The sequence below is a fragment of the Cellulomonas sp. ICMP 17802 genome, assembly GCF_041295535.1.
Lineage (GTDB): Bacteria > Actinomycetota > Actinomycetes > Actinomycetales > Cellulomonadaceae > Cellulomonas.
The window spans coordinates 1-95765 of record NZ_JBGFQZ010000012.1 but is presented as its reverse complement, the minus strand read 5'-3'; the positions used below and the strand labels follow the sequence as shown (position 1 = coordinate 95765).

The following is a 95765-nucleotide window of genomic DNA, read 5'->3' as shown; positions in this document are numbered from 1 at the left end:
GGCCCTGCACGCCCTCGAGCAGCACGTCGAGGCAGGCCGCACTGGACCACCGCGGCTCCCAGCCCGCGGCGCGCAGGCGGTCGGACGCGACGGTCCACGGGTAGACGACGAACGCCAGCTCCGAGGCGGGCGCGGGCAGCACGCCCACTCGGTGCAGGCGCTCGGCCGTGCCGAACGCGGTCGCGGCGGCCAGCTCGATCCTCCGCATCCCCGCGGCCGCCTCCACCTGCGCGGGCTCCAGCACGTCGTCCCCACCGACCGTCAGGACGCCGGCGAGGCCGTGCTCGACGGCGAACCGTGCCGCGCCCGCCAGGTCGTCGACGTGCACGAACTGCCACTGCCGCGCGGCCCCGCGCACGGTGAGCAGGCGGGGCGCCTCGAAGTGGCGCGTGACGAAGGTGTCGACGCCCGCACCCACCACCGCCGCCGGCCGCAGCACCGTGACCAGGGGGGTCTTGCGCCGCCCGCCGCGAGCCAGCACGGCCTCGGCCGCCAGCAGGTCGCCCACCAGACCGTCGCGGGGAGCCTCGTCGGCGCCGGGCAGCGGGTCGGCGTCGTGCACCACCGGGCGGTCCGGCCACGCGCCGTGGACGACGGCCGAGCTGATGGCGACGACGTGCCGCGCGCCCACCGCCCGCGCCGCGGCCAGCCCGCGCTGCGTGTGCGCGACGATCGCGGCCTCGCGCTCCCGTCGCCCCTTGACCGCGGAGGCCACGAGGTCGCCCGGGTGCGCCACGAGCACGACGACGGTCGCGCCGGCGAGCGCGTCCTGCGGCCGCTCGGCGGGCACCTCGTCGATGCTCCGCACGTTCCCGCCCCAGGTCGCCGCGACCGCCGACGCGATCGGACCGTGCCCCACGACGACGACCTCGTCGGCCCGCGGAGGCTCCGCTCGTCGGGTGCTGCGCCCTGAGCGAATCTGCTCGCCCACCATCCCTCGTTCCTGTGCTGCGCGGTTACCGTGGTTCGCAGCCGGCCCTATCGTCGCAGGAGGTCCCCGTGAGCCCCGACAACTCCGCTGTCCCCGGAGCCGATGGTGGCGTGCCCGCCTGGGAACAGGTGATGCGCGCGATGCTGGGGGACAGCGCCGACGAGGCGATCCGCGAGCTGCAGGAGCGCGGCTTCGACCCCGCCGCCATGGCCGCCGCGTCGGGCCTGCCCGACGACCCGGCGGCGCTGCAGCAGGTGTTCGCGCAGGTCCAGGCGCTGCTCGCGGCCTCGGGCGACGACCCCGTGAACTGGCAGATGGCGCACGACCTCGCCCGCCAGCAGGCCGCCGCCGGCGGCGACCCCTCGCTCACCGTGGCGCAGACCCGCCAGGTGCACGACGCCCTCGGCGTGGCCGAGCTCTGGCTGGACGCTGCGACCGACCTGCCCCCGTCGGCCGGCACCCCGAAGGCCTGGAGCCGCGCGGAGTGGGTCGAGGCGACCCTGCCGACGTGGCGCACCCTGACCGAGCCGGTGGCCTCCTCCCTGTCCGTCGCGCTCGTCGGCGCGCTCGGCGGCGCCCTGCCGGAAGGGTCGGCCGACCTCGGGCTCCCGGGCGGCCTCGAGCCCGGCCAGCTGCTGCGCCAGCTCGGGTCCGCGGTGTTCGGCATGCAGGTCGGGCAGGCGGCGGGCACGCTCGCGCACGAGGTGTTCGGCACCACCGACATCGGCCTCCCCCTGCTCGACCGCCCCGCGCCCGCCCTCGTCGCCGCCAACGTGGACGCCTTCGCCGAGGGCCTCGACGCCCCGGTCGAGGAGGTGCGCCTGTTCCTGGCGCTGCGGGAGGCAGCCGCCACCCGGCTGTTCACGCACGTGCCGTGGCTGCGCGCGCACCTGCTGGCCACCGTCGAGACCTACGCCCGGGGCATCACCATCGACGCCGACCAGCTCGAGGACGCGGTCCGCTCGATCGACATCACCGACACGGCGGCCCTCCAGCAGGCGCTCTCCGGCGGGGTGTTCGCGCCCCACTCCACGCCGGCCCAGGTCGCCGCGCTCGAGCGGCTCGAGACCGCGCTCGCGCTGGTCGAGGGCTGGGTGGACGAGGTCGCGACGACCGCCGCGCTCCCCCACCTCCCGCACACCATGGCGCTGCGCGAGATGATCCGCCGCCGCCGCGCCGCGGGCGGCCCCGCGGAGCAGACGTTCGCCAACCTGGTCGGCCTCGAGCTGCGGCCCCGCCGGCTGCGCGACGCCGCGGCCCTGTGGGCGCAGATCGGCCGCGACAACGGCGCCGCCGCCCGCGACGCGGTGTGGGACCACCCGGACCTGCTGCCCGGCACGGAGGACCTCGACGACCCGTCCGGCTACGCCGCGCGCCGCGCGACCGCCGTCGACGACGCCGCCGAGGTGGACCGCGCCCTCGCGGAGATCCTGGGCGAGGACCCGGACACCGACCCCGACGCCTGACCGGTCGTTTGGTTGCAGCGGGCCCAGGCCCCGGCCGCCGTCGTCCTCGTCCTCGTCCGACCGGCGGGAGCGGTCAGCGGCTCCCGTCCCGCCCGACGTCCCCGAGCTCGAGCTCCAGCTGGCCGATGGCGTCGTCGTCGGACCCGGACGCCACGTCGTCGAGCGGGTCGTCGTCGAGCGCGTCGTCGTCGGACGCGTCGTCGTCCGCGCGCCCAGGCTCCTCGTCGTCGTCGAGCAGGTCGTCCGCGTCCACCTCGTCGATCACGACGTCGTCCGGCTCCTCGAGCCCGCCGTCGTCGACCTCGTCCGCCGGGCCGTCGTCCGCACCACCCTCCGGGGAGTGCGCGCCGCGCTCGGCCGAGTACGCGTAGCCCTCGAGGAACCCCCGCGCGCGCATGGTGCGGGGGTACCCGTCGAGCTCCGCCCAGAAGTCCGGGCCGTGCCCGGCGTGCAGCAGGTGGGCCAGCTCGTGCAGCAGCACGTAGTCGAGCACCCAGCGCGGCATGCCGCGGACCCGGTCGGAGATCCGGATGGTGCCCTCCGAGGGCGTGCAGGAGCCCCACCGACGGCCCTGGTTGCTGGACCAGCGCACGCTCGTGGGCCGCGCCCGCCCGCCGAGGTACCGCGCCGACAGGTCGGCGGCGCGGGACGCCAGCTCGTCGTCGGACGGGCGGCGGCGCCGCTCCTGGGCCGCGAGCCGGGCCATCATGCGCCGGACCCACTCGTTCTCCTGGGCCCGCGTGAACCGCGCCGGGATGGCGACGATGGTCCGGTCGCCCTCGCGCCACGCCGTCACCGTGCGCACGCGCTTGCGCGAGCGGCGGATCTCGACCTGTGACAGGTCCTGCGTGGGCTGCACACCAGGAACGCTAGCGCGCGGGGCCCACGGGGCTCGGTTCACCCGTCCACGCACGGCGCGTCCTGCACGATTCCGCGGGCTGTGGGTGTCTCGACTACTACTGTGGACGTCGCGCGGGCGTTGGTGCACCAGCACGCCCGGCCGCCGGCCGGCGGTTCCCCGGTCCGGTGCCTGACACCGAGGGAGGGCCCATGGCCGAGACGTATGCAGGCGAGTTCTACTGCGTGAAGTGCAAGGAGAAGCGCGAGGCCGAGGGCGACGTCGTCATCTCGGAGTCCGGCCGCAGGATGGCCAAGGCCACCTGTCCGGTGTGCGGCACGAAGCTCAACCGCATCCTCGGCAAGGCCTGAGCTCCCGCACCTTCGTCCGAGGGCATCGTCCGCACGGACGGTGCCCTCCGGCATGTCCGGACCCTGTGGACGAACCCGCGAGGTGAACCCGCCGCGCTGCAAGGGTGACGCCCATGCGACTGCGAGCCGGGCTGCGGGTGCTGCGCCGCACCGCCACCGAGGTGCAGGTGGGCACCGACCCGCGCTGGGCCGTGCGGCTGCCCGACCTCACCCGCGCCGAGGCCGACCTGCTGCTGGCCGTCGACCCGAGGACCGACCTGACGGGCCTCCACGCCGTCGCGGCCGGGTGCGGCCTCGACCCGGGACGCGTGCGGGACATCGTCGCCACCCTCGCGGACGCCGGGCTGACCGAGGACCGTCCGGCCCGGCCGGTGCTCCGGGGGCCGGCCGCGGTCGACGCGGACGTCGGGGACCTGCTGCGTGCGGATGCCTACGGCCCCGGCCTCGTGCGGGAGCGCGCAGAGCGGGTGGTCGGGGTCCTGGGGCTCGGGCCGACCGGGCTCGGGATCGCGGTCGGGCTGGCGGCGGCCGGCGTCGGCACCGTGCTGGTGGACGACGAGCGGCCCGTGCGCACGGTCGACGTCGGGGTGTGCGGCTACCGGTGGTCCGACGTGGGGTCGGCCCGCGAGCACGTCGCCGCCCGGCTCCTGCGCGACGTCGCGCCGCACGTGTCGACCGCGTCGGACCGGGTGCCGGACGTCGTGGTCCTGGTCGAGGACCGGGTGGCCGACCCCGTGCGCGGACCCGTGCTCGTGACGGGCGGGACCGCGCACCTGTCCGTCGTCGTGCGGGAGGCCGACGTGCTGGTGGGGCCGTTGGTGGTGCCGGGCGCCGGCCCCTGCCTGCGGTGCCTCGACCTGCACCGCACCGACGCGGACGCCGCGTGGCCCGCCCTGTGCACCCAGCTCCGGGCCGACCGCTCGGCGGCGCGCGAGCCCGGGGCGGTCGCTGCGGTGAGTGCGGGGCTCGGCGCCGCCGCGGTCCTCGCGCGCCTCGACCGGGTCGGCGGCGCGGCACCGGGCACCTCGTTCGAGGTCACCCTGCCGGACGCGGTCCCCCGCAGACGCGCGTGGGCGGTGCACCCCGAGTGCGGGTGCACCGCCCTCCCGGCGTCGCTGGTGGGCGCGCCGGGACCTGTCACGGCCCGTTGAGCGGCGGCCTCAGGCCGCCGGGACGGCGTTCTTGCGGGGGCGACCACGACCACGCTTGGTCGCGACCACCACACCACCGACGAACACCTCGCCACCCCAGACGCCCCACGGCTCCGCGCGCTCGATGGCGCCGGCCAGGCAGCCCTCGATCAGCGGGCACTCGCGGCACAGGGCCTTGGCCCGCTCGACCTCGGCCGTCCGCTCGGCGAACCACAGCTCGGGGTCGCCCGAGCGGCACGGGATGAAGTCGGCCACGAGCTGATCGAAGGTCTGGCGGTCGTCGGTCGTCGAAGTGCTGCTGGTGAGGGGCCAGGGGCCGGATCCGCCCTGGTTCACCGTGTCGAGCAGCGTCGTGAGCCGCACGATGTCCTCCTGATGTCCTTGCTGGTGAGCGTGTTGCGTCGGTGCGGACCGACTGCCAACCCGTCCACCCGAGATCATCGGGAGAACAGAAAGGCCGCGGGTCCGAGTTCGGACTCCGCGGCCTGATGCCTCTGGCGAGAGGTCAGATCATGGGAGTCCGGGTCGAGTGCTGACGGGGATCGGTCGCCGTGCGACGCTTCGCGATCCCGTCCGTGAGCTCCAGGGCGCCGCCGCCGATAGGCAGAGCGCTCCCCTGGGACCGGAACGTGACGGGTGCGACGAGTCGCGGAAGGAACGCGTAGGCGTTCGGCGTCGCGATCATCGTGATGCTCTCCATCAGTGCACCCACCCCCTCTCCGGCTCGGACCCTCGCTTGATCGGCGCGGTCCCTCAACAAGGACTTCGCCCACCCTAGGACAGGGCCGGAAACGCGGACAACAGAATTACGAAGATTCCTCGAGAAACTTCTGGGGTCGCCCGAACGGCTCAGCGCGCGGGGGCGTGGACGGCCGCGCGGACGGCCGCGAGCACGTCCTCGCCGATGCCCGCGAGCGTGGTGGGCCCGACGCCCCGGACGGCCCCGAGCTCCTCGAGCGTGCTCGGGCAGCGCTCGGCGATCGCGCGGATGGTGGCGCTCGTCAGCACCGACGCGGGCTGGCGGCGCACCTCGGCCGCGTGGGCGTCGCGCCAGGCGGTGAGCTGGTCGACCACGAGCTGCTGGCGGTCGTCCAGCTCGCGGGGGGCGACGGTCGCGCGGCGACGGTCGTCGGGCCAGAGGTCCGTGAGGAAGCGCGACACCCCCCGGGTGGCCCGGGCGCGCGGGTGACGGGCCCGGGAGTAGGAGAGCTGCAGGTGCTCGCGCGCCCGGGTGATGCCGACGTAGAGCAGGCGACGCTCCTCGGCCAGGGCCGCGTCGGTCTGCGCCTGGACCGTGGGCAGCAGCCCGTCGGAGAGCCCGACCAGGAAGACCGCGTCCCACTCGAGACCCTTGGCGGCGTGCAGGGACGCGAGCGTCACCCCGTCCACGGTCGGCGCGTGCTGCGCCGCCGCGCGCTCGTCGAGCTCGGCCACCAGGTCGGCCACCGTGGGCGGGCCGCTGCCCGACGGGGGCGCCGCGGCCAGCGCGTCGGCCAGCGAGACGAGCGCCTGCAGCGCGTCCCAGCGCTCGCGGGCGGCGCCGCGCCCCTCCGGCGGCGAGTCGGTCCAGCCGGCGCTGCGCAGGATGTCCCGCACGGACTCCGGCATCGGCACGTCGGGGTCCGCCGCGCGCGCGCCACCGCGCAGCAGCACCAGCGCCTTGCGCACGTCCGCGCGCGCGAAGAACCGGGCGTTCCCGCGGACCTGGTAGGCGATGCCGCGGTCGGCCAGCGCGGCCTCGAACGCCTCGGACTGCACGTTGGTCCGGAACAGCACCGCGATGTCGGCCGGGGACACGCCGGCGCGCACGAGGTCCGCGATGCCCTGCACCACGCCGGCCGCCTCGGCGTCGTCGTCCGGGTAGGCGACGTACGAGACGTCCGGACCGTCGGGCCGCTGCGCGCGCAGGGCCAGCGGCGGCGGCCCGCCCGCCTTGCGCGCCGCGTTCATCACGTGGTTGGCCAGGCCCACCACCTGCGGGGTGGAGCGGTAGTCCCGCACCAGCTCCACCGTCGTGGCCCGCGGGTAGGTGGTCGTGAACGACGTGAGGTGGTGGGCGGTCGCCCCGGCGAACGAGTAGATGGTCTGGCTCGGGTCGCCGACGACGCACAGCTCCTGCCGGTCGCCCAGCCACTGGTCGAGCAGGTACTGCTGCAGCGGGCTGACGTCCTGGTACTCGTCGACGACGAAGTGCTGGTACTGCTCGCGGACCGAGTCGGCGACGTCCCTGCGCTCGGCGAGCATGGCCGCCAGGAGCAGGAGCACGTCCTCGAAGTCGATGACCCCCTGCTGGTCCTTCGCCGACTCGTACGCGGCCATCAGCCGGGCCACCGACTGGGGATCGGTGCCGCCCGGACCGGGGCGGTCGGTCGCGGCCGCTGCCTTGGCGTAGTCGTCGGCGGTGACCAGCGAGACCTTGGCCCACTCGATCTCGGAGGCGAGGTCGCGCACGCTCTCGCGGTCGGTCTCCAGGCCCACCAGCTGCGCCGCGTGCGCCACCAGCTTGACCTTCTGCTCGAGGATGCGCGGCGGCGGGCCGCCGACGACCTTGGGCCAGAAGAACCCGAGCTGGCGCAGCGCGGCGGCGTGGAACGTCCTGGCCTGCACGCCCGACGCGCCCAACAGGCGCAGGCGGGTGCGCATCTCTCCCGCGGCCCGGGCGGTGAACGTCACGGCCAGCACGTTGGCGGGCCGGTACGCGCCGACCTGGATGCCGTACGCGATGCGGTGCGTGATCGCCCGGGTCTTGCCCGTGCCCGCACCCGCGAGCACGCGCACCGGGCCCCGCAGGGTGGTCGCGACGGCGCGCTGCTCGGGGTCGAGCGCATCGAGGAGGGCTTCGGCGGACATCGGGCACAGTCTCGCAGCACCTGCCGACAGCGCGTCGCGCCCTGTGCGGGTCAGGTACCGTCACCCGTCCGGGCGACGCCGGGAAGAGACCGGACCGCGCGGGTGTTGCTGCCCAGGGCGACCATCTCGCGCCGCCCCGTCCGAGCACTCCGACCGACAGACCCCGACCGACCCTGAGGACCGATGACCACGCAGACGCTGCCCGACGCCGGCACCATCACGATGTACTCCACCACGTGGTGCGGCTACTGCCGCCGGCTCAAGACGCAGCTGGACTCGGCGGGCATCGGCTACACCGAGGTCAACATCGAGGAGCACCCGGACGCCGCGTCGCTGGTCGAGTCGCTCAACGACGGCAACCAGACCGTGCCGACCGTCGTGTTCCCCGACGGGTCCGCCGCCACGAACCCCTCGCTCGCGCAGGTCCGCGACCGCCTCTCCTGATCGTCTGATCAGAGCGGTCCGCCGAACCACTCCTCCACCAGCGCCCGGGCGATCGACGCCCGCCCCGGGGGGATCACCTCGCCCGTCCGCACGGCCGTGGCGAGCTCCTCGCGGGAGAACCAGCGCGCGTCCGTCAGCTCGACGCCGTCCACGGTGACGTCCGTCGACGTCGCCGACGCGCGGAACCCCAGCATGAGCGAGGCCGGGAACGGCCACGGCTGGCTGCCGCGGTAGGCCACGTCGCCGACGACGACGCCCGTCTCCTCCGCCACCTCGCGCCGGACGGCGTGCTCGAGCGACTCGCCCGCCTCGACGAACCCCGCGAGCGTGGACCACCGCCCGGCGGCCCAGTGCGCCGCGTGGCCCAGCAGCAGGCGGTCGTCCGCGTCCACCACGGCCATGATCACGGCGGGGTCGGTGCGCGGGTAGTGCTCCGAGCCGTCGGCGACGCACACCCGCGTCCAGCCCGACTGGCCCACGCGCGCCTCGGCGCCGCACCGCGGGCAGCGCGGGTGGCGGGCGTGCCACGAGTCGAGCGCCACCGCGGTCGTCGCCAGCCCGGCCTCGTCGGCCGAGAGCGCGGCGCCGATGTCGCGCAGCGACACCCACCCGAGCCCCTCGGGCAGGTCCGGCTCGGGGTCGGGCGCCGGTCCGTCCGGCGCCGCGTGGACGAGGACGTCCGACGCCTCGCCCACGCGCGGCGCGGGCCGGCGCTCGGGCACCCGCCGCGCCAGGTAGACCTCGCCCGCGTCGCCGCGGCCGAGCAGCAGCCACTCGCCGGGCTCGGGCAGCAGCCGCGCGACGTCGCTCGGTGCGAGCAGAGCGACGCGCGGCTCCGCGGTCGCCACGACGGACCCGTCGCAGACCAGGAGCACGCGCGTGGCCTCGTCGGCGAGCGCGTCGGGCACGGCGCGGTCGTCGGTGCGCAGCAGCGCGGCCCGGTCGATGCCGGCGCGGGACAGCGGGAGGTCATCCGGAACGATCACGCGGTCACGGTACGCGGCGCGACGGCGACCGGCCCGGCGCGCGGCACGGCACGGGGCCGACCGGCTCTGCACCGGGCCGCCCGGCTCACGGCGCCGGACCGCGCCGCCCCGGACCCGGTGCCGCGCCCGCCGGTTCCCGGCGCGGTGCCGCACCCGCCGGTTCCCGGTGCCGTCCCGCGTCGACCCGGCTCCGGATGCGGCGTCTTCGGACTATTCGGGCGGAGACACGCCGAGCCGCTCGGCCAGGACCGCTCGATCGCCCGCCTATCCTGGGCGCGTGGTTCGATCCCCTCTCGCCCTGGCCGCGCTGGCGACCGTCGCCGTGCCGGGACTCGACGCCTTCGACGTCCGGCGGCCCGCTCACCCCGGGTCCGACTTCGACACGGCCGTCGTCATCGACGCCTTCCGCAACCGCTGGGTCGTCCGCGCGCCGCAGCACGCCGCAGCCGGCGCCGCGCTCGAGGCCGAGGTGGTCCTGCTCGGCGCGCTCGCGGCCGAGGTCGAGCGCGGGAAGCTCCCGTTCGCGGTCCCGGCGCCCGTCGGCTTCGCGCACCTGCCCGAGGGCGGCCGCGCCGCGGTGCACCCCGAGATCCCCGGCACCTCCCTGCGGCTCGAGCACCTCGCCCCCGGCCCCGGCCTCGCCGCCGCGCTCGGCCGGGCCATCGCCGCCGTTCACGAGCTGCCGACCAGCCTGGTCGAGAACGCGGGCCTGCCCGTCTACGACGCCGGCCAGTACCGGCAGCGCCGGCAGTCCGAGGTCGACGAGGCGGCGCGCACCGGCAAGGTCCCACCCGCCCTCCTGCGGCGCTGGGAGGAGCGGCTCGAGGACGTCGCACTCTGGCGCTTCCGGCCCACCGTCGTCCACGGCGACCTCACCAGCGACCGCGTCCTGGTCACCGGGGACGCCGTCTCCGGGGTGCTGCACTGGGGCGACGCCTGCGTCGCGGACCCGGCCGACGACCTCGCGTGGCTGCTCGTCGCCGCGGCACCCGACGTGACCGACTCGATCATGGAGGCGTACCAGCTGCGCCGGACCGAGCTCACCGACCCGCACCTGGCCGACCGCGCCCTCCTGGCCGGCGAGCTCGCGCTCGCCAGGTGGCTCCTCTACGGGGTCCGCAGCCACGACGACGAGATCATCGCCGACGCGGTCGCCATGCTCGAGGACCTCGACGCCCACACCCGGCAGGACACCGAGGCCGAGTCTCTGATGGCCTGACGGACCGCTCAGCAGGCCGCGGGTCCACGACGTCCGTCAGTCGCCGTCGGCGGCCACTGAGTGGCGTGGACGCCTCCGGCCCCTCCTGTCAGTCGCCGTCGAACAGCGTAGGCGCCGCTGAGCGTGGCGTCGTCGCCTTCGTGCCCTCCCACCCCGGCCGGCGGCGCGCGGGCGCGTTGGTCCGGGTTCCGCGCCGGTTGGCCCGCTGCACGACGGCACCCGCACCCTGCGGACCGTCCGCGCGCGTGGCCGCGCTCAGCAGCGCGGTGATCTCCGCCTCGTCCAGCAGCCGCTCCGGGTAGACCGTGACCCCAGCGCCGACGTAGCAGAACGCCGCGCGCACCTGGTCGATCGGCGTGCCCGTCCAGCGCGACCAGGCCAGCCGGTACACCGCCAGCTGGAGCTCGCGGGACGCCCGCGCGGCGTCGTCCTTCGGCGGTGCACCGGTCTTCCAGTCCACGACGACCACGGCGCGCGAGCCCGGGGACGCCGGGTCGGGGAACACCGCGTCGATGCGGGACCGCAGCACGTACCCGTCGACCGAGGTCTCGATGTCGACCTCGACCGCGACGGGCGAGCGGTCCGCCCACTCGGTGGCCAGGAACGCCTGCCGCAGCGCTTGCTCGTCCAGGTCGAGCGCCGCCGAGTCGTCGTCGGCCCCGGGCAGCGCGTCGACGTCGACCAGCGAGGCGCTGCCGAACCAGCCCTCGACCCACGCGTGGAACCGGGTGCCGCGACGGGCCTGCGGCGACGGCTCCGCGGGCACGGGCCGGCGCAGGTGCTGGGCGTACTCGGCCGGATCGCTCTCCAGCCTGACCAGCGCGGATGCGGAGAGGTGGGCGGGCAGCTCGACCTCCCCGGACGGCGTGCGCGCGCGCTCGCGCTCGGCGAGCAGCCGCTCGGCGAGAACCTCCCAGTGGTGCGGCGGCAGCCCGTCGGGCGAGCCGGCCGCGGCCTCTGCGCCCGACTCCCTCGCCTGGCGCGCCATGGCCGCCCGGACCTGCTCGGCGGCCGCCTCGACGAGGGGGCGCCGCGTCGCTCCCCCGTCCTCCCCCGCGGGATCGGCGGCGAACGGGTCGGCGGGCCACGTCGCCGCGAGGGTCAGCGAGGCGCGCGGGTTGGTCCCGTCCTCCGCCGGGGGCGACTCCCAGCCGCCCGGCTCGACCAGTCCGGCCTCGGCCAGCTCGGTGAGGAAGGTCGACACCTTGCGCGCCCGCGTGCCGTCCCCCCACCAGGCAGCCGTGAGCAGCAGGTCGGAGCGCGCCCGCGTGAGAGCGACGTACGCGAGGCGGCGCTCCTCGGCCACCTCGTGGTCGCCGGCATCCAGGACGAACTGCTTGCGGCGCCGCTCCAGGTCCTTGGGGTCCGCGGCCCCCGCGTACTCGAAGGTCGGGAGGTCGTGCCGGTCGCCGCGCAGCGGGTAGGGCAGGGAGCCGAGACCCGTCAGCCACGCCGAGTCCTTGGGGCCCTCCTTGCCCTGCGTCGGGGTCGCGGGCAGGCCGCCGTCGACCAGGCCGGCCACCGCGACCACGTCCCACTCGAGCCCCTTGGCCGCGTGCACGGTGATCAGCTGCACGGCGTCCGGGTCGGGCTCGGAGACCGGCATGTCGAGCCCGTTCTCCCGGCTGTCGGCGGCCTCGAGCCACGCGAGGAAGCCCCCGAGGTTCGGGTGGTCGGCGGACCGCGCGAACTCGACCGCCACGTCGCGGAACGCGTCGAGCTGCGCCCGCGCCCGGCCGGGCGAGGTGCGCGCGCGGGCCGCGACCTCGATGTCGAGCCCCAGCAGGCGCTCCGCCTCGCCGACGAGCTCGGGGACCGACAGGTAGGTGTGGGCCCGCAGGACCCGCAGGGTCGCCGCCAGCTCGGCCAGCCGGGCCCGGCCCACCGCGCTCAGCGTCCGGCCACCGCGGCTGGTCCAGCCGGCCTCGGGCAGCTCCGAGATCGCGTCGAGCGCATCGACGATGCTGCGCTCGTCGACCGCGTCGGCCTCGACCACGACCTCGGCCGGGAGCGCCGCGTCGGCCGAGGCGCCCGGACCCACCGCCGCGCGGCCGCGAGCCCCGCCGCCGTGCCGGGCGGCCAGCTCCCCGGACCACGCCGCGAGGGCGTGGAGGTCGGCGGCACCGAGCCGGGTGCGCGCGCCCGTGAGCAGCCGCATGAGCGCGTCGCCGCGCGACGGGTCGTGCGCGGTCTGCAGCAGGGCGACCAGGTCGACCACCTCGGGCGCCGAGAGCAACCCGCCGAGCCCGACGACCTCGACGGGCAGCCCAGCGTCCCGCAGTGCGCGGCGCAGGGGCTCGAACTGCGACCGCTTGCGGCAGAGCACGGCGGCCGTGACCCGGTCGCGCCCGGGCCCTGCGGGCCGCCACCTCTCGCGGACGAACCGCGCGACGGCCCGTGCCTCGTCCTCGAGCGTCTCGGCGACGTGCGCGTGCACGCGTCCCTCCCCCGCGCCGGGCCGGGCGGCGAGCACCGGCACCGCGACCCGGGTGGCCGACGCGCGCAGCGGCGCCGCGACGTGGTTGGCCGCCGCCAGGATCAGCCGGTCGTTGCGCCACGAGGTCGACAGCAGGTGGACGTCGGCCGGCGCGCGGGTGCCGTCGGGGCGGACCTGCGGGAACGACGTCGGGAAGCCCTCGAGCCCTCCGGCGCTGGCGCCGCGCCAGCCGTAGATCGACTGGTGCGGGTCCCCGACCGCGGTCACGGGGTGCCCGCCGCCGAACAGCGCGCCCAGCAGCGTGAGCTGCGCGTACGACGTGTCCTGGTACTCGTCGAGCAGGACGACCCTGAACCGCTGCCGCTCGCCCGCGCCCACCTCGGGCACGTCGAGCGCGAGCCGCGCGGCGAGGGCCACCTGGTCGCCGAAGTCGATCGCGTCCCCCGCCCGCTTGCGGGTCCGGTACTCCGCCACGAGGTCGAGCACCCGCACCCGCTCCCCCAGCGACCGCAGCAGCCGCTTGACGTCGGCGTAGGGCTCGCGCGGCGGCGTGCCGGCGGGGGTCGCGGCGATCGCCTCGAGGATGCCCTCGATCCCCGCGCGCGCCCCGGCGGGGTCGAGCAGGTGCTCGTCGAGCGCGCCCGACAGGGCGAGCACGGCCTCGATGACCGTCGACGTCGCCGCGTCGGTGTCGAGGTCGTCGCTCCACGCCTCGACCACCTCGGCGGCCAGCTGCCACTGCGCCGCCTCGCCCAGCAGCCGCGCCGACGGGTCGAGGCCCAGCCGCAGCGCGTGGTCGGCCACGAGGGACGCCGCGTAGGAGTTGTACGTCGAGATGGTCGGCCGGGACAGCCCGGCGAGCGCGTCCCCTCGAGCGGGGTCGAGAGAGCCGCCCAGCGCGATCCCTTCCGCGGCGGCCGCGCGGGACAGGGTGCGCAGGCGCTTGCGCACCCGCTCGGCCAGCTCGCCCGCCGCCTTGCGCGTGAAGGTCAGGCCCAGCACCTGGTCGGGCTCGACGATCCCGTTGGCCAGCAGCCAGACGACGCGCGCGGCCATGGTCTCGGTCTTGCCCGACCCGGCGCCGGCGACGACGAGGGACGGGCCCAGGGGCGCCTCGATGACGAGCCGCTGCTCGGTCGTCGGCGGGGGCTGGCCGACGAGCGCGGCGATCTGCGCGGCGGTGAGGTGGATCGTCACGCGACCACCTGTCCGCCCTCGCCGCGCACCGGGCACGACCGCCGGACCGGGCAGCGGTCGCACAGGTCGTTCGCGGTGGCCTGGAACGTGGACGCCGCCATCCGGTCGGCCACCTGGTCGACCATCGCCCGCGCCCAGCTGGGGCCGTCGACCTCGGGGCCGAGGGGCTCCTGCTCGCGCGTCACGGCGGTCGCGCCCGTGCCGAGGTAGACCAGCTGCGCGCCGCCGCTCGTGGCCCCGTCGGGCAGGCCGCCGAACGCGCCGGCGTCGACCGCCAGCTGGTACGCGCCCAGCTGCGGGTTCTCGGCCGACTTGCTCACGCTGGGCGGGCTCGCGCCGGTCTTGAGGTCGACCACGCGCACCACGGGCCCCGCGGGGTCGTCGTGCACGAGCTCGATGCGGTCTGCCGAGCCGCGCAGGGTCGCGCGGTCCGTGTCGACGGAGAACTCCCCCTCGACCAGCAGCGGCTCGCCCGCCGTGCGTAGGTAGACCGCGAGCCGGTGGACCATCGCGTCCGCCTTGCGGCGCGTGGCCAGCGCGGGCCACCCGGTGCCGAGCCCGAGCTCGCCCCAGCGTCGGTCGAGGGCGTCCGCCAGCTCGGCCTCGGTGCCGCGCGGGTGCTCCTGCGCGATCGCGTGCAGCAGCGTGCCCAGGCTCTGCCCGCCGCTGGCCGACGCGGTGCCGCCCGCGGCCTCGAGCGCCCAGCGCAGGGCACACCGCTGGGCGGTCTCCACCTTCGACGGCGACACGGGCACCAGCTCGCCGGGGGCCCAGAGCGGGGCGTCGCTCGACGGCGCGGCGAGCCCGTACCACTGCGCCGGGTCGGCACCGGGCACGCCGGCGGCGGCCAGGCGCGCGAGCGTGGCGGCCGCGACGGGATCGGGCTCGACGCCGTCGACGGCGGCCTGCTCCAGGTGCGCCCGCAGCTGCGCGACGAGCCCGCGCAGGTCGAGCGGCGACGGCACCGACGTGCGGCGCGGGTCGACCTCATCGTCCGCGGGGTCCACGAGCTCGAGGAAGGGCGACGGCTGGTGGTCGGCGTCGTCCACCGCCGTGACCAGCAGCGAGCGGCGGGCCCGCGAGCACGCCACCACGAACGACCGCAGCTCGTCGGCGAGCACGGCCTCCCGCGCGGCGGCCGGGTCGGCGCCGGCCGAGCCCGCGCGCCCGGCGACGACGTCCACCAGCACCTGAGCGCCCAGGAGCGAGTCCCGCAGCCGCAGGTCCGGCCACGTCCCCTCCTGCACGCCGGCCACCACGACGACGTCCCACTCCCGCCCGGCCGCCCCGGCGGGCGTCAGCACCTGGACGGAGGCACGGCGGGCGCGCGCCGCGAGCGAGTCCGAGGGCAGGTCCTGCGCCTGGAGCCAGTCCACGAACGCCGCGGGCGTCGAGCGGGGCATGCGGTCCACGAACGTCTCCGCCGCGCGGAACAGGGCCAGCACCGCGTCCAGGTCCCGGTCCGCCCGCTCCCCGGCCGCGCCGCCCGCGAGCGCCGACCGGCGCCACGGCTCTGCCTGGTCGGCCGCGCTCCACAGAGCCCAGAGCACCGACTGCGCGTCCGCACCCGCGACCGCCGCGGCGCGCCGGCCCTCCGTCAGCACCCGCGCGAGCCGCGCGATCGGGCGAGCGGCGGGCAGCGCCGACCCGTCCGACAAGAGCGCCTCGACCAGCAGGGTGTCGCTGGTGCGCCCGCCACCCTCGGCCAGCTCGTGCGCGCGCAGGGCCCGCCGGACGCGCCGCAGCCCGACGGTGTCCAGGCCCCCGAGCGGCGAGCAGGCCAGGCGGGCCGCCGTGGCCGCGTCCAGCACGACCGCGCCGACGCAGACGCGCATCGCGTCGAGCAGGGGCCGGACCGCCGGCTCCTCGCGCAGCGGGACGTCGCTGCCGAGCACGCTGACGGGGACGGACGCTCCGGCCAGGGCACGCCGCAGCGCCGTGACCTGCGCGCCCGACCGGGCCACGACGGCCATCTCGCCCCACGCGACGCCGTCCTCCACGTGCGCGCTGCGCAGCGCGTGCGCGACGAACGCCGCCTCCTGCGCGGTGCTGGGCAGGATGGCGACGCGCACGTCACCGCCCTGCTCGCGGGCCGCCACCGCGCGCCGGTGCTGCACGGCACCGACGGCGCCGACGCGCTCGGCGATCCGGGCGACGACGGTGCGCAGCGCAGGATCGTGCCGCCAGGCGGTGCGGAGCACGATCGTGCGCGCGCCCAGCTCGCCCGGCCCGGTCCCGTCGACCCCCGCGCGGCCCACCAGCGACGGCGTGGCGCCGCGGAACGTCTGGACCGCCGCGTCGGGGTCCGCCAGCAGGACCACGCGGGCTCCGTCGTCCGCGAGCGCGCGCAGCAGGCGGGCCGTCGCCGACGTGCTCTCCTGGTGGTCGTCGACCACCACCAGCCGCCACCGCGGCCGGACCGCGCCGGGCACCTCGTCCTCCCACGACAGCAGCGCCTGCGCCGCCTCGTCCACCACGACCGCCGGGTCGAGGCGGGCGCCCAGGTCGGGCGTGCCGGAGCGCAGCTGCACCACGTCGAGGTACTCCTCGTACAGCTGGGCCGCGCTGGCCCAGGCCGGCCGGCCGTGCGCCCGCGCGAGCGCGGCGAGGTCGACCGGCGTCAGGCCGCGCTCCGCCGCGCGCATCAGCAGGTCGCGCAGCTCGTCGCGGAACGGGCGCAGCCCCAGCACGTCCGGGCGGACCTCGGGCGGCCACGCGAGCGGCACGCCCTCGCCGGCCGCGTGGCCCGCGAGCAGGTCGCCGATCAGCAGGTCCTGCTCCGCGCCGGACACCAGGGTGGGCGCGGGGTCGCCCAGCACGGACGCCCGCGCGCGCAGGATCGAGAACGCCGCCGCGGCCGCGGTCTGCACGAGCGGCCGGCCCGAGGTGGTGCGCAGGCGCGCCGAGAGCCGGTCCCGCAGGTCCGCTGCGGCACGCCGGCCCGACGCCAGCACGAGCACGTCCTCCGCCGACAGGCCGCCCTCGACCGCGGCGACCACCGTCTCGAGGGCCACGGTGGTCTTGCCGGTGCCGGGAGCCCCGAGGACGAGCAGCGCCGCGTCCGTGGCACCGACGGCGACCGCCTGCTCCGCGTCGAGCTCGACCGGTGCGCCGGGCCCACTGGCCGGGACATCCGCGAACGCCGGGCGCACGAGGCGCAGCGTGCTCGCGGAGGTGGTCACGCAGTCGATCCCATCACGGCCCACCGACACCGGGACGCACGACCCGCGCGCGGCCGCCGGAACGCCCGAAGAGAACAGGCGGGCCCGGTCAGGGGAACGGCCACGCGTTCGGCGTGCACGGCGCCACCCGGTACGACTGCTGCTGCATCACGGGGGCCACCTGGCCTGCGCCGGGGCACCGCTCGTGCGCGTGGCCGAGCAGGTGGCCGACCTCGTGGTTGACCAGGTACTGCCGGTACAGGGCCTTGTCCGGCGCGTACTCGGGGGTGGCCTCGACCCAGCGGCGCAGGTTCAGCGCGGCGTGGCCGGCCCGCCCGCACGACACCTCGCCGTCGGTGCGCAGCGGGGCGCAGAGGTCGTCGACCGTCGAGGGCGAGGCCAGGAGCACGCGGATCTCGGCGTCGCCGTCGGTGCGCGCGAACGACAGCGAGCCGTCCCCGCCCCACCCCCGCGGGTCGTTGAGCGTGGCCATCACGGTCGCGGCGAACGCCACGGGGTCGATGGCCAGCCCGTCCTCGACCTCGACGCGGACGGTGCGCACCGTGCCGGTGCCCGGGCCGGGATCGGTCCCCGCGACCACGGTGAACGTGCCCGCGGCGGACTCCGGCACGTCCGCCGACAGCAGCCCCGCGGCCACGTCCTGCGCGGTCAGCCCGGGGGGCAGCGCGAAGACGGTCGGCGGCGGGTCCGTCGGCAGCATCCCGAGGGGGGCCTCCACGGGACCGGTCAGCCCGGGCGCGCGGCCGTCCGACATCCGGCTCTGCGAACCGTCCCGGTCGAGCAGCTCGGCGGCGGGCGTGGCCTGCACCGCGGGCGACGACGACGACCCGAGAACGCCGTCGACCAGCGCGACCGCCTGCGTCGAGCCGGCCACCCCGCGCGCGGCGGCGGCCCCGAGCGCGAGCCCCACGACGACGGCCGCCAGGGCCGGCAGGAGGGGGCGCCGCGACCGGGTCCGGTGGCGGTGCGGACGACGACGGACGACCGACGGGTGCCCGGGAGCACGCGTCGGTCCCTGTCCCGTCCGGAACCCACCCGGAGCCGTCACCCGGTCATCGTCGCATCCCGGACACATCCCGTCGCTACCATCGCGGGATGACGGACGGCACAGACGACTCGACCCCGAGGGCGCGCAGCCCGCGGATGGCTCGTGACGAGCGCCGCGCCCAGGTCCTGCGGATCGCCCAGGAGCTCTTCTCCTCGGAGGGCTTCCACCACGTCTCGATGGACGACATCGCCGAGCGGGCCGAGGTCAGCAAGCCGGTGCTGTACCGCCACTTCCCCTCCAAGCTGGACCTCTACCTGGCCGTCGTCGACCAGAACGGGGCCGACCTGCTGGTGGCCGTCGACGCGGCCGTGTCCGGGATCGAGCAGGGACCCGTCCGGCGGGGCGACGGACGCGACGTCATCGCCGCGATCGTCAAGGCCTACATCATGTTCGTCGAGGGCGCAGGAGAGTCGTCCGCCCTGCTGTTCGAGTCGGACGTCACGCACGACGCCGACGTGCGGGCCCGCGTCGAGCACGCGTCCTCCGAGGCCGCCCGCCGCATCACGGTGGTCCTCTCGCAGGTCACAGCGCTGTCGCTCGACGACGCGGGCATGCTGGCGGTCGCGCTGATCTCCATGGCGCAGGGCGCCGCGACCCACCGGCTCCGTCAGCCGACCGACGTCGGGCCCGAGCGGACGGTCGAGCTGGTGTCCCAGCTGGCCTGGGGCGGGGTGTCCGCGCTGATCCGGCCCGACTTCGTGTACGAGGACGCCTAGGATCGGACGACGTGCCACGGCCCCCTGGCCGTCGGCCGCCCGAGAACCACAGCGTGGAGTAAGGACGTGAAGGAGATGACGGTGGAGATCACCATCGGCGTGCAGAACCTGCCTCGGGAGATCAACCTGGAGTCCGACCAGACGCCGGACGAGATCGGCGCCGTCGTGGCAGCCGCCCTGAGCGGGCGCCCGGCCCTCGAGCTGGTGGACGTGCGCGGTCGCCGGATCATCGTGCCGACGGCGAGCCTGGGGTACGTCGAGATCGGCTCCGAGTCGAAGGGCCGCGTCGGCTTCGGCAACATCTGACGCCCCCGAGCAGGCCGAGAGCCCCGTGCGGACCGTTCCGCGCGGGGCTCTCGTGCGTCGTCAGGACGTCAGGCGGTCAGTCCGAGCCGGGCCATCCGCCGGGTGTGCTGCGCCGTGAGCTCCCCGAACAGCTTGGTGGGGGCGTTCGGCGGGGCGGCGTCCAGCTGCGCGGACCCGAGCGCGACCAGCCGCACCAGCGCCGGGCGCTGCACGAGCAGGCGCTGCACCACGCCGAGGGCCTCGCCGACGAGACGGCGGCCCCAGAGGGCCAGGCGGGCGGTGAGCACGCCGTCGGCCGACCCCGCGGCGTCCAGCTCGGCGACGGCCAGCTCGGCGTGCGAGGCGTCGTCGAGCACCTCGAGCACGACCGCGCGGGACCCCTCGTCGAGCCCCTCGGCGGCCAGGCGGCAGAAGTCGTCGGCCACGCCGTACCCGACGTAGGCCTTGAGCAGGCGCTCCCACCACGAGCTGGGCTGCGTGCGGGCGTCGAAGTCGTCCAGCACGTCGTGGTACTGGCGCACGGCCGCCACCGGGTCGCCGCCGATCGCGGTGATGCGGGCCAGGACCCGGTCGCGCCGCTCGACGGCGGCCGCCGCGAACCGGCTGAGCTCGAGGCTCTGCTCGATCGTGGGGGCCAGCGTGGAGTCCGCGGCGAGCCGGGCGAACGCGACGTGCTCGAGCTGGGCGACGAGGCCGAGCAGCTCGACCGCGTCCGCGAGCTCCAGGGATCCCGCAGCGGGAATGGCCTCGGCACCGGTGCGGGAGGGCGTCGTCGTCATCCGAGGATCGTAGCCCCGGAGCCCTGTGCGGCACCGCCCGGCGGGGCGGCGACCGGTCCGGCGCAGCCGTCGGATAGACTGAGCAGGTAATTCGGTTGCCCGGTCGTCTCGGTTTTCTTGTCTTCACCGCTTTCTCGACGATCAGACCCATTCTCGCGCAGCCCCGGACCCGTCCGGACGACGCGCGCGAGTCGACTTGCACGATCGGCTGCCGGCCAACCCGCGTGGTGAACTCCGCTGTCGCCCGGGACGCTCCGACACCCGTCGGCCCCGGCAGCGCGCGGCACACCACCCTTCGCAGTGAAGAGTCCTCGTGACCACCACCGACGAGACGCCGGAGCAGGTCTCTGCCCTGGCCGAGCCCATGACCCGACCCCTCAAGAACACCTGGTCCTCCGTGCAGGCGGTGGAGGCCTCGTTCGCGGACTTCGACGTCCGCCCGGAGATCGTCCAGGCGCTGGCCGACGCCGGCATCACCCACCCGTTCCCCATCCAGGCGATGACCCTGCCGGTCGCGCTGTCCGGCCACGACATCATCGGCCAGGCCAAGACCGGCACCGGCAAGACCCTGGGCTTCGGCGTCCCGCTGCTGCACCGCGTGGTCGCCCCCGGCGAGGAGGGCTACGAGCAGCTGCCCTACGCGGGCAAGCCGCAGGCCCTGGTCGTCGTCCCCACCCGCGAGCTCGCCGTCCAGGTGGCCGGCGACCTGGCCACCGCCAGCTCGCGCCGCAAGGTCCGCGTGCTGCAGGTCTACGGCGGGCGCGCGTACGAGCCGCAGATCGCGGCCCTGAACAGCGGCGTCGACGTGGTCGTCGGCACCCCCGGGCGCATGATCGACCTGCTCAAGCAGAAGCACCTGGACCTGTCGCACGTGAAGGCGGTCGTGCTCGACGAGGCCGACGAGATGCTCGACCTGGGCTTCCTGCCCGACGTCGAGACCCTGCTCAGCGCCACCCCGGCCAGCCGCCACACCATGCTCTTCTCGGCGACCATGCCCGGCGCGGTCGTCGCGATGGCCCGCCGCTACATGACGCAGCCGACGCACATCCGCGCGGCCGACCCGGACGACGACGGCCAGACGGTCAAGAACATCAAGCAGGTCGTCTACCGCGCGCACGCGCTCGACAAGGTCGAGATGCTGGCCCGCATCCTGCAGGCCCGCGGCCGCGGACTGACCATCGTCTTCGCGCGCACCAAGCGCACCGCCGCCAAGGTGGCCGACGACCTGGTCGAGCGCGGCTTCGCCGCCGGCGCGCTGCACGGCGACCTGGGCCAGGGCGCCCGCGAGCAGGCGCTGCGCGCGTTCCGCCACGGCAAGGTCGACGTCCTGGTCGCCACCGACGTCGCCGCCCGTGGCATCGACGTCGAGGCCGTCACGCACGTCATCAACTACCAGTGCCCCGAGGACGAGAAGACCTACCTGCACCGCACCGGCCGCACCGGCCGCGCGGGCGCCAAGGGCACCGCGGTCACGTTCGTCGACTGGGACGACATCCCGCGCTGGGGCCTGATCGACAAGGCGCTCGGCCTGGGCATCCCCGAGCCGATCGAGTCGTACTCCAGCTCCGCGCACGTGTACGAGGACCTCGACATCCCCGAGGGCACCAAGGGCCGCCTGCCCAAGTCGCAGCAGACCCGCGAGGGTCTGGGCGCCGAGGTGCTCGAGGACCTGGGCGAGACCGGCAAGCGGGGTGGCGGGCGTCCGGCGACGTCGCACTCCGACGCGATCCGCGGCGGCTCGCGCTCCGGCGACTCGCGCCGCGGCGACTCCCGGTCCGGGTCGGCCCCGCGCGGCGCGGCCTCGGCCCCGCACGGCTCCGGCCCGCAGGCCGAGCGCCCGGCGGATGAGTCCGGCGAGGCCCGCGAGGGCGGCAGCCGCCGTCGTCGCGGCGGTCGCGGCCGCGGGCGCGGCGAGGGCGCAGAGGGCGGCGAGGGCACCTCGCAGGCCCCCGCGGCCGAGCAGGGCACCGACGGCCCGTCGACCGGCGGCACGCGCCGGAGCCGCAGCCGTCGTCGCACGCGCAGCGGCCAGGCGGCCGAGGGCGGCGGCGCCCCGCAGGCGTCGGCCACCGAGGGCTGACAGCAGACGGACGGGACGGGGCGGGCTCAGCGGAGCCCGCCCCGTCCCGCGTCTACGCGGCCTTGATGAAGGCGGCCACCGCGTCGGCCACCAGCTGGACCGCGATCGCGGCGAGCAGCAGGCCGGCGATCCGGGTGACCAGGATGGTGCCGGAGTCGCCGAGGATGCGGTGGATGACGTTGGCGAACCGCATGGCCAGGTAGAGCGCGACGTGCACGGCCACGACGCCGAGCGCGATGGCCACCCAGTCGGCGACGGTCTTGTCGGACTGCTGGACGAACACCATGGTGGCGACGATGGCGCCGGGGCCGGCCAGCAGCGGCGTGCCCAGCGGGACCAGCGCCACGTTGACCTTGCCGTTGCCCGACGGCTGCGGCTCTTCCATCTTGCCGGTGAGCAGCTCCATGGCGATGAGCAGCAGGAGCAGGCCGCCGGAGGCCTGCAGCGCGGGCAGCGTGATGTGCATGTAGTTGAGCAGCGACTGCCCGAACAGGGCGAACGCCACGATGACGCCGAGCGCGACGAGCACCGCCTGGCGCGCCGCGCGGTTGCGCTGCTGCCGGGTCATGGCGCCCGTCAGGCCCAGGAAGATGGGCACCACGCCGGGCGGGTCCATGATCACGAAGAGCGTGATGAACACGGACGCGAACAGGTAGGCGTCGAACACGCTGCTCACGGCCGAACCACCTTCGTCGTCCCCTGCTCCTCGATCGCCGCGAGCACCTCGGGCGCGGTGAGATTCTCCCCCAGCCGGTTGGCCTTCCCGTCCCCGTGGTAGTCGCTCGAGCCGGTGACCAGCAGGCCCAGGCGGTCGGCGATCGCGGTGAGCCGGGCGCGCTGCGCCGGCGAGTGGTCGCGGTGGTGGACCTCGAGCCCGGCCAGCCCGGCCGCGGCCAGCCGGTCGAACACCCGGTCGGGCACGATGTGGCCGCGCGCGTCGGCGCCGGGGTGGGCGAAGACCGGGACGCCGCCCGCCGCCCGGATGGCGCGCACGGCGTCGGTGCCGTCGGGCGCGTAGTGGGGCACGTGGTACGGCCCGCTCGAGGCCAGCAGGTGCGCGAACGCCGCGTCCCTGTCGGGGACGACGCCGCGCGCGACGAGCGCGTCCGCGATGTGCGGGCGGCCGACGACGACGGCGTCGCGGGACTGGGCGAGCACGTCGTCCCAGGTGATCGGCACGTCGGCCGCGAGGAGCTCGACGATCTGCCGGGCGCGGTTCAGGCGCGCGTCGCGGGTGCGGTCCAGCTCGACCGCGAGCGCGGGGTGCGCGGGGTCCTGCAGGTAGGACAGGAGGTGGATGCTGATGCCGGCGGCCCGGGCGGACACCTCGGTGCCGCGGACCAGGGCGATGCCGTGGTGCCGCGCCGCGTCCTCGGCGTCGGCCCAGCCGGCCGTGGTGTCGTGGTCGGTCAGCGCCACCACGTCGAGCCCGGCGGCGGCCGCGGCCGCCACCACCTGCGCGGGTGCCTCGGTCCCGTCCGACGCCGTCGAGTGGGTGTGGAGGTCGATGCGCACGGCCCCCACGCTAGTGGCGCCCGGACCCGCCCCGGCCACACGGATGGAAGGATGGTCGCCATGACTGACGACCAGACGCCCGAGGCCACCCCCGCCCAGCCGCTCGCGGACCGCGGCAGCAACCGGTCGCAGCGGCCCGGGTCGCCGGAGTTCGTCCGGTTCATCACGTCGGGCTGGGGCGAGCGGGCGTCGTCGACCCTCGAGCGCAGCCCGGCCGCCGACCACACCGCGGCCCGGCGCTCGGCGCTCTCGGCCCAGTTCCCCGGCGAGCGCCTGGTGATCCCGGCGGGCACGTTCAAGGTCCGCTCGAACGACACGGACTACCGCTTCCGCCCGCACTCGGCGTTCGCGCACCTCACCGGCCTGGGCGCCGAGCAGGAGCCCGACGCCGTCCTGGTGCTGCACCCGGTCGAGGACGGCACCGGCGACGACGGCAGCGGCCACCACGCGGTCCTGTACATGCGCCCCCTGGCTGGGCGCGACACGGTCGAGTTCTTCTCCGACTCCCGCTACGGCGAGTTCTGGGTGGGCGCGCGCCCGACGCTCGAGGACCTCGAGACGCTGACCGGCATCGCGACCGCGCACGTCGACGACCTGCGCGACGGGGTGGCCAAGGACGTCGGCGCGGACGGCGTGCAGGTGCTCGTGGTGCCCGAGGTCGACGAGGCCATCGAGGAGCTGGTGGACCAGATCCGCGCGACCGAGGCGGCGGGCCAGCGCGACGAGCGCCTGGCGGAGGCCCTCTCGGAGCTGCGGCTGGTCAAGGACGCGTACGAGGTCGAGCAGATGCGGCTCGCGGTCGACACGACGATCGAGGGCTTCGAGAAGATCGTGCGCGCTCTGCCCCAGGCCGTCGCGCACCGGCGCGGCGAGCGCGTGATCGAGGGCGCCTTCGTCGGGCACGCCCGCCAGGAGGGCAACGCGGTGGGCTACGAGACCATCGCCGCGTCCGGCGAGCACGCGACGACGCTGCACTGGACCGACAACGACGGTCAGGTGCGCGCGGGCGAGCTGGTCCTGGTCGACGCCGGGGTCGAGGTCGACTCGTTGTACACCGCGGACGTCACGCGCACCCTGCCGGTCGACGGCACGTTCACCGAGGTCCAGCGCCGCGTCTACCAGGCGGTGCTCGACGCCGCCGACGCGGGGTTCGCCGCCGCGGTGCCCGGCGCCCGGTTCCGCGACGTGCACGACGCCGCCATGAAGGTCATCGCCGAGCGCCTGGCCGAGTGGGGCCTGCTGCCGGTGACCGCCGACGAGGCGCTGCTGCCCGAGAACCAGCACCACCGCCGCTGGATGGTGCACGGCACCAGCCACCACCTCGGCCTCGACGTGCACGACTGCGCGGTCGCCCGCGCCGAGCTCTACGTCGACGGCGTGCTGGAGCCCGGCATGGTGTTCACCATCGAGCCGGGCCTGTACTTCAAGTCGGACGACCTGCTGGTCCCCGAGGAGTACCGGGGCATCGGCGTGCGCATCGAGGACGACGTCCTGGTGACCGCCGACGGCAACGAGAACCTCTCCGCCGCCCTCCCGCGCGACCCCGACGCCGTCGAGGCGTGGATGGCGGGACTGCTCGACGGCTGACTTGTGTCGATGAGGGCCGGTCGTCCTCGTCACCCCTGCGCCAGGGACATCCCCTCGACGCAGGAGGCAGACATGGACGGCATGAACCTCGGGCTCGCGCTGCTGTACTCGAAGGCCGCGACGGTCCGCGAGTCGCGCAGCGGCTTCCCGGACGCACCGGTGGTCGAGGACGGGCCCACCTTCCGCGAGCGGCGGGCCGAGCGGCTCAGGGCCCGGTCGGCGGCCCGCTCGGCGACGCAGGCGGCCCGGGCTGGTCGGCGGGCGGTCCGCTCGGCGGAGCGGGTGGTGCGGGCGGCCCGACCGGCGGCACGGTCGGCGAGCCCCACGGCTGCGAGCCCGCACCCGGCGGGTACGCAGCCGACGGATCCGACGGGCTGGTGGTGGTGAGCGGCGTGGGCGGTCGCGCCGGCCACCCCGACTGCACCCCGCCGATCTCGCGCAGGAGCTCGCGCGCCTTGTGCGCCTGCTCGGCCAGGCAGAGCACGGCGTAGGACGACGCGACGATCTGGCTGGTCGACGTGAAGTCGCGCCGGCCGCGCGAGAACGAGTAGGTGATCACCGAGAACAGCAGGCCGAACGCGCCGCCGATGAAGATCGCCGGCACGAGCGGGCTCTGCGACCCCGGCGCGGAGAACAGGCTGAGCAGCAGGCCGACGAACAGGCCGAACCACGCGCCCGACAGGAAGCCGCCGAGGGCGACCCGGGGGTAGGACAACCGGCCGGTGACGCGCTCGACCATGCGCAGGTCGGTGCCCACGATCGTCACCATCTGCACGGCGAACGCCTTGTCCGCGAGGTGGTCGACCGCCTTCTGCGCCTCGAGGTAGGTGGCGTAGGCGGCGACGGTCTCGCCCTGGGGCGGCGTGGGCGTGCGGGGGGCTCGGGCGTTGCCGGAGAACGACATGCGGCGATCCTCCCCCAGGCCCGCGTCGATCGCCAGGGCCCGGCGACGGTCGCGTGACGCGCAGCCGAACATCCGGCGGGGCGGCGGCCCAGGGCCGGGGGCCGGTCTAGGCTGACCGACGTGAGCAGCGTCGGGACCAGGGTGTTCGTCGCGCGCCTTGCCGGGACCAACGTGTTCGACCCCCTCGGTGACCAGGTGGGACGGGTGCGCGACGTCGTCGTGCTGGTGCGCCCCAAGGGCGCGCCCCGAGCCGTCGGCCTCGTCGTCGAGGTGGCGGCGCGGCGGCGCGTGTTCCTCCCGCTCACGCGCGTGACCTCGGTCGACTCCGGGCAGGTCATCTCGACCGGCCTGGTGAACATGCGCCGGTTCGAGCAGCGGGCGTTCGAGACCCTCGCGGTGGGCGAGCTGCTGGACCGGACCGTCGAGTTCGTCGACGGCTCCGGCCCGGCCACCATCGAGGACGTCGCGATCGAGCTGCAGCGCAACGGCGACTGGGTCATCTCGAAGGTCTTCGTGCGGCGCCTCCCGCCGGGCGGTCGCGGCATCCTGCGCCGCCGCGGCGAGACCCTGCTCGTGTCCGTCGAGGAGGTCACCGGTCTGGGTCAGGCCACGGCCGCCCAGGGCGCGGAGCTGCTGCTCGCCCAGTACGAGGACCTCAAGCCCGCCGACCTCGCGGACGTGCTGCACGACCTCGGCCTGACGCGCCGCCTCGAGGTGGCCAGCGCGCTGGACAACGAGCGCCTGGCCGACGTGCTCGAGGAGCTGCCCGAGGACGACCAGGTGGGAATCCTGCAGGGCCTGGCCCTCACGCGCGCCGCCGACGTGCTCGAGGCCATGCAGCCCGACGACGCCGCCGACCTGCTGGGCGAGCTGCCCGACGAGCAGGCCGCCGAGCTGCTGGAGCTCATGGAGCCCGACGAGGCCAAGGACGTCCGGCGCCTGCTGGCGTACGAGGACAACACCGCCGGCGGTCTGATGACCACCGAGCCGGTCATCCTCGGCCCCGAGACCCCCATCGCGGCCGCGCTCGCGCACGTGCGCCGCCAGGACCTCACGCCCGCGCTGGCGTCGATGGTGTTCGTCGCGCGCCCGCCGCTGGAGACGCCGACCGGCCGGTTCATCGGCGTCGTGCACCTGCAGCGCCTGCTCCGCGAGCCCCCGCACGAGGCCATCGGCTCGATCGTCGACACGGACATCGACGCGATCCCCGTCGACGCGCCGCTGATGGCCGTGACCCGGAACCTCGCCACCTACAACCTGCTCGCGGTGCCCGTCGTCGACGGCGAGCGCCGGCTGCTCGGCGTGGTCTCGGTGGACGACGTCCTCGACCACCTGCTGCCCGAGGACTGGCGCGAGACCGACGACGAGGGCAACTTCTCCGACGCCGGCACGCTCGGCAGCCCGCGCCCGGGGGTGAGCCGTGGCTGACCGCCTCGACACCCCGCTGGAGTCCCGGCGCCGGTTCCGTCGGCCCCAGCTCGACGAGGACGCCTCGGGCAAGATCTCGGAGAGCATCGCGCGGTTCCTGGGCACCCCGCGGTTCATCATCTACCTGACGCTCTTCTGCCTCGTCTGGATCGCCTGGAACGTCTACGCGCCCGACGGGGTGCGGTTCGACCAGGCCGCCAACGGGTTCACGGCGCTGACCCTCGTGCTCTCGCTGCAGGCCTCGTACGCCGCCCCGCTGATCCTGCTCGCGCAGAACCGGCAGACCGACCGCGACCGGGTGCAGGCCGAGCAGGACCGGCAGCGCTCCGAGCGGAACCTGGCGGACACCGAGTTCCTGGCGCGCGAGATGGCGGCGCTGCGCATCGCGCTGTCCGAGGTGGCCACCCGCGACTTCGTCCGCTCCGAGCTGCGCAACATGCTCGAGGACCTGGTCGCCGAGCGGGACGGCGACGGCGAGCCCGACAAGCCGCGCGACCGCCCCGAGAAGAAGAAGGGCGAGCGGGCCGACAAGCCCCGCCAGCCGCGCGAGCCCTCGGACCGGGCCGCGCGGGGCTGACCTCCGGAGCCACCTACGATGGCTCCATGCCCGAGGCCACCGACCCCCTGAACGACGCCGTCCGCGAGGCCCTCTCGCACGTGCTCGACCCGGAGATCAAGCGCCCGATCACCGAGCTCGGCATGGTCCGGTCGATCGAGGTCGTCGGCACCCATGCCACGGTCGGCATCGACCTGACGACCCCCGGCTGCCCGCTCAAGGACACACTCACGCGCGACGTCAGCGCCGCCGCGGCCGGCGTCGCCGGGATCACCGACGCGTCCGTGGTGTTCGGCGTCATGTCGGCCGAACAGCGCGCCGCCCTGCGCACCCTCCTGCGGGGCACGTCCGCCGAGCCGGTCATCCCGTTCGCGCAGCCGCAGTCGCTGACCAAGGTCTTCGCGATCGCGTCGGGCAAGGGCGGCGTGGGCAAGTCGTCGGTCACCGCCAACCTCGCGGTCGCCATGGCGGCCGACGGGCTGAAGGTCGGTGTGGTCGACGCCGACATCTACGGCTTCTCGATCCCCCGCATGCTCGGCGTCACCCGACAGCCCACCCGCGTGGACGACATGCTGCTACCGCCCGAGGCCTTCGGCGTGCTCGTGGTCTCGATCGGCATGTTCGTGCCGCCCGGGCAGCCGGTCGTGTGGCGCGGCCCGATGCTCCACCGCGCGCTCCAGCAGTTCCTCGCGGACGTGTTCTGGGGCGACCTCGACGTGCTGCTGCTGGACCTGCCGCCCGGCACCGGCGACATCGCGATCTCCGTGGCGCAGCTGCTGCCCAGCTCCGAGATCGTCGTGGTGACCACCCCGCAGGTGGCCGCCGCCGAGGTGGCCGAGCGCGCCGGCTCCGTGGCCGTGCAGACGCGCCAGCACGTGGTGGGCGTCGTGGAGAACATGTCGTGGCTCGAGCAGCCCGACGGGTCCCGGCTCGAGGTGTTCGGGTCCGGCGGCGGCGAGCGCGTGGCCGAGAACCTGACGCGGCTCACCGGCTCCGACGTGCCGCTGCTCGGCCAGGTGCCGCTCGACGTCCGCCTGCGCGAGGCCGGCGACGCCGGCACGCCCGTGGTGCTGAGCGACCCCGACTCCCCCGCCGCGCACTCCCTCCGCGAGGTCGCCCGCTCGCTCATGGCCCGCCGCCGCGGCCTCGCGGGCCGCTCTTTGGGCCTGACCCCGGCAGGCCGCTGACCCCCACCGCCTCGGCGCAACGTCGGTCTGGGAGCTTGCGTCCGCACATCAGGCCGCCCCGGCGACCGAATCTGCGGACGCTGGCGGGCCCGGGGCCTTGCGTCCGCACATCACGTCGCCCTGGCGACCGGATGCGCGGACGTCTCAGCCGTCGCCTCGTGTTGAAGTTTGTTTGATTTCGTGCGAGGGTGTTCGGGTGCTCGCCTCCCAGCGCCAGGAACGCATCCTGGCCGCCGTGCGCGCCGACGGCGCCGCCCGGGTGGCGGACCTCGTCGAGAGCCTCGACGTCTCGGACATGACGGTCCGGCGCGACATCGCCGAGCTGGCCCGGGCGGGCCTGGTCCGGCGGGTGCACGGCGGCGCGGTCGCCCCCGACGCGTTCGGTCGGCCCACCGACGAGCCCGGGTTCGAGGCCAAGCGCTCCTGGGCCGGGCCCGAGAAGGCGGCGATCGCCCGCGCGGCCCTGGCCACGATCGAGCCCGGGCAGGCGATCGCGCTCTCGGCCGGCACGACGACGTACCTGCTGGCGGAGCTGCTGGCCGGCGCCGGCATCGGCACCCTCACCGTGGTGACCAACGGCCTGCGGATCGCCGACGTCCTGCACGGCGCGCCCGGCGTCGAGGTCATCCTCACGGGCGGCGCGCGGACGCCGTCGGACGCGCTCGTCGGCCCGGTCGCCGACGCCACCCTGGCCAGCCTGCGCGTCGACCGCACCTACCTCGGCGTGCACGGGCTCGACGCGCAGGGCCTGACCACCCCGAACCTCGCCGAGGCCGCCACCGACCGCGCCCTCATGGCGTGCGCGGCGGCGACCACGGTGCTCGCCGACCACACCAAGTGGGGGGTCGTCGGCCTGGCCCGGATCGCCCCGCTCGAGGACGTCGACACGCTGCTGACCGACGACGCCCTGCCCTCCGACGCCCGACGACACCTGACCGCGACCACCCTGGTCACGGTCGACACCACTGGAGCCACCCCGTGACCGTGCGCCTGACCACCACCACGCTCGCCGACGGCCGCGAGCTGCTCTACTTCGACGACTCCGAGCCGTACGTGTCGGGCGCCGCGACCCGCGAGCTGCACGACGCCCGGCCGCTGGCCGACCGGTTCGCCCCCGTGCCCGACGCGGACGGCGTCCCGCAGCCGGTCACCGGCCCGGAGCTGCGGCGCGACCCGCTCACGGGCGAGTGGATCCCGATGGCCGCGCACCGCATGAACCGCACGTTCCTGCCGCCGGCCGACGCCAACCCGCTCGCTCCCGCCAAGCCCGGCGCCGTCTACCAGGACGGCGAGATCCCGGCGCAGGACTACGACGTCGTGGTGTTCGAGAACCGCTTCCCGTCGCTGCTGGCGGTCCCGGGCATCCCCGACGCGCCCGTCCAGCGCGACGGCGAGCCGCTGTGGACGGTCCGCCCCGCGGCGGGTCGCTGCGAGGTCATCTGCTTCTCGTCCGACTCGACGGCGTCGCTGAGCACGGTCACCCCGCGCCGCATGCGCACGATCGTCGAGGCCTGGGCGCAGCGGACCGAGGCCCTGAACGCCCTGCCGGGCATCGAGCAGGTGTTCGTGTTCGAGAACCGCGGCAAGGAGATCGGCGTCACGCTGCACCACCCGCACGGCCAGATCTACGCGTTCCCGTACCTCACCCCGAAGACGACCGCCATGCTGGCGCAGGCCCGCGCCCACCGGGAGCGGACCGGCCGGCTGCTCGGGCGCGACGTGCTCGACGCCGAGCTGGCGCACGGCGAGCGGATCGTGCTGGAGTCGGAGCACTGGGTGGCCTACGTGCCGTTCGCCGCGCGTTGGCCCGTCGAGGTGCACCTGGCCCCGAGGCGCGACGTCCCGGACCTCCCGGCGCTCACCGACGCCGAGCGCGAGGACCTGTCGACCGTGTACCTGTCGCTGCTGCAGCGGCTCGACCGGTTCTTCGTCGGCCCCGACGGCGAGCCGATCCCGCTGCCGTACATCTCGGGCTGGCACCAGGCGCCGGTGCGCGAGGGTCGCGACGACTCCCGCCTGCACCTGCAGCTGTTCTCGGTGCTGCGCGCGCCCGGCAAGCTGAAGTACCTGGCCGGCGTCGAGTCCGGCATGGGCGCCTGGATCAGCGACACCACCCCCGAGCGCATCGCGACCCGACTGCAGGAGCTGGCATGACCCCCGAGTGGCTCGAGGCCTGGACCCCCGAGGTCGGCACCGCCCGCGTCGCGACCCTGTTCGCGGCACGGTTCGACCAGGACCCGGACGGCACGTGGTCGGCACCCGGCCGCGTCAACCTCATCGGCGAGCACACCGACTACAACGGCGGCCTCTGCCTGCCCATCGCGCTGCCCCATCGCACGTACGCGGCGCTGCGACGTCGCGACGACGACGCCGTGCGACTGGTGAGCGCGCAGGAGCCCGACGGCATGCGGACGATCGCGCTGGCCGACGTCGCGCCGGGCGCGGTGGACGGCTGGGCCGGGTACGTCGTCGGCGTCGCGTGGGCGCTGCGGCAGGCGGGGTACGCGGTCGGCGGCTTCGACGTCGCGATCGACTCCTGCGTGCCGTACGGCGCGGGGCTGTCGTCGTCGGCGGCTCTGGAGGCGTCGGTCGCGGTCGCGCTCGACGCGGTCTTCGCGCTGGGCCTCGCGGGGTCCGACGAGGGTCGCGCGACGCTCGCCGCCTTGTGCGTGCGCGCCGAGAACGAGATCGCGGGCGCCCCGACGGGCGGCATGGACCAGGCCGCCGCGCTGCGCGCCCAGCAGGGGCACGCGCTCCTGCTCGACTGCCTCGACGGGTCCGTCCGGCACGTGCCGTTCGACCTCGCCGCGCACGACCTGGCCCTGCTGGTGGTGGACACCCGCGCCGAGCACGCGCTGGTCGACGGCCAGTACGCGGCGCGCCGGGCGTCGTGCGAGGCGGCGGCCGCGCGGCTGGGCGTCGGCACCCTGCGGGAGATCTCCGACGACCCCCGCGGGCTCGAGTGGGCGCTCGACAAGCTCGACGACGAGGTCCAGGTGCGCCGGGTCCGGCACGTGGTCAACGAGATCGACCGCGTGACCTGGTTCGTGGCGCTGCTCGACGCCGGCGAGGTCGGGCTGGTCGGCACGCTCATGAACCAGTCGCACGCCTCGCTCCGCGACGACTACGAGGTGTCCTGCCGCGAGCTCGACCTGGTCGTCGACACCGCGCGCGTGGCCGGCGCCGTCGGCGCGCGGATGACGGGCGGCGGGTTCGGCGGGTCGGCGATCGCGCTGGTGTCCGCGGACGAGGTCGACCGCGTGGCGCAGGCGGTGGCCGACGCGTTCGCCGACGCCGGGCTGCGGGCGCCCGCGTTCCTGGTGGCGACGGCGGCGGCCGCGGCGGGCTGACCCGGCTGCCCCGGCTGACCCGCACGGTCGCGGGGGTCGGGGCGACGAGCGAGATCGAGGGGCCCGCACGAGATCGAGGGTCCGGACCCACGCTCTCGTGCCGGACCCTCGTTCTCGCCAGCGCGCGCCTGTGACCTGCGTGTTGGTCCTTGACCACTAATACACATCGCGCAGTAGTGTCTGCCGCACGGTAACGGGTCGAACCCGCCGGCCGGATCATCCTCGCGGTGGATCCGCGGGCCTGCGCGGGGTCGATACGTTCCGGACGCCGTCCTGATGTCGACACCGAGGAGCCCGACCGTGGGGGTCACCCGCAGGATCATCTTCCCGACCATCCGCCTGATCCTCTGGGCGATCATCGCGGCCGCCCTGGTGAAGATCGCGTTCGCCGGCGCCGACGTCTCCACGACCGACACCTCGCTGCAGCCGACCGGCGCGATCGTGCAGCCGACGGTCGAGGTGGCCACCGGCACCGTGACCAACGCCGTGACGGTGCAGGCCTCCGTCGCGGCGGACCCCGCGGTCGTCGTGCGCGCGACGCTGGCCGGCACGGTGTCCAGGCTGCTGGCCACGGACGGCGCGGCGGTCGTGGCGGGCGCACCGATCCTCGAGATCCGGCAGGAGACCCCGCAGGACCCCCTCGTGCGGACGGACCCGACCACGGGCGAGCAGACGACCACCGAGCGCAAGCCCAAGATCACGGTCGAGACGGTCAAGGCGCCGGTCGCGGGCACGCTCTCGCTGCCCACGCTCAAGGACCAGGTCGTCTCGGTCGGCGACGAGGTCGGCAAGGTCGCCCCAGGCACGCTCTCGGTCACCGGCACCCTCACGCCGGACCAGCAGTACCGGCTCGTCGGCGCACCGTCGCAGGCGACCGTGACGCTCAACGGCGGGCCGGCACCGTTCGACTGCACGGGCCTGAAGGTCGGCGCGACCACCGGCACCGACCCCTCCGGCGACGGCACCACGCCGACGTCCTCCGGCACGGTGACCTGCGCGATCCCCGCGGGCGTCACGGCGTTCCCCGGGCTCGGCGCGACCGTCGAGATCACCAACGGCTCGGCCGCCGACGTGGTCGTGGTCCCGATCACCGCCGTGCAGGGCACGGTGCAGAAGGGCAACGTCTGGGTGGTCGCCGCGGACGGCAGCAACGAGAAGCGGCCGGTCGGGCTGGGCCTGACCGACGGCGAGAACGTGCAGATCACCGAGGGCCTGGTGGCCGGCGACACGATCCTGCAGTTCATCCCGGTACCGGGCGGAGCCGGCGCGCCCGTGGACTGCACGGTCAAGTACGACCCGGCGGTGTGCGGCGGATGAGCCTCCTCGAGCTCACCGACGTCACGCGCGCGGTCCGGCTGCCCGACGACCGGCTGCTGCACATCCTGCAGGGCGTGACCCTCTCCGTGGACGCGGGCGAGCACGTCGCCATCGTCGGGCGGTCCGGCACCGGCAAGTCGACGCTGCTCAACATCCTCGGGCTGCTCGACGCCCCGACCACCGGGCAGTACCTGCTGGAGGGCGTGCCCATCGGCAAGCTGTCCAACGGGGCCCGCACCAAGCGGCGCGGACGCGACTTCGGGTTCGTGTTCCAGCAGTTCAACCTGCTGCCCGGGCGCACCGCGCTCGAGAACGTGGCCGCTCCCCTGCTCTACGCGCGCGGCCGGCAGTTCTGGTCCCGCACGCGGCTGGCCGCGCAGATGCTCGAGCGCGTGGGCCTGGGCGACCGGGTGGACACCATGCCCGACAAGCTCTCGGGCGGCGAGCAGCAGCGCGTCGCCATCGCCCGGGCGCTGGTGCGCGGGCCGCGCGTGATCCTGGCCGACGAGCCGACGGGTGCCCTGGACGTCGAGACCGGCGGGGAGGTCATGGACTTGCTGGACGAGATCGCGTCGCAGACCGGCGCCGCGCTGGTGACCATCACGCACGACCTGGCCGTCGCCGCGCGCGCGGAGCGGCAGTACCGGCTCACCGAGGGGGTCCTGGTGCCCATCCGGCTCGACACGACGTCCGACTGGGTGGGCGACGTGCCCACGCTCGTGGCCGACCGCTCGGCCCGCACCGAGCGACGCCTGCCCGAGTCGGAGGTGCCCGCGTGACCGGCGTCGTCGGCGCCGTCGTCGAGGCCTGGAGCGAGCTGCGCATCCACAAGCTGCGTGTGCTGCTCGCCCTCATCGGCGTCGCCTGCGCGGTCACCGCCATCACCGGCGTCACGGCGCTGGTCTCCATGCTCAACCAGTCCTTCAAGGAACAGAGCGAGCGCCAGTCCGGCCGCTTCGTCACGCTCAACGTCAACGCCTGGCCGCAGGACGGCACGGCGGCGGCCCCGACCGGCTGGGACGCCGAGTTCGAGCGCGTGCTGGAGCGCTACGACATCACGTACGCCAGCCGCAACGAGTACACGCAGGCGATGGTCCGGTTCCCCGACGGGACCCGGGGCACCCAGCTGCAGGCCGTCGACGCCGCGCTCGGCACCATCAACCGGATCGTCCCCGTGCAGGGCCGGTGGTTCACCGACGCCGACGAGGAGGCGATGGCCCCGACCCTCGTCGTCAACCAGGCGTTCCTCGACGCGCAGGGGCTGAGCGACCTGTCCTCGCACCCCACGGTGCAGCTGGGCGACCGGGCGCCCGTGACCGCGTCGGTCGTCGGCGTGCTGCGGAACGACTGGCCCGACGCCGAGCCCCTCGCCTTCGTGCTCTACGACCAGCTCCACCGCTGGATCGGTCCCGACGGGTCGGGCACGCAGTCCGGCGGCTCGGGCCCGGTCGTGCCGAACCCGATGATGCCGACGCAGGTGCCCACGATGTTCCTGTGGGTGCCCACGGACCAGGCGGCGGCGCTCGGCGAGCAGATCACGCGGGACATGCAGGCCGTCGCGCCCGGGTGGCAGGTGGACGTGCAGGACAACACCTATGCCGGCGGCGGGCTCGACCGGGCCACCCGGTGGGTGGGCATCGGCGTCGGGGCCTTCGCCCTGCTGCTGGGCGGGCTCGGCCTGGTCAACATCGCGCTGGTGACCGTGCGCTACCGCATCCGGGAGATCGGCATCCGGCGGTCGTTCGGCGCCACCTCGGGGCGGGTGTTCTTCGGCGTGCTCCTGGAGTCGGTGGTGGCCACGGTCGTCGCGGGCCTGGTCGGCGTCGTGCTCGCCGTGGCCATCATCAAGAACATCCCGGTCGACCGCGTGTTCGGCGGCGGGGGCATCCAGGACATGCCGCCGTTCCCCGTGAGCGCCGCGCTGGTCGGGATGGCCGCCGCGGTGGCGGTGGGCGCGCTGGCCGGGCTCATCCCCGCGACGTTCGCCGTGCGGGTCAAGGTGATCGACGCGATCCGCTACTGACGCGGTCGTCAGGTGCCGGTGCGCCGGCTGACGTCCTCGTGCACCGCCCAGAACAGCGAGTACGGCGTCCCGTCCGGCGTCGGGGCGCGCGCCGCGAACTCCTCGAAGAGCTCCGCCACCCGCGCGGTCAGCTCCTCGAAGCCGGCCGCGTCGAGCCGCACCCCGAGCCGGGTGGTCTGCACGTCCTGCGGGTCGACCAGCGCCACCTCCTCGAGGAACGTGTCGATGAGGACCCGGCTCATGCCCGGGCCGCCGGGGGTCCGCCAGGACTTCCGGGTCGCCCGGTACGGCACCTCGCGCGAGCCGCGGGTGCCCCGCCGGGTGGGCTCCGCCACGAGGAAGCCGCGGTCGACCAGCGTGCGGACGTGGTGCAGGACGGTCGCGGGGTTGCGGTCCAGCCGCTGCGCGATCTCGCGGTTGGTGAGCGGCTCGTCCAGGCACAGCCGGAGGATCCGGATCCGGACGGTGCTCGCCAGCGCCCTCGCATCGGCGTCGACGTCGGCGGTCCCCACGCTCGCGCTCTCGGTCATGGCACGATCCTCGCACACTGATTGACATTTCCCAATCAGTTGTCGATGCTGGGCGCTGTGACCACCGAGACGCCCGCCCGATCCCTGATCCACCACCCGGACTTCCGCCGGCTGTGGACCGGCGACGCCCTCGGCCAGCTCGGCGCCCAGCTGACGGGGATCGCCCTGCCCGTGCTCGCCGTCGACCAGCTCGCCGCCACCGAGTGGCAGATGGGCATGCTCAACGCGGCCGAGACCGCGGCGTTCCTGGTCATCGGCCTGCCGGCCGGCGCGTGGGTGGACCGGATGCGCAAGCGCCGGGTGCTCATCGTCGCGGACCTGGTGCGGGCCGCGACCCTCGCCGTCGTCGTCGCGGCCGCGGCGACCGGGCACGCCTCGATGACGCTGCTCATCGGCGCGGGCCTGGTGATCAGCGTGGCCACGGTGTTCTTCGACGTCTCCCACCAGAGCTACATCCCGGGCCTGGTCGGGCTCGAGCACCTGGTCGAGGGCAACTCCAAGCTCCAGGCGACGCAGTCCGTCGCGGCGGTCGTGGCGCCCGCGCTCGGCGGGCTCCTGCTGCGCATCATCACGGCGCCGGTGCTCATCGCCGTCAACGTGGTGACGTACCTGGTCTCGGCGTTCGCCGTCGGGCGCATCCGGCACCGCGAGACGCCGCCGCACCCCGACACGCACCGACCCCTGCGGGTGGAGATCGCCGAGGGCCTGCGGTTCGTCGTGCACGAGCCCTACCTGCGCCGGATCGTCGCGTGCACGGGGCTCAGCAACTTCGGCAGTGCGATCGGCGGTGCCGTCACCGTGATCTTCGTGCTGCGCACCCTCGGGCTCGGCACGGCCGCGTGGGGCACCATCGTGTCCGCCGCCGCGATCGGCGGGCTGCTGGGGGCGGTCGCCGCGGCCGGCATCGCCCGCCGGGTGGGCGAGGGCCGGATCATCCCGATCACCGCGCTGGTCATGGCCCCCGCCTACGCGCTCACCCCGCTCGCCGCCACGTCCGTGGTGCCGCCCGCCGTCCTGCTCATCGCGGGTGGCGCGGTGTTCGGCTTCGGCGTCATCGTCTACAACGTGGCCCAGGTGAGCTTCCGCCAGCGGGTGTGCCCGCCCGCGCTGCTGGGCCGGATGAACGCGTCGGTGCGCACCATCGTGTGGGGCACGATGCCGATCGGCGGGCTCATCGGCGGCTGGCTGGGCACCCGCCTGGGCGTGGTGCCCACGCTGTGGGTGGCGGTGGTCGTCATGGCCCTCGCGTCGCTGCCCGTGGTGATCTCGCCGCTGCTGGGCATGCGCGACCTGCCGGGCGCACCCGTCGCGGCCGACGCCCCGGCCGCGACGGACGCCTGACCTCAGCCTCGCGGGGCGTCGGAGGCGAGCAGCACCTCGAGCCGCGCGCGGTACTCGGTCTCGTCGATCTCGCCGCGGGCGTACCGCTCGGCCAGCACCGCACGCGCTCCGCTCGTGCCGCGCCGGCCGCCGTCGCCCTCCCAGTACTGCCGGCGACGCCTGCCACCGAGCACGAAGAACAGCGCGATCAGGCCGAACCAGAAGAGCGGGAAGAGCAGGAACCAGGGTCCTGGTCCCCAGCCCCAGCCCCAGCCGACCGGGTGGGACAGGAGAGTGCTGAGCATGACGACCTCCGAGGTGCGCGGCGGCCGACCGTCGACCGCACCACCACGGTCGCCCGGCCACCCCGGGCGCGTCGTCGTCCAGCCGGACCGTCCGACCCGCTCCGATCGGAGTCAGCCCGACCAGCCCGGGCGCACCAGCCCGGACTCGTAGGCCACCACCACCAGCTGCGCCCGGTCGCGGGCGCCCACCTTGGTCGCGGCGCGGAGCACGTGGGTCTTGACGGTCAGCGGGCTGAGGAAGAGCCGCTCGCCGATCTCGTCGTTGGACAGGCCCTCCGCGACGAGCACCACCACCTCGCGCTCGCGCGGCGTGAGGTCCGCGAGGACCGACGCCTCCGGCACCACCCGGGTCGCGCGGGCGACCGTGGCGAGCAGCCGCCGGGTGACCGTCGGGGAGAGCAGCGCGTCCCCGGCGGCGACCACCCGGACGGCCCGCAGCAGGTCGGCGGGCTCGGTGTCCTTCACCAGGAAGCCCGACGCTCCCCCGCGGATCGCCTCCGTCACGTACTCGTCCAGCTCGAAGGTGGTCACGACGACCACCCGGACACCCGCGGCGCGGGGCTCGGCGACGATCCGGCGCGTCGCGGTCAGTCCGTCGACCCCCGGCATCCGGATGTCCATGAGCACCACGTCCGGGAGCAGCTCGAGCGCGAGGCGGACCGCGTCGTCGCCGGACGCCGCCTCGCCGACCACCGTCATGTCGGGCTCGGCGTCGATGAGCGCGCGGAAGCCACCGCGGACCAGGCCCTGGTCGTCGGCCAGCAGCACCGAGATCACCGCGGGACCTCCAGCCGGACGTGGAAGCCGTCCGCACCCGACGTCGCCGTGACGGTCCCGCCGACGGCCTCGGCCCGCTCGCGCATGCCCCGCAGCCCGTAGCCCTCGACCAGGGGCGCGACCGGCGGGCCGTCGTCCCGCACGTCCAGCACGACGGCGTCCCCCGACACCAGGCTGACCTGCACGGATGCCCCCGGCGCGTGCCGCCGGACGTTGCTCAGCGCCTCCTGCAGCGTGCGGTGCACGACGCCGGCGACGGGATCGGGGAGGTCGGACCCGAGGCCCTCCTCGTGGACGGTCAGCCCGTCGGACCGGGCGCGCTCGACCAGCGCGCGAAGGCTCCGCGCCGGCTCCCGCGGCGCCTCGCCCTCCGCCCGCAGGATGCCCAGCACGTCACGCACCTCGTCGAGTGCGTCCCGGCTGGCGTCGCGGATCTCGACCAGGGCCTGCCGCGCCGCCTCGGGCTCGCGGTCCATGAGGTGCAGCCCGACGCCGGCCTGCACCGTGATCCCGGACAGCGAGTGCGCGAGCACGTCGTGCAGCTCGCGGGCGATGCGCAGCCGCTCCGCGGCGACGGCCGACTCCTCGCGGGACGCCCGCGCGGCCCGCAGCGCCTGCATGCGCTCGCGACGCCCCCGGGCGCCCTCCCCCAGCAGCATCGCGACCGCGAGGCCGGTGATCGTCAGGGTGGTGTAGACCGGGTTCGGGCCGCCGGGCAGCAGCGCGAGCACGGCGACCGCGACCACCCCCGCGGTCCCGGCGGCCAGCGAGAGCACGCGTCGGCGGGTGGCGCCGAGCGCCACCACCACGAACCCCAGCGGCACGAGCGCGGGACCGGGGGCGTAGCCGAGCGCCAGGTAGGTCACCGGGCCGACGACCGCGAGCACCGCGCCCACCAGCGCGGCGGCGCCGCGGCGGACCACCAGGACGAGCGCCGCAGGGGCCACCAGCAGGATCAGCACCGCGACCCCGTCGAACGCCCTCGACCCCGGGTGCCAGGCGTTGGCCCCGGCGCAGCCGAGGACGGTGAGCAGCCCGAGGAACGCCGCCGGGACGGCGACCCAGCCCGACCGGCCGCGGCGGCCCCAGGGCGGGCCGGTCCACGTCGGGCTCGTCATCCGCTCACCGTAGCCAGCGGCGACCGGTCGCCGCGTGCTCCCGGCGGAGCGTCGGCCGTGCTCCGTGGGGAGGACTACCGCCGGCGGCGGATCACGACGACCAGCGCGACGCCGGCCGCCAGGAGGACCAGACCGAGCAGGAGCACCGGCAGCACCTCGGCGCCCGTGACGGCGAGCGCGCCGCCGGTGTCCGGGGCCGGCGGGTCGGGCGCCGGCGGAACGGGGGCCGCCGTCACCGTGATCGTCACGGTCGTCGTCGCGCACAGGTCCGGCGCGGTCGCGGCACAGATCGTGTACTCGAACGTGTCGGTCCCGGCGAAGCCCGCGGCGGGGACGTACCGGGCCGTCCCGCCGGAGACCGTCACGGTCCCGTGGGCCGGGGCGCCCGTCACGGTGGCAGCACCGACCGCGCCGAGGTCGTTGGCGACGAGAGCGACGTCGACCGGCGTCGCCGCGGCCGTGGTGCCCGCGTCGGGGGTGGCCACCGGGAAGACCTCGACCGTGACGGTGCCCGTCGCGCAGAGCTGCGGCGTGCCGTCGTCGCAGACGATGTCCCCGAACAGGTCGCGTCCCGCGAAGCCCGGTCGCGGGGTGTACGTGACGGTCCCGGTCGGCGCGACAGAGGCCGTCCCCGAGCGAGGCGGGAAGCCGGACGTGGCGGTGAGCGTGTCGCCCGGGTTCGGGTCCGCGAGGGCCGCCGGACCCGTGACGGGCGATCCGGTGGTGGTCGTCAGCAGCAGCGGGGCGACGGTCGGGGGCAGGTTGAGCGAGACGACCGTGACCAGCACCTGCGCGGTGTCGCAGAAGCCCGGCTCGGTGGGCGAGCAGATCCGGTACTCGAACGAGTCGGAGCCGGTGAACCCCGTGCCCGGGGTGTAGGTGGCCCGACCCGTGGCGGGGTCGAGCGTCACCGAGCCGTTCGCCGGGGGCGTCACCGCGACCGCGTCGAGGGGAGCGCCGGCCGTGTCGTTGGACAGGACCTGCACCGCGACCGGCGTGCCCGCGAAGGTCTGCGCGACGTCGTCGACCGCCCGCGGGAGCACGTTGACCGTCACGGTGCCCGTGTCGCAGGCCGGGGTGGGCGACGCGTTGTCGCACACCGTGAACTCGAACGTGTCGACCCCCGCGAAGTCGCGCGCGGAGAGGTAGACGAACGCGCCGCCTGTCGTGAGCACGAGGCGCCCGTGCGCCGGCGGGGTGGCCACCGAGAACGCGAGCTCCTGCCCCGCGTCGGGGTCGGTCGCCGTCACGGCACCGACCACGAGCGCCCCGGTCGTGGTGTCCCGCACGGCGTCGTCGGCCACCGGGGGCAGGTTCGGCGGCGGCGGCACCGCCAGCACCTGGGTGGACGTCCGGCTCGTCTCGGCGGACCCGTCGTTGTTCGAGGGCGTCGGGTCCGGCGTGCTCGACGTGGAGCTCGCCGCGTTGAGCAGCGTCGAACCCGCGGGCGCCGTGACGGTCCCCGAGAACGGCAGGGCCACCGCCTGTCCGACCGCGAGCGCGCCGACCTGCCAGGTGAGCACGCCGCCCGCGAGCGTGCCGGTGGTGGACCCCGGGTCCAGCACGAATCCCGCCGGCAGGGCGTCGCTGACCACCACGTCGGCCGCGTCGGACGTGCCGTTGTTGCGCACCACCACGGAGTACGTGAGCACGTCCCCCGTCAGCACGGTGGCCGGTGCCGACTTCACCACCTCGACGTCCGCGCTGGCCTGCCCGGGCGGGCCGACGCACGCAGGCAGCGCGGCGAGCAGGTCGACGGGCGCGCGCACCACGTTGGCGATCACGCCCGTCTCGGTGTCGAACACCTGCCCCGGCGGCGCGACCGACTGCACGCGGACGGGATCGGCCGCCGAGTCCCCGACGAAGCTGCCCTGGACGCTCGACGGGCCGGAGAACCGGTAGCCGCCGAACCCCGTGACGGAGCCGTCGTCGGTGAACGCGACGGCGCTGGTGACGCCGTCGGGCCCCTGCTGCCACCCCCCGTTGTTGGTGAACCCGCCGCTGACCAGCACGAGCCCCTGGTTGCCCGAGCCGGCGCCGTTGTTGATCAGGGGACCGAGCGAGTTCACCGCGCACGAGTTCTGCAGGCTGCCCGAGCCGTTGATCGTGAGGCCGCCCCCGAGGTCGGCCAGTCCGGAGTTGACCAGCGGGCCGTTCACGGTGGTGCTGCCCTGCACCGCCACAGTGCCGGAGTTCTCGAGCGTCACCGCGGTGTTGAGGTTCATGCTCCCCTCCACGCGGAACGTCCCCTCGTTGACGAACGTGCCGGCCGCGGGGCTGAAGCTGCCGGTGATCGTGAGCTGACCGCCCGCCGCCACGTGCAGGTCGGCCGCACCGTTGACGTTCAGCCCGGCGAACGTCGCGGTGCCCTCGAGCTCGAGCGAGAAGCCGGCGGCGACGGCCACCGACGGCATCGTCAGCGTCCCCGACGCCGCCACGACGACCGCACCGGCCGCGTTGTTCATGTACGACGCGGTCAGGGCGCCCGCCGGCCCGACGCAGAGGGTCGACCCGGCGGGCAGCGCGTCGATGCCGCCCGTGTAGGAGGACGCGACCAGGACGGTCTCCCCCGCGGCCACCGAGATCGAGGGGTCCCCCGCGGCGACCGTCCGGTCCGGCGCCGCGCACTGCGAGGCGAAGTCCGCGAGCGCGGCGGGCGCCGGGGCCAGGACCAGGCCCAGGACAGCGAGCAGGGCGGTCGCGAGCGCCGCCCGAACCCCCATGCACACCACCCCTCGCGTGCGTCCCTCCCGCCCACCGTACCGACCGGGACGGATCGCGCACTCAGAGGTCGTACTCGACCACCACGGGAGCGTGGTCGGAGAACCGCTCGGCGTAGGTGGCCGCGCGGTCGACCGTCGCGCTGACCGCCGCGTCCGCCAGGTCCGGCGTGGCCAGCTGGTAGTCGATGCGCCAGCCCGCGTCGTTGTCGAACGCCTGCCCGCGCCACGACCACCACGTGAACGGGCCGGGACCCTCGCCGCCCAGCTCGCGGCCCAGGTCGTGCCAGCCCAGGTCGTCGAACCAGCGGTCGAGGTAGGCGCGCTCGCGCGGCAGGAAGCCTGCCGACTTCAGGTTGCCCTTCCAGTTCCGGATGTCGGCCTCGCGGTGCGCGATGTTCACGTCCCCGGCGACGACCGCGTAGCCGCCCTGCTCCGCGATGTCCGCGAGGCGCCCGGTCACGTGGTCGAGGAACGCGTACTTCTCGTCCATCGACGGCGTGCCCAGCGTGCCCGAGTGCAGGTACGTCGAGACCACCGTGATGCTCCGGGCGGGCGCGCCCTCGTGTGCGGGAAGCGCGAGGTCGGCCTCGACCCACCGGCCCGAGTCGCCGGTGACGCCCGTCCTCAGCCCGATCCGGACGGCCGTCATCGGCAGCCGGCTGGCGATCGCCACGCCCGCGCGCCCCTTGGTCTCGCTGGCCTCGTGCGCCAGGTGCCACTCGCCGGGCGGCAGGTGGTCGGCCAGGATCTCGTCGGTCGCCCGCACCTCCTGCAGCAGGATCACGTCGGGGTTCCTCGTGGCCAGCCAGGTCCCCATCCCGCGCTTGTAGGCGGCCCGGATCCCGTTGACGTTCACGCTCGCGATGGTCAGCACCGGACCATCCAACCCGATGCCGCCGACAGCGCGATCACCCGCCCGCGTACGCCGCCTCGAGCGCCGCGACGTCCAGCTTGCCCATGGTGAGCATGGCCGCCATCGCGCGGGCGACGCCGTCGGGGTCCGGTCCCGACATCACCTTGTCCAGCTGGACCGGCACCACCTGCCACGAGACGCCGAACCGGTCCACCAGCCACCCGCACTGGCTCGGCGTGCCGCCGTCGGCCAGCAGGGCGTCCCAGTAGTGGTCGACCTCGGCCTGGTCCTGGCAGTCGAGGACGAACGAGAACGCCTCGTCGAGCGTGAACGCGGGTCCCCCGTTGAGGAACGTGGCACGCATGCCGTCCAGCGTCAGCTCGACGATGAACTCCGTGCCCTCGGCGACGCCGGGCGTGCCGGGCGGGGCCGTGGCGATCGAGTGGATCGTCGTGTTCGGGACGACCTCGGCGTAGAACCGAGCGGCCTGGCCGGCCTGGTCGTCGAACCACAGGTGCGGGCGGACGATGCCCATGGCGGTGCTCCCTCCGACGGCCGGGGCCGGCCGTCCCACAGGACAGCCTGGCCCCGACCACCGGCGGTGTCAGCCCAGGAGTCGCTCCGCCGTCTCCACCACGTTGGTCAGCAGCATCGCGCGGGTCATCGGCCCGACGCCGCCCGGGTTGGGCGACACCCACGAGGCGACCTCGAGCACGCCCGGGTCGACGTCGCCGACCACGCGGCTCTTGCCCGTCTCGGGGTCGGTCGCGCGCGAGACGCCGACGTCGACGACGACCGCGCCCGGCTTGACGATGTCGGCCGTGATGATACCGGGCACCCCCGCCGCCGCGATGACCACGTCCGCGTTGCGGGTGTGGTCGGCCAGGTCGTGCGTGCCCGTGTGGGTGAGCGTGACCGTCGCGTTGATCTCCCGCCGCGTGAGCAGCAGCCCGATCGAGCGACCCACGGTCACGCCGCGCCCGACGACGACGACGTCCGCCCCGCGCAGGTCGACGTCGTGCCGCAGCAGCAGGTCGATGATGCCCCGCGGGGTGCACGGCAGCGGTGACGTCACCTTCTCGTTGACCCGGAGCACCAGGCGTCCGAGGTTGGTCGGGTGCAGCCCGTCGGCGTCCTTGTCGGGGTCGACCAGCTCGAGCACCCGGTTGGCGTCGATCCCCTTGGGCAGCGGCAGCTGCACGATGAACCCCGTGCACTCCGGGTCCTCGTTCAGCCGGCGGACCGCCGCCTCGATCTCGTCCTGCGTGGCCGTGGCCGGCAGGTCCTCACGAATCGAGGCGATGCCCACCTCGGCGCAGTCCTTGTGCTTGCCGGCGACGTACCAGCGCGAGCCGGGGTCGTCGCCGACGAGCAGCGTCCCCAGCCCGGGCCGCACGCCGCGGGCAGCGAGGGCCGCCACCCGCTCCGTCAGCTCCGCCTTGATCCGGGCCGCCGTGGCGGTCCCGTCGAGAAGCCGAGCCGTCATCAGTACTGCTGCAGGTCGGAGTACAGCGGGAACGACTCGGTGAGCTTGAGCACCCGGGCCTTGAGCGCCTCCACGTCGGTGGCGGCACCGTTGATCAGCGCGGTCGCGATGATGTCCGCGACCTCGGTGAACTCGGCGTCGCCGAACCCGCGGGTGGCCAGCGCCGGCGTGCCGATGCGCAGGCCCGAGGTGACGCGCGGGGGGCGCGGGTCGAAGGGCACCGCGTTGCGGTTCACCGTGATGCCCGCCGAGTGCAGGAGGTCCTCGGCCTGCTGTCCGTCGAGGTCCGAGTGCCGCAGGTCGACCAGCACGAGGTGCACGTCGGTGCCGCCGGTGAGGACGGAGACGCCGGCCGCGGAGACGTCGGGCGCGGAGAGGCGCTCGGCGATGAGGCGGGCGCCGTCGAGCGTGCGCTGCTGGCGGTCCTTGAACTCCTCGGTGGCGGCGACCTTGAACGCGACCGCCTTGGCGGCGATCACGTGCATGAGCGGGCCACCCTGCTGACCGGGGAACACAGCCGAGTCGATCTTCTTGGCGTACTCCTCGCGGCTCAGGATGAAGCCGGAGCGCGGGCCGCCGATCGTCTTGTGCACCGTGGAGGAGACCACGTCGGAGTGCGGGACGGGGTTCGGGTGCAGGCCCGCGGCCACCAGGCCGGCGAAGTGCGCCATGTCGACCCAGAGCTTGGCGCCCACCTCGTCGGCGATCGACCGGAACGCCGCGAAGTCGAGCTGGCGCGGGTACGCGGACCAGCCGCCGATGATCACGTCGGGGCGCTGCTCGAGCGCCTTCTCGCGGACCACGTCCATGTCGACCAGGAAGGTCTGCGGGTCCACGCCGTACGCGCCGACCTCGTAGAGCTTCCCGGAGAAGTTGATCTTCATGCCGTGCGTGAGGTGGCCGCCGTGGGCCAGCTCGAGGCCGAGGATCTTGTCGCCCGCGTTGATCAGGGCGTGCAGCACCGCGGCGTTGGCCGTGGCGCCCGAGTGCGGCTGGACGTTGGCGTGCTCGGCGCCGAACAGCGCCTTGGCGCGGGCGATCGCGATGTTCTCCGCGATGTCGACCTGCTCGCAGCCGCCGTAGTAGCGGCGGCCCGGGTAGCCCTCGGCGTACTTGTTGGTGAGCACGGAGCCCTGCGCCTGCAGGACCGCGCGGGAGACGAAGTTCTCGCTCGCGATCATCTCGAGCGTGCCCTGCTGGCGGGCGAGCTCACCGTCGAGGACGGCGGCGATCTCCGGGTCCAGCTGGGAGATGTTCTGGTCCATCAGGGGGATCTGGTCGGCGCTCATGGCACTCCTTCGCAGTCAGCGTGTGCGCGCGCGTCCGGCACCCGCACACTCGTGTGTGGTGACCGGGGGCCCAGGCGTCCGACCCGTTGGTCTGCTGCTGCGTCGCTCCCCGGTGGTGACCCACCCGTTTCGCCAGTCGCGACGCGGACAGGCTACCAAGGCTCAGGCGTCGTCGCCGCCGTCCCCCAGGATCTTGCGCAGGTACGCGTAGGTGAGGTCCCCCGCGGTCTGGTCGTGCTGGTGCTCGTACCCGTGCTTGGCGTACAGCGCGAGGTTCTGCACCGAGTCGCGGCCGGTGAACACCCAGACCTCCTCGATGCCCTCGGGCAGGTGCGGCAGGATCGCCATGAGCATCTGCGTGCCGAAGCCCTGGCCCTGCAGGTCGGGCGCCACGGCGAACCGGCCGAGCGTGGCCTTGCTGCCCTCGATGAGCATCCGGATCGACCCGACCAGCCGGTGCCCGTACCAGCCGCCGAGCGTGATGACGCCGTCCTTCTGCAGGTCGGCCTCGAGCTCCTCGAGGGTCTGCGTGAGCGGCGGGATGTGGGGGTCGCCGTACTGCTGAGCCTCGGTGACGAACGCCGCGCGGCGCAGCGTGAGCAGCTCGCCCGCGTCGTCGAGGGTCACCGAGCGGATGTCGAGGTCGGGCTGGGTCATGCGGCCCATCGTGTCAGCCGATCCGCACGACCACTACTCTCGGACACCGTGTCCCCCGTCTCGTCTGATGCAACTCACTGGGTCCTCACCCTCTCCTGCCCCGACCGCCCCGGGATCGTGCACGCGGTCGCCGGGCTGCTGGCGGAGCACGGGGGCAACATCACCGAGTCGCAGCAGTTCGGGGACCCTCTGTCGGGCCTGTTCTTCATGCGCGTCCAGGTCACGGCGTCCACCCCGCGGGCCGAGCTCGAGGCGGCGCTGACCGCGCTGGGTGCCCGCTTCGCCATGGACTGGTCGCTCGACGTGGTCGGCCGCCCGGTGCGCACGCTCGTCATGGGCTCGACCGCTGCGCACTGCCTGAACGACCTCGCGTTCCGCCAGCGCTCCGAGAACCTGCCGATCGAGCTGGTCGCGGTGGTGTCCAACCACACGGTGCTCGAGCCCCTGGCCGACTTCTACGGCATCCCCTTCCACCACGTCCCCGTGACGGCCGCGACCAAGCAGCAGTCCGAGGCGCGGCTTCTGGAGCTGGTCGAGGAGCTCGACGTCGAGCTGGTCGTGCTGGCCCGCTACATGCAGATCCTGTCCGACGACCTGTGCCGGGCGCTGCAGGGTCGGGTCATCAACATCCACCACTCGTTCCTCCCCTCGTTCAAGGGCGCGCGCCCCTACGCGCAGGCCCACGACCGCGGGGTCAAGCTCATCGGGGCCACCGCGCACTACGTCACCGGCGACCTCGACGAGGGCCCGATCATCGAGCAGGACGTCGAGCGCGTCGACCACTCCCGCCACGTCGAGGACCTGGTCGCGCTGGGTCAGGACGTCGAGCGGCGCGCCCTGGCCCGGGCCGTGCGCTGGCACGCGGAGCACCGGGTCCTCCTGGACGGGCACCGGACGATCGTCTTCCGCTGACCCGCCCCGCGCGGGCGTCCGGCTACGACTCGCGAGCCCGGCGCTGCAGGGCGTCGATGGTGACGGCGACCGCCAGCACCAGGCCGGTCACCACCAGGCGCGCCGACTGGTCGAGGTTCAGCAGGGTGAGCCCGGTGGAGATGGACTGCACCACGAGGATGCCGACCAGCGCCGACCACGCCGACCCGCGCCCGCCGAACAGGCTGGTCCCGCCGATGACCGCGGCCGCGATCGCCGTGAGGTTGGTGTCGCCGGCGCCGCTGCCCTGGTTGGCGGCCGCCAGCCGGCCGACCGCGAGCACGCCGCCCAGCGCGGCGAGCGTCGAGCAGGCCACGAACGCGGACACGAACACCCGACGGACCGGGACGCCGGCCTTGCGCGCGGCCTCGGCGTCGCCGCCGACGGCCCGCACGAACCGGCCCCAGCGCGTGCGGCGCAGTAGCAGGTCGGTCAGCGCGACCAGGCCGACGAACAGGGCGAACACTGCGCCGACCCCGCGGTTGGTGCCCAGGTAGGCGACCACGACGGCGAGCAGGGCCGCGAGCGCGACCACGCGCGCGACCAGGTTCCACAGCGGGGCCACCGGCAGCTCGGCGCGCTGCCGGCGCACGCGGTCGGCGACCCGGCCGGCGGCGTAGAGGGCGACGACGAGGACGACGATCGCCCACGCGGTCAGCGGCGCGAGGAACGCGGTCTGGCAGAACCGGACCAGCCACCACTCGAAGGGGAGGTTGACCGAGCCGGTGGGTCCGAGCACGCGCATCTGGAGGCCCGTAACCACAAGCAGCCCCGCCAGCGTGAACACGAAGCTGGGCACCGCGAGCCGGGTGTGCAGGGCCGCGTAGATCGAGCCGACCAGCACGCCGACGGCGATGGCCGCGAGCACGGCGAGCCACAGCGGCCAGCCCAGCTGCACCGACCCGACCGCGACGACGGCCGCGGCCAGCCCCGAGACCGCCCCGACCGACAGGTCGATCTGGCCGACGTGCAGCGTGAGCACGACGCCGAGCGCGATGACGCCGGTGGCCGCCGACTGCTGGGTGAGGTTGACCAGGTTGTCGCTGGACAGGAAGTGCGGGTTGAGCGCCTGGAAGACCAGCCAGATCAGCACCAGCACGACGGCGACGGGCAGCACGCCGAGGTCACCTCTGCGCAGGCGCTGCCAGGTGGACGCGACGAACCCGGACTCCGTCGCGGCGCTCATCGCTGGATCCCGGTGACGGCGGCCAGCAGCTCTTCGTAGCTCGTGCGCGCCGCGTCGAACTCCCCGTTGACCCGGCCGAGCCGGAGCACCACGATCCGGTCCGCCACGGCCTGCACGTCGGCCAGCGAGTGGCTGGTGAGCACGACGCCGTGGCCGCGCTCGCGCAGGCGCTCGAGGAGGGTGAGCAGCTCGGCGGTCTGGCGCAGCCCGAGGGCGGCCGTCGGCTCGTCGAGGACGACGACGCGCGGCTCCCCCAGCAGCGAGCGCGCGATCGCGACGGCCTGCCGCTGACCGCCCGACAGGGCCGCGACCGGCACGCGCACCGAGGGCACGCGGGCGGCGAGCTGGTTGAGCAGCTCCCACGCGTGCTTCTCCATGGTGACCTCGTCGAGCAGCAGCCCGCGCTCGGCCTCGTGCCCCAGGTAGAGGTTCTCGACGACGTCGAGGTTCGCGCACAGTGCGAGGTCCTGGAACACCGCGGCGATGCCGAGCCCGCGGGCGACCGACGGCGACGACAGGGTGACCGGGCGCCCGTCGACCAGCACCTCGCCCTCGTCGGGCAGCAGCGCCCCGGTCAGGGTGCCGACGAGGGTCGACTTGCCGGCGCCGTTGTCGCCGATCACCGCGACCACCTCGTGGGCGTGCACGCGCAGGTCGACGTCGACCAGCGCGCGGGCGGCGCCGTAGCTCTTGGAGACGCCGCGCAGCGACAGGACGGGCACCTCCGGCCTGGTCATGGGGTCCCCTCGTCGAGCAGGCCCGCGGCCGCGCAGGCATCGGTGTAGGGCTGCACGCAGATCTCCTCGGTGGTGTACACGCCGCCGTCGACGATGACGCGGCGCAAGTTGTCCAGGGTCACGGGAACCGGGCTGAGCAGCAAGGACGGCACGCCCTGCACGCGCGCCGTGGTCACCGGGACCTCGCCGCGCAGCACCCGGACGGCCAGCTCGGCGGCGGTGCGCGCCTGCTCGCTGATCGCCTTGTAGACCGTCATCGACTGGTCGCCGGTGACGATGCGCTGGATCGCGGCCAGCTCGGCGTCCTGGCCGGTGACCGGCGGCACCGGGTCGAGCCCCGCCGCCTTCATGGCCGAGATCGCGCCGCCCGCCGTCCCGTCGTTGGCGGCGTACACGGCGTCGACCCGCCCGGCGTACTGCGTGAGCTGTCCGGTGACCCACTCCTGGGCCTTGTCGGGGCTCCAGTCGGGGGTGTCGTACTCGGCGAGCACCTCGATGGGCGCATCCGCGAACGCGTCCTGCACGCCGGCCTCGAGCGCCGCCGAGTTGGGGTCGGTCGCCGCGCCGTTGACCAGCAGGACGCCCTGCGGCGCCTCGTCGGGACCCGTGCGGGTCTGCGCCAGCTCGCGCACGAGCGCCTCGCCCTGCAGCCGACCGATGCGCCGGCTGTCGAACGACACGTAGTAGTCGAGGTCCGCGTCCTTGATGAACCGGTCGTAGGCGATCACCGGGACGCCGCGCCGGTGCGCCTGTCCGACGATGCTGACCGCCGCGGCGCTGTCGACGGCGTCGAGCACGATGACCCCGGCGCCCTGCGTGAGCGCCGACTCGGCCTGCTGCTGCTGCGCGGCGGCGTCCTGGTCGGCGTTCGCGTAGATGACGCGGCACTCGGGGCACCGGTCGGCCACGACGCTCTCGAACTGCGGCCGGTCGACGGCCTCGTACCGCGCGGTCTTCGACTCCGGCAGCAGCAGGGCGATGACCTGGTCGGAGGGCCGCTCCGCCGACGGCGGGGTCGCGCAGCCGACCAGCGCGACGGCCACGACGAGGGCCGCCAGCAGCGCGCGCCTCACACGACCACCGCCCCGCCGCCGGCGATCGACACCCGGTCGAGCGCCATGGCCAGGGCGCCGCGCACCTCGGCCGCGGCGCCCAGCTCCGCGCCGACCACGGGCACCGGCCCCGCGATGCTCGGGATGGTGCGCTGCGCCAGCGCCACGCGCAGGGGCTCGAGCAGCAGCTCACCGGCGTCCGCCAGCTGGCCGCCCACCACCAGCAGCTCGGGGTCGAGCAGGTTGCAGACGCTGGCGGCGGCCACGCCGAGGTGGTGGCCGGCGTCGACGATGACCCGCCGGCACCCCGCGTCGCCCTCGTCCGCGCGGGTGATCACGTCGCGGAGCGTGAGGTTGCCGTGGCTCGGCCGCAGCATCTCGAGCAGCACGGGCGCCCCGACGTACATCTCGAGGCAGCCGCGGTTGCCGCAGCGGCAGATGGGGCCCTGGTCGTCGATCGTCGTGTGCCCGATCTCGCCCGCCGCCCCGACGCGTCCGTGGAAGACCTCCCCGCCGAGCACCAGCCCGCCGCCGACGCCGTGCGAGGCACGCACGTAGACCACGTGCTGCTTGCCGCGAGCCGCCCCGAGCCGGACCTCCGCGAGCGCGCCCAGGTTGGCGTCGTTCTCCACGTAGACCGGGAGCCCGAGCCGCTCCTCCAGCATCTCGGGCACCGCGGCCCCGTCCCAGCCGCGCAGCATCCCCAGGGACGAGAGCCGGCCGGTGCGCACGTCGACGGGCGCGGGGACCCCGACTCCCACGGCGAGCACCTCGGACAGCACGGCGTCCACGGAGTCGACCATCTCGGTGAGCAGCATCGCGGCGCGCTCCAGGCCCTGGTCCGCCCGGTGGTCGGGCGGCAGCGGCATGCGCTGCTCGGCCACGATGCGGTGGGCGACGTCGGACAGGGCCACGCGCAGCGACCGGGTACCGAAGTGCACGCCGGCGACGAGGCCGAGGTTGCGCGCGAGCGTCACCTGCTGGGCGCGGCGTCCGCTGCGCGACGTGGGTGCCGTGTGCAGGACGCCGGCGCTCGTGAGCTCCTTGACGATGTTGGACACGGTGGCCGGGGACAGGCCAGTGACACCGGCCAGCTCGACCTGCGTGAGCGAGCCACGCTGCTGGACGGCACTGACGATCCGCGCCCGGTTGGCTTCACGCAGTGAAGTCTGGGAGCCCGGAGTGACCCGGTCATTGCCCACTCGCGCAGGATACACACGGGGGTGGAGGCGCTTCGGCCGACAGCCCGCGGGCGCGCTCGGCCCTCACCCGCCGGCGTTCACGCTCTGCCTGCGGATGCCCTCTCACCTGCGGAGACGGGGGAGAAAAGCCCCAGACCGGGAGGCACACGGCGTCCCGGGCGCGCGCCCGTCTCCAGCGGGTGAACACCAGATCACGATTTGGCGACTCATGCGTTCAATTCTTGACTCCAAGTGCGCCAAGCCGCTCTGATGTGACCCGGATCGGGCAGGGCGCACAGCTGAGCCTTCGACCGATCGCCCGGCGGACGCTCCCGCACTGCCGGGCGAGCACGGGCCGCGGGAACACCACCCGCGGTCGGCAGCACCCCATATCCACGGCAAAGAAGGCGTAGGAGTCACATGCGTAACGCACGCAAGTTCACCGCCATGGCCGCAGGTCTCGCCGTCGCCAGCCTCGCGCTCGCGGCGTGCAGCTCCGGCGACGGCGGCAGCTCGGACAACTCGACCAGCGGCGGTTCCGGCGACAAGGTGGAGGTCTTCACCTGGTGGGCCAGCGGGTCCGAGAAGCTCGGCCTCGACGCGCTCGTCAACGTGTTCAACACGCAGAACCCCAACGTCGAGTTCATCAACGGCGCCGTCGCCGGTGGTGCCGGCTCGGCCGCCAAGGACCTGCTCCAGTCGCGCCTCCAGGCGAACGACCCGCCGGACACGTTCCAGGCCCACGCGGGCGCGGAGCTGACCGACTACATCAACGCCGGCCAGGTGCAGGACGTCTCGAGCCTGTACGACGAGTTCGGCCTGCGCGACGCCTTCCCGGCGGACCTGGTCGACCGCCTGACCGTCGACGGCAAGATCTACTCGATCCCGTCGAACATCCACCGCGCCAACGTCGTGTGGGCCAACACGCAGCTCCTCACGGACTCGGGCCTCGACCCGGCCGCGACGTACGCCACGCTCGACGACTGGTTCGTCGCGCTGGACGCCGTCAAGGAGAAGACGGGCCGCACGCCGCTCTCGGTGGCGACCACGTGGACCCAGGTCAACCTGTTCGAGACGATCCTCCTGTCCGACCTCGGCGCCGACGGCTACAGCGGCCTGTGGGACGGGTCGACCGACTGGTCCGGCTCGGACGTCACCAAGGCGCTCTCCGACTTCGAGAAGCTCATGAGCTACACGAACGAGGACCGCGACGGTCTGGACTGGCCCGACGCGACGCAACAGGTCATCGACGGCAACGCGGCGTTCAACGTCATGGGCGACTGGGCCGTGGCGGCGTTCGAGGAGGCCGGCAAGAAGTCGCCGGCCGACTACGTCTACATGCCGGTCCCCGGCACCGACGGTGTCTTCGACTTCCTCGCCGACTCGTTCACGCTGCCCGTGGGTGCCCCGCACCCCGCCGGCGCCAAGGCGTGGCTCAAGACCATCGGCTCGCTCGACGGCCAGGTCGCGTTCAACAAGGCCAAGGGTTCCATCCCGGCCCGCAAGGACGCCAAGCCCGAGGACTTCTCGGCGTACCAGCAGTCCGCGATGAAGTCCTTCGGTGAGGACACCATCGTCTCCTCGCTGGCGCACGGCGCAGCGGCCCCGGCCGCCTGGGCCAACGCGATCTCGGACTCGGTGAGCAAGTTCACCACCGGTGGTGGCGACCTCGCCGGCTTCCAGGCCGACCTGGTGGCGGCCGCCGAGGCCAACGCCGGCTGATCCGGCACCCCGCACGGCACGTCCCGTCCCGGCCCTGGTGACCACCAGGGCCGGGGCGGGGCCGCGTGCAGCGACTGCTTGACCGGGTCGGTCCGCTCGACGGCCGCCCGACCCGTCCGAACGCTCGTCACGACCACAGGAGGCACTCGTGCCCCGACAGATCCGTAAGTGGGGGCCTCCCCTCCTGCTCATCTCGCCGTCCCTGATCCTGCTCGCGGTCTTCGTCTACGGGCTGCTCGCGATCAACGCGAACACCTCGCTCAAGGACATCCACAACTCGTCGCAGGCGAACGGCAAGGCGCCCGTCAGCTTCGTCGGCCTCGAGAACTACATCTCGCTGTTCGGGTCCGACGAGTTCCAGCACTCGCTGAAGAACCTCGTCCTGTACACCGTGGTCTTCCTCGCGGGCACGATGTTCTTCGGGTTCGTGTGGGCCTGGCTGCTCGACCGGCCCGTGCGCTTCGAGGGCGTCTTCCGCTCGATCTACCTGTTCCCGATGGCCGTCTCGTTCGTCGCCTCGGGCGTGGTGTGGCGCTGGCTGCTGAACTCGAACCAGGGTGAGAACGCGTCCGGCCTCAACCGGCTGTTCCAGATGATCGGCCTGCCGTTCCTGCAGAACAACTGGTGGAACAACGTCAACGTCGGCATCGCGGCCATCGCGATCCCCGCCATCTGGCAGCTGTCCGGCTACGTCATGGCCCTGTTCCTGGCCGGCTTCCGGGGCATCCCGGAGGAGCTGCGCGAGGCCTCGCAGATCGACGGCGCGAGCAGCTGGCAGATGTACCGCCACGTGATCTTCCCGCAGCTGAGCCCCGTGGCCCTGTCCGCGGTGATCATCGTCGGGCACATGTCGCTCAAGGCGTTCGACCTGATCATGTCGATCTCGAAGCCGGCGAACTACCAGACCAAGGTGCCGGCCATCGACATGTACGTGTTCAAGTCGAGCTTCGACTACTCCAACGCGGCCGCGGTCGGCGCGATCCTGCTCGTCATCGTCGCGGTGCTCATCATCCCGTACCTGGTGCACCTCAACCGGACGGAGAAGCACTGATGACCACCGTCACCCCCGCCGAGCTCACCGCCCCGCTCGGCCGCCCGGCCACGGCGCCCGTCGAGGTCACCCGCAGCCGGTTCTCCAAGGGCCGCACGGCCAAGTACGCGCTGCTCATCTTCTTCACGCTCATCGTGCTCATCCCGGTCTACGTGCTCATCGTGACCAGCTTCAAGGGTCAGGGCGACGCCACCCCGGCGCGCGCCTGGAACCTCCCGCAGGTGTGGACCACGGAGAACTGGTCGGGCGCGTGGACCGCGCTCTCGCCGTCGCTGTGGCGCACGTTCGAGATGGTGATCCCGGCCGCGATCATCTCGTCGTTCCTGGGCTCGATGAACGGCTTCGTGCTCGCGCGCTGGCGGTTCCGGGGCGCGGACATCGTCTTCACCCTGATCCTGTTCGGGATGTTCATCCCGTACCAGGCCGTGATGATCCCGCTGCTGCAGCTCATCCTCGGGGCCGGCATCCCGTCGGGCGTCCCGTCGCTGATCATCCTGCACGTCATCTACGGCCTGCCGATCACGACGCTGATCTTCCGCAACTACTACATGTCGATCCCCGACGAGCTGGTCGAGGCCGCGCGCATGGACGGCGCCGGGATGCTGCGGACCTACTGGTCCGTCGTCCTGCCCATCTCGGTGCCGAGCTTCGTGGTCGTCCTCATCTGGCAGTTCACCTCGGCGTGGAACGACTTCCTCTTCGCGGTGTTCTTCTCGTCCAGCCAGAACGGCCCCGTGACCCTGGCCCTCAACAACCTGGCCAACGGTGCCCTGCTCACCAACTACGGCATCTCGATGGCGGGCGCCCTGCTCGCGTCGCTGCCCACGCTGCTGGTGTACGTGCTCCTGGGCAAGTACTTCATCGGCGGCCTCATGTCCGGGTCGGTCAAGGGCTGACGCCCTCGGCGTGACCGCCTGCCGCGGTCTCCGCAACCCGGCACGGCCGAAGGGCCCGCGACCATCACCGGTCGCGGGCCCTTCGTGCACCGTCAGCGCTTGCCGCCGCCGAGCAGACCGCCCAGCAGGCCGCCGAGCACGTCGCCGACGCCGCCGCCCGACGACGACCCCGACCCGCCGCCGAGCAGGCCACCGAGGACGTCCCCCAGTCCCCCGCCGCCCTGCGCACCGCCCGCGGACGACTTCCCGCTCATCTGCTTCGCGAGGAACGCCAGGACGATCGGGGCGAGCAGCGGGAGCACCTTGGCGATGATGCTCTGGTCGGGGGTCTTCGGGGAGGAGCCGAGGGCGGCCACGACCTGGTCCTGGTTCGACCCGAACACGTTGCGCACGATCTTGGCGCCGTCGTCGGGGTCCACCTGGTCGAGGTCGACGCCACCGGCCACCAGCGCGGGGTCCTTGGTGCCCAGCGCGGCGGCGAGCGAGGCGGCGCCGGCGGGGTCCTGGGCGTTCGCCGAGAGCCCCCCGAGGAGGGCCGGGAGCGCCGCCTCGACGGCACTCTGCGCCGTGGCCCGGTCCACGCCGAGCCGGGTGGCGATCTGGTCGATCGGGATCGCGGCGGACAGGTCGTCGACGGCTGCCATGGCTGCCTCCTCGGTGAGGGCCGCGCCCGCTCGGTCACGGACGACGCCGGCCGCGTGCGTCATTCCGCACACGTCCTCACCGTAGCCGCGCCCGCGTCGCGGGGCCGGTCAGCCGAGAGCGGCCATCCGGCGCAGCATGTCGTTCCCCTCGGTGGTCGCCCCCGTGATCGCCGCGAGGATCGCCTCGTAGCTGGTGGAGTCGGCGTCGAACGACCCGTTGTTGCGACCGTGCCGCAGCACCACGATCTTGTCCGAGACGGCGCGCACATCGTTCATGTTGTGGCTGATGAGGATCACCCCGTGGCCGAGGTCGCGCAGCCGCTCGATGTACGTGAGCACCTCCGCCGTCTGCGCGACGGACAGGGCCGCGGTGGGCTCGTCCAGCACGACGAGCCGGGGCGAGCCGATCAGGGTGCGCGCGATCGCGACGGCCTGCCGCTGCCCGGCGGACAGCTGGGACAGCGGCGTGCGCACGGACGGGATCCGCAGGGTCAGGTCCCGCAGGATCCCCCGCGCCACCTGCTCCATGCGGCCGTCGTCGAGCAGGGCACCGTCCGTGAGCTCGCGCCCGAGGAAGATGTTGGACGTCACGTCGAGGTTGCCGCACAGGGCGAGGTCCTGGAACACGGTCGCGATGCCGAGGGCGTGCGCCGCGGACGGCGACGGGATGGTCTGCTCCTCGCCGTCGATCTCGATCAGGCCGGAGTCAGGCGCGAGCACGCCGGAGATCACCTTGGCGAGCGTCGACTTGCCGGCGCCGTTGTCGCCGACCAGCGCGACCACCTGGTGGTCGTACACGTCGAGGTCCACCCCGACGAGCGCCTCGACCGCGCCGAAGCTCACGCTGATCTGGCGGAGGGACAGCAGCGGGACCCGGGGGCTCGCGCTCATGACCTCACCTGCTCCTCGTTGGGCACGTCTCTGCTGGATCAATTGTGCGCCCCCTTCTCGCCGGCCGTTCGCGCCTGCTCGTCGGAGCGGACCACGAAGTCCGTCGAGCGCAGCACGAGCTCCAGCGCGCCGACCACCTCGGCCCGCTGCCCGAGCTCGGCCGGGACCACCTCGAGGGGAGCGATCTGGTTGAGCAGCACGCGGTGCCGGATCGCCTCGCGCAGGGGGCCCAGCAGCAGCTCCCCCGTCTCCGCGAGGTCGCCGCCCACCACGATGCACTGCGGGTTCACCGCCATCGCCAGGCTCGAGACCACCTCGCCGATGGTGGAGCCCGCGTCGGCGATGACGCGCGCGCAGCCGGGGTCGCCGTCGATCGCGCGCTGGATCACGTCACGCAGCGCGAGGCTGCCGTGGCTGGCCCGCAGCGGCTCGAGCAGGGCGCCCGCGCCGACCACCGTGTCGAGGCACCCGCGGCTGCCGCAGCGGCAGATGTCCCCCAGCGGGTCGACCTGCACGTGGCCGATCTCCCCCGCCGTCCCGGCGAAGCCGCGGTGCACCTGGCCGCCGATCACGATGCCCGCGCCCGTGCCGTACGACGCGCGCACGTACACCGAGTCCCGGAACATCCGGGCGGCGCCGTGCGTGCTCTCGGCGAGCGCCCCGAGGTTCGCGTCGTTGTCGACGAACACCGGCCGGGCCAGCCGCTTCGAGAGCACGTGGCCGACGTGGACCTCGTCCCAGCCGCGCATGATGCCGCGCACGGAGACCATCCCGGTCGCGGTGTCGACCGGCGCGGGCAGGCCCACGCCGACACCGACGACCTCGTCGAGCGTCGAGCCCACGCGCTCCAGCAGGTCGGCCACCAGCAGGGCCGCGCGGTCGAGGCTGGTGTCCACCCGGTGCTCGTGCGGGAGGGGCAGGGTCTGCTCGGCGACGACCTCGTTGGTGACGTCGCCGAGCGCGACCCGCAGGTGCCGCTGACCGATGTGGACGCCGACGGCCAGACCCACCCGGTGGGCGATCGTGACCATCTGGGCACGACGCCCGCTCCGGGTGGTGTTGCGGGTGTCGACGACACCCGCGGCGAGCAGCTCCTTGACGATGGTGGAGATCGTCGCGGCGGAGAGGCCGGTGGCACCGGCGAGCTCGACCTGCGTGAGCCCGCCGTGCCGCTGGACGGTCTCGACGATCAGGGCCCGGTTGGCCTCGCGGAGCGAGGACTGCGAGCCTGACATCCCGACCCGCCCTCCCACGCCCGCGAGCATAGCCCGGGCCCCGTCCGTCTACCCCAAGAACCCGCTGGTCAGCGCGCCGAACCTGCGCGGCGCTTGTTGTAGATGTCGAACGCGACGGCGAGCAGCAGGACGAGTCCCTTGACCATCTGCTGCACCGACTGGTCGATGCCCATGAGCTGCATGCCGTTGCTCATGACCGCCATGATCAGACCACCGACCATCGCCCCCGTGACCCGGCCGACGCCGCCCGTGGTCGACGCGCCACCGATGAAGCAGGCGGCGATCGCGTCGAGCTCGAACATGTTGCCGGCCGCGGGCTGCGCGCTGTTGGACCGCGACGAGTACACGACACCGGCGACGGCGGCGAGCATGCCCATGTTGACGAAGATCCAGAAGTTGACCTTGCGGACCTTCACGCCCGACAGCTGCGCGGCGGACAGGTTGCCACCGATCGCGTAGACGTGGCGGCCGAAGACCGTCTTCGTGGTGACGATCTGGTACGCGATGATCAGGATGCCCAGGATGATCAGCACGATCGGCAGGCCGCGGCTGTGGGCCAGCTGCCAGGCGAACGCCATGCCGACCAGGCCGACCAGCACGATCTTGGTGACGAAGATGGGCATGGTCTCGACGACCTGCTGGTACTTGATCCGGCCGAGCCGGGTGCGCCACTGGCCCACCGCGTAGCCGACGACCGCGAGCGCGCCGACGAGCAGCGTGAAGACGTCGAAGCCGTTGCCGCCGAGGAAGCCGTTGAGGAAGCCGCCGGCGATCTTCTGGTACGACGCGGGGAACGGCGACAGGGAGATGTTGCCGAGCACCTGCAGGGTCATGCCGCGGAAGAGCAGCATGCCGGCCAGCGTCACGATGAACGCCGGGATCCCGACGTACGCGACCCAGAACCCTTGCCACACCCCGACCAGGAACCCGACGGCGAGGCCGGCGAGGACACCCACCCAGAACGGCGCACCGTGCTGGATGACGATCACCGCGGAGACCGCACCCGTGAGCGCGACGACCGACCCGACCGAGAGGTCGATGTGGCCGCCGATGATCACGATGACCATGCCGATGGCCAGGATCAGGATGTAGGAGTACTGCAGGACGATGTTCGTCACGTTGCCCGGGCTGAGCAGCACGCCGTCCGTGAGGATGGTGAACAGCCCGACGATCGCCACGAACGCGACGAAGATCCCACTCTGCCGCAGGTTCCTCGTGAAGAGGTCCTTCAGGCCTGCCATCGCGGTCATCGAACCTGGTCCTTTTCCTTGGTCATGAGCTCCATCAGATTCTCCTGAGTAGCCTGCTCCCGAGGCATCGAACCGGTGATCCGGCCCGCCGAGAGCGTGTAGATGCGGTTGCAGATGCCGAGCAGCTCGGGCAGCTCCGAGGAGATGACCACGACGGCCTTCCCCTCCTCGGCCAGCTTGTTGATCAGCGTGTAGATCTCGTACTTGGCCCCGACGTCGATGCCGCGCGTGGGTTCGTCGAGGATCAGCACCTGCGGGTCCGTGAAGAGCCACTTGCTCAGCACGACCTTCTGCTGGTTGCCGCCCGAGAGCTTGCCCGCGAGCGCCAGCACCGTGGGTGCCTTGATGTTCATGCTCTGCCGGAAGCCCTCGGCGACCTTGATCTCCTCGTTCGCGTTCACGAACCCGCCCCGGGAGACCTTCGCCAGGCTCGCGGCGGAGATGTTGCTGCGGATGTCGTCGATCAGGTTGAGGCCGTACTTCTTGCGGTCCTCGGTGGCGTACGCGATCCCCTGGGCGATGGCGTCGCTGACCGTGGCGACCTTGATCTCCTTGCCGTGCAGGAAGATCTTGCCGGTGATGTGGCTGCCGTAGGAGCGGCCGAACACCGACATCGCGAGCTCGGTGCGGCCGGCGCCCATGAGGCCCGCCAGGCCGACGATCTCGCCCGCGCGCACCGAGAGGTTGGCGCCGTCGACGACCACGCGGTCGGGATCGGTCGGGTGGTGCACGGTCCAGTCCTCGATCCGCAGCACCTCCTCGCCGACCACCGAGTCGTGCGGCGGGAACCGGTGCCCGAGGTCGCGGCCGACCATGCCGCGGATGATGCGCTCCTGGGTGACCTCGTCGGCCGCCATGTCGAGCGTCTCCACCGTGCGGCCGTCGCGGATGATCGTCGTGGTGTCGGCGATCTCGGCGATCTCGTTGAGCTTGTGGGAGATCATGATCGACGTGATGCCCTGCGCCTTGAGCTGGCGCAGCAGCCCGAGCAGGTGCTCGGAGTCGTTGTCGTTGAGGGCCGCCGTCGGTTCGTCGAGGATCAGCAGCTTGACCTGCTTGGACAGCGCCTTGGCGATCTCCACCAGCTGCTGCTTGCCGACGCCCAGCTGACCCACCGGCGTCACCGGCAGCTCGTCCAGGCCCACGCGCGCGAGCAGTGCGGCGGCCTCCGAGTTGGCGACGTTCCAGTCGATCAGGCCGCGGCTGGCGCGCTCGTTGCCGAGGAAGATGTTCTCCGCGATGGAGAGGAAGGGCACCAGCGCGAGCTCCTGGTGGATGATCACGATGCCCTTGTCCTCCGAGTCGTTGATCGACCCGAACTGCATCTCTTCGTCCTCGAAGAGGATCTTGCCGTCGTAGGTGCCGTGCGGGTACACCCCCGAGAGCACCTTCATCAGGGTCGACTTGCCGGCCCCGTTCTCACCGCAGATCGCGTGGATCTCGCCACGCTCGACCGACATCGACACGTCTTGCAGAGCCTTGACGCCGGGAAAGGTCTTCGTGATGGCTTGCATCTCGAGAATGGAGTTGGCCACGCGGCTTCCACCGTCCTTCGTCGTGCAGGGCGCCGTCGCCGGCTCCCCTCGTTGGTGGGGGTGACCCGGGCCGACCGGCCGGCACCGGGTGGGTGCCGGCCGGTCGAGGGTCAGGACGGACGGGTCATGCCTGGCCGCTGGCCACCTGGTCGGCGGTCCAGTAGCCCGAGTCGATGAGCAGCGACTGGATGTTGTCCTTGTAGACGATGTCCGAGTCGAGCAGGTACGACGGGATGACCTTGACGCCGTTGTCGTACGTCTTGGTGTCGTTCGCCTCCGGCTCCTTGTTCGCGAGGAACGACTGCGCGGACACGATGGCCTGCTCGGCGAGCTTGCGGGTGTCCTTGAAGATCGTCGAGTACTGCACGCCGTCGTTGATCAGCTTGACCGACGCGATCTCGGCGTCCTGGCCGGTGACGATCGGCATGCCCTGGTCGATCCCCGGGCCGTAGCCGGCGTTCTGCAGCGCGGTGATGATGCCGCGGGACAGACCGTCGTACGGCGACAGGACGCCCTGCACCTTGCTGCCGTCGGAGTAGGTCGACGTGAGCAGGTCCTCCATGCGCTTCTGCGCGGTCTCCTGCAGCCAGCGCAGCGTGGCGACCTGCTCGATGTCGGTCTGGCCCGACTTCACGACGAGCGTGCCCGCGTCGATGTACTCCTTCAGGGTGTCCATCGCGCCCTGGTAGAAGAAGTGCGCGTTGTTGTCGTCCAGCGAGCCCGCGAAGAGCTCGATGTTGAACGGACCCGTCGCGTCGCCCTTCGAGCCGTCAGCCTTGAGCAGGCCCAGGCCGACGAGCAGGGAGGTCGCCTGCTGCACGCCCACCTTGTAGTTGTCGAACGTCACGTAGAAGTCGACGTTCTCGCTGTCGCGGATCAGGCGGTCGTAGGCGATGACCGGGATGTTCGCGTCGGCGGCGGCCTGCAGCTGGGTGGCCAGGGCCGTGCCGTCGATCGAGGCGAGGATGAGGAGGTCCGCGCCCTTCGTGATCATCTGGTCGATCTGCTGCTGCTGGGTGGGGATGTCGTCGCCCGCGTACTGCAGGTCGACCTTGTAGCCGGCCTTCTCGAGGCCCTCCTTGACAGCCTTGCCGTCGGCGATCCACCGCTCGGAGGTCTGCGTCGGCATCGCGACACCGACCGTGAGGTCGCTCGGGTCCACGGTGGCGGCGTCGGACGAGCCGCTTCCGCCGCCTGCTCCGCTACCCGAGCACGCGGCCAGGCCGAGTGCGAGGACCGCACCCATCGCCGCGATTGTGATCCGTCGCATTGCTGTGCTCCTTCTCGTCGTTGAGAGGCCCGGTGACTCGGGCCTGGGCGAGCTCGGGTTCGTCGGTCGTGGGCGGCGTCTGCGCCGTCCTGACCGGTGTCCCGGCTGGGTCTCCGGCACGTTCCGGGTGACCCAGCGGCCCTACTGTGTTCCATTCGTTTCTCGAAGTCAAACCCGGCTGAACGGGGGGGAGATCACAGAATCATCACGATGTGAGCGCTAACAGGTCGATATCGAGAGACTTTTCGCCCGACTTGGCTTCGCATGCTGAACCTATGGGATGGCCGCAAGCATGACGACGGGCCCCCGACCGAGGTCGAGGGCCCGTCGTCCGTGCGCGAGCCGGCAGGTCAGCCGACGTGCGCGCTCCACCAGCCCTGGAACGACTGCCACCAGCCGCCGTGACCGTGACCGTGGCCGTGCCCGGTCGGCTCCACCAGCACCGCGACCGTGCGCGGCGGGACCGTCACCGTGCCGCTGGCCTTGTCCCACGTGGTGCCCTTGACCACCGGGTCGCTGCCCCGGGCCTGGACCGGCGACAGGGTCAGGCGGTGCCCGCTGAGCGAGGACACGGTCTGGGTGGTCGCCTCGTCGGACGCGTTGACCACCACGAGGACGCCGTCGAGCTGCTTGTCGACGTCCGTGGCCCAGCGCCGCGTGGTTGCGTCCCAGCCCGGCTCGTCGTCGATGGTCATGACGACCACCCCGGGGTCGGCGTCGGGACCGGAGCCCGGGAAGCCCACCTTCTGCTCGATGAGCTGGGCCGAGCCCAGCCGGAACAGAGGCGTCGAGAACCGCAGCCGCAGCAGGTCGTCGGCGGCCTTCGAGGCCGTGGCGATGTCGGCCGGCGTCGGCTTGAGGGCCGGGTCGGCCAGCAGCGGCTGCTGGTAGGGCCACTTCGCCTCGTTGTCGGCCTTGGGCGGGAGGCCGCGGCCGAAGCCGTTGTCCTGGCCGGACAGGTCGAGGCTGTTGAACCAGTCCCCCGAGTTGAAGCTGTTGCGGTCGAGCGACTTGCTGCGCAGCAGGTCGGCGCCCGCGTGCCAGAACGACGGCGTCTGCGCCAGGGCGGTCGTCGCCAGCGAGACCGTGTTCATGCGCACGCGGTCCGCCATCGGGGTGTCCGTCGGCAGCTTGTAGGTCAGCGAGTCCCACAGGGTCTCGTTGTCGTGCGCGTCGACGTACGTGATGACCTCCTCCGGGGAGTCGGCGTACCCGGCCGGCTGGCCGTTGTAGTCGATCTCGGAGCCCTTCTGCACGGTCCCCGCGCTCGTCTCGAACGCGTAGTCGCGCAGGTTGCCGGCCATGCCGAGCCGGACCAGGTCGGCGTCGTGCGCCGCCCTCGTCAGCTGTTGGGCCTCCGTGCCGTTCACGGGGTCGCCGTTCGGGTCGGTGCCGCCGCCGGAGCCGAAGCCCTGGATGCGCGGGTTGGCGTCGAACGGCCCACCGCCGCGGACGGCGTCACGGAGCCGGTCGGAGAAGGTGCCGATGCCCGTTCCGCCCAGCTGGCCCTGCGTGGCCTGCGTGAACAGCGCGTTGTTCGCCACCTCGCCGAAGTTCCAGCCCTCGCCGTAGAGGTAGACCTTCGAGCCGTCGACGCCGTCCTTCTTGGTGGTCAGCTTGTCGAGGGCCGACCGGACGGCCTTCATGGTGTCCACCGAGTGGTGCCCCATGAGGTCGAACCGGAAGCCGTCCACCTTGTAGTCGCGGGCCCACGTCACCACCGAGTCGACCATGGCCTTCTGCGCCATGAGGTGCTCGGTCGCGACGTTCTGGCAGCACGTCGAGGTCTCGACGTTGCCCACCGCGTTGAGCCGCTGGTAGTAGCCGGGCACCACGCGGTCCAGGACCGACTGCGGCGACTGCCCGCTCGCGGTCGTGTGGTTGAACACCTGGTCGAGCACCACCTGCAGGCCGTCGGAGTGCAGGGCGCCGACCATGGTGCGGAACTCGGCGATGCGCGCGCCCCCGTCGGCGTCCACGGCGTACGAGCCCTCGGGCGTCGACCAGTGCAGCGGGTCGTAGCCCCAGTTGAAGCCGTCGGCGTCCGCCACGGCGGTCACGCAGGCCTGCTGCTGGTCGGAGTCCGGCGCGTACGACGCGAGGTCGCAGGCCGGCGTCTTCTGCAGCGACCGGTCCTCCTGGATCGACGCGATGTCGAACGTCGGCAGCAGGTGGATCGTCGTCAGGCCCGCCTTCTCCAGCTCGCGCAGGTGCGCGCGCCCGGCGCCGTTCGTCGCGAACGCCAGGTACGTGCCGCGCTTCGCGGCCGGCACCGTCGGGTCGTTGATCGAGAAGTCCCGCACGTGCAGCTCGTAGATCGTCTGGTCCACGGGCCGCACCACCGGCTGCTTCGCCTTCTCCCACTGCGACGGACGGAAGGCCTTGTCGGCCAGGTCCACCAGCACCGAGTGCGTCGAGTTGAGCGTCAGCGCCACCGAGTACGGGTCGGTGACGCGGTTGACCTCGACCTTGTCGGTCGTGGGCGCGTAGACCGTGACCTCCCAGAGGTACCGGGCGCCGGTCCAGGACTTCGCGCCGGCCACGGTCCACGAGCCGTCCGACTGGCGCGCCGCGGCCACCCGCTGCGGGTCGGCCGCCAGGTCGCCGGTCCACACCAGCAGGTCGACCGTCTGCGCGGTCGGTGCCCAGAGGGCCAGCGACGGGACGCCCTTCTTCCACGTCGCGCCCAAGGTCCGCTTCCCCGCGTCGCCCGAGTACACGTCGTCGAGGACGCCCGGGATCTGCACCCCGGTCGCCGCCTGGTACGTGCCGTCCGACGCCGCCTGGGTGACCAGCAGCGCCCCGCGCAGCAGCGCGGAGGTCGGGGCGTCGCCGGGCACGTGCAGCGCGACGTACTTGCCCGCGAGCGCCGGGAACCGCGCGAGCTGCGCGGCCGTGAGCCCGGCCGGGTCGTAGGTCAGCGGGACCGGCGCTCCGTCGTCGCCCACCAGGACGCCGTCCTGGACCTTCATGCCCCCGGTCGCCGAGCTGTGCAGGGCGAACGTGGACGTCGCCGGGTCCGCCCCGAGCGCGGTCGGCCACGCGATCGTCGTGCGGTCGATCCACTGGGCCTGCGACTGGCCCGTGCCGGGCAGCGGAGCGTCCGTCACCTCGACGGTGAGGACGTGCGTGGCCAGCACGTAGGAGAACGTCACCGGCTTGCCGCCGGGCGCCGAGAACGGGATGTTCGCGCCGCCGCGCACGCCGCCCGCGCCGTAGTTCTCGTCCCAGCTGAGGCCGTGCGCGACCTTGACCTCGTAGGACCCGGCGGGCAGGTCGAGCGCGGTGAACGTGTAGGTGCCGTCGCCGTCGGGGTCCTGCAGCCAGCTCTTCAGGCAGTCCGGTGCCCAGTCGCCCGCGCACCCCAGCTCGCTGTTGTCGGAGCCCGGCACCGTGAGGATGGGGCCCTGGGCCGTCGACGTGAACCAGTGCGTGACCGGGTCGTAGTAGAAGGTCACCGGACCACCGGTCGTCGTGTACGCCACGTTGGCGCCGCCGGCGACACCTCCCGCGCCGTAGTTCACGTCCCAGGTGCCGTTGATGGCCACCTTGTACTCGTACGTGCCGGCCGGGAGCGTGAACGTGCCCGCGAAGACGCCGTCGGCGCGCTTGGTCAGGCGGGCGTCCGCGCACTCGGGCTGCCAGTCGCCCGTGCAGCCCATCTCGGAGTTGTGGCTGCCGGGCACCGACACGGTGGTCGGGCCGGGCGGGACCGGGTTCGCACCGGCGCCGCCGTCGATGGCGCCACCGACCGCTGCGTACGTCGACGCGGCCGACCTGTGGCCCGCGGCGTCGACCGTGACCGCGCGGTACTCCACCACGGCGCCGTCCGGCAGGCCCGCGACGTTGTGGAACACGCGGGGCGACGTCGTCTCGGACGTGCCGAGCGGGGTCCACGCGGTGTCGCCGAGCACGCGGTACGCGAAGGACGTCTGGCTCCAGACGTCGTCGGCCACGTCGGCGGTCACCGGCACGAGCCCGGAGAGCCCGGCGCCGGCGGCGGGTGCGGTGACGCTGATGTCGCCCGCGGTGGCCGGTGCACCGACGGTGGTGCCGGCCTTGAGCACGACGGCGCTCAGCGCGGGGATCGTCACCGAGACGGTGCCGTCGGCGGCGGCCGTCACCGACGTGGTCGTCCCGTAGAGCGGCGCGAACGTCGCCCCGGGGGTGAGGGTGTCGATGGTGACGGTCGCGGACGTGGTGCCGTTGTTCGTCGCGACCAGGTGCTCGACCTTCTCGGTCGCGTCGACCCGCGAGAACGCGTAGACCGCGCCCGTGGCGTAGCGCTCGATCTGGGCGCCGTCCCGCAGGGCCGGGGTGCTGCTGCGCAGCGCGGCCAGCCCGGCGATGTGGTCGTAGAGCACCGAGCCGGTGTCGTACCGGTCGACCGAGCCCGCGACCGTGCCGTCCAGCAGGTTCTGGTTGGCGTAGGCCGGCACCTGGGTGGCGAACAGCGACTGCCGCGCGTCCTTGTCCTGGCCGTTGAGCGTGCCCGTGCCGACGAAGCCCTGCTCGTCGCCGTAGTAGACCACCGGCTGGCCACGCGTCAGGTACATCAGCGAGTGGGCGAGCTCGGAGCGCTGCTCCGCGCTGCCGGCGTCCTTGACGAAGTACCCGATGCGGCCCATGTCGTGGTTGCCGAGGAACGTGGGCAGCGCCTGCGCGTTCGAGGTCGGCGTCGTGTACATGTCGTCGCCCGCGTAGAGCGCGTGCAGCCCGCCGGCCGCCGAGCCCTTGGCGTAGTTGCTGGCCGCCGACTGGAACGTGAAGTCGAGGACCGCGTTCATGTCGCTGTCGCGCAGGTACGGGGACAGCTTGGCGGGGTCGGCGTCGTACACCTCGCCGAACATGAAGAAGTCCGGGTTGCCGACGGATGCCGCGTGCGCGCGGACCGCCGTCGTGAACTTCTGCCAGAACTCGAAGTTCACGTGCTTGGCGGTGTCGATGCGGAACCCGTCGACGCCGAGGTCCACCCACTGGTCGTAGACGTCCACGAAGCCGTTCACGACCGCCGGGTTCTCGGTCATGAGGTCGTCCAGGCCGGAGAAGTCGCCGTACGTCGTGGACTCCCCGGTGTAGGTCGAGTTCCCGCGGTTGTGGTACAGCGTCGGGTCGTTCAGCCAGGCCGGGACCTTGACGTTCGCGTCCTCTGGCTTGATCACCGGGGTGTACGGGAAGCTCGTCGCGGCGTCCATCGTCGGGAACGTGTCGGTCCCCGCGTACGTGTGCGGGTCGAAGGCGTTGCCGGCGGCGTCCTTGTAGGGCTTGGTGGCCTGGTCGACGTAGCCGTACTGGCCCTGGGCGTAGTCGATGACGTCCGCGGTGTGGTTGGTGATGATGTCGAAGTAGACCTTGATGCCCCGCGCGTGGGCGTCGGCGATCAGGGCCTGCAGCTCGGCGTTGGTGCCCAGGTGCGGGTCGATCTGCGTGAAGTCCGTGATCCAGTACCCGTGGTACCCGGCGGACGCGTCCGCCCCGGTGCCCTGCACGGGCTTGTTCTTGAACGACGGGGTCAGCCAGATCGCCGTCGTGCCGAGGCCCTGGATGTAGTCCAGCTTGCTCTGCAGCCCCTTGAGGTCGCCGCCCTCGTAGAAGCCCTTGTCGGTGGGGTCGAAGCCCGTGGTCAGGCGGTCGCCGGTGAGGCCGCCGGTGTCGTTCGACGTGTCGCCGTCGGCGAACCGGTCGGTCATCACGAAGTAGAACTGCTGGTCGGCGCCGGGGTCACGCACCGGCTGGGCGACCAGGGCGTCGTCGGCCGGCGTGTAGCCCGCGCCCAGGTCCAACGGGGTCAGCGCGATCCGGTGCGTGGTGTCGTCGTAGGTGAAGCGCAGGCTCGAGGGGCCGGCGACGACGAGCGGGATGTTGTCCGCCCCGCCGTTCTTGCCGTAGGCCTCGTCCCACGTGTCGTTGATCGCGACCTTGTAGCCGTAGCTGCCCGCCGGGACCGTGAAGTCGGCGGCGTACACCCCGGGCGCGCCCGTCGGGGCGAGCTCGGTCTGCGTGCACTCGGGCTGCCAGTCCGCCGAGCAGCCGAGCTCGCTCTGCAGGTCACCGACGAGGGCGACCGTCCGGTCGGCAGCGGCGGCGGGACTGCTCGCCGCGGCGACGAGCCCCACGCCGACGACCGCGAGGGAGGTCAGCGCGGCGAGGATGCGGGAGGGATGACGGACGGGGGCGTCGGCGGGCGACATGGCGACTCCTTCGTCTCCCCGCACGTCGATGTGCGGGGCAGGTGTCGCCGACCGTATCGGTTTGCAGCAACTTGCAGCAAGAGTTATCGGTGGAAACGTGCAGGGATCGGGTGGAACGGGCGAAGGACGCCCGCGAGGTCTAGCGCGTCGACGTGCGGCGGAGGGCCACGGGCCCCGCTTTGAGGTTCGACGCCTCTGGCCGCTCGCGTGAAGACTTCGTTGCGCCCAGTGCAACCAAGTCTTCACACCGACCGCCTGCGTACTCCGCGGCCGGCATCGCGACGGTGGCGGAGGACAGCCCCGGCCTACCCCTCCAGCAGCCGGGCGAGGGCAGCCGCTCCCTGCGCCTCGTCGGCGTCGACCTCCACGAGCTTGTCGCGGCTGGTCGCGCCCGACACGAGCGTGACGTGCCGCGGCCGGACCCCGAGCGCCGCCGCGAGCGCGTCCAGAGCGGCCTGCGTCGCCGCACCGTCCACGGCCCGGGCACTCACCGCCACGACGAGCCGGTCGCCGTACGACCCCCCGACGGCGGTCCGGGACGCGCCGGGTCTGACCCGGATCGCCACGCGCACGTCAGGCTCGCCGGGTGCGCACGAAGAGCAGCACGCCGACGACCACCAGCGCGAGCCCCACCAGCGCGAACGGCCACGGGCTCCACTGCGCGACGCACTGCGACTCGGCCACCGCGGTGGTGGTGCAGTACTCGCCCGGGCCGTGCCGGTTGAGCCAGGCGATCGTCAGCGGCAGCACGCCGAGCCCGCTGATCACCCCGAGCTGGGCGGGACGCAGGCCCTGGCGGGCGACGAGGACGCCCCCGACCGCGAGCAGCGCGAGGGCGGCCACCAGCCCGACCACGAGCACGGCGCCGAACCCGAAGCCGATGCCCGCCCCGAGCAGCGCCCACCCGAGGAACGCCCCGACTCCCCTGCCCCGCAGCGGGACCGCGACCTCCTCGGCCCACACGGTCAGGTCCGCGGCTCAGAGCAGGCCGAGCGCCCGGACGGCGTCGCGCTCCTCGACCAGCTCGGCCACCGAGGCGTCGATCCGGCCGCGGGAGAACTCGTCGACCGAGAGGTCGGGCACGATGTGCCAGCTGCCCCCCGACGACGTCACCGGGAACGACGAGATGAGGCCCTCGGGCACGCCGTAGGAGCCGTCGGACACGATGCCGGCCGAGGTCCAGTCACCCTCGGGCGTGCCGTGCACCCAGGTGTGCACGTGGTCGATCGCCGCGTTGGCCGCGGAGGCCGCCGACGACGCGCCCCGCGCCTCGATGATCGCCGCGCCGCGCTTGGCCACGGTCGGGATGAACGTGTCCCGCACCCAGGCGTCGTCGCCGACGACCTCGAGCGCGGGGCGGCCACCCACCGTGGCGTGCGACAGGTCGGGGTACTGCGTGGCGGAGTGGTTGCCCCAGATGGTCAGCCGCGCGATGTCCGCGACCTTCGCGCCGGTCTTCGCGGCCAGCTGCGAGACCGCGCGGTTGTGGTCCAGGCGGGTCATCGCGGTGAACCGCTCGCGAGGCACGTCGGGCGCGTGCGACGCCGCGATGAACGCGTTGGTGTTGGCCGGGTTGCCGACGACGAGGACGCGCACGTCGTCCGCCGCGCCCGCGTTGATGGCCTCGCCCTGGGGCTTGAAGATGCCGCCGTTGGCCGAGAGCAGGTCGCCGCGCTCCATGCCCGCCGTGCGGGGGCGCGCGCCGACGAGCAGCGCCACGTTGACGCCGTCGAAGGCCGCGGTCGCGTCGTCGTAGATCTCGACGCTGTCCAGCGTGGAGAACGCGCAGTCGTCCAGCTCCATCGCGGTGCCCTCGGCCGCCTTGGACGCCTGCGGGATCTCGAGCAGGCGCAGCCGGACGGGGGTGTCGGCGCCGAGCAGCTGGCCGGACGCGATCCGGAAGAGCAGCGCGTAGCCGATCTGCCCGGCGGCTCCGGTGACGGTGACGGTGACGGGCGAGCTGGCCACGGAACGGGCTCCTTCGGTCGACGACGACGGCGCCCTCACGCTACCCCGCGGGACGAGCGACCGGGCGGCGCACGTCAGAACGCTCCTCCACCACGGACGTTTGGCCACGATGCTCTCGCGCTGCTGCTCGACGTCCTCGCGCCCCACGGGAGCCGCACCGCCGGCCGCGTCACAGGCATCCCTCCACCGCTGAGCCTCACCGAGGTGTCAGCGCCCTCTTCCGACATTGCTGGATCGACGCCTCGATCGAGCCCATGCGGTACGTGAGTCGCTCTCGTTCAATGGCTCGGCGCCCAGGTCGACGTGCATGGCCTCCAAAGCGAGGTGACACTCCCACTCGGCATCGATGAACGGGTCGTCCTCGGCCGCGAGCACGGCGGCCCGCGATACCTCGGGCTGAAGGAAGGCCCAGTTCGCTTTCGCGATCGCATTGACAATGCGTCGTTCACCGCATGTCGCACGACTTAGGGGGCCGCATGTCGACCGCCGCCCGCGCCTCGCGAAACTCCTGCTGCGCCGCGTGGAGGGCGCTTGCTCTCTGGGCGTGGCCAGTCTCCGACGGGTCATGGATCACGTGGTCCGAGAGGGCTGCGAGTTCGTCATCGAGTGCAGCCTGGGCTCGAACGTAGATCAGACGTTTCTCCTGCAGCCAACGCTTCTCGCGATCGATCGCCTGATCGCACTCGTCCCGCTCGTTGGCGTCGCGCCGATTGATCGCGGACGTCCCGGCACCCCAAACGGGTCCCACCGTTCCGAGCACGAGCGCAACGATCGTTCCGGCGTCCATGCTCAGATCGGATCGGACGACGGCACGCCGCGGTCGGAGACGTGCTCGGTCCAAGCCGTGCCGTCCCACCAGCGGTGCTCGTGGCGCCCCGTGAAGTCGGGTGCCCAGTGGGGCGGCGGAGGCGGGGGAGTCTGGGTTGCTGGGGGAGCCGGCGGCGCCGCAGCGGGCGCCGGTCGGTCGACAGCGGCCGCTGGTGCGGCGGCCCCGCGCCCCGGGCGCACCGTGGTCGAACCGCCCGCCTCCTTGGCCCTCGCGGCCCCGTCGGCGACCTGAGCCTTGGCGCGATCCAGGCTGGCGATCGCCCGGTCCGCGACGACCTTCGCGTCGGCGTAGGGGCGCAGAGCCGCTGCTTCGTTGGCGGACAACTGCCGGCCTTCCGCGGCACGTCCGCGTGCGATCGCGGCCCGGGTCTTGCTGTTCACGAACATGCCGACGGTCTGGCCCTTGCTCCGCGTCTTGAGCCGCGCATCCTGGTACGCCGCGCGCACTCCGCGCTCGGCTTCGGTGAGAGCCCGCTTGACCTCGCGCACGTCGCGGATCGCACCGGCGAGCACCAGCTTGGCCTCGGCGTAGTCATCCGTGGCGAGCGCCTCGTTCGCCTCCGTCTGCGCCGCGCGGACGAGCCGCTCGATTTCCTTGGCGTAGTCGCGTTTCCCCATGCGGTCACCCTGTCAGTGGGCCGCGCCACCGTGCGTGCGCCACACGGGTGCGGCTAGCTGCGTCATGCCTTCGAGCTAAGACACGGGACGCATCGAGGTGTTGACGTGGATCGACACAACGGACCCCCCGAGCGGAATATCTGCTCGGGGGGTCCGTGTGATGAGCAGCGCGCGCTCGCAGTGGTTGCTGGCGGTCGAAGGTCTACGCCTCCGGGTACAGACGCCGGCGCTTCTTGACGCGCTTGAGTACGGGCCGACCATCCTCGATGACGAGGTAGTGGCTGATCTCATTGATCCAAATGTCCATGGGGCACCTCCTTCCGGTCTTGCTCGCCGGGCCGGCATCACCGCTCCGAGCATGACCGGGGTCACGACGTGCGATCTCGGCTTCGAACTCACAACCGAATGCTGACCGCGTGTACCCTCGTGACTAGCGCGCGCCCGGGCAGGAAACGCGTCACGAAGAGCCTCAGGTTGGCATCGAGCCCACTTGAGGCTCTTTGCTTCCCGCTTGGCGATGAGTCTACTGGGCGGAATCCACACGCAAGGGCGCCTACGAAATGGGGATTACGTAGGGGTCAAAATATTCACGTCACGACAATATTGGCCGAAGATCTTGCCGTGGAACATCGAGCCCGCCCATAACGGCTCAGGCGCCGTGCCGCAGGGGCGTCGACCAGGTGCGCAGCCCGGCGACGTGGCCCCATGGCCTCGCATTCGGCTCGGCGGGCTGAAGCAGCGTGCACCAGCCGTCCAAGCCCGCCAGGTCGACGGCGTCCAGCCCGAGCCTCGGTCGCACGCCAAGATGGGCCAGGAAAGCACGCCCCATCGCGCTCGGGCCGCATGAGCCGACCGCGTCAACGACGGCCTCGCACGCCGGGCACAGATGCCCGTCGATCGGCTCCGGGTTCGGCCGACCTCCGAGGGTCCCGGGTGCGCCCGCCGCGGCGTCGACGCGGAGGCGGCCCGCGACGGGACGACCTGCACAACGCCGCTGCCGCACATCAGGCAGCCGCGCGGCCCCTCGCCGGGCGGCCGTACTGGCCGGGGACCTGCAGCAGCCCGGCGTAGCTGTCGCGCAGCATCGCCCCGGGGCGGGGCTTGCTGGAGTAGGCCGAGATGTCGTTGTCGATAAATGCGCAGCGACCTGCCATCCGAGCCGCTCCGCCAGTGCCTGTCAGTCGGCCTCCCGGCGCTCGACGCCCAGCCCCGCGCCCTCCTTGTCGTTGCTGATCCGCGCGTAGATCACGACCTCGACGACGTCGTCGTCCTCACCCAGAGCCTCCATGCCGACCCATCGGCGAGCGGCGAGCGGCGACGGTCCCTGAGGTGCGACGGGTCTGGACGCGCGGACGGCGCCCACCCTGGTGCAGGTGGGCGCCGTCCTGTGGAGCTGGATCAGGCGAGCTTGGCCGCGAGGTTGGCGTCGAGCGTCGCGAGGAACTCCTCGGTGGTCTGCCAGGCCTGGTCCGGGCCCACCAGCGACGCGAGGTCCTTGGTCATGGCGCCCGACTCGACCGTCTCGACGACGACCTGCTCGAGGGTCTCCGCGAACTGCGTGACCTCGGGGGTGCTGTCCAGCTTGCCGCGGTGCTTCAGGCCGCCGGTCCACGCGAAGATCGACGCGATCGGGTTGGTCGACGTCGGCTTGCCGGCCTGGTGCTGGCGGTAGTGGCGGGTCACGGTGCCGTGCGCGGCCTCGGCCTCGACGGTCTTGCCGTCGGGCGTCATGAGCACGGACGTCATGAGGCCGAGCGAGCCGAAGCCCTGCGCGACGGTGTCGGACTGCACGTCGCCGTCGTAGTTCTTGCAGGCCCAGACGTAGCCGCCCTCCCACTTCATGGCCGCGGCGACCATGTCGTCGATGAGGCGGTGCTCGTACGTGAGCCCGGCGGCGGCGAAGTCGGCGGCGTACTCGGCGTCGAACACCTCCTGGAAGATGTCCTTGAACGAGCCGTCGTAGGCCTTGAGGATCGTGTTCTTCGTCGACAGGTAGACCGGGTAGCCGCGCTGGATGCCGTAGGCGAACGAGGCCCGCGCGAAGTCCCGGATCGAGTCGTTGAAGTTGTACATGCCCATGGCGACGCCGCCGCCCTCGGGGTACGTGACGACCTGCTGGTGGATCGGCTCGGAGCCGTCCGCGGGCGTGTAGGTCATGGTCAGCGTGCCGGCACCGGGGACCTTGAAGTTGGTGGCGCGGTACTGGTCGCCGAACGCGTGACGGCCGATGATGATCGGCTTGTTCCAGCCCGGCACCAGGCGCGGGATGTTGCTGATGATGATCGGCTCGCGGAAGACGACGCCGCCGAGGATGTTGCGGATCGTGCCGTTCGGCGAGACCCACATCTTCTTCAGGCCGAACTCCTCGACGCGGGCCTCGTCGGGCGTGATCGTCGCGCACTTGACGCCGACCCCGTGCTCCTTGATGGCGTTCGCGGCGTCGACGGTCACCTGGTCGTCGGTGGCGTCCCGGTTCTGGATCGACAGGTCGTAGTAGCGCAGGTCGATGTCGAGGTACGGGTGGATCAGGCGGTCCTTGATGAACTGCCAGATGATGCGCGTCATCTCGTCGCCGTCGAGCTCGACGACCGGGCCGACAACCTTGATCTTCGCCATGCGGGGATCTCCTGTGCTGGGGACGGGTGGGGGCACGGCACGATGTTGCGGGGGTGCCGGCGCGGGTCCGCGGACAAGATTACTCGACGTCGAGAGATTCTTGTGGGTGGGTCGGCGGTCCGCCCCTCGGCGCGCGCCGTGACCGATGGCACCCGGACTGGCATGCTGGCCCCACCAGGGGCATTGCGCAGATCGTCACGTCGTCACGACCGCACAGCCGGACGTGGCAGGCTCCGCGCGCACCTCCCCCTTTCACCGACGGTTACTCACGACAGGATCGACATGTCACAGGACACCCCCGACAAGGCCGCCGGCTCCCCGGAGCCCGACGAGACCACGGTCGCCGGCTCGCCCGAGCCCGAGGAGACGACGGCCGCTGCGGCTGCCGACGCACCCGCCGCCACGGCTGAGCCCGTCGCGCCGGAGACCGACGAGGTCGTCGAGGAGGACGACGAGGACGTCGTCGTCGAGGAGCTCGACGCCTACGTCGTGCCCGCCGGCACCGTCGTCGTCACCGGCCCGGGCCTGGTCGCCCGCCTGGGCGCCGAGGCCTTCGGCACCTTCGCGCTCGTGCTCGTGGGCGTCGGCATCGCGCTCTACTCGAGCTTCAGCGGCGTCGGCGGCACGCTCGCCGTCGCCCTCGGCTTCGGCATCGCCGTCCTCGCGGGCATCATCGCCGTCGGGCACGTCTCGGGCGGTCACTTCAACCCCGCCGTGACGCTCGGCGCCGCCATCGGTGGCCGCACGCCGTGGCGGGACGTCCTGCCCTACTGGCTCGCGCAGCTGCTCGGCGGCATCCTCGCCGCGGCGATCCTGTTCATCACCATCCCGGCCAAGCTGCCGGCGCTGCTCGACACCAGCGGCAACGCCACGGCGAAGTCCTTCTTCTCGGGCGTCTCCAACGGCTACGGCGCGCACTCGCCGCTGGCCAAGCTCTCGACCGGCCAGGTCGAGTTCTCCCTCGTCATCGGCCTGCTGGTCGAGATCGTGGTCACCGCCGTGTTCGTCGGCGTCATCCTCGGCGCCACGGACCGCCGCTCGGCCAACAAGCAGGCGCCGTTCGCCATCGGCCTGGCGCTCGCCGTGCTCATCCTGGTCGCGCTGCCCGTGACGAACGCGTCGCTCAACCCGGCCCGCTCGACGGCCACGGCGATCTTCTCGGAGAGCTGGGCCCTGAGCCAGCTGTGGCTGTTCTGGGTGGCCCCGCTGGTCGGCGCCGCGCTGGCCGGCCTGGTCTACCGCGCCTTCGCGGCCGAGCCCGCCGAGGACAACCTGCTCGAGGAGGACGACGCGTACATCACGACGGACGACGTCCTCGTGGTCTCGGAGCGCTGACCCGCTCCTGAGCGCGACGACGGCCCGGGACCGCACTGGTCCCGGGCCGTCGTGCGTCCGGTCAGGCCGAGGGCAGGATCTGGGCCAGCACCGCGAGGCCGATCCCCAGCAGGAGGAGCACGGCCACGTCGAGCGACTTGGCCCGCACCGCGAGCGCCACGGGCCCCGGCGACGGCAGCACGGCGCGCACGACGGCGCACACGATCGCGACGGCCGCGAGCACGAACGCGCCGGCACGCGTGCCGACGGCGAGCGCGACGACGATCGCGACCACGATCCCCGAGCTGGTCCACCACAGGGAGACGTTGCGGGCGGCGTCCAGCGACGCGCGCGCGATCGCCCGCGGGTCCAGCGGGGCCTCCTCCACCGGGATCGGGCCGGTCGGGGGCGGCACGGGCGCAGGGGCGTCGGGCGCCGGCTGCGCAGGGGCGGTGGGAATCGGCGGGACGTCGTCCGGCGGGCCGGCCGCGGGGCGCGCGTGGGCAGCGTCGGCGTGGGCAGGACTCGCACCGCGCACGCCGGCTCCCCCGCTCACTCGCTCCTCCACCATCCGTCGTTTGCCTCCCGACGGGAGACTACCGTTGCGTGGTGAGCGCCCGGACCGAGTCGGCAGCCCAGGACACCCCACCCGTGCGGGACGTGCTCGTGATCGGCGCCGGGCTCGCCGCCGCCCAGACGGTCGCCGGCCTGCGTGAGCAGGGGTTCGACGGCCGGGTCGTGGTGCTGGGGGCCGAGGAGGTCGCGCCGTACGACCGGCCGCCGCTCTCTAAGCACCTGCTGGACCGGCCGGAGCCCACGTGGCTGACCCAGGAGATCGGTGTCGACCTCCTCGGCCTCGCCGACGAGGTGCACCTGGGCTCGCCTGCGCGCGGCCTGTCCTTGTCGGGGGCGCGGCCCGAGGTGAGCACCGCCGACGGCGTCCTGGCCGCGGACGCGATCGTGGTGGCCACGGGCGCGCACGCCGTCCGGCCGCCCGGCTGGGACGCCGCGCTGACCCTGCACACGGCCGCCGACGCGCAGCGCCTGAGGTCGGCCCTGGTGCCGGGCACGCGGCTCGTGGTCATCGGGGCCGGCTGGATCGGCGCCGAGGTGGCGGGCGTCGCGGCGGCGGCGGGCGTCGACGTGGTCGTCCTGGAGGCCACGGGCGCCCCGCTGGCCGGCGCGCTCGGCCCGACCGTCGGAGAGCTCACCGCCCCCTGGTACGCGGCGGCCGGGGTCCGGCTGCTCACCGGCGAGCACGTGGTCGAGGTCGGCGCGAACGGCGTGAGCCTGGCGGACGGCAAGCTCGTCGCCGCCGACGTCGTCCTCGCCGCCGTCGGCGCACGCCCGACCACCGACTGGCTGGCCGGCGCGCTCCCCCGCGAGTCCGACGGGTCGTTGCGCGTGGAGGAGCACCACCAGGTGATCGGCGCCCCGGGATCGGTCCGTGCGGTCGGCGACGTCGCGCTGCGGCGGTCCCGGCGGCACGGCTGGGTGCCCGGCGGGCACTGGGACGGCGCGCTGCGGGGACCCGCCGCGATGGTGGCCCACCTGCTGGGCTCGCCGGCGGACGCCCCCGACGTGGCTCCCTACGTCTTCTCCACGCAGCTGGGCCACGAGCTGGCGCTCTTCGGGCAGCCGCACCCCGACGACGAGGTGGTGCTGCGCGGCGACCCGACGGCCGACGGCTGGGCGGCGCTGTGGTTCCGGCGGGGCGGTGACGACGTCGCGGCGATCCTCACGGTCGACCGGCCGCGCGACGTCGGCGCCGCGCGCCGGCTGTTCACCGGCGCCGCGCTGCCGCGCCTCGACCGCACGCTGGCGCGGGACCCCGGGCGAGCGCTGCGCGAGGCAGCGCTCGCCTGAGGGTGCCTCAGTGGGCGAAGTGCCGCGTGCCCGTCAGGTAGAGCGTCACGCCGGCGGCCGCGGCCGCGGCGACGACCTCCTCGTCCCGGACCGAGCCGCCGGGCTGCACGATCGCGCGCACGCCCGCGTCGATGAGCACCTGCGCCCCGTCGGCGAACGGGAAGAACGCGTCCGACGCCGCGACGGCCCCGCGCGCGCGCTCGGTGTCACCGGCGTTGGCGCGCTCGACCGCGAGCCGGCACGAGTCGACGCGGTTGACCTGCCCCATGCCGACGCCGACCGACGCGCCGTCGTGGGCGAGCAGGATCGCGTTGGACTTCACGGCACGCACGGCCCGCCAGGCGAACTCGAGGTCGCGCAGCGTCGCCTCGTCGGCGGGCGCGCCCGACGCCAGCGTCCACGCCGCGGGGTCGTCGCCCGGGGCGTCCACCTGGTCGAGCTCCTGCACCAGCAGCCCGCCGCTGACGGCCCGGCGCTCGGTGCGCACACCCTGTGTCGGCGTCACCCGCAGCAGGCGGATGTTCTTCTTGCGGCCGAGGATCTCGAGGGCCTCGGGCTCGTAGTCCGGCGCGACGACCACCTCGGTGAACACCGGCGCGATCTGCTCCGCGGCCGCCGCCGTGAGCGTCCGGTTGGTGGCGATCACGCCGCCGAACGCCGAGACCGGGTCGCACGCGTGGGCCTTGGCGTGGGCGTCGGCGACGTCCGCCCCCACGGCGATCCCGCAGGGGTTGGCGTGCTTGATGATGGCGACCGCGGGTGCGGCGTGGTCGTGCGCGGCGCGCCAGGCCGCGTCGGCGTCGACGTAGTTGTTGTAGCTCATCGCCTTGCCGTGCAGCTGCTCGGCCCCGGCCAGGCCGCGGCCCGCCGCGCCGTCCGGCGTCAGGTACAGGGCGGCCTGCTGGTGCGGGTTCTCGCCGTAGCGCAGCACCTCGCCGCGCACCCAGGTCGACCCCGTGAAGGCCGGGAAGCCCGAGTCGGCGGCGGCCTGGTCGGGCGCGTACTCGGCGGCGAACCAGCTGGCCACAGCGGCGTCGTACGCGGCGGTGTGCGCGAAGGCGTCGGCCGCGAGGAGGCGGCGGGCCGCGAGCGTGAAGCCGCCGGCACCGACGGCCGCGACGACCTCGTCGTACCGCGCGGGGTCGACCACCACGGCGACGCTCGGGTGGTTCTTCGCGGCCGCGCGGACCATGGACGGCCCGCCGATGTCGATCTGCTCGACGCACTCGTCGGGCCCGGCGCCGGACGCCACCGTGGCGGTGAACGGGTACAGGTTGACCACGACGAGCTCGAACGGCGCGATGCCCAGCTCGTCCAGCTGCGCCAGGTGCTCGGGGCGGCGCGTGTCCGCCAGCACGCCGGCGTGCACCCGCGGGTGCAGCGTCTTGACGCGCCCGTCCAGGCACTCGGGGAACCCGGTGAGGTCCTCCACGCGCGTGACCGGCACGCCGGAGGTCGCGATGGTCGACGCGGTGGACCCGGTGGAGACGATCTCGACGCCGGCGGCGTGCAGCGCGGCGGCGAGCTCGGTCAGGCCGGTCTTGTCGTAGACGCTGACGAGTGCGCGGCGAACAGGGCGCTGGGCTTCGGTGGCTGACATGGCGGCTCCCGTGAGGCAGGGTCGGCTAGGGCGGACCCATGCACCCAGGCGGGCGGTGCGAGGCGGGGCACTGCGGCCGCTCCCCGGTGGTTGAGCCCACCTGCGCCAGTCACGACCGTGGCCGAGTCTAGCGGCACCCGTCGGGGGCGACGTCAGCCGGCGGGCCTCCCCCGTCCGGCGGCAGACGGGCGGGCAAGGTTCCGGCATGCTCGGCGCAGGACGGCGGGAGGGCGGACGGACGTGCACGAGCAGGTCGGGGTGCCCGGACCGGGACGGCCCGCGCAGCCTCCCGGGGCACGGAGGCCCGACGGCGAACGCGCACTGCTCTGGGCGGCTGCGACTCTCGCCGCGTCCGTCGCGTTCGCGCTCGCGTCGCTGATCGCTGGACTCGCCGGCTTCCAGAGCGTCGAGCGTGTCCGCGACACCACCCGCGTGGCCTACGGGGTCGCCGCCACGGTCCTCGCGACCGGGGTGCCTGCGGTGGTCCTCGGGATCCGTGGCGCCCGCCGACGGCGGGGACGCGCGGCCGGGATCGTGGCGCTCACGCTCGCCGGCCCGGTCGTGTCGCTCGTCATCGTCGACGTGCTCGCCGTCGCCCGCGGCTGACCCCCAGGCCGGCGTCGTCTCAGCCGACGATCGCGTGCCGCCCCTCGACGCGCAGCCCCTCGCGCGCGATGCGGCCGACCCACTCGACCAGCAGCGTCCGCTCGACCGCCTTGATGCGCTCGTGCAGCGTGGCCTCGTCGTCGTCGGCCTCCACCGGCACGGTGGCCTGCGCCAGGATCGGGCCGGTGTCGACGCCCTCGTCGACCACCATCACGGTGCAGCCCGTGACCTTGACGCCGTACGCGAGCGCGTCCCGCACCCCGTGGGCGCCCGGGAACGACGGCAGCAGCGCCGGGTGGGTGTTGACGATCCGGCCGCCGAACCGCCCGAGGAACGTGGCGCCGAAGAGCTTCATGAACCCCGCGAGCACGACGAGGTCCGGGCTGAACACCGCGACCGTCTCGGTGACGGCGGCGTCCCAGGCCGCGCGGTCGTCGAAGTCCTTGAGCGAGACGACCGCCGTCGGGATGCCGGCCGTCCGCGCGATGTCGAGGGCGCGGATGCCGTCGCGGTCGGCCACCACGGCCACGACCCGCGCGCCGTACGCGGGGTCGTCGTGCGCGTCCAGCAGCGCGGCGAGGTTCGAGCCCGTGCCGGACACCAGGACCACGAGGCGGCCGGCGCTGCGGGTGGCCGGGGCAGGACGGGGAGGGGTCTCGTGCGTCACGGCAGAGACCCTATCCGCGGGCGGCGGACGCGCGTCCGCCCCGCGGCGTCCGTGGGCGAGAATGCTCGGGTGAGCAACCCGTACGCACCCCCCGAGGACCGTCCGCGCCCGCCGGACGGAGACCGGGCGGACGTGCCGGTCGCCCAGCTGCCGTGGCCGCCGCCCGCGCCGCGTGCCGTCCCGGCCGAGCCCGCCCGCACGCCGCCCGACCCGGAGCAGGTCGCCCGCGCCCAGAGCCTCACGCGCCTGTTCGGGGTGCTCGTCCTGTCGTCGGTGCTGGTCGCCACGCTCCCGCTGCCCTGGCAGGCCGCCGGCCTGGTCTTCGCGCTCGGCGCGCTCGTCGTCGGGGTCCGCGCGCTGGTCGTGTCGGTGCGGGCACGCGCCGGCGGGCTCACGCCGATGATCGCGGTCGGCGTCGTCATCGCGCTCTTCTGGTCGTTCCTGCTCATCCTGCAGCTGGCGCTCTGGCCCATGCAGCAGGCGAAGCAGGAGTGCCTGCAGGGCGCCCTGACGATCAGCGCGCAGAACGCCTGCGCCGCCCAGTACGACAAGGCCGTGCAGGACCTCCTCGACTCGCGCACGACGGGCTCCTAGGCGCCGTCGGCACCCCGCCGCAGCCCGCGCAGCGCCCGGCCGACCTCGGCGCGCAGGGGCCGGTCGCCGGGCAGGGCCACCAGCAGCGCGCCGACGAGCACCCCGGCGCCCGCCAGCAGCCCGACCCAGGCGCCCTGGGCGCCGACGTCGGAGAGCCGGTCGGGCCCGACACCGCCGCTGGCGGCGGTGACCAGCAGGGTGACGACGACGAACGCGGTCACGCCGGCGGTCGCGCACGCCGCCAGGCACTCCCACCAGCGCTGCGTGACCAGGCGGCGGTGCAGGTACCAGCCGACCAGGGCGCCGACGACGACCAGCACCAGCGGGACCAGGCTGGTCGCGGGACCGGCGATGTCCGGCGTGGGCAGCGCGCCGAGCATGGGCACGGCCGGCAGCGGCCCGCCGACCACGCCGTCGGGCGCGAAGTGCGTCCCGTCGCCCACCGCGAAGCCCGCCCCGGTCAGCCAGGCCAGCGCCCACACCACCAGGTTGGGCAGGTACGCCAGCTCGGCGACCGCCAGCACCACGCCGCCGACGGCGTCCAGGCCGAGGCCGCGCACCACGTCCCCGATGGTGGCGCGCCCGGCGACGACCCAGAGGGTGGCGACCGCGGCGGCGACGAGCACGAGCGCCGCGGCGGCGAGCACCCCGCCCGCAGCCCCGGTGCGCAGCGGCGCCGGGAACCGCGACCAGCCCCGCCGGGTGAGGTCGCGCAGCGCGGGGGCCTCGGGCCGCGCCAGCAGGCCGGTGCCGAGCCCCACGGCGGCGACCGCCGCACCGCCGACCACCGCGCGCAGCAGGCCGGACCCGGACACCCCGTCGAGCAGGGCCAGGACCACCGCGACCAGCGTGTACGTGCCGATCCCAGCCGCGTAGGCCGGCCAGGTGGCGAGGCCGGACCGCCGCGCGGAGGCGTAGCAGACGAAGATGGCCAGCACGGTCACGCCGAGCGGGACGAGCGACACCGTCACCGCGCCCACCTGCGCCGGCACGCCGTGCCCGAGCAGCCAGAGCGACGTCCCGACCCCCACGGACCGGAACCAGCCGACGCCGCTGTTCGACGGGTCCGCCGAGGTCGCCACGTACGCGGCCACGGCCGGCAGCGCGAGCACGAGCAGCGAGAGCAGCGCCGCCTGGAGCGCGGAGAGGACCCCGGCCACCCAGCGGGGCGCGCCGTCGAGCGCGGAGGTGAAGAACGCGGGCGCCGCGTCGTCGGACAGCGTGCGGCGACGGCGACGGTCGACGACGGGAGTCGCCGGGACGCTGCCCGTACGGGGACCGGTGGAGCTCACCGTGCCATGGTCGCCGCCGCGCGCGTCCGTTCCCCGAACCCGGCCCGGCGCGTCGGCCGTGCGGTGAGACACGTCGACCCCGGCGAGCGCAGGCTCACCGGGGTCGACGGGACGGTTGTCAGCTCAGCAGCTGGCGCGCGAGGTCGGCCGTCTCGGACGGCGTCTTGCCGACCTTGACGCCCGCGGCCTCGAGGGCCTCCTTCTTGGCCTGGGCGGTGCCCGACGAGCCGGACACGATGGCGCCTGCGTGGCCCATCGTCTTGCCCTCGGGGGCCGTGAAGCCGGCGACGTAGCCCACGACGGGCTTGGTCACGTGCTCGGCGATGTAGGCCGCCGCGCGCTCCTCGGCGTCGCCGCCGATCTCGCCGATCATCACGATGACCTCGGTCTCGGGGTCCGCCTCGAACGCCGCGAGGGCGTCGATGTGCGTCGTGCCGATGATCGGGTCGCCGCCGATGCCGATGGCCGTCGAGAACCCGAAGTCCCGCAGCTCGTACATCATCTGGTAGGTCAGCGTGCCCGACTTCGACACCAGGCCGACCCGGCCGGGGCCGGTGATGTCCGCCGGGATGATGCCGACGTTCGACTTGCCGGGGCTGATCAGACCGGGGCAGTTGGGGCCGATGAGCCGCACGCCCTTGTCCAGCGCGAGCGCGAAGAACTCGGCGGTGTCGGCCACCGGGACGCCCTCGGTGATGATGACGACCAGCGGGATGCCGGCCTCGATCGCCTCGACGACGGCGGCCTTGGTGTGGGCCGGCGGCACGAAGATCACGGAGACGTCCGCGCCGGTCTCGTCCATGGCCTCGGCCACGGTGCCGAACACAGGGACGTCGACGCTCGCGTCACCGACCGGGAACGTGACGGACGTGCCGGCCTTGCGCGGGTTCACGCCGCCGACGACGGACGTGCCGGACGCGAGCATGCGGGTCGTGTGCTTCTGGCCCTCGGAGCCCGTCATGCCCTGGACGATGACCTTGGATGCCTCGGTCAGGAAGATCGCCATGGTGGTGTCTGCTTCTCTCTACGGGGGTTCAGGCGGCGGCGTGGGCGAGCTCGGCCGCCTTGTCGGCGCCGCCGTCCATCGTGTCGGCGATCGTCACCAGCGGGTGGCCGGCCTCGGCGAGGATGCGGCGACCCTCGAGCACGTTGTTGCCGTCGAGGCGCACGACCAGCGGCTTGGAGGCCTCGTCGCCGAGGATCTCGAGGGCCGTCACGATGCCGTTGGCGACGGCGTCGCACGCCGTGATGCCGCCGAACACGTTGACGAACACCGACTTGACCTGCGGGTCCGTGAGGATGATGTCGAGGCCCGCGGCCATGACCTCGGCGCTCGCGCCGCCGCCGATGTCGAGGAAGTTGGCCGGCTTCACGCCGCCGTGCGCCTCACCGGCGTACGCGACGACGTCGAGCGTGCTCATGACGAGCCCCGCGCCGTTGCCGATGATGCCGACCTCGCCGTCGAGCTTGACGTAGTTGAGGTCCTTCTCCTTGGCGCGCGCCTCGAGCGGGTCCGCCGCGGCGGCGTCCTCGAGCTCGGCGTGCTCCGGGTGCCGGAAGCCGGCGTTCTCGTCGAGCGTGACCTTGCCGTCGAGCGCGACGATGTCGCCGTCCTCGGTGAGCACCAGCGGGTTGACCTCGACGAGCGTCGCGTCCTCGCTGCGGTACACGGTCCACAGCTTCTGCAGGACGTCGGCGACCTTGGGCGCCAGCTCCGGCGTGAACCCGGCGGCGGCGACGATCTCGTCGGCCTTGGCCTGGTCGATGCCGGTGCGCGGGTCGACCGCGACCTTGGCGAGGGCGTCGGGACGCTCCACCGCGAGCTGCTCGATCTCCATGCCGCCCTCGACCGAGCACATCGCCAGGTAGCGGCGCTCGGCGCGGTCCAGCAGGAGGGAGAAGTAGAACTCCGTCGCGATCTTCGCGCCCTGCGCGATCATCACGCGGTGGACCGTGTGGCCCTTGATGTCCATGCCGAGGATCTCGCCGGCCTTCTCGGCCGCGTCGTCCGCGTTGCGCGCGAGCTTGACGCCGCCCGCCTTGCCGCGGCCCCCGACCTTGACCTGAGCCTTGACGACGACCACGCCGTCCTGGCCTCCCAGGAGCTGCTCGGCGCCTGCGCGAGCCTCCTCGGGGGTCGTGGCGACGACGCCGCCCAGGACGGGCACGCCGTGCTTCTCGAAGATGTCACGCGCCTGGTACTCGAACAGGTCCACCTGGTCTGGGTCCTCTCATCACCGGCGTTCGACGGCCTCTGTGCGGCCGAAACGCCCCGGTCGATGGTAGCGGCCGGGCGGAGATCTCTTCACATCGAGAGATGTGGCGTGCGCGACGCTCGCGTGCGCGAACGCCGCCGAACCCTTCCCGACGAATGCGACGTTCCGCTACGTTCGCCCGCATGGATCCGGTGACGGACGTCGCTGCACTTCTCGCCACCCCCGTCGTGGACGGTCGCGACCGATGAGCGCCCCCTCGGACACCGCACCCACGGCCTCGGTCGCGCGGCTCGCCGTGGTGCGCGACGTGGCGGCCGGCGTCCCCGACCCCCGCGCGCTCGGCCGGCCCGTCCTGGTCGGAGTCGACGGTGGCGACGGCGCCGGCAAGACCACGTTCGCCGACGAGCTCGCCGCCGAGCTGTACCGCAGCGGCCGCCACGTCGTCCGGGTGGGTGTCGACGGCTTCCACCGTCCCCGAGAGGAGCGCTACCGCCGGGGCCGCCACTCCCCCGAGGGCTACTGGACCGACGCCTACGACTACGACGCCCTGCGCACCGAGGTGCTGGAGCCCTTCGCGCCCGGCGGCAGCCGCCGGTTCCGCCGCGCGGTCCGCGACGTCCGCACCGACATCGCGCTCCACCTGCCACGCGAGGCCGGCACGGACCGCACCGTGCTCGTCGTCGACGGGGTCTTCCTGCTCCGCGACGAGCTCGCCGCCTGGTGGGACTTCTCCGTCTACCTCGACGTCGACTTCGCCGAGACGTTCGCGCGCATGTCGGTCCGCGACGGCAGCCCGTCGGACCCGACCCACCCCGCGAACGCCCGGTACGTCGAGGGGCAGCGCCTGTACCTCGCCGCGTGCCGCCCGGCCGCCCGCGCGACGGTCGTCGTCGACAACCGCGACCTGGCCCACCCCCGCGTGGTCCCCCACACCTGACGGACCCGCCGCACCCACACCCCGGACGTCCGCACATCCGGTCGCCCCGACAGCCGAATCCGCGGACGCTGGGTCCATTACCCCGCAACGTCCGCACATCCGGTCGCCCCAGCGCGCTGATCCGCGGACGTCCCGAGCCTTGCCGCCGGACGTCCGAGCACCTAGGGGCCCTGACGTCTCCTTGCTCGGACGTTGCGATGCGAACCGCCGGACGTCCGAGCACATGGGGGTCCTGACCTCTCCTTGCTCGGACGCTAGGTCGTCAACTTGGGTTGACATTCGATCAGTGTCAACGTAGGTTGACGGGCATGTCCGATGAGCTGATGACCGCGGCCGCCAGTGCCGCCGAGCCCGCCGAGGGCCTCCGGGCCGTCCGCGCGCTGCGGGCGCTGGCCGACCGGCTCGAGGCCCTGCACGTCGAGCGGGCCCGCGGGCTGGGGTGGTCCTGGCAGCAGGTCGCCACGGCCCTCGGGGTCTCGCGGCAGGCGGTCCACAAGAAGTACGGGAAGAGGTTCGGCTGATGTTCGAGAGGTTCGCCCACGACGCCCGCGAGGCCGTCGTCCACGCCCAGGACGAGGCACGCAGCCTCGGCGCCGACCACATCCGCACGGAGCACGTGCTCCTCGGCGCCGTCCGCGCCCCCGACGCCGTCGCGACCCGCGCCCTCCTCCGGCTCGGCGTGGACGGGGCCGCCCTCCTCGCCGCCGTCCGCGCGCTGCCGTCCGACGCGATCGACGCCGACGCGCTGGCGGGGGTCGGCATCGACCTCGACGCCGTGCGCGCGCAGGTGGAGGCGTCGTTCGGGCCCGGCGCGCTGGACGGGCCCGGGGCACCCCGGACGACGGCCGGGCACCTGCCGTTCGACGCCGACGCCAAGAAGATGCTGGAGCTCGCGCTGCGCGAGGCCATCCGGTTCCGCCACCGTCGGATCGACACGGGGCACCTGCTGCTCGCCGCCGTGCGCGTGGACGGCTCGGGCGCCTACCGCGCGCTGGCGTCCGCCGGGGCCGGGGTCGAGGCGGTCCGCGAGGCGGTCGCCGCCGTGTGGGCCGACGTCCCGGTGGGCTGACCGTGGGCGCGGGTGTCAGCCTGGCCGGCGCACTGCGCACCCGGGCGTGGGCGCGCCGGATCCCCCGGGCCCCGGCGGGTCAGAGCTTGGTGACCGGCGAGAACCGCAGCAGCAGCCGCTTGGTGCCGTCGGTGCCGAAGTCGACCTTGGCCACGGCGTTCGGACCCGCGCCCTCGAGCGCGATGACCGTGCCGAGCCCGTACGAGTCGTGCGTCACCCGGTCGCCCACCGACAGCTGCGGGATCGCCGACTCGGGCCGGGGCGTGGCCGACCCGAAGGTGGCGCCGGTGGACGGCAGCGACTTGCGCGGCTCGCTCCGCGGCGCCGACCGGTACCCGCCGCCCGACGAGGAGCCGTAGCCCGAGCCGTAGCTGGACCGCAGCTGCTGGGTCGACGACTCGCGCCGGCGCCAGTCGATGAGCTCGTCGGGCAGGTCGTCGAGGAACCTGCTGGCGGGGAACTCGTTGGGCACGCCCCAGGCCGTACGAACCGCTGCACGCGAGATGTACAGCCGCTCCCGGGCGCGCGTCAGGCCGACGTACGCGAGCCGCCGCTCCTCCTCGAGCTGCTGCGAGTCGGACAGCGACCGCAGGTGCGGGAACGTGCCGTCCTCCATGCCCGTGAGGAACACGACGGGGAACTCGAGCCCCTTGGCGGTGTGCAGCGTCATGAGCGTGACCACGCCCTGGTCGGGGCGCGCGCCCTCCTCGTCCCCGCCGTCCGCGTCGGGGATCTGGTCCGAGTCGGCCACCAGCGACACGCGCTCGAGGAAGTCGGCCAGGTCGCCCTCGGGGTCGCTCTGCTCGAACTCGGAGGCGACGGCGTGCAGCTCGGCCAGGTTCTCCACGCGGGACGCGTCCTGCGGGTCCTCGCTCGCGCGTAGCTCGGCCAGGTAGCCCGACCGGTCGAGCACCGCGCCGAGCACCTCGGCGGGACCCGCGCCGGAGGCCGCGAGCGCGCGCAGGTCGGTCATCATCGTCGCGAAGGCCGTCAGGCCGGTGATCGCGCGGGTGCCGAGCCCGGGCACCTCGTCGAGCAGGTCGAGCGCCGCCCCGAACGAGATCCGCTCCCGCTCGGCGAACCCGGCGACCATGGCCTCGGAGCGGTCGCCCAGCCCGCGCTTGGGCACGTTGAGGATGCGGCGCAGGTTGACGTCGTCGTCGGGGTTGGCGATCGCGCGCAGGTACGCGACGGCGTCCTTGATCTCGCGGCGCTCGTAGAACCGCGTGCCGCCGACCACCTTGTACGGCAGCCCGACGCGGATCAGCACCTCCTCCAGCGCCCGGGACTGCGCGTTCGCCCGGTAGAAGATGGCCACGTCACCGGGACGGACGCCCTCGGCGTCGCCCAGCCGGTCGATCTCCTCCGCGACGAACCGTGCCTCCTCGTGCTCGGTGTCCGCGACGTACGCCACGATCTGCGCGCCGGCGCCGGAGTCGGTCCAGAGGCGCTTGTTCTCGCGGCCCGGGTTGCGGCTGATCACCGCGTTGGCGGCCGAGAGGATGGTCTGCGTCGAGCGGTAGTTCTGCTCCAGCAGGATGGTCCGCGCGTCCGGGTAGTCGACCTCGAACTCGAGGATGTTCCGGATCGAGGCGCCGCGGAACGCGTAGATCGACTGGTCGGCGTCGCCCACCACCGTGAGCTCACCGCGCGGGAGCTCCATGTCCGTGGAGTCGTCGACGATCCCGCGGGACGAGCCGACCAGCTCCCGCACCAGCACGTACTGCGCGTGGTTGGTGTCCTGGTACTCGTCGACCAGCACGTGCCGGAACCGGCGCCGGTAGTGCTCGGCCACCGCGGGGAACCCCTGCAGCAGGTGGACGGTGGTCATGATCAGGTCGTCGAAGTCCAGCGCGTGCGCCTGCTTGAGCCGGGCCTGGTAGCGCGTGTAGACCTGCGCGAGCGCGGTGTCGAAGTCGTTGGCCGCACCGCCGCCGGAGGTCGCCGCGAACGTCTCGGGGTCCACCAGCTCGTCCTTGAGCGACGAGATCTTCGATGCGAGCGCCTTGGCCGGGTACCGCTTGGGGTCCAGGTCGAGCTCGCGCGCGACGAGCGTGAGCAGGCGCTGCGAGTCCGCCGAGTCGTAGATGGAGAAGCTCGACCGCAGGCCCAGCGTCGCCGCCTCGCGCCGCAGGATCCGCACGCACGCGGAGTGGAACGTCGACACCCACATCCGCCCGGCCGCCGGCCCGACCAGGTGCTCGACGCGCTCGCGCATCTCGGCCGCGGCCTTGTTGGTGAACGTGATCGCGATGACCTCGCCCGCGCGCGCCCGGCCCGTGGCCAGCAGGTACGCGATGCGGTTGGTCAGCACCCGCGTCTTGCCCGAGCCGGCGCCCGCGACGATGAGCAGCGGGCCTCCCTGGTGCAGCACGGCCTCGCGCTGCTGAGGGTTCAGGCCGACCAGCAGGGCGTCCGCCTCGGCCTGTCGACGGGCGCGCCGCTCGGCCGACCCGGCGTCCTGGGAGCCGTCCGCGGGGACGCTGGGCACGGGCAGGGAGAGGTTCTCGAAGAGCGACGTCATGGCCCCCCAAGGATAGGCGCCGCGACTGACAACGCCGCGCTCCCGACGGCGCGGCTGTGGACGTCCGTCAGGTGATCGCGAGCGCCGTGAGCCACGCGCCGGTCGCGACGAGAGCCGCGGCGAGCTCGACCAGGATCGTCAGCCCCGTGGCCTGCAGCGCCGCGACGGTCGCGCGCCAGGCGGGTCGGGGCTCCCGCGACCGCAGCCACTCGGCGAGGTAGATGCCGAGCACGAACCCCACGAACAGGCCGACCACGGGGATGACGAAGAACCCGACCACGCCGGCGATCCCACCCCAGACCAGGGTGGACGACGGGACGCCCGCGCGCTTGAGGTGCCGGCCGGCGAGCAGGTACTTGCCGACGAACGCGAGCGCGGTGACCACGACGGTGATCGTGACGACGGTCCAGCCCGCGGTCCCGCCGGTGACGACGCCCCACACGATCACGGCGGCCGCGACCAGGAGGCCGCCCGGGAGCACCTGGACCACGACCCCGACCAGCCCGACGAGCACGACGAGGCCGACGAGCAGGTCACCGACGGAGTTCACGCGTTGGACAGTAGCCGCCGCCGGCCGGACCGGCTCAGTGCCAGAGGACCGCGATCGCGATGTTCGCCACGGTGAGCCCCGCGATCGCGCCGAGGTAGCCCGTGGTCACCCGCGCCGGCTTGCGCACGCCCAGGATCACCAGGGCCGTGACGACGAGGGCGATCACCAGCTTGACGGCGATCTTCGTCGTGTTCGGCTCGTGCCCGGCCAGCCCCGCGGAGGCGATGCCGGCGAGCGCGATGCCCGTGACCAGCGCCGTGAGGATGCCGTGCAGCACTCCGGTCGCGATCTTCGGGGTCCGCAGGTTGACCAGGGTGCCGCCGAGCACGATGGCCCAGCCGATGAGGTGGAGGACGATGAGCAGCTGGTAGACGAGATCCATGCCTCCAGCGTATCTGACGTCCAGTCAGAAAAAGCCCGTGACGACCGCGGCCGGACCCGCATGATGCAGACTCGGTGGGTGATCAGTGCCGATCGACGACCGGAGCCCCTCGCATGACCCGTGCCGACCTCTCCTCCGCGCTGCTGACCAGCGACTTCTACTCGTTCCAGGACGTCCTCACGCCGGTCGAGAACGAGCGGGTCCTGGCGGTCCGGGAGTTCCTGGAGACCGACGTGCGGCCGATCGCGGACGACTGCTGGGACCGGGCCGAGTTCCCGGTGCACCTCATCCCGCGGATCGGCGAGCTGGGGCTGCTCGGGCCGATGTGGCCGGAGACCGTGCGCTTCGAGAACAGCGCCGTCTACCGCGGCTGGGTGGCCCTCGAGCTCGCGCGCGTCGACGCGGGCGTCTCGACATTCGTCGGCGTGCAGAACGGGCTGACCATGGGCGCGATCGGCGTCGGCGGCTCGCTCGAGCAGCGCGCCGAGCTGCTGCCGCCGATGAGCCGCGGCGAGCTGGTCGGCGCCTTCGGCCTCACCGAGCCCCTGTCCGGCTCCGACACGGCGCGCGGCCTGCGGACCACCGCGCACCGCACCGGCGACACCTGGGTGCTCAACGGCGCCAAGCGTTGGATCGGCAACGCCACGTTCGCCGACCTCACGGTCATCTGGGCGCGCGACACGGCCGACGACCAGGTCAAGGGGTTCCTCGTGCGCCGCGGCACCCCCGGGTTCACCGCGACCAAGATCGAGCGCAAGCAGGCGCTGCGGTCGGTGCAGAACGCCGACATCCTGCTCGACGGGGTCGAGGTGTCCGAGGCCGACCGGCTGCCGAACATCCACTCGTTCCGCGACGTCGCCACCGTGCTGCGCCTGACCCGGGCCGAGGTCGCGTGGCAGGCGGTCGGCGTGGCCATCGGCGCGTACGAGGCGACCGTGCGGTACGCGCTCGAGCGGCAGCAGTTCGGCAAGCCGATCGCGTCGTTCCAGCTGGTGCAGGACCGGCTCGCGCGCTGCCTGGGCAACATCACCGCGAGCATCGCGCTGTGCGTCCGGGCCTCGCAGCTGGGCGACCAGGACCGGCAGGGCGACGAGCACTCGGCGCTGGCCAAGGCGTACACCACGACCGCGATGCGCGAGACCGTGGCCCTGTGCCGCGAGACGCTCGGCGGCAACGGCATCCAGCTGGACCACGGCGTCGCGCGTCACATGGCCGACGCCGAGGCCGTGTACTCGTTCGAGGGCACGAAGGACATGAACCACCTCATCGTGGGGCGGGCCATCACGGGCATCGCGGCCTTCGTCTAGCGCCCTGCGGATCAGGCCGCGACGTACAGGACGACGGTCTCCGCGACCAGCGCCGGCCTGGTCGCGCCCTCGATCTCGATCGTGACGGTGAAGCCCACCCGGACGCCCTGCGGGGTCGGCTCGGCGCTGCGGACGGTCGTCGACGCCCGGATGCGGGACCCGGCGGTCACCGGCTGCAGGAACCGGACGCGGTCGAGCCCGTAGTTGACCACGAGGCCGGTCCCGCCCACCTCGACCAGCCCCGCGGTCAGTGCGGGGATCAGGGCGAGCGTGAGGTAGCCGTGCGCGACGGTCGACCCGAACGGCCCCTGGGCGGCGCGGTCCGGGTCCACGTGGATCCACTGGTGGTCGTCGCTCGCGTCGGCGAAGGCGTCGATGCGCGCCTGGTCCACCGTGAACCAGCCGTCCGCCGTCGCGTCGCGACCGACCGCGTCCAGCAGGCCGGCCGGCGTCGCGACCGCGATCACGCCTTCGGCCCGCCCGCGACGTACAGCACCTGCCCGTTGACGAACCCCGCGGCCTCGGAGCAGAAGAACGACACGGCGTTCGCGATGTCCTCGGGCTGCCCCACGCGCCCGACCGGGATGTCCTTGGCCACCCCCTCGACGAACTGCTCGTACGTGAGGTGCAGGCGCTCGGCGGTCTGCCGGATCATGTCGGTCGCGATGAACCCCGGCGCCACCGCGTTCGTGGTGATGCCGAACCGGCCGAGCTCGAACGCCAGCGCCTTGGTGAACCCCTGCAGCCCGGCCTTCGCCGCCGCGTAGTTGGCCTGCCCGCGGTTGCCCAGCGCGGACGTGCTGGACAGGTTGACGATGCGCCCCCAGCCCGCGGCGACCTGGTGCTTCTGCACCTCGCGGCTCATGAGGAACGCGCCGCGCAGGTGCACCGACATCACCGAGTCCCAGTCGGTCTCGGTCATCTTGAACAGCAGGTTGTCGCGCAGGATCCCGGCGTTGTTGACCAGGACGGTAGGCGCCCCGAGCTCGTCGACGACGCGCGCGACCGCCGCGGCCGCCGCGTCGGTGTCGCCCACGTCGGCACCGACGGCGATCGCCTCACCGCCGGCCGCGCGGACGGCGTCGACGGTCGCCGCGCAGTCCTCCTCGCGCAGGTCGAGCACGGCGACGCGCAGCCCGTCGGCGGCCAGCCGCAGGGCGGTCGCGGCGCCGATGCCGCGGGCGGCCCCGGTCACCAGGGCGGTACGAGGGTCGGTCACGGCGGTTCCCTTCGGAGTGGACGATGGAGTCACCTTGGCGTGGACGGCCCGCCGCCACCACCCCGCGCGTACCCGGCCATCCGCAGGGCGGTGTCGACCAGCTCCACCCGGTCGAGGCGCGCGACCTCGTCGACGCGCAGGTCGGGCATCACAGCAGCCGCCGCGCCGCCGCCCAGCGCGTGAGCTCGTGCCGGCTCGACAGCTGCAGCTTGCGCAGCACCGCGGAGACGTGGGTCTCCACGGTCTTGATCGAGATGAACAGCTCGGACGCCACCTCGCGGTAGGAGTACCCGCGCGCGATGAGCCGCATGACCTCGCGCTCGCGGGCGGACAGGCGGTCGAGCTCGTCGTCGCCGATGGCCACGTCGCCCGCCGCCGCGCCGAAGGCGTCGAGCACGAACCCCGCCAGCCGCGGGGAGAACACCGCGTCGCCGCCGGCCACGCGGCGCACGGCGTCGGACAGGTCGGTGCCGTCGATCGCCTTGGTCACGTACCCCCGGGCGCCCGCGCGGATGACCGCGACCACGTCCTCGGACGCGTCGGACACCGACAGGGCCAGGAACCGGGTCTGCCCCAGCAGGTCGGTGCACGCCCGGATCACCTCGGCGCCGCCGCCCCCGTCGCCACCGGGCAGGTGCACGTCGAGCAGCACCACCGGCGGCGTGAGCTCGCGCACCAGCCGGATGGCGTCGTCCACCGTGTCCGCCTCGCCGATCACGCGCACGCCGGCGTCGAGCGACGCCTTCACACCTGTCCGGAACATGTGGTGGTCGTCCACCAGCACCACGTCGACCGTCTCGCTCATGACTGGACTCCTTGTTCCTCCGTGGACCGGATCGGCACGACGAGGTGCACCTCGGTCCCGCGCTCGGGGCTGCTGGTGACGGTCGCCGTCCCGCCACGGCGGCGCACGCGCCCGATGATCGACTCGCGCACGCCGAACCGGTCGGTGCCCACCTCGTCGAGGTCGAACCCGTCGCCGTGGTCGCGCACGAACACCTCGACCTCCGCGGCGCCGACCTCCAGGTACAGCGACACGGGGGGCCGGCCGTGCACCACGGCGTTGACCAGCGCCTCCCGCGTGGCCTGCAGCAGCGCCTCGGTGTCGGCGTCCGGCACGCGGTCGCCGACCACCACCGACTCGACGGCGACGGGGTCGCCCGACGGGCCGGACCGGGAGTCCTCGACCTCCGCGACGATCCCCCGCAGCGCGGCGGCCACGGAGGTGCCGGGCGCCGGGCGGTCGTCGTAGAGCCACTCGCGCAGCTCCCGCTCCTGGGCGCGCGCCATGCGGGCGACCTCGGCCGAGTCGTCGGACCGCGAGCGGATCAGCGCGAGCGTCTGCAGCACGGAGTCGTGCAGGTGCGCTGCGATGTCGGCGCGCTCCGACTCCCGGGCCCGGGCCGCGCGCTCGTCGCCCAGCTCGCGCACCAGCCGCAGCCACCACGGCGTGAGCACCAGCGCGACGCCGCCGAGCATGATGAGGGCCGCGACGATCGACTGCGCGAGCGTGGCCGTGTCGACGCCCTCCCCCGACGCCAGCCCGACGAACAGCAGCACCCCGACGCCGGCCAGCAGGATCCCGCCGGCCACCCGCAGCACGCTCACCGGCGTCCGGCCCCCGGCCCGGTCCCGCAGCCGGCCCCGCTGCACCGCGTCCAGCTGGCTCCACGCCAGCCACAGGCCCGCCAGCACGATGAGCGCGGGCAGGATCCAGTCGGCCTGCACGTCGGCGCCGGACCGGACAGCGATCAGCAGGGCCGCGGCGACCACGAGCACGGCGCCGATCGCGATGTCGGTCACCGGGATGCGGCGGCCCGGCTCGATGAGTGCCTGCCGTCGGGCCAGCCGGGTCAGCGCGCTCGGCCGCACCTCCTGCGCCGCGTCCGCGGGGTCGCCGGCGGGGACGGCGAGCCACCAGAACACATAGAGCAGGGGTCCGATGCCGGCGATCGGCGTGAGCACCACGAACGCGAGCCGCACGAGGCCGACGGGCAGGTCGAGGTGCGCCGCGAGCCCGAGGGCGACGCCGCCGAACCAGCGCCCGCGCGCGGGGCGGCGCAACGGCAGCCGTCGGCGGGCGAGCAGGGTCTCGGTCGGGTGCACGGTCCGATCGTCACACGCCCCGGCGTCCGTCGGGGTGCCGTCCAGGGTTGGTTCAGGGGTGCGCGCCGACAGGTTCAGGGTGCGGTCAGGGGACCACCCGATGCCGCGGGCTCCGCCGGACGGCCAGGATCGAGTCATGGACACGACCACCCCCGCCGGCGCGGAGCCGGCCGCAGAACCCACCGCCACGCCGCCCCACCCGTCGAACAGCTTCTTCGCGGGCGTCCGGCGGCTCGGCATCACCCGCTCCGACGACCGCTGGATCGGCGGCGTCAGCGCCGGCGTCGGCGACCGGTTCGGCCTCGACCCCCTGCTGGTGCGCGGCATCTTCGTCGCCACGCTGCTGCTGGGCGGCCTGGGCCTGGTCGCCTACGGCGTCGCCTGGGCGCTGCTGCCCGAGCGCCGCGACGGTCGGATCCACGTCGAGGAGATGATCCTCGGCCGCTTCGACATCGCCCTGCTGGGTGCCCTCGCCTTCGTGATCGTCGGCTTCGGCCGGGGCGACAACTGGTTCTTCTTCTGGGGGCCTCCGGGCTGGGTGCAGGGACTGCTCTGGCTCGCGTTCGTCGGCGGCATCGTGACGCTGATCATCGTCGTCGCCAACCAGCAGCCCTCGCGGCCGCGGCAGCCCGTGGCCTACGGCCCCTACGTGCCGCCGGCACCGGGCGCGACGCCCGCCGCCGCCCCGGCTCCGACGTACCCGGCCGGGACCTACCCGGCGGCGACCTACCCGGCCGCTGCCTACCCGGCCGCGGCGTCGGCCGCCACGTACCCGGCAGCGGCGTCCGC

86 protein-coding genes, 1 pseudogene and 2 riboswitches are annotated in these 95765 nt (G+C 73.7%); of the genes and pseudogenes, 33 read left to right on the top strand and 54 right to left on the bottom strand.

Translation table 11 applies throughout. The features are described 5' to 3' along the window. On the bottom strand, positions 1-859 hold an 859-nt coding region (locus AB5970_RS11545; protein WP_370504087.1), incomplete at its 3' end, for an NAD-dependent epimerase/dehydratase family protein. Positions 860-999: 140 nt separating this feature from the next. Between AB5970_RS11545 and AB5970_RS11540 the strand changes: the two genes are divergently transcribed. Next, positions 1000-2397: a zinc-dependent metalloprotease gene (locus tag AB5970_RS11540; protein ID WP_370504086.1), complete on the top strand. Its 1398-nt coding sequence runs from the start codon at positions 1000-1002 to the stop codon at positions 2395-2397. 268 nt (positions 2398-2665) lie between these two features. Here AB5970_RS11540 and AB5970_RS11535 read toward each other — a convergent pair. Next, a pseudogene (locus tag AB5970_RS11535) lies at positions 2666-3256 on the bottom strand (YgjP-like metallopeptidase domain-containing protein); the annotation flags it as partial. 191 nt (positions 3257-3447) lie between these two features. Here AB5970_RS11535 and AB5970_RS11530 point away from each other — a divergent pair. Continuing rightward, positions 3448-3606: a DUF5679 domain-containing protein gene (locus AB5970_RS11530; protein WP_370504085.1), complete on the top strand. Its 159-nt coding sequence runs from the start codon at positions 3448-3450 to the stop codon at positions 3604-3606. Between the two features lie 113 nt (positions 3607-3719). Continuing rightward, positions 3720-4757: a thiamine biosynthesis protein ThiF gene (locus tag AB5970_RS11525; RefSeq protein ID WP_370504084.1), complete on the top strand. Its 1038-nt coding sequence runs from the start codon at positions 3720-3722 to the stop codon at positions 4755-4757. Positions 4758-4766: 9 nt separating this feature from the next. On the opposite strand, the gene AB5970_RS11520 is transcribed toward AB5970_RS11525, so the two are convergent. The 3 genes from AB5970_RS11520 to AB5970_RS11510 form a co-directional block, all read right to left on the bottom strand. Then, positions 4767-5120: a WhiB family transcriptional regulator gene (locus tag AB5970_RS11520; RefSeq protein ID WP_370504083.1), complete on the bottom strand. Its 354-nt coding sequence runs from the start codon at positions 5118-5120 to the stop codon at positions 4767-4769. A gap of 142 nt (positions 5121-5262) precedes the next feature. Next, entirely contained in the window at positions 5263-5457 is a 195-nt protein-coding gene (locus AB5970_RS11515; RefSeq protein WP_370504082.1) for a hypothetical protein, read from the bottom strand. 149 nt (positions 5458-5606) lie between these two features. Then, the gene (locus AB5970_RS11510; protein ID WP_370504081.1) at positions 5607-7607 is read right to left on the bottom strand and encodes an ATP-dependent helicase; all 2001 of its coding nucleotides are present in this window, start codon (positions 7605-7607) and stop codon (positions 5607-5609) included. A gap of 183 nt (positions 7608-7790) precedes the next feature. On the opposite strand from AB5970_RS11510, the gene AB5970_RS11505 reads away from it, so the two are divergent. Further along, on the top strand, positions 7791-8051 hold the full coding sequence (locus tag AB5970_RS11505) for a mycoredoxin (protein ID WP_370504080.1): 261 nt from the start codon (positions 7791-7793) through the stop codon (positions 8049-8051). An 8-nt stretch (positions 8052-8059) separates the two neighbouring features. Here AB5970_RS11505 and nudC read toward each other — a convergent pair whose 3' ends face one another. Then, positions 8060-9034: an NAD(+) diphosphatase gene (gene nudC, locus AB5970_RS11500; RefSeq protein WP_370504092.1), complete on the bottom strand. Its 975-nt coding sequence runs from the start codon at positions 9032-9034 to the stop codon at positions 8060-8062. A gap of 280 nt (positions 9035-9314) precedes the next feature. Here nudC and AB5970_RS11495 point away from each other — a divergent pair, with 280 nt between their 5' ends. Further along, the gene (locus tag AB5970_RS11495) at positions 9315-10256 is read left to right on the top strand and encodes a phosphotransferase (protein WP_370504079.1); all 942 of its coding nucleotides are present in this window, start codon (positions 9315-9317) and stop codon (positions 10254-10256) included. 88 nt (positions 10257-10344) lie between these two features. Here the strand turns inward: AB5970_RS11495 and AB5970_RS11490 are convergent, their stop codons facing one another. From AB5970_RS11490 to AB5970_RS11480, 3 genes are all read right to left on the bottom strand, one after another. Further along, positions 10345-13890 (bottom strand): UvrD-helicase domain-containing protein, encoded by a 3546-nt coding sequence (locus AB5970_RS11490; protein WP_370504078.1) that lies wholly within the window; start codon positions 13888-13890, stop codon positions 10345-10347. After that, positions 13887-17072: an ATP-dependent helicase gene (locus AB5970_RS11485; RefSeq protein WP_370504077.1), complete on the bottom strand. Its 3186-nt coding sequence runs from the start codon at positions 17070-17072 to the stop codon at positions 13887-13889. The genes AB5970_RS11490 and AB5970_RS11485 overlap by 4 nt, the downstream gene beginning before the upstream one ends. 88 nt (positions 17073-17160) lie before the next feature. Then, positions 17161-18120 (bottom strand): DUF3152 domain-containing protein, encoded by a 960-nt coding sequence (locus tag AB5970_RS11480; RefSeq protein ID WP_370504076.1) that lies wholly within the window; start codon positions 18118-18120, stop codon positions 17161-17163. Between the two features lie 47 nt (positions 18121-18167). On the opposite strand from AB5970_RS11480, the gene AB5970_RS11475 reads away from it, so the two are divergent. Both AB5970_RS11475 and AB5970_RS11470 read left to right on the top strand, forming a co-directional pair. Continuing rightward, on the top strand, positions 18168-18836 hold the full coding sequence (locus AB5970_RS11475) for a TetR/AcrR family transcriptional regulator (RefSeq protein ID WP_370504075.1): 669 nt from the start codon (positions 18168-18170) through the stop codon (positions 18834-18836). 75 nt (positions 18837-18911) lie between these two features. Next, positions 18912-19142, top strand: coding sequence for a DUF3107 domain-containing protein (locus AB5970_RS11470; RefSeq protein WP_370504091.1), 231 nt, complete (start codon positions 18912-18914; stop codon positions 19140-19142). 68 nt (positions 19143-19210) lie between these two features. Here the strand turns inward: AB5970_RS11470 and AB5970_RS11465 are convergent, their stop codons facing one another. Then, positions 19211-19921, bottom strand: a complete 711-nt coding sequence (locus AB5970_RS11465; protein ID WP_370504074.1) for a ferritin-like fold-containing protein — start codon at positions 19919-19921, stop codon at positions 19211-19213. Between the two features lie 364 nt (positions 19922-20285). Here AB5970_RS11465 and AB5970_RS11460 point away from each other — a divergent pair, with 364 nt between their 5' ends. Further along, positions 20286-22001, top strand: coding sequence for a DEAD/DEAH box helicase (locus AB5970_RS11460; RefSeq protein ID WP_370504090.1), 1716 nt, complete (start codon positions 20286-20288; stop codon positions 21999-22001). A 52-nt stretch (positions 22002-22053) separates the two neighbouring features. Here AB5970_RS11460 and AB5970_RS11455 read toward each other — a convergent pair whose 3' ends face one another. Together AB5970_RS11455 and AB5970_RS11450 are read right to left on the bottom strand one after the other, a co-directional pair. After that, entirely contained in the window at positions 22054-22677 is a 624-nt protein-coding gene (locus AB5970_RS11455) for a MarC family protein (protein ID WP_370504073.1), read from the bottom strand. Next, the gene (locus AB5970_RS11450; RefSeq protein WP_370504072.1) at positions 22674-23516 is read right to left on the bottom strand and encodes a PHP domain-containing protein; all 843 of its coding nucleotides are present in this window, start codon (positions 23514-23516) and stop codon (positions 22674-22676) included. The genes AB5970_RS11455 and AB5970_RS11450 overlap by 4 nt, the downstream gene beginning before the upstream one ends. Before the next feature lie 60 nt (positions 23517-23576). Between AB5970_RS11450 and AB5970_RS11445 the strand changes: the two genes are divergently transcribed. Further along, positions 23577-25103, top strand: a complete 1527-nt coding sequence (locus AB5970_RS11445; RefSeq protein WP_370504071.1) for an aminopeptidase P family protein — start codon at positions 23577-23579, stop codon at positions 25101-25103. Positions 25104-25308: 205 nt separating this feature from the next. Here AB5970_RS11445 and AB5970_RS11440 read toward each other — a convergent pair whose 3' ends face one another. Continuing rightward, on the bottom strand, positions 25309-26007 hold the full coding sequence (locus tag AB5970_RS11440; RefSeq protein ID WP_370504070.1) for a general stress protein: 699 nt from the start codon (positions 26005-26007) through the stop codon (positions 25309-25311). A 120-nt stretch (positions 26008-26127) separates the two neighbouring features. Between AB5970_RS11440 and AB5970_RS11435 the strand changes: the two genes are divergently transcribed. The 9 genes from AB5970_RS11435 (at position 26128) to AB5970_RS11395 (ending at position 35868) form a co-directional block, all read left to right on the top strand. Further along, the gene (locus AB5970_RS11435; RefSeq protein WP_370504069.1) at positions 26128-27435 is read left to right on the top strand and encodes a magnesium transporter MgtE N-terminal domain-containing protein; all 1308 of its coding nucleotides are present in this window, start codon (positions 26128-26130) and stop codon (positions 27433-27435) included. After that, positions 27428-28012, top strand: coding sequence for a DUF1003 domain-containing protein (locus tag AB5970_RS11430; RefSeq protein ID WP_370504068.1), 585 nt, complete (start codon positions 27428-27430; stop codon positions 28010-28012). Before AB5970_RS11435 ends, AB5970_RS11430 begins: the two co-directional genes overlap by 8 nt. 26 nt (positions 28013-28038) lie before the next feature. After that, a complete protein-coding gene (locus AB5970_RS11425; RefSeq protein WP_370504067.1) occupies positions 28039-29178 on the top strand; it encodes an Mrp/NBP35 family ATP-binding protein in 1140 nt (379 codons plus the stop codon). Between the two features lie 196 nt (positions 29179-29374). Beyond that, positions 29375-30160 (top strand): DeoR/GlpR family DNA-binding transcription regulator, encoded by a 786-nt coding sequence (locus AB5970_RS11420; RefSeq protein WP_370504066.1) that lies wholly within the window; start codon positions 29375-29377, stop codon positions 30158-30160. Positions 30161-30162: 2 nt separating this feature from the next. After that, positions 30163-31332, top strand: coding sequence for a galactose-1-phosphate uridylyltransferase (gene galT, locus AB5970_RS11415; RefSeq protein WP_370504089.1), 1170 nt, complete (start codon positions 30163-30165; stop codon positions 31330-31332). After that, positions 31329-32528, top strand: coding sequence for a galactokinase (gene galK / locus AB5970_RS11410; protein ID WP_370504065.1), 1200 nt, complete (start codon positions 31329-31331; stop codon positions 32526-32528). Before galT ends, galK begins: the two co-directional genes overlap by 4 nt. A gap of 300 nt (positions 32529-32828) precedes the next feature. Continuing rightward, the gene (locus AB5970_RS11405) at positions 32829-33845 is read left to right on the top strand and encodes an efflux RND transporter periplasmic adaptor subunit (RefSeq protein ID WP_370504064.1); all 1017 of its coding nucleotides are present in this window, start codon (positions 32829-32831) and stop codon (positions 33843-33845) included. Continuing rightward, complete coding sequence (locus AB5970_RS11400; protein WP_370504063.1) at positions 33842-34624, top strand: ABC transporter ATP-binding protein; 783 nt, start codon at positions 33842-33844, stop codon at positions 34622-34624. Before AB5970_RS11405 ends, AB5970_RS11400 begins: the two co-directional genes overlap by 4 nt. Beyond that, complete coding sequence (locus AB5970_RS11395; protein ID WP_370504062.1) at positions 34621-35868, top strand: ABC transporter permease; 1248 nt, start codon at positions 34621-34623, stop codon at positions 35866-35868. The genes AB5970_RS11400 and AB5970_RS11395 overlap by 4 nt, the downstream gene beginning before the upstream one ends. Before the next feature lie 8 nt (positions 35869-35876). Here the strand turns inward: AB5970_RS11395 and AB5970_RS11390 are convergent, their stop codons facing one another. Next, entirely contained in the window at positions 35877-36398 is a 522-nt protein-coding gene (locus tag AB5970_RS11390) for an ArsR/SmtB family transcription factor (protein WP_370504061.1), read from the bottom strand. A gap of 57 nt (positions 36399-36455) precedes the next feature. Here AB5970_RS11390 and AB5970_RS11385 point away from each other — a divergent pair, with 57 nt between their 5' ends. Beyond that, positions 36456-37739 carry an MFS transporter gene (locus AB5970_RS11385; protein WP_370504060.1) on the top strand — a complete coding sequence of 428 codons (1284 nt, stop codon included), beginning with the start codon at positions 36456-36458 and terminating at the stop codon, positions 37737-37739. A gap of 2 nt (positions 37740-37741) precedes the next feature. On the opposite strand, the gene AB5970_RS11380 is transcribed toward AB5970_RS11385, so the two are convergent. The 9 genes from AB5970_RS11380 to AB5970_RS11340 form a co-directional block, all read right to left on the bottom strand. Then, entirely contained in the window at positions 37742-38023 is a 282-nt protein-coding gene (locus AB5970_RS11380) for an SHOCT domain-containing protein (protein ID WP_370504059.1), read from the bottom strand. 111 nt (positions 38024-38134) lie between these two features. Continuing rightward, the gene (locus AB5970_RS11375; RefSeq protein ID WP_370504058.1) at positions 38135-38800 is read right to left on the bottom strand and encodes a response regulator; all 666 of its coding nucleotides are present in this window, start codon (positions 38798-38800) and stop codon (positions 38135-38137) included. Continuing rightward, positions 38797-39918, bottom strand: coding sequence for a sensor histidine kinase (locus AB5970_RS11370; protein ID WP_370504057.1), 1122 nt, complete (start codon positions 39916-39918; stop codon positions 38797-38799). Before AB5970_RS11370 ends, AB5970_RS11375 begins: the two co-directional genes overlap by 4 nt. Positions 39919-39992: 74 nt before the next feature. Next, on the bottom strand, positions 39993-42641 hold the full coding sequence (locus AB5970_RS11365; RefSeq protein ID WP_370504056.1) for an Ig-like domain-containing protein: 2649 nt from the start codon (positions 42639-42641) through the stop codon (positions 39993-39995). Positions 42642-42702: 61 nt separating this feature from the next. Then, positions 42703-43515: an exodeoxyribonuclease III gene (locus AB5970_RS11360; RefSeq protein ID WP_370504055.1), complete on the bottom strand. Its 813-nt coding sequence runs from the start codon at positions 43513-43515 to the stop codon at positions 42703-42705. Positions 43516-43549: 34 nt separating this feature from the next. Then, positions 43550-44029: a VOC family protein gene (locus tag AB5970_RS11355; protein ID WP_370504054.1), complete on the bottom strand. Its 480-nt coding sequence runs from the start codon at positions 44027-44029 to the stop codon at positions 43550-43552. Between the two features lie 69 nt (positions 44030-44098). Then, a complete protein-coding gene (locus AB5970_RS11350; RefSeq protein WP_370504053.1) occupies positions 44099-44980 on the bottom strand; it encodes a bifunctional methylenetetrahydrofolate dehydrogenase/methenyltetrahydrofolate cyclohydrolase in 882 nt (293 codons plus the stop codon). Then, positions 44980-46269: a serine hydroxymethyltransferase gene (gene glyA / locus AB5970_RS11345; protein ID WP_370504052.1), complete on the bottom strand. Its 1290-nt coding sequence runs from the start codon at positions 46267-46269 to the stop codon at positions 44980-44982. Before glyA ends, AB5970_RS11350 begins: the two co-directional genes overlap by 1 nt. A gap of 61 nt (positions 46270-46330) precedes the next feature. Further along, positions 46331-46419, bottom strand: a riboswitch (ZMP/ZTP riboswitch). Positions 46420-46431: 12 nt separating this feature from the next. After that, a complete protein-coding gene (locus tag AB5970_RS11340) occupies positions 46432-46926 on the bottom strand; it encodes a GNAT family N-acetyltransferase (protein ID WP_370504051.1) in 495 nt (164 codons plus the stop codon). A 48-nt stretch (positions 46927-46974) separates the two neighbouring features. Between AB5970_RS11340 and purU the strand changes: the two genes are divergently transcribed. Next, on the top strand, positions 46975-47838 hold the full coding sequence (purU, locus tag AB5970_RS11335; protein WP_370504050.1) for a formyltetrahydrofolate deformylase: 864 nt from the start codon (positions 46975-46977) through the stop codon (positions 47836-47838). Between the two features lie 22 nt (positions 47839-47860). On the opposite strand, the gene AB5970_RS11330 is transcribed toward purU, so the two are convergent. The 4 genes from AB5970_RS11330 to AB5970_RS11315 are packed head-to-tail and all read right to left on the bottom strand — an operon-like array spanning position 47861 to position 52033. Beyond that, positions 47861-49042, bottom strand: a complete 1182-nt coding sequence (locus AB5970_RS11330) for a sugar ABC transporter permease (protein WP_370504049.1) — start codon at positions 49040-49042, stop codon at positions 47861-47863. Further along, on the bottom strand, positions 49039-49779 hold the full coding sequence (locus AB5970_RS11325; protein WP_370504048.1) for an ATP-binding cassette domain-containing protein: 741 nt from the start codon (positions 49777-49779) through the stop codon (positions 49039-49041). The genes AB5970_RS11330 and AB5970_RS11325 overlap by 4 nt, the downstream gene beginning before the upstream one ends. Further along, a complete protein-coding gene (locus AB5970_RS11320; protein ID WP_370504047.1) occupies positions 49776-50852 on the bottom strand; it encodes a substrate-binding domain-containing protein in 1077 nt (358 codons plus the stop codon). The genes AB5970_RS11325 and AB5970_RS11320 overlap by 4 nt, the downstream gene beginning before the upstream one ends. After that, positions 50849-52033, bottom strand: coding sequence for an ROK family transcriptional regulator (locus AB5970_RS11315; RefSeq protein ID WP_370504046.1), 1185 nt, complete (start codon positions 52031-52033; stop codon positions 50849-50851). The genes AB5970_RS11320 and AB5970_RS11315 overlap by 4 nt, the downstream gene beginning before the upstream one ends. Before the next feature lie 399 nt (positions 52034-52432). On the opposite strand from AB5970_RS11315, the gene AB5970_RS11310 reads away from it, so the two are divergent. From AB5970_RS11310 to AB5970_RS11300, 3 genes are all read left to right on the top strand, one after another. After that, entirely contained in the window at positions 52433-53734 is a 1302-nt protein-coding gene (locus AB5970_RS11310) for an ABC transporter substrate-binding protein (protein WP_370504045.1), read from the top strand. A gap of 148 nt (positions 53735-53882) precedes the next feature. After that, on the top strand, positions 53883-54785 hold the full coding sequence (locus AB5970_RS11305; protein ID WP_370504044.1) for a carbohydrate ABC transporter permease: 903 nt from the start codon (positions 53883-53885) through the stop codon (positions 54783-54785). Beyond that, entirely contained in the window at positions 54785-55681 is an 897-nt protein-coding gene (locus AB5970_RS11300; protein WP_370504043.1) for a carbohydrate ABC transporter permease, read from the top strand. The genes AB5970_RS11305 and AB5970_RS11300 overlap by 1 nt, the downstream gene beginning before the upstream one ends. A 92-nt stretch (positions 55682-55773) precedes the next feature. On the opposite strand, the gene AB5970_RS11295 is transcribed toward AB5970_RS11300, so the two are convergent. The 12 genes from AB5970_RS11295 to AB5970_RS11240 all read right to left on the bottom strand — a co-directional run bounded on the left by AB5970_RS11295 (position 55774) and on the right by AB5970_RS11240 (position 72111). After that, positions 55774-56325, bottom strand: coding sequence for a DUF937 domain-containing protein (locus AB5970_RS11295; protein ID WP_370504042.1), 552 nt, complete (start codon positions 56323-56325; stop codon positions 55774-55776). 108 nt (positions 56326-56433) lie between these two features. Next, a complete protein-coding gene (locus AB5970_RS11290; protein WP_370504041.1) occupies positions 56434-57216 on the bottom strand; it encodes an ATP-binding cassette domain-containing protein in 783 nt (260 codons plus the stop codon). A gap of 38 nt (positions 57217-57254) precedes the next feature. Further along, a complete protein-coding gene (locus AB5970_RS11285; protein ID WP_370504088.1) occupies positions 57255-58451 on the bottom strand; it encodes an ROK family transcriptional regulator in 1197 nt (398 codons plus the stop codon). 68 nt (positions 58452-58519) lie between these two features. After that, the gene (mmsB, locus tag AB5970_RS11280) at positions 58520-59701 is read right to left on the bottom strand and encodes a multiple monosaccharide ABC transporter permease (RefSeq protein ID WP_370504040.1); all 1182 of its coding nucleotides are present in this window, start codon (positions 59699-59701) and stop codon (positions 58520-58522) included. Then, on the bottom strand, positions 59698-61236 hold the full coding sequence (mmsA, locus tag AB5970_RS11275; RefSeq protein WP_370504039.1) for a multiple monosaccharide ABC transporter ATP-binding protein: 1539 nt from the start codon (positions 61234-61236) through the stop codon (positions 59698-59700). The genes mmsB and mmsA overlap by 4 nt, the downstream gene beginning before the upstream one ends. Before the next feature lie 124 nt (positions 61237-61360). Then, positions 61361-62506: a multiple monosaccharide ABC transporter substrate-binding protein gene (gene chvE / locus AB5970_RS11270; RefSeq protein WP_370504038.1), complete on the bottom strand. Its 1146-nt coding sequence runs from the start codon at positions 62504-62506 to the stop codon at positions 61361-61363. 350 nt (positions 62507-62856) lie between these two features. Further along, positions 62857-68697, bottom strand: coding sequence for a pullulanase-type alpha-1,6-glucosidase (pulA, locus tag AB5970_RS11265; protein WP_370504037.1), 5841 nt, complete (start codon positions 68695-68697; stop codon positions 62857-62859). Between the two features lie 305 nt (positions 68698-69002). After that, positions 69003-69269 carry a DUF167 domain-containing protein gene (locus tag AB5970_RS11260; protein WP_370504036.1) on the bottom strand — a complete coding sequence of 89 codons (267 nt, stop codon included), beginning with the start codon at positions 69267-69269 and terminating at the stop codon, positions 69003-69005. A 1-nt stretch (position 69270) separates the two neighbouring features. Continuing rightward, positions 69271-69660, bottom strand: coding sequence for a hypothetical protein (locus AB5970_RS11255; protein WP_370504035.1), 390 nt, complete (start codon positions 69658-69660; stop codon positions 69271-69273). A gap of 15 nt (positions 69661-69675) precedes the next feature. Continuing rightward, the gene (locus tag AB5970_RS11250) at positions 69676-70665 is read right to left on the bottom strand and encodes a malate dehydrogenase (protein ID WP_370504034.1); all 990 of its coding nucleotides are present in this window, start codon (positions 70663-70665) and stop codon (positions 69676-69678) included. Between the two features lie 445 nt (positions 70666-71110). Then, entirely contained in the window at positions 71111-71452 is a 342-nt protein-coding gene (locus tag AB5970_RS11245) for a hypothetical protein (protein WP_370504033.1), read from the bottom strand. Positions 71453-71454: 2 nt separating this feature from the next. Continuing rightward, positions 71455-72111: a DUF2510 domain-containing protein gene (locus AB5970_RS11240; protein WP_370504032.1), complete on the bottom strand. Its 657-nt coding sequence runs from the start codon at positions 72109-72111 to the stop codon at positions 71455-71457. A gap of 160 nt (positions 72112-72271) precedes the next feature. Between AB5970_RS11240 and AB5970_RS11235 the strand changes: the two genes are divergently transcribed. Next, the gene (locus AB5970_RS11235; protein WP_370504031.1) at positions 72272-72523 is read left to right on the top strand and encodes a hypothetical protein; all 252 of its coding nucleotides are present in this window, start codon (positions 72272-72274) and stop codon (positions 72521-72523) included. A gap of 592 nt (positions 72524-73115) precedes the next feature. On the opposite strand, the gene AB5970_RS11230 is transcribed toward AB5970_RS11235, so the two are convergent. Together AB5970_RS11230 and AB5970_RS11225 are read right to left on the bottom strand one after the other, a co-directional pair. After that, positions 73116-73265: a hypothetical protein gene (locus tag AB5970_RS11230; RefSeq protein WP_370504030.1), complete on the bottom strand. Its 150-nt coding sequence runs from the start codon at positions 73263-73265 to the stop codon at positions 73116-73118. A gap of 244 nt (positions 73266-73509) precedes the next feature. Beyond that, positions 73510-74727: an NADP-dependent isocitrate dehydrogenase gene (locus AB5970_RS11225; RefSeq protein WP_370504029.1), complete on the bottom strand. Its 1218-nt coding sequence runs from the start codon at positions 74725-74727 to the stop codon at positions 73510-73512. Positions 74728-75009: 282 nt separating this feature from the next. Here AB5970_RS11225 and AB5970_RS11220 point away from each other — a divergent pair, with 282 nt between their 5' ends. Continuing rightward, a complete protein-coding gene (locus AB5970_RS11220; RefSeq protein WP_370504028.1) occupies positions 75010-76062 on the top strand; it encodes an MIP family channel protein in 1053 nt (350 codons plus the stop codon). A gap of 61 nt (positions 76063-76123) precedes the next feature. On the opposite strand, the gene AB5970_RS11215 is transcribed toward AB5970_RS11220, so the two are convergent. Continuing rightward, positions 76124-76456 carry a DUF3017 domain-containing protein gene (locus AB5970_RS11215; RefSeq protein WP_370504027.1) on the bottom strand — a complete coding sequence of 111 codons (333 nt, stop codon included), beginning with the start codon at positions 76454-76456 and terminating at the stop codon, positions 76124-76126. Positions 76457-76650: 194 nt separating this feature from the next. On the opposite strand from AB5970_RS11215, the gene AB5970_RS11210 reads away from it, so the two are divergent. Continuing rightward, a complete protein-coding gene (locus AB5970_RS11210; RefSeq protein WP_370504026.1) occupies positions 76651-77907 on the top strand; it encodes an NAD(P)/FAD-dependent oxidoreductase in 1257 nt (418 codons plus the stop codon). A gap of 7 nt (positions 77908-77914) precedes the next feature. Here AB5970_RS11210 and purH read toward each other — a convergent pair whose 3' ends face one another. Continuing rightward, complete coding sequence (gene purH, locus AB5970_RS11205; RefSeq protein WP_370504025.1) at positions 77915-79507, bottom strand: bifunctional phosphoribosylaminoimidazolecarboxamide formyltransferase/IMP cyclohydrolase; 1593 nt, start codon at positions 79505-79507, stop codon at positions 77915-77917. 35 nt (positions 79508-79542) lie between these two features. Next, a riboswitch (ZMP/ZTP riboswitch) is annotated at positions 79543-79630 on the bottom strand. 117 nt (positions 79631-79747) lie between these two features. On the opposite strand from purH, the gene AB5970_RS11200 reads away from it, so the two are divergent. Further along, positions 79748-80113: a hypothetical protein gene (locus AB5970_RS11200; RefSeq protein WP_370504024.1), complete on the top strand. Its 366-nt coding sequence runs from the start codon at positions 79748-79750 to the stop codon at positions 80111-80113. A 19-nt stretch (positions 80114-80132) separates the two neighbouring features. Here AB5970_RS11200 and purN read toward each other — a convergent pair whose 3' ends face one another. After that, the gene (purN, locus tag AB5970_RS11195; protein WP_370504023.1) at positions 80133-80780 is read right to left on the bottom strand and encodes a phosphoribosylglycinamide formyltransferase; all 648 of its coding nucleotides are present in this window, start codon (positions 80778-80780) and stop codon (positions 80133-80135) included. A gap of 69 nt (positions 80781-80849) precedes the next feature. Between purN and AB5970_RS11190 the strand changes: the two genes are divergently transcribed. Next, on the top strand, positions 80850-81374 hold the full coding sequence (locus AB5970_RS11190; protein ID WP_370504022.1) for a hypothetical protein: 525 nt from the start codon (positions 80850-80852) through the stop codon (positions 81372-81374). Here the strand turns inward: AB5970_RS11190 and AB5970_RS11185 are convergent. From AB5970_RS11185 to sucC, 3 genes are all read right to left on the bottom strand, one after another. After that, positions 81371-82666, bottom strand: a complete 1296-nt coding sequence (locus AB5970_RS11185; protein ID WP_370504021.1) for a cell division protein PerM — start codon at positions 82664-82666, stop codon at positions 81371-81373. The two genes, AB5970_RS11190 and AB5970_RS11185, sit on opposite strands and share 4 nt — an antisense overlap. A gap of 118 nt (positions 82667-82784) precedes the next feature. Then, a complete protein-coding gene (gene sucD, locus AB5970_RS11180; protein WP_370504020.1) occupies positions 82785-83672 on the bottom strand; it encodes a succinate--CoA ligase subunit alpha in 888 nt (295 codons plus the stop codon). Positions 83673-83700: 28 nt separating this feature from the next. Then, positions 83701-84882 (bottom strand): ADP-forming succinate--CoA ligase subunit beta, encoded by a 1182-nt coding sequence (gene sucC, locus AB5970_RS11175; protein WP_370504019.1) that lies wholly within the window; start codon positions 84880-84882, stop codon positions 83701-83703. 244 nt (positions 84883-85126) lie between these two features. Between sucC and AB5970_RS11170 the strand changes: the two genes are divergently transcribed. The 3 genes from AB5970_RS11170 (at position 85127) to AB5970_RS11160 (ending at position 86888) form a co-directional block, all read left to right on the top strand. Further along, the gene (locus AB5970_RS11170; protein ID WP_370504018.1) at positions 85127-85819 is read left to right on the top strand and encodes a uridine kinase; all 693 of its coding nucleotides are present in this window, start codon (positions 85127-85129) and stop codon (positions 85817-85819) included. 308 nt (positions 85820-86127) lie between these two features. After that, complete coding sequence (locus AB5970_RS11165) at positions 86128-86340, top strand: RNA polymerase subunit sigma-70 (RefSeq protein ID WP_370504017.1); 213 nt, start codon at positions 86128-86130, stop codon at positions 86338-86340. Next, positions 86340-86888: a Clp protease N-terminal domain-containing protein gene (locus AB5970_RS11160; protein ID WP_370504016.1), complete on the top strand. Its 549-nt coding sequence runs from the start codon at positions 86340-86342 to the stop codon at positions 86886-86888. Before AB5970_RS11165 ends, AB5970_RS11160 begins: the two co-directional genes overlap by 1 nt. A gap of 79 nt (positions 86889-86967) precedes the next feature. Here AB5970_RS11160 and pcrA read toward each other — a convergent pair whose 3' ends face one another. From pcrA to AB5970_RS11145, 3 genes are all read right to left on the bottom strand, one after another. Further along, a complete protein-coding gene (gene pcrA / locus AB5970_RS11155; RefSeq protein ID WP_370504015.1) occupies positions 86968-89412 on the bottom strand; it encodes a DNA helicase PcrA in 2445 nt (814 codons plus the stop codon). Positions 89413-89479: 67 nt separating this feature from the next. Further along, positions 89480-89962 carry a DUF456 domain-containing protein gene (locus tag AB5970_RS11150; RefSeq protein WP_370504014.1) on the bottom strand — a complete coding sequence of 161 codons (483 nt, stop codon included), beginning with the start codon at positions 89960-89962 and terminating at the stop codon, positions 89480-89482. 34 nt (positions 89963-89996) lie between these two features. Continuing rightward, positions 89997-90344 carry a hypothetical protein gene (locus AB5970_RS11145; RefSeq protein WP_370504013.1) on the bottom strand — a complete coding sequence of 116 codons (348 nt, stop codon included), beginning with the start codon at positions 90342-90344 and terminating at the stop codon, positions 89997-89999. A 113-nt stretch (positions 90345-90457) separates the two neighbouring features. On the opposite strand from AB5970_RS11145, the gene AB5970_RS11140 reads away from it, so the two are divergent. Continuing rightward, entirely contained in the window at positions 90458-91651 is a 1194-nt protein-coding gene (locus AB5970_RS11140; protein ID WP_370504012.1) for an acyl-CoA dehydrogenase family protein, read from the top strand. Positions 91652-91662: 11 nt separating this feature from the next. On the opposite strand, the gene AB5970_RS11135 is transcribed toward AB5970_RS11140, so the two are convergent. The 4 genes from AB5970_RS11135 to AB5970_RS11120 all read right to left on the bottom strand — a co-directional run bounded on the left by AB5970_RS11135 (position 91663) and on the right by AB5970_RS11120 (position 94976). Next, entirely contained in the window at positions 91663-92118 is a 456-nt protein-coding gene (locus AB5970_RS11135) for a MaoC family dehydratase (protein ID WP_370504011.1), read from the bottom strand. Next, positions 92115-92870, bottom strand: coding sequence for a 3-oxoacyl-ACP reductase FabG (gene fabG, locus AB5970_RS11130; protein WP_370504010.1), 756 nt, complete (start codon positions 92868-92870; stop codon positions 92115-92117). The genes AB5970_RS11135 and fabG overlap by 4 nt, the downstream gene beginning before the upstream one ends. A gap of 148 nt (positions 92871-93018) precedes the next feature. After that, entirely contained in the window at positions 93019-93675 is a 657-nt protein-coding gene (locus AB5970_RS11125; RefSeq protein WP_370504009.1) for a LuxR C-terminal-related transcriptional regulator, read from the bottom strand. Next, positions 93672-94976 (bottom strand): ATP-binding protein, encoded by a 1305-nt coding sequence (locus AB5970_RS11120; RefSeq protein WP_370504008.1) that lies wholly within the window; start codon positions 94974-94976, stop codon positions 93672-93674. Before AB5970_RS11120 ends, AB5970_RS11125 begins: the two co-directional genes overlap by 4 nt. Before the next feature lie 136 nt (positions 94977-95112). Here AB5970_RS11120 and AB5970_RS11115 point away from each other — a divergent pair. Beyond that, on the top strand, positions 95113-95765 hold a 653-nt coding region (locus tag AB5970_RS11115; protein ID WP_370504007.1), incomplete at its 3' end, for a PspC domain-containing protein.

Coding starts and splice junctions, on each gene's coding strand:
- AB5970_RS11530 (WP_370504085.1), top strand. CDS start 3,448: ATGGCCGAGACGTATGCAGGCGAGTTCTACTGCGTGAAGTGCAAGGAG.
- AB5970_RS11525 (WP_370504084.1), top strand. CDS start 3,720: ATGCGACTGCGAGCCGGGCTGCGGGTGCTGCGCCGCACCGCCACCGAG.
- AB5970_RS11515 (WP_370504082.1), bottom strand. CDS start 5,457: ATGGAGAGCATCACGATGATCGCGACGCCGAACGCCTACGCGTTCCTT.
- AB5970_RS11510 (WP_370504081.1), bottom strand. CDS start 7,607: ATGTCCGCCGAAGCCCTCCTCGATGCGCTCGACCCCGAGCAGCGCGCC.
- AB5970_RS11505 (WP_370504080.1), top strand. CDS start 7,791: ATGACCACGCAGACGCTGCCCGACGCCGGCACCATCACGATGTACTCC.
- AB5970_RS11475 (WP_370504075.1), top strand. CDS start 18,168: ATGACGGACGGCACAGACGACTCGACCCCGAGGGCGCGCAGCCCGCGG.
- AB5970_RS11470 (WP_370504091.1), top strand. CDS start 18,912: ATGACGGTGGAGATCACCATCGGCGTGCAGAACCTGCCTCGGGAGATC.
- AB5970_RS11465 (WP_370504074.1), bottom strand. CDS start 19,921: ATGACGACGACGCCCTCCCGCACCGGTGCCGAGGCCATTCCCGCTGCG.
- AB5970_RS11460 (WP_370504090.1), top strand. CDS start 20,286: ATGACCCGACCCCTCAAGAACACCTGGTCCTCCGTGCAGGCGGTGGAG.
- AB5970_RS11445 (WP_370504071.1), top strand. CDS start 23,577: ATGACTGACGACCAGACGCCCGAGGCCACCCCCGCCCAGCCGCTCGCG.
- AB5970_RS11440 (WP_370504070.1), bottom strand. CDS start 26,007: ATGTCGTTCTCCGGCAACGCCCGAGCCCCCCGCACGCCCACGCCGCCC.
- AB5970_RS11425 (WP_370504067.1), top strand. CDS start 28,039: ATGCCCGAGGCCACCGACCCCCTGAACGACGCCGTCCGCGAGGCCCTC.
- galK (WP_370504065.1), top strand. CDS start 31,329: ATGACCCCCGAGTGGCTCGAGGCCTGGACCCCCGAGGTCGGCACCGCC.
- AB5970_RS11400 (WP_370504063.1), top strand. CDS start 33,842: ATGAGCCTCCTCGAGCTCACCGACGTCACGCGCGCGGTCCGGCTGCCC.
- AB5970_RS11390 (WP_370504061.1), bottom strand. CDS start 36,398: ATGACCGAGAGCGCGAGCGTGGGGACCGCCGACGTCGACGCCGATGCG.
- AB5970_RS11380 (WP_370504059.1), bottom strand. CDS start 38,023: ATGCTCAGCACTCTCCTGTCCCACCCGGTCGGCTGGGGCTGGGGCTGG.
- AB5970_RS11370 (WP_370504057.1), bottom strand. CDS start 39,918: ATGACGAGCCCGACGTGGACCGGCCCGCCCTGGGGCCGCCGCGGCCGG.
- AB5970_RS11365 (WP_370504056.1), bottom strand. CDS start 42,641: ATGGGGGTTCGGGCGGCGCTCGCGACCGCCCTGCTCGCTGTCCTGGGC.
- AB5970_RS11355 (WP_370504054.1), bottom strand. CDS start 44,029: ATGGGCATCGTCCGCCCGCACCTGTGGTTCGACGACCAGGCCGGCCAG.
- AB5970_RS11350 (WP_370504053.1), bottom strand. CDS start 44,980: ATGACGGCTCGGCTTCTCGACGGGACCGCCACGGCGGCCCGGATCAAG.
- glyA (WP_370504052.1), bottom strand. CDS start 46,269: ATGAGCGCCGACCAGATCCCCCTGATGGACCAGAACATCTCCCAGCTG.
- AB5970_RS11340 (WP_370504051.1), bottom strand. CDS start 46,926: ATGACCCAGCCCGACCTCGACATCCGCTCGGTGACCCTCGACGACGCG.
- AB5970_RS11330 (WP_370504049.1), bottom strand. CDS start 49,042: ATGAGCGCCGCGACGGAGTCCGGGTTCGTCGCGTCCACCTGGCAGCGC.
- AB5970_RS11325 (WP_370504048.1), bottom strand. CDS start 49,779: ATGACCAGGCCGGAGGTGCCCGTCCTGTCGCTGCGCGGCGTCTCCAAG.
- AB5970_RS11310 (WP_370504045.1), top strand. CDS start 52,433: ATGCGTAACGCACGCAAGTTCACCGCCATGGCCGCAGGTCTCGCCGTC.
- AB5970_RS11300 (WP_370504043.1), top strand. CDS start 54,785: ATGACCACCGTCACCCCCGCCGAGCTCACCGCCCCGCTCGGCCGCCCG.
- AB5970_RS11295 (WP_370504042.1), bottom strand. CDS start 56,325: ATGGCAGCCGTCGACGACCTGTCCGCCGCGATCCCGATCGACCAGATC.
- AB5970_RS11290 (WP_370504041.1), bottom strand. CDS start 57,216: ATGAGCGCGAGCCCCCGGGTCCCGCTGCTGTCCCTCCGCCAGATCAGC.
- AB5970_RS11285 (WP_370504088.1), bottom strand. CDS start 58,451: ATGTCAGGCTCGCAGTCCTCGCTCCGCGAGGCCAACCGGGCCCTGATC.
- mmsB (WP_370504040.1), bottom strand. CDS start 59,701: ATGACCGCGATGGCAGGCCTGAAGGACCTCTTCACGAGGAACCTGCGG.
- chvE (WP_370504038.1), bottom strand. CDS start 62,506: ATGCGACGGATCACAATCGCGGCGATGGGTGCGGTCCTCGCACTCGGC.
- pulA (WP_370504037.1), bottom strand. CDS start 68,697: ATGTCGCCCGCCGACGCCCCCGTCCGTCATCCCTCCCGCATCCTCGCC.
- AB5970_RS11245 (WP_370504033.1), bottom strand. CDS start 71,452: ATGGACGCCGGAACGATCGTTGCGCTCGTGCTCGGAACGGTGGGACCC.
- AB5970_RS11240 (WP_370504032.1), bottom strand. CDS start 72,111: ATGGGGAAACGCGACTACGCCAAGGAAATCGAGCGGCTCGTCCGCGCG.
- AB5970_RS11235 (WP_370504031.1), top strand. CDS start 72,272: ATGAGCAGCGCGCGCTCGCAGTGGTTGCTGGCGGTCGAAGGTCTACGC.
- AB5970_RS11230 (WP_370504030.1), bottom strand. CDS start 73,265: ATGGCAGGTCGCTGCGCATTTATCGACAACGACATCTCGGCCTACTCC.
- AB5970_RS11225 (WP_370504029.1), bottom strand. CDS start 74,727: ATGGCGAAGATCAAGGTTGTCGGCCCGGTCGTCGAGCTCGACGGCGAC.
- AB5970_RS11220 (WP_370504028.1), top strand. CDS start 75,010: ATGTCACAGGACACCCCCGACAAGGCCGCCGGCTCCCCGGAGCCCGAC.
- purH (WP_370504025.1), bottom strand. CDS start 79,507: ATGTCAGCCACCGAAGCCCAGCGCCCTGTTCGCCGCGCACTCGTCAGC.
- sucD (WP_370504020.1), bottom strand. CDS start 83,672: ATGGCGATCTTCCTGACCGAGGCATCCAAGGTCATCGTCCAGGGCATG.
- AB5970_RS11170 (WP_370504018.1), top strand. CDS start 85,127: ATGAGCGCCCCCTCGGACACCGCACCCACGGCCTCGGTCGCGCGGCTC.
- AB5970_RS11165 (WP_370504017.1), top strand. CDS start 86,128: ATGTCCGATGAGCTGATGACCGCGGCCGCCAGTGCCGCCGAGCCCGCC.
- AB5970_RS11160 (WP_370504016.1), top strand. CDS start 86,340: ATGTTCGAGAGGTTCGCCCACGACGCCCGCGAGGCCGTCGTCCACGCC.
- pcrA (WP_370504015.1), bottom strand. CDS start 89,412: ATGACGTCGCTCTTCGAGAACCTCTCCCTGCCCGTGCCCAGCGTCCCC.
- AB5970_RS11145 (WP_370504013.1), bottom strand. CDS start 90,344: ATGGATCTCGTCTACCAGCTGCTCATCGTCCTCCACCTCATCGGCTGG.
- AB5970_RS11140 (WP_370504012.1), top strand. CDS start 90,458: ATGACCCGTGCCGACCTCTCCTCCGCGCTGCTGACCAGCGACTTCTAC.
- AB5970_RS11125 (WP_370504009.1), bottom strand. CDS start 93,675: ATGAGCGAGACGGTCGACGTGGTGCTGGTGGACGACCACCACATGTTC.